This window comes from Mycobacterium sp. ITM-2016-00316, assembly GCF_002968335.2.
GTDB lineage: Bacteria > Actinomycetota > Actinomycetes > Mycobacteriales > Mycobacteriaceae > Mycobacterium.
The window spans coordinates 515,574-628,870 of record NZ_CP134398.1 but is presented as its reverse complement, the minus strand read 5'-3'; the positions used below and the strand labels follow the sequence as shown (position 1 = coordinate 628,870).

The 113,297-nt window shown below is 67.9% G+C and carries 115 protein-coding genes, 1 pseudogene and 1 riboswitch (2 of these 117 cut by a window edge); of the genes and pseudogenes, 49 read left to right on the top strand and 67 right to left on the bottom strand.

Translation table 11 applies throughout. The features are described 5' to 3' along the window. The 10 genes from C6A86_RS02950 to thiO all read right to left on the bottom strand — a co-directional run. Positions 1-413: the start of an MMPL family transporter gene (locus C6A86_RS02950; protein WP_105364547.1), read on the bottom strand. It extends 1,726 nt beyond the left edge of the window; only the first 413 of its 2,139 coding nucleotides appear in the window; the start codon lies at positions 411-413; its stop codon lies beyond the left edge, outside the window. Positions 414-433: 20 nt separating this feature from the next. After that, on the bottom strand, positions 434-694 hold the full coding sequence (locus C6A86_RS02945; protein WP_105364548.1) for a hypothetical protein: 261 nt from the start codon (positions 692-694) through the stop codon (positions 434-436). 6 nt (positions 695-700) lie between these two features. After that, positions 701-2,110: a M28 family peptidase gene (locus C6A86_RS02940; protein WP_105364549.1), complete on the bottom strand. Its 1,410-nt coding sequence runs from the start codon at positions 2,108-2,110 to the stop codon at positions 701-703. After that, a complete protein-coding gene (locus tag C6A86_RS02935; RefSeq protein WP_105364550.1) occupies positions 2,107-3,603 on the bottom strand; it encodes a M28 family metallopeptidase in 1,497 nt (498 codons plus the stop codon). The genes C6A86_RS02940 and C6A86_RS02935 overlap by 4 nt, the downstream gene beginning before the upstream one ends. A 19-nt stretch (positions 3,604-3,622) precedes the next feature. After that, entirely contained in the window at positions 3,623-4,366 is a 744-nt protein-coding gene (locus C6A86_RS02930; RefSeq protein ID WP_105364551.1) for an ABC transporter permease, read from the bottom strand. Then, a complete protein-coding gene (locus tag C6A86_RS02925) occupies positions 4,363-5,256 on the bottom strand; it encodes an ABC transporter ATP-binding protein (RefSeq protein ID WP_105364552.1) in 894 nt (297 codons plus the stop codon). Before C6A86_RS02925 ends, C6A86_RS02930 begins: the two co-directional genes overlap by 4 nt. Further along, a complete protein-coding gene (locus C6A86_RS02920) occupies positions 5,253-6,011 on the bottom strand; it encodes an SGNH/GDSL hydrolase family protein (protein ID WP_199196291.1) in 759 nt (252 codons plus the stop codon). The genes C6A86_RS02925 and C6A86_RS02920 overlap by 4 nt, the downstream gene beginning before the upstream one ends. Beyond that, positions 6,008-6,715, bottom strand: coding sequence for a thiazole synthase (locus C6A86_RS02915; protein WP_396835250.1), 708 nt, complete (start codon positions 6,713-6,715; stop codon positions 6,008-6,010). The genes C6A86_RS02920 and C6A86_RS02915 overlap by 4 nt, the downstream gene beginning before the upstream one ends. A gap of 43 nt (positions 6,716-6,758) precedes the next feature. After that, the gene (gene thiS, locus C6A86_RS02910) at positions 6,759-6,956 is read right to left on the bottom strand and encodes a sulfur carrier protein ThiS (protein ID WP_105364554.1); all 198 of its coding nucleotides are present in this window, start codon (positions 6,954-6,956) and stop codon (positions 6,759-6,761) included. Next, positions 6,953-7,981, bottom strand: coding sequence for a glycine oxidase ThiO (thiO, locus tag C6A86_RS02905; RefSeq protein WP_396834637.1), 1,029 nt, complete (start codon positions 7,979-7,981; stop codon positions 6,953-6,955). The genes thiS and thiO overlap by 4 nt, the downstream gene beginning before the upstream one ends. Continuing rightward, a riboswitch (TPP riboswitch) is annotated at positions 7,948-8,062 on the bottom strand. It overlaps the preceding gene by 34 nt. Before the next feature lie 12 nt (positions 8,063-8,074). On the opposite strand from thiO, the gene thiE reads away from it, so the two are divergent. Beyond that, positions 8,075-8,746 (top strand): thiamine phosphate synthase, encoded by a 672-nt coding sequence (gene thiE, locus C6A86_RS02900; RefSeq protein WP_105364578.1) that lies wholly within the window; start codon positions 8,075-8,077, stop codon positions 8,744-8,746. Here thiE and C6A86_RS02895 read toward each other — a convergent pair. Next, entirely contained in the window at positions 8,718-9,197 is a 480-nt protein-coding gene (locus C6A86_RS02895) for an NUDIX hydrolase (RefSeq protein WP_105364555.1), read from the bottom strand. The two genes, thiE and C6A86_RS02895, sit on opposite strands and share 29 nt — an antisense overlap. An 87-nt stretch (positions 9,198-9,284) precedes the next feature. Here C6A86_RS02895 and glnX point away from each other — a divergent pair, with 87 nt between their 5' ends. The 3 genes from glnX to C6A86_RS02880 are packed head-to-tail and all read left to right on the top strand — an operon-like array spanning position 9,285 to position 13,817. Beyond that, positions 9,285-10,604, top strand: coding sequence for a protein kinase G-activating protein GlnX (glnX, locus tag C6A86_RS02890; RefSeq protein WP_105364556.1), 1,320 nt, complete (start codon positions 9,285-9,287; stop codon positions 10,602-10,604). Then, the gene (locus C6A86_RS02885; RefSeq protein WP_105364557.1) at positions 10,604-11,563 is read left to right on the top strand and encodes a glutamate ABC transporter substrate-binding protein; all 960 of its coding nucleotides are present in this window, start codon (positions 10,604-10,606) and stop codon (positions 11,561-11,563) included. The genes glnX and C6A86_RS02885 overlap by 1 nt, the downstream gene beginning before the upstream one ends. A gap of 13 nt (positions 11,564-11,576) precedes the next feature. Then, positions 11,577-13,817 (top strand): serine/threonine-protein kinase PknG, encoded by a 2,241-nt coding sequence (locus C6A86_RS02880; protein ID WP_105364558.1) that lies wholly within the window; start codon positions 11,577-11,579, stop codon positions 13,815-13,817. A 33-nt stretch (positions 13,818-13,850) separates the two neighbouring features. Here the strand turns inward: C6A86_RS02880 and C6A86_RS02875 are convergent, their stop codons facing one another. Genes C6A86_RS02875 through C6A86_RS02860 form a run of 4 tightly spaced genes read right to left on the bottom strand, consistent with a single transcriptional unit; the run spans position 13,851 to position 19,889 of the window. Then, entirely contained in the window at positions 13,851-14,954 is a 1,104-nt protein-coding gene (locus C6A86_RS02875; protein ID WP_105364559.1) for an acetate kinase, read from the bottom strand. Next, the gene (pta, locus tag C6A86_RS02870; protein WP_105364560.1) at positions 14,951-17,038 is read right to left on the bottom strand and encodes a phosphate acetyltransferase; all 2,088 of its coding nucleotides are present in this window, start codon (positions 17,036-17,038) and stop codon (positions 14,951-14,953) included. Before pta ends, C6A86_RS02875 begins: the two co-directional genes overlap by 4 nt. Next, positions 17,035-18,321, bottom strand: coding sequence for an aspartate aminotransferase family protein (locus C6A86_RS02865; protein ID WP_105364561.1), 1,287 nt, complete (start codon positions 18,319-18,321; stop codon positions 17,035-17,037). Before C6A86_RS02865 ends, pta begins: the two co-directional genes overlap by 4 nt. Positions 18,322-18,329: 8 nt before the next feature. Continuing rightward, complete coding sequence (locus C6A86_RS02860; protein ID WP_105364562.1) at positions 18,330-19,889, bottom strand: APC family permease; 1,560 nt, start codon at positions 19,887-19,889, stop codon at positions 18,330-18,332. 251 nt (positions 19,890-20,140) lie between these two features. Here C6A86_RS02860 and C6A86_RS02855 point away from each other — a divergent pair, with 251 nt between their 5' ends. Genes C6A86_RS02855 through C6A86_RS02845 form a run of 3 tightly spaced genes read left to right on the top strand, consistent with a single transcriptional unit; the run spans position 20,141 to position 22,688 of the window. Then, positions 20,141-21,130 carry a phosphotransferase enzyme family protein gene (locus C6A86_RS02855; RefSeq protein WP_105364563.1) on the top strand — a complete coding sequence of 330 codons (990 nt, stop codon included), beginning with the start codon at positions 20,141-20,143 and terminating at the stop codon, positions 21,128-21,130. Between the two features lie 8 nt (positions 21,131-21,138). Beyond that, entirely contained in the window at positions 21,139-21,915 is a 777-nt protein-coding gene (gene fabG / locus C6A86_RS02850) for a 3-oxoacyl-ACP reductase FabG (protein ID WP_105364564.1), read from the top strand. Between the two features lie 2 nt (positions 21,916-21,917). After that, a complete protein-coding gene (locus C6A86_RS02845; RefSeq protein ID WP_105364565.1) occupies positions 21,918-22,688 on the top strand; it encodes a GntR family transcriptional regulator in 771 nt (256 codons plus the stop codon). Here C6A86_RS02845 and fgd read toward each other — a convergent pair. Next, positions 22,648-23,658 (bottom strand): glucose-6-phosphate dehydrogenase (coenzyme-F420), encoded by a 1,011-nt coding sequence (gene fgd, locus C6A86_RS02840; RefSeq protein WP_105364566.1) that lies wholly within the window; start codon positions 23,656-23,658, stop codon positions 22,648-22,650. The genes C6A86_RS02845 and fgd overlap by 41 nt on opposite strands. 70 nt (positions 23,659-23,728) lie before the next feature. Here fgd and C6A86_RS02835 point away from each other — a divergent pair, with 70 nt between their 5' ends. Both C6A86_RS02835 and C6A86_RS02830 read left to right on the top strand, forming a co-directional pair. Further along, positions 23,729-24,460 carry an MBL fold metallo-hydrolase gene (locus C6A86_RS02835; RefSeq protein WP_105364567.1) on the top strand — a complete coding sequence of 244 codons (732 nt, stop codon included), beginning with the start codon at positions 23,729-23,731 and terminating at the stop codon, positions 24,458-24,460. Beyond that, positions 24,457-25,209 carry a bifunctional 2-polyprenyl-6-hydroxyphenol methylase/3-demethylubiquinol 3-O-methyltransferase UbiG gene (locus tag C6A86_RS02830; RefSeq protein ID WP_105364568.1) on the top strand — a complete coding sequence of 251 codons (753 nt, stop codon included), beginning with the start codon at positions 24,457-24,459 and terminating at the stop codon, positions 25,207-25,209. Before C6A86_RS02835 ends, C6A86_RS02830 begins: the two co-directional genes overlap by 4 nt. On the opposite strand, the gene C6A86_RS02825 is transcribed toward C6A86_RS02830, so the two are convergent. Genes C6A86_RS02825 through C6A86_RS02815 form a run of 3 tightly spaced genes read right to left on the bottom strand, consistent with a single transcriptional unit; the run spans position 25,199 to position 27,090 of the window. Continuing rightward, positions 25,199-25,489, bottom strand: coding sequence for a hypothetical protein (locus C6A86_RS02825; RefSeq protein WP_105364569.1), 291 nt, complete (start codon positions 25,487-25,489; stop codon positions 25,199-25,201). The genes C6A86_RS02830 and C6A86_RS02825 overlap by 11 nt on opposite strands. A gap of 9 nt (positions 25,490-25,498) precedes the next feature. After that, complete coding sequence (locus tag C6A86_RS02820) at positions 25,499-26,611, bottom strand: LLM class flavin-dependent oxidoreductase (protein ID WP_105364570.1); 1,113 nt, start codon at positions 26,609-26,611, stop codon at positions 25,499-25,501. Then, positions 26,608-27,090: a GNAT family N-acetyltransferase gene (locus C6A86_RS02815; RefSeq protein WP_105364571.1), complete on the bottom strand. Its 483-nt coding sequence runs from the start codon at positions 27,088-27,090 to the stop codon at positions 26,608-26,610. The genes C6A86_RS02820 and C6A86_RS02815 overlap by 4 nt, the downstream gene beginning before the upstream one ends. Positions 27,091-27,200: 110 nt before the next feature. Here C6A86_RS02815 and C6A86_RS02810 point away from each other — a divergent pair, with 110 nt between their 5' ends. Genes C6A86_RS02810 through C6A86_RS02800 form a run of 3 tightly spaced genes read left to right on the top strand, consistent with a single transcriptional unit; the run spans position 27,201 to position 28,721 of the window. Further along, complete coding sequence (locus tag C6A86_RS02810; RefSeq protein WP_105364572.1) at positions 27,201-27,542, top strand: ribonuclease domain-containing protein; 342 nt, start codon at positions 27,201-27,203, stop codon at positions 27,540-27,542. Beyond that, the gene (locus C6A86_RS02805; protein ID WP_105364573.1) at positions 27,539-27,817 is read left to right on the top strand and encodes a barstar family protein; all 279 of its coding nucleotides are present in this window, start codon (positions 27,539-27,541) and stop codon (positions 27,815-27,817) included. The genes C6A86_RS02810 and C6A86_RS02805 overlap by 4 nt, the downstream gene beginning before the upstream one ends. 43 nt (positions 27,818-27,860) lie before the next feature. Continuing rightward, entirely contained in the window at positions 27,861-28,721 is an 861-nt protein-coding gene (locus C6A86_RS02800; RefSeq protein WP_105364574.1) for an SDR family oxidoreductase, read from the top strand. Between the two features lie 16 nt (positions 28,722-28,737). Here the strand turns inward: C6A86_RS02800 and C6A86_RS02795 are convergent, their stop codons facing one another. The 9 genes from C6A86_RS02795 to C6A86_RS02755 all read right to left on the bottom strand — a co-directional run bounded on the left by C6A86_RS02795 (position 28,738) and on the right by C6A86_RS02755 (position 36,363). Further along, positions 28,738-29,757, bottom strand: a complete 1,020-nt coding sequence (locus tag C6A86_RS02795; protein ID WP_311101021.1) for an aminotransferase class IV — start codon at positions 29,755-29,757, stop codon at positions 28,738-28,740. Between the two features lie 14 nt (positions 29,758-29,771). Beyond that, positions 29,772-31,274, bottom strand: a complete 1,503-nt coding sequence (locus C6A86_RS02790; RefSeq protein ID WP_105362436.1) for an APC family permease — start codon at positions 31,272-31,274, stop codon at positions 29,772-29,774. 104 nt (positions 31,275-31,378) lie between these two features. Then, the gene (locus C6A86_RS02785) at positions 31,379-32,302 is read right to left on the bottom strand and encodes a LysR family transcriptional regulator (protein ID WP_233212927.1); all 924 of its coding nucleotides are present in this window, start codon (positions 32,300-32,302) and stop codon (positions 31,379-31,381) included. 7 nt (positions 32,303-32,309) lie between these two features. Beyond that, on the bottom strand, positions 32,310-32,714 hold the full coding sequence (locus C6A86_RS02780) for a hypothetical protein (RefSeq protein ID WP_105362435.1): 405 nt from the start codon (positions 32,712-32,714) through the stop codon (positions 32,310-32,312). A 3-nt stretch (positions 32,715-32,717) separates the two neighbouring features. Beyond that, positions 32,718-33,941, bottom strand: a complete 1,224-nt coding sequence (locus tag C6A86_RS02775) for an O-succinylhomoserine sulfhydrylase (RefSeq protein WP_105362434.1) — start codon at positions 33,939-33,941, stop codon at positions 32,718-32,720. After that, a complete protein-coding gene (locus C6A86_RS02770) occupies positions 33,938-34,369 on the bottom strand; it encodes a rhodanese-like domain-containing protein (RefSeq protein WP_105362433.1) in 432 nt (143 codons plus the stop codon). Before C6A86_RS02770 ends, C6A86_RS02775 begins: the two co-directional genes overlap by 4 nt. Before the next feature lie 16 nt (positions 34,370-34,385). Continuing rightward, entirely contained in the window at positions 34,386-34,823 is a 438-nt protein-coding gene (locus C6A86_RS02765; RefSeq protein ID WP_105362432.1) for a lumazine-binding protein, read from the bottom strand. Further along, positions 34,820-36,025: a formate-dependent phosphoribosylglycinamide formyltransferase gene (gene purT / locus C6A86_RS02760; RefSeq protein WP_105362431.1), complete on the bottom strand. Its 1,206-nt coding sequence runs from the start codon at positions 36,023-36,025 to the stop codon at positions 34,820-34,822. The genes C6A86_RS02765 and purT overlap by 4 nt, the downstream gene beginning before the upstream one ends. Before the next feature lie 23 nt (positions 36,026-36,048). Next, complete coding sequence (locus tag C6A86_RS02755) at positions 36,049-36,363, bottom strand: UBP-type zinc finger domain-containing protein (protein ID WP_105362430.1); 315 nt, start codon at positions 36,361-36,363, stop codon at positions 36,049-36,051. 24 nt (positions 36,364-36,387) lie between these two features. Here C6A86_RS02755 and C6A86_RS02750 point away from each other — a divergent pair, with 24 nt between their 5' ends. Further along, entirely contained in the window at positions 36,388-37,968 is a 1,581-nt protein-coding gene (locus tag C6A86_RS02750) for a Na+/H+ antiporter (protein WP_105362429.1), read from the top strand. Here C6A86_RS02750 and C6A86_RS02745 read toward each other — a convergent pair. Further along, entirely contained in the window at positions 37,955-38,419 is a 465-nt protein-coding gene (locus C6A86_RS02745; protein ID WP_311101020.1) for a MarR family winged helix-turn-helix transcriptional regulator, read from the bottom strand. The genes C6A86_RS02750 and C6A86_RS02745 overlap by 14 nt on opposite strands. A 55-nt stretch (positions 38,420-38,474) precedes the next feature. On the opposite strand from C6A86_RS02745, the gene C6A86_RS02740 reads away from it, so the two are divergent. From C6A86_RS02740 to C6A86_RS02720, 5 genes are all read left to right on the top strand, one after another. Next, positions 38,475-40,451 (top strand): MMPL family transporter, encoded by a 1,977-nt coding sequence (locus tag C6A86_RS02740; RefSeq protein WP_105362427.1) that lies wholly within the window; start codon positions 38,475-38,477, stop codon positions 40,449-40,451. 10 nt (positions 40,452-40,461) lie between these two features. Next, positions 40,462-41,268: an alpha/beta fold hydrolase gene (locus C6A86_RS02735; protein ID WP_233212926.1), complete on the top strand. Its 807-nt coding sequence runs from the start codon at positions 40,462-40,464 to the stop codon at positions 41,266-41,268. A 9-nt stretch (positions 41,269-41,277) separates the two neighbouring features. Continuing rightward, positions 41,278-42,483 carry a cytochrome P450 gene (locus tag C6A86_RS02730; RefSeq protein ID WP_105362426.1) on the top strand — a complete coding sequence of 402 codons (1,206 nt, stop codon included), beginning with the start codon at positions 41,278-41,280 and terminating at the stop codon, positions 42,481-42,483. A 2-nt stretch (positions 42,484-42,485) separates the two neighbouring features. Then, positions 42,486-42,677, top strand: a complete 192-nt coding sequence (locus tag C6A86_RS02725; protein ID WP_105362425.1) for a ferredoxin — start codon at positions 42,486-42,488, stop codon at positions 42,675-42,677. A gap of 197 nt (positions 42,678-42,874) precedes the next feature. After that, on the top strand, positions 42,875-44,560 hold the full coding sequence (locus C6A86_RS02720) for a DUF222 domain-containing protein (protein WP_311101019.1): 1,686 nt from the start codon (positions 42,875-42,877) through the stop codon (positions 44,558-44,560). A gap of 7 nt (positions 44,561-44,567) precedes the next feature. On the opposite strand, the gene C6A86_RS02715 is transcribed toward C6A86_RS02720, so the two are convergent. From C6A86_RS02715 to C6A86_RS02705, 3 genes are read right to left on the bottom strand one after another with little or no spacing between them, the layout of a single operon-like run. Beyond that, complete coding sequence (locus tag C6A86_RS02715) at positions 44,568-45,257, bottom strand: hypothetical protein (protein WP_105364289.1); 690 nt, start codon at positions 45,255-45,257, stop codon at positions 44,568-44,570. A gap of 18 nt (positions 45,258-45,275) precedes the next feature. After that, the gene (locus C6A86_RS02710) at positions 45,276-45,920 is read right to left on the bottom strand and encodes a PaaI family thioesterase (protein ID WP_105364290.1); all 645 of its coding nucleotides are present in this window, start codon (positions 45,918-45,920) and stop codon (positions 45,276-45,278) included. Beyond that, positions 45,917-47,206 carry an adenylosuccinate synthase gene (locus C6A86_RS02705; protein WP_105364291.1) on the bottom strand — a complete coding sequence of 430 codons (1,290 nt, stop codon included), beginning with the start codon at positions 47,204-47,206 and terminating at the stop codon, positions 45,917-45,919. Before C6A86_RS02705 ends, C6A86_RS02710 begins: the two co-directional genes overlap by 4 nt. 69 nt (positions 47,207-47,275) lie before the next feature. Here C6A86_RS02705 and C6A86_RS02700 point away from each other — a divergent pair. From C6A86_RS02700 to C6A86_RS02690, 3 genes and pseudogenes are all read left to right on the top strand, one after another. Then, positions 47,276-47,952, top strand: a pseudogene (locus tag C6A86_RS02700) (peptidase M50). A 72-nt stretch (positions 47,953-48,024) separates the two neighbouring features. Then, complete coding sequence (locus C6A86_RS02695; RefSeq protein ID WP_105364293.1) at positions 48,025-48,804, top strand: site-2 protease family protein; 780 nt, start codon at positions 48,025-48,027, stop codon at positions 48,802-48,804. Between the two features lie 40 nt (positions 48,805-48,844). After that, positions 48,845-49,741 carry a cation diffusion facilitator family transporter gene (locus C6A86_RS02690; protein ID WP_105364294.1) on the top strand — a complete coding sequence of 299 codons (897 nt, stop codon included), beginning with the start codon at positions 48,845-48,847 and terminating at the stop codon, positions 49,739-49,741. Here the strand turns inward: C6A86_RS02690 and C6A86_RS02685 are convergent. Then, positions 49,738-50,154, bottom strand: a complete 417-nt coding sequence (locus C6A86_RS02685; protein WP_105364295.1) for a DUF3151 domain-containing protein — start codon at positions 50,152-50,154, stop codon at positions 49,738-49,740. The genes C6A86_RS02690 and C6A86_RS02685 overlap by 4 nt on opposite strands. A gap of 80 nt (positions 50,155-50,234) precedes the next feature. On the opposite strand from C6A86_RS02685, the gene C6A86_RS02680 reads away from it, so the two are divergent. Next, positions 50,235-50,945 carry a DUF4878 domain-containing protein gene (locus C6A86_RS02680; protein ID WP_105364296.1) on the top strand — a complete coding sequence of 237 codons (711 nt, stop codon included), beginning with the start codon at positions 50,235-50,237 and terminating at the stop codon, positions 50,943-50,945. A gap of 111 nt (positions 50,946-51,056) precedes the next feature. Further along, positions 51,057-52,529 (top strand): PPE domain-containing protein, encoded by a 1,473-nt coding sequence (locus C6A86_RS02675; RefSeq protein ID WP_105364315.1) that lies wholly within the window; start codon positions 51,057-51,059, stop codon positions 52,527-52,529. Here the strand turns inward: C6A86_RS02675 and fbaA are convergent. Then, positions 52,526-53,563, bottom strand: coding sequence for a class II fructose-bisphosphate aldolase (gene fbaA, locus C6A86_RS02670; protein ID WP_105364314.1), 1,038 nt, complete (start codon positions 53,561-53,563; stop codon positions 52,526-52,528). The genes C6A86_RS02675 and fbaA overlap by 4 nt on opposite strands. A 100-nt stretch (positions 53,564-53,663) precedes the next feature. On the opposite strand from fbaA, the gene C6A86_RS02665 reads away from it, so the two are divergent. After that, positions 53,664-54,152, top strand: coding sequence for a lipoprotein LpqH (locus C6A86_RS02665; RefSeq protein WP_158263287.1), 489 nt, complete (start codon positions 53,664-53,666; stop codon positions 54,150-54,152). Positions 54,153-54,177: 25 nt separating this feature from the next. After that, complete coding sequence (locus C6A86_RS02660; protein ID WP_105364297.1) at positions 54,178-54,873, top strand: DedA family protein; 696 nt, start codon at positions 54,178-54,180, stop codon at positions 54,871-54,873. On the opposite strand, the gene nhaA is transcribed toward C6A86_RS02660, so the two are convergent. From nhaA to clpB, 7 genes are all read right to left on the bottom strand, one after another. Continuing rightward, positions 54,870-56,711, bottom strand: coding sequence for a Na+/H+ antiporter NhaA (gene nhaA / locus C6A86_RS02655; protein ID WP_105364298.1), 1,842 nt, complete (start codon positions 56,709-56,711; stop codon positions 54,870-54,872). The genes C6A86_RS02660 and nhaA overlap by 4 nt on opposite strands. After that, positions 56,708-57,835, bottom strand: a complete 1,128-nt coding sequence (locus C6A86_RS02650) for a glycoside hydrolase family 76 protein (protein ID WP_105364299.1) — start codon at positions 57,833-57,835, stop codon at positions 56,708-56,710. Before C6A86_RS02650 ends, nhaA begins: the two co-directional genes overlap by 4 nt. Positions 57,836-57,849: 14 nt before the next feature. After that, positions 57,850-58,488 (bottom strand): RNA methyltransferase, encoded by a 639-nt coding sequence (locus tag C6A86_RS02645; protein ID WP_105364317.1) that lies wholly within the window; start codon positions 58,486-58,488, stop codon positions 57,850-57,852. Then, positions 58,485-59,414: a hypothetical protein gene (locus tag C6A86_RS02640; protein WP_105364300.1), complete on the bottom strand. Its 930-nt coding sequence runs from the start codon at positions 59,412-59,414 to the stop codon at positions 58,485-58,487. Before C6A86_RS02640 ends, C6A86_RS02645 begins: the two co-directional genes overlap by 4 nt. Then, positions 59,415-60,185 carry an SDR family oxidoreductase gene (locus C6A86_RS02635; protein WP_233213080.1) on the bottom strand — a complete coding sequence of 257 codons (771 nt, stop codon included), beginning with the start codon at positions 60,183-60,185 and terminating at the stop codon, positions 59,415-59,417. A gap of 6 nt (positions 60,186-60,191) precedes the next feature. After that, a complete protein-coding gene (gene ttfA / locus C6A86_RS02630; RefSeq protein ID WP_105364301.1) occupies positions 60,192-61,016 on the bottom strand; it encodes a trehalose monomycolate transport factor TtfA in 825 nt (274 codons plus the stop codon). Positions 61,017-61,140: 124 nt separating this feature from the next. Next, on the bottom strand, positions 61,141-63,687 hold the full coding sequence (gene clpB / locus C6A86_RS02625) for an ATP-dependent chaperone ClpB (RefSeq protein WP_105364302.1): 2,547 nt from the start codon (positions 63,685-63,687) through the stop codon (positions 61,141-61,143). Between the two features lie 164 nt (positions 63,688-63,851). Between clpB and C6A86_RS02620 the strand changes: the two genes are divergently transcribed. From C6A86_RS02620 to C6A86_RS02610, 3 genes are all read left to right on the top strand, one after another. Next, the gene (locus C6A86_RS02620) at positions 63,852-64,469 is read left to right on the top strand and encodes a hypothetical protein (RefSeq protein ID WP_105364303.1); all 618 of its coding nucleotides are present in this window, start codon (positions 63,852-63,854) and stop codon (positions 64,467-64,469) included. An 87-nt stretch (positions 64,470-64,556) separates the two neighbouring features. After that, a complete protein-coding gene (locus tag C6A86_RS02615; protein ID WP_105364304.1) occupies positions 64,557-65,123 on the top strand; it encodes a hypothetical protein in 567 nt (188 codons plus the stop codon). Then, the gene (locus C6A86_RS02610) at positions 65,120-65,791 is read left to right on the top strand and encodes a GAP family protein (RefSeq protein WP_105364305.1); all 672 of its coding nucleotides are present in this window, start codon (positions 65,120-65,122) and stop codon (positions 65,789-65,791) included. The genes C6A86_RS02615 and C6A86_RS02610 overlap by 4 nt, the downstream gene beginning before the upstream one ends. Here the strand turns inward: C6A86_RS02610 and C6A86_RS02605 are convergent. Further along, on the bottom strand, positions 65,776-66,696 hold the full coding sequence (locus C6A86_RS02605; protein ID WP_233213081.1) for an antibiotic biosynthesis monooxygenase: 921 nt from the start codon (positions 66,694-66,696) through the stop codon (positions 65,776-65,778). The two genes, C6A86_RS02610 and C6A86_RS02605, sit on opposite strands and share 16 nt — an antisense overlap. Further along, entirely contained in the window at positions 66,693-67,319 is a 627-nt protein-coding gene (locus C6A86_RS02600; RefSeq protein ID WP_105364306.1) for a TetR family transcriptional regulator, read from the bottom strand. Before C6A86_RS02600 ends, C6A86_RS02605 begins: the two co-directional genes overlap by 4 nt. Positions 67,320-67,415: 96 nt before the next feature. On the opposite strand from C6A86_RS02600, the gene C6A86_RS02595 reads away from it, so the two are divergent. From C6A86_RS02595 to C6A86_RS02585, 3 genes are read left to right on the top strand one after another with little or no spacing between them, the layout of a single operon-like run. Next, the gene (locus tag C6A86_RS02595; protein WP_105364307.1) at positions 67,416-68,399 is read left to right on the top strand and encodes a hypothetical protein; all 984 of its coding nucleotides are present in this window, start codon (positions 67,416-67,418) and stop codon (positions 68,397-68,399) included. 11 nt (positions 68,400-68,410) lie between these two features. After that, complete coding sequence (locus C6A86_RS02590) at positions 68,411-69,562, top strand: FAD-binding oxidoreductase (RefSeq protein WP_105364308.1); 1,152 nt, start codon at positions 68,411-68,413, stop codon at positions 69,560-69,562. 5 nt (positions 69,563-69,567) lie between these two features. Beyond that, a complete protein-coding gene (locus C6A86_RS02585) occupies positions 69,568-70,458 on the top strand; it encodes an aldose 1-epimerase (protein ID WP_105364309.1) in 891 nt (296 codons plus the stop codon). On the opposite strand, the gene C6A86_RS02580 is transcribed toward C6A86_RS02585, so the two are convergent. The 6 genes from C6A86_RS02580 to C6A86_RS02555 all read right to left on the bottom strand — a co-directional run bounded on the left by C6A86_RS02580 (position 70,455) and on the right by C6A86_RS02555 (position 76,189). Further along, complete coding sequence (locus C6A86_RS02580) at positions 70,455-70,808, bottom strand: heat shock protein transcriptional repressor HspR (RefSeq protein WP_105364310.1); 354 nt, start codon at positions 70,806-70,808, stop codon at positions 70,455-70,457. The genes C6A86_RS02585 and C6A86_RS02580 overlap by 4 nt on opposite strands. Before the next feature lie 31 nt (positions 70,809-70,839). Next, positions 70,840-72,018, bottom strand: coding sequence for a molecular chaperone DnaJ (gene dnaJ / locus C6A86_RS02575; RefSeq protein ID WP_105364311.1), 1,179 nt, complete (start codon positions 72,016-72,018; stop codon positions 70,840-70,842). 19 nt (positions 72,019-72,037) lie between these two features. Continuing rightward, positions 72,038-72,646, bottom strand: a complete 609-nt coding sequence (grpE, locus tag C6A86_RS02570) for a nucleotide exchange factor GrpE (protein WP_105364312.1) — start codon at positions 72,644-72,646, stop codon at positions 72,038-72,040. Further along, the gene (gene dnaK, locus C6A86_RS02565; RefSeq protein WP_311101018.1) at positions 72,643-74,502 is read right to left on the bottom strand and encodes a molecular chaperone DnaK; all 1,860 of its coding nucleotides are present in this window, start codon (positions 74,500-74,502) and stop codon (positions 72,643-72,645) included. Before dnaK ends, grpE begins: the two co-directional genes overlap by 4 nt. Before the next feature lie 172 nt (positions 74,503-74,674). Then, positions 74,675-75,574 (bottom strand): alpha/beta fold hydrolase, encoded by a 900-nt coding sequence (locus C6A86_RS02560; protein ID WP_105364690.1) that lies wholly within the window; start codon positions 75,572-75,574, stop codon positions 74,675-74,677. Positions 75,575-75,589: 15 nt separating this feature from the next. After that, positions 75,590-76,189, bottom strand: a complete 600-nt coding sequence (locus tag C6A86_RS02555; RefSeq protein WP_158263296.1) for a DUF4232 domain-containing protein — start codon at positions 76,187-76,189, stop codon at positions 75,590-75,592. Positions 76,190-76,392: 203 nt separating this feature from the next. Between C6A86_RS02555 and C6A86_RS02550 the strand changes: the two genes are divergently transcribed. From C6A86_RS02550 to C6A86_RS02540, 3 genes are all read left to right on the top strand, one after another. Then, positions 76,393-77,355, top strand: coding sequence for a DUF389 domain-containing protein (locus tag C6A86_RS02550; RefSeq protein WP_105364688.1), 963 nt, complete (start codon positions 76,393-76,395; stop codon positions 77,353-77,355). A 141-nt stretch (positions 77,356-77,496) separates the two neighbouring features. Continuing rightward, positions 77,497-78,402 (top strand): Abi-alpha family protein, encoded by a 906-nt coding sequence (locus C6A86_RS02545; protein WP_311101017.1) that lies wholly within the window; start codon positions 77,497-77,499, stop codon positions 78,400-78,402. Positions 78,403-78,406: 4 nt separating this feature from the next. Next, positions 78,407-79,726: a DUF445 family protein gene (locus C6A86_RS02540; RefSeq protein ID WP_105364687.1), complete on the top strand. Its 1,320-nt coding sequence runs from the start codon at positions 78,407-78,409 to the stop codon at positions 79,724-79,726. 1 nt (position 79,727) lies between these two features. Here the strand turns inward: C6A86_RS02540 and C6A86_RS02535 are convergent, their stop codons facing one another. From C6A86_RS02535 to nthB, 6 genes are all read right to left on the bottom strand, one after another. Next, positions 79,728-80,822 carry a substrate-binding domain-containing protein gene (locus C6A86_RS02535; RefSeq protein ID WP_233213116.1) on the bottom strand — a complete coding sequence of 365 codons (1,095 nt, stop codon included), beginning with the start codon at positions 80,820-80,822 and terminating at the stop codon, positions 79,728-79,730. Between the two features lie 123 nt (positions 80,823-80,945). Continuing rightward, positions 80,946-81,386 carry a MarR family winged helix-turn-helix transcriptional regulator gene (locus C6A86_RS02530; protein ID WP_233213115.1) on the bottom strand — a complete coding sequence of 147 codons (441 nt, stop codon included), beginning with the start codon at positions 81,384-81,386 and terminating at the stop codon, positions 80,946-80,948. Between the two features lie 69 nt (positions 81,387-81,455). Beyond that, positions 81,456-81,974, bottom strand: a complete 519-nt coding sequence (locus C6A86_RS02525) for a DUF1097 domain-containing protein (protein ID WP_105364685.1) — start codon at positions 81,972-81,974, stop codon at positions 81,456-81,458. A gap of 15 nt (positions 81,975-81,989) precedes the next feature. Next, complete coding sequence (locus C6A86_RS02520) at positions 81,990-82,370, bottom strand: nitrile hydratase accessory protein (RefSeq protein WP_105364684.1); 381 nt, start codon at positions 82,368-82,370, stop codon at positions 81,990-81,992. Further along, positions 82,367-82,966 (bottom strand): nitrile hydratase subunit alpha, encoded by a 600-nt coding sequence (gene nthA / locus C6A86_RS02515; RefSeq protein ID WP_105364683.1) that lies wholly within the window; start codon positions 82,964-82,966, stop codon positions 82,367-82,369. The genes C6A86_RS02520 and nthA overlap by 4 nt, the downstream gene beginning before the upstream one ends. Continuing rightward, positions 82,887-83,684 carry a nitrile hydratase subunit beta gene (gene nthB / locus C6A86_RS02510; RefSeq protein ID WP_311101016.1) on the bottom strand — a complete coding sequence of 266 codons (798 nt, stop codon included), beginning with the start codon at positions 83,682-83,684 and terminating at the stop codon, positions 82,887-82,889. Before nthB ends, nthA begins: the two co-directional genes overlap by 80 nt. 262 nt (positions 83,685-83,946) lie before the next feature. Here nthB and C6A86_RS02505 point away from each other — a divergent pair, with 262 nt between their 5' ends. The 8 genes from C6A86_RS02505 (at position 83,947) to C6A86_RS02470 (ending at position 89,198) form a co-directional block, all read left to right on the top strand. Continuing rightward, positions 83,947-84,168 (top strand): CbtB domain-containing protein, encoded by a 222-nt coding sequence (locus tag C6A86_RS02505; protein WP_105364681.1) that lies wholly within the window; start codon positions 83,947-83,949, stop codon positions 84,166-84,168. Positions 84,169-84,182: 14 nt separating this feature from the next. Further along, positions 84,183-84,995: a CbtA family protein gene (locus tag C6A86_RS02500; RefSeq protein ID WP_105364680.1), complete on the top strand. Its 813-nt coding sequence runs from the start codon at positions 84,183-84,185 to the stop codon at positions 84,993-84,995. Then, complete coding sequence (locus tag C6A86_RS02495; RefSeq protein WP_105364679.1) at positions 84,982-85,983, top strand: acetamidase/formamidase family protein; 1,002 nt, start codon at positions 84,982-84,984, stop codon at positions 85,981-85,983. Before C6A86_RS02500 ends, C6A86_RS02495 begins: the two co-directional genes overlap by 14 nt. A 75-nt stretch (positions 85,984-86,058) precedes the next feature. Continuing rightward, the gene (locus C6A86_RS02490; protein ID WP_105364678.1) at positions 86,059-86,613 is read left to right on the top strand and encodes a hypothetical protein; all 555 of its coding nucleotides are present in this window, start codon (positions 86,059-86,061) and stop codon (positions 86,611-86,613) included. A gap of 16 nt (positions 86,614-86,629) precedes the next feature. Continuing rightward, entirely contained in the window at positions 86,630-87,253 is a 624-nt protein-coding gene (locus C6A86_RS02485) for a TIGR03085 family metal-binding protein (RefSeq protein WP_105364677.1), read from the top strand. Then, complete coding sequence (locus C6A86_RS02480) at positions 87,253-87,801, top strand: DUF6461 domain-containing protein (RefSeq protein ID WP_105364676.1); 549 nt, start codon at positions 87,253-87,255, stop codon at positions 87,799-87,801. The genes C6A86_RS02485 and C6A86_RS02480 overlap by 1 nt, the downstream gene beginning before the upstream one ends. Positions 87,802-87,820: 19 nt before the next feature. Further along, on the top strand, positions 87,821-88,762 hold the full coding sequence (locus C6A86_RS02475) for an LLM class F420-dependent oxidoreductase (RefSeq protein WP_105364675.1): 942 nt from the start codon (positions 87,821-87,823) through the stop codon (positions 88,760-88,762). Positions 88,763-88,784: 22 nt separating this feature from the next. Further along, positions 88,785-89,198: a hypothetical protein gene (locus C6A86_RS02470; protein ID WP_233213114.1), complete on the top strand. Its 414-nt coding sequence runs from the start codon at positions 88,785-88,787 to the stop codon at positions 89,196-89,198. Between the two features lie 3 nt (positions 89,199-89,201). Here the strand turns inward: C6A86_RS02470 and C6A86_RS02465 are convergent, their stop codons facing one another. The 4 genes from C6A86_RS02465 to C6A86_RS02450 all read right to left on the bottom strand — a co-directional run bounded on the left by C6A86_RS02465 (position 89,202) and on the right by C6A86_RS02450 (position 94,440). After that, positions 89,202-90,701 carry a dynamin-like GTPase family protein gene (locus C6A86_RS02465; protein WP_105364673.1) on the bottom strand — a complete coding sequence of 500 codons (1,500 nt, stop codon included), beginning with the start codon at positions 90,699-90,701 and terminating at the stop codon, positions 89,202-89,204. A 40-nt stretch (positions 90,702-90,741) separates the two neighbouring features. Next, positions 90,742-92,583, bottom strand: coding sequence for a dynamin family protein (locus C6A86_RS02460; protein WP_199196300.1), 1,842 nt, complete (start codon positions 92,581-92,583; stop codon positions 90,742-90,744). 78 nt (positions 92,584-92,661) lie between these two features. Continuing rightward, the gene (locus C6A86_RS02455) at positions 92,662-93,633 is read right to left on the bottom strand and encodes an IniB N-terminal domain-containing protein (RefSeq protein WP_105364672.1); all 972 of its coding nucleotides are present in this window, start codon (positions 93,631-93,633) and stop codon (positions 92,662-92,664) included. Between the two features lie 297 nt (positions 93,634-93,930). Next, positions 93,931-94,440 (bottom strand): Rv0340 family IniB-related protein, encoded by a 510-nt coding sequence (locus C6A86_RS02450; RefSeq protein WP_105364671.1) that lies wholly within the window; start codon positions 94,438-94,440, stop codon positions 93,931-93,933. Positions 94,441-94,715: 275 nt separating this feature from the next. On the opposite strand from C6A86_RS02450, the gene C6A86_RS02445 reads away from it, so the two are divergent. The 3 genes from C6A86_RS02445 to C6A86_RS02435 all read left to right on the top strand — a co-directional run bounded on the left by C6A86_RS02445 (position 94,716) and on the right by C6A86_RS02435 (position 102,268). Continuing rightward, entirely contained in the window at positions 94,716-96,506 is a 1,791-nt protein-coding gene (locus tag C6A86_RS02445; RefSeq protein ID WP_105364670.1) for an Hsp70 family protein, read from the top strand. A 5-nt stretch (positions 96,507-96,511) separates the two neighbouring features. Beyond that, positions 96,512-98,935, top strand: coding sequence for an isoniazid response ATPase/transcriptional regulator IniR (gene iniR / locus C6A86_RS02440; RefSeq protein WP_233213113.1), 2,424 nt, complete (start codon positions 96,512-96,514; stop codon positions 98,933-98,935). A 204-nt stretch (positions 98,936-99,139) separates the two neighbouring features. Further along, positions 99,140-102,268 (top strand): heterodisulfide reductase-related iron-sulfur binding cluster, encoded by a 3,129-nt coding sequence (locus tag C6A86_RS02435; protein ID WP_199196301.1) that lies wholly within the window; start codon positions 99,140-99,142, stop codon positions 102,266-102,268. 77 nt (positions 102,269-102,345) lie between these two features. On the opposite strand, the gene C6A86_RS02430 is transcribed toward C6A86_RS02435, so the two are convergent. After that, on the bottom strand, positions 102,346-102,705 hold the full coding sequence (locus tag C6A86_RS02430) for a hypothetical protein (RefSeq protein WP_233213112.1): 360 nt from the start codon (positions 102,703-102,705) through the stop codon (positions 102,346-102,348). Between the two features lie 167 nt (positions 102,706-102,872). On the opposite strand from C6A86_RS02430, the gene C6A86_RS02425 reads away from it, so the two are divergent. Next, complete coding sequence (locus C6A86_RS02425) at positions 102,873-104,171, top strand: pyridoxal phosphate-dependent aminotransferase (protein ID WP_105364667.1); 1,299 nt, start codon at positions 102,873-102,875, stop codon at positions 104,169-104,171. A 25-nt stretch (positions 104,172-104,196) separates the two neighbouring features. Beyond that, positions 104,197-105,429: a YibE/F family protein gene (locus tag C6A86_RS02420; RefSeq protein WP_105364666.1), complete on the top strand. Its 1,233-nt coding sequence runs from the start codon at positions 104,197-104,199 to the stop codon at positions 105,427-105,429. A gap of 102 nt (positions 105,430-105,531) precedes the next feature. Here the strand turns inward: C6A86_RS02420 and C6A86_RS02415 are convergent, their stop codons facing one another. The 3 genes from C6A86_RS02415 to C6A86_RS02405 are packed head-to-tail and all read right to left on the bottom strand — an operon-like array spanning position 105,532 to position 108,273. After that, positions 105,532-107,097, bottom strand: a complete 1,566-nt coding sequence (locus tag C6A86_RS02415; RefSeq protein ID WP_105364665.1) for a GMC family oxidoreductase — start codon at positions 107,095-107,097, stop codon at positions 105,532-105,534. 46 nt (positions 107,098-107,143) lie between these two features. Next, the gene (locus C6A86_RS02410) at positions 107,144-107,983 is read right to left on the bottom strand and encodes an SDR family NAD(P)-dependent oxidoreductase (RefSeq protein WP_105364664.1); all 840 of its coding nucleotides are present in this window, start codon (positions 107,981-107,983) and stop codon (positions 107,144-107,146) included. After that, positions 107,980-108,273, bottom strand: a complete 294-nt coding sequence (locus C6A86_RS02405) for a nuclear transport factor 2 family protein (RefSeq protein ID WP_311101014.1) — start codon at positions 108,271-108,273, stop codon at positions 107,980-107,982. The genes C6A86_RS02410 and C6A86_RS02405 overlap by 4 nt, the downstream gene beginning before the upstream one ends. Positions 108,274-108,471: 198 nt before the next feature. Between C6A86_RS02405 and C6A86_RS02400 the strand changes: the two genes are divergently transcribed. Then, the gene (locus C6A86_RS02400; RefSeq protein ID WP_105361775.1) at positions 108,472-109,299 is read left to right on the top strand and encodes a MerR family transcriptional regulator; all 828 of its coding nucleotides are present in this window, start codon (positions 108,472-108,474) and stop codon (positions 109,297-109,299) included. Between the two features lie 144 nt (positions 109,300-109,443). After that, positions 109,444-110,337: a TIGR03620 family F420-dependent LLM class oxidoreductase gene (locus tag C6A86_RS02395; RefSeq protein ID WP_105361774.1), complete on the top strand. Its 894-nt coding sequence runs from the start codon at positions 109,444-109,446 to the stop codon at positions 110,335-110,337. Here the strand turns inward: C6A86_RS02395 and rfbA are convergent. The 4 genes in view from rfbA to C6A86_RS02375 are tightly spaced (at most 48 nt apart) and all read right to left on the bottom strand, a layout consistent with a single transcriptional unit that may run on beyond the window. Continuing rightward, positions 110,291-111,154 carry a glucose-1-phosphate thymidylyltransferase RfbA gene (gene rfbA / locus C6A86_RS02390; protein ID WP_105361773.1) on the bottom strand — a complete coding sequence of 288 codons (864 nt, stop codon included), beginning with the start codon at positions 111,152-111,154 and terminating at the stop codon, positions 110,291-110,293. The genes C6A86_RS02395 and rfbA overlap by 47 nt on opposite strands. Then, positions 111,155-111,520, bottom strand: coding sequence for a nuclear transport factor 2 family protein (locus tag C6A86_RS02385; RefSeq protein WP_105361772.1), 366 nt, complete (start codon positions 111,518-111,520; stop codon positions 111,155-111,157). 48 nt (positions 111,521-111,568) lie between these two features. After that, entirely contained in the window at positions 111,569-112,306 is a 738-nt protein-coding gene (locus tag C6A86_RS02380; RefSeq protein WP_105361771.1) for a maleylpyruvate isomerase family mycothiol-dependent enzyme, read from the bottom strand. Between the two features lie 2 nt (positions 112,307-112,308). Continuing rightward, on the bottom strand, positions 112,309-113,297 hold the 3' portion of the coding sequence (locus C6A86_RS02375) for a cytochrome P450 (protein WP_105361770.1). The gene runs 340 nt beyond the window's last position; 989 of the gene's 1,329 nt are visible here — the last part of the coding sequence; the start codon falls outside the window, past its right edge — the gene reads right to left on this strand; the stop codon is at positions 112,309-112,311.

Sequence of the window (113,297 nt, the reverse complement as noted above, 5' to 3'; positions counted from 1 at the left end):
CCGGTGATACCGGCGACGATCAGTCCCGCGGTGCCGTCCCGGGTGAGCAGTTCCGCGGCGGCGGGTTGCGGCACGGTCCACGGCGAACTCACCTCGGCCACATGCTCGGAGTCCCGCAACGCCGACACGATCTCGGTCCCCACCCGGCGGGCCTCGGGACTCATGGCGCCCGACGGGTCCGACACGACGATCAGCAACTGCATGTCGCCCTGGTCGAACCTGCCGGTCAGCAGTTCGGCCGCCTGGCTGGATTCCGCGCCGGGATCCTGGAATCCGCCGGCGGTCAGCTTCTGGGTGACCGGCACACCGAAGATCGCCGCCGCGACCGCGGCCAGTGCGGCGACGGCGAGGATCCGTCGGGGCGCAGCCAGGGCAAGACGGGCGAGGCGTTCCAGAACGCCGGGTTTTTCCACCGGCTCATGGTGCCCGATGGCTACCCCTCCTGGGTCTCCACGTGGGCGCGGATGCGGCCCTTCTCGTCGAGCCAGCCCTTGGACTCGGCGTAGGAGACCATGCCCGCCAGCTTCTGCTGCCAGTCGGGGTCGCCGGTGCGCCCGGCGAGTGCAGTCAGGTCAGCGGGATCCACCCAGGAGTGCGATGCGGTGACCACCACGACCTTGAAGGAGGTGAAATCCTCGGGTTCGACGACCTCGATCAGCGGCGGGGTGGTGCGGGGATCGATGCGCAGATACATGTGTCCTCATCCTTGGCGGTGTCGGCGGTCCCGGGCCGGGACACCGTTGACGCCCTCGATCGAATGCGCATAGGTGCCAATGGCGAAGGCCAGCGCCGGTCCGGTGATCGACAGCGCGCGGTGGTCGACGTTCTCGATGTCGTCGCGGGCGGTGCCGTGATTGGGGTCGAAGGCGGCCCCGGCGCGCCCACCCCAGAGCCGGGCCTGCACGGCGCTCTTCTGCTGGTTCGATCCGGTGGTCAGGCCACCGATCGGCACGCCCGCGGTAAGGAACGGGCCGTAGTCGCCGGCGTTGTCGAGCGGGATGTCGGCGGGCCGGACACCGGCAAGGTTGAGGTAGCCGGCCAGGGTGCGCTCGATCCCGGCCGAACCCTCGGGAGCCTCGTTGGCCGCGGCGGACTGGTCACCGTCATAGGTGAAGAAACCGGCGTTCTGCGAGCCGAGCATGTCCGCATCCAGGTAGACGGCGATGTCGTCGAGCTGGCCCGCGTCCAGGCCGGAGACGTATTTGCCTGCCGCGCCCAGACTCTCGGACCCCCAGAAGGCGAATCGGACGGCGTTGCCATCCGCGGGTGTCGGCCCCAGCGCGGCGGCGATGCTCAGCAACGCCGCCACCCCGGTGCCGTTGTCGTTGATCCCGGGGCTGCGGGGCGCGCTGTCCAGGTTGGCGCCGGCCATCACCACATTGGTGGTGTCGCCGGTGGTGGTCTGGGCGATGACATTGCGTGATGTCGCCACGGAGGCCTGCGCGTCGAGGGTCAGCCGGACCGGCGCGGTGGTGCGGCGCAACGCGGCGTCGGTGGTGCGGTCGATGACGGCGACCGGCAGCGTGAGCTTCTGGTAGTAGCCGGGCTCGAACAGCCCCTTGGTACCGCCGGCGCTCACCACCAACAGGCCGACCGCGCCCTTGGCGACGGCCGCGTTCTGTTTGACGACCACCGAACACCCGGTGTCGTCGACGATCGCCAGCGCACCGCGCACGTCGCCGTAGTCCGCGGCGGCGCACCCGGCGGCTTTGCGGGGCCGCAGGGACGGGCCGCTGACTCCGCCGCGCGGGGTCCCCGCGAGTGGGGATGCCTGCGTGACGGGGTAGCTGCGGCCGCCGATCTGCAGGGTCGGCTTTCCCGGGTCGCCCATCTTGAGCCATTCGAATTCCGGTGTGCTGACCTCGAATCCGCCGTCACGCAGCACACCGGCGACATAGTCGACGGTGGCCTCGTACCCGGGTGTGCCGACCGCCCGGTTGCCCCGGTTCGCTCCGGCGATACCGTTGAGTTCCTCGAGGTGGCCGAAGATGGCATCGGCGGTCACCTTGCCCGCGAGGTCGCGGGCCGGGTCGGCGGGCGCGGGTGGCGGTGCCGTCGAACACGATGCCAGCATCAGCGCAGCGGTCACGACCACCAGCGCTTGTCTCATGAGGCCGACTGTGCGTGCCGGGTACGGTCCTCGCGCACCGGAACTCCGTTGCGGCCGCCGATGTCCTGCGCGTAGAGCGCCGTCGAGTAGCCGACTCCGCGGCCCAGGATCTCAAGGGCGGTGCGGTCGATGTGCTCGAGGGTGTCGGTCGCCTTGTGATAGTTGGGATCGAACGGCTGGTCGGCGTTTCCGCCCCAGCGCTCGGCCTGCTCGGCGGTCATGTTCCCGTCGGCGCCGGAGAACAGTCCACCGGAAGGGATGCCGGCCTGGGTGAAGGCATCGTAATCGGAGCGCCCGTCGAAGCTGGTGTCCTCTGCGGGCTTACCCGCGCCGTCGAGGTACCCGACCAGCAGGCGTTCGATCCCGGCGGAGCCCTCCGGAACCCGGGGGACGCTCCCGTCGGCCGCCGGTGGTGCGGACTGGTTTCCGTCATAGGTGAAGTAGCCCGGATTCGGCGAACCCACCATGTCGAAGTTCAGGTAGAGCGCGATGTCCTTGAGTGCCTCGGCATCCAGCCTGCCGACGTAGTCCGCCGAGCCCAGTAGGCCGAGTTCCTCGGCGCCCCAGAACCCGAAGCGAACCGCGTTCTGGACATCCGGCGAGCTACCCATCTGCAGCGCGGTCTCCAACACCGCGGCCACACCCGAGCCGTTGTCGTTGATCCCCGGCCCCTCGGGCACGCTGTCCAGGTGGGCACCCACCATGACGACGTTCTCGGTGGATCCGGTCGTGGTCTGGGCGATCACGTTGCTGGTCTTCTCGACATTGACACCGGCCGTGAGTTTCACGGTGGCCTCGCCGGGGTTGGCGCGCAACCGGGCGCCCTCGGCCTCGGTGATCGCCAGGACCGGGATCTTGACCGTGGTCCTGCTGCCGAGGGTGCCGCCGAACTCCTCGACGGGGCGGTCCTCGTTGTCGGCGATGAGCAGTGCGACCGCTCCCCGTTTGGCGGCGATGCCGGCCTTCTCGCCGAACTGACAGGTCCCGCGGTCCACCAGCACCACTGCCCCCTGTACCGGCAGGCCCTCGTAGTCGGCGTCGGCGCAGCCCGGGCTGTCGTCGGCGGGCGCGGCGACCAGCGGGCCGGACACACCCTGCGGACCGGTGCCGACTGTGAAGGACATGCCCTTGGCGCCGACCTTGCTGCCCGCCACCGTCACATCCGGTTCCTCGGCGAACGGCAGTCGCACCTCGAACTCTTCGGTCTTCGCGTCGAAACCCTTGTCCCGCAGCAGGTTCACCACGTAGTCGACGCTGGCCTGATAGCCGGGGGTGCCCATCGCCCGGTTACCGTCGTGCTGGTCGGCGATCTCCTGCAGTCGGGTCAGGTGCCCCATCATGGCGTCGGTACTGAGGCTCTGGCCGATCTCGTCGGCGTATGCCGTCGCGTCCACCCGCGACGCCGACGGTGCATCCTTGCCGCAGCCGCTGACACCCACGGCGAGGGTGGCCACCGACAGCATGGCCACCAGGGACCGTGACGTGAACTGCATGAGCCCCACGGTAGCCGACTCAGGGATCGCGCCGGGCGACGACGGCGACAGCCGTGGCGAACACCGCTGCCGCCACCGCGGCGAAGTAGACGGCCGAGCCCAGCGGACCCCACCACATTGAAAAGGTCTGCAACCACGGAATTTCGGTGAATGCGTTGGCATTAGCGAATGGCAGCAGCGGGCCCACTCTGCCTCCGACACCCGGGATGGCCCCGAGCAGCGGTTCCAGCACGAACGGCAGCAGCAGCAGGATCGCGATCACCGCGGCGCTGTGGCGTACGCACGCGCCGAGACCCACCGCCAGCAGCGCGGCCAGCACGGCATACAACGTCACCGCCCCGACGGTGCGCCACGGTGCCCAGGCGGTGAGCGCCAGCTGCGCGCCCTGGCGCTCGTCGAGCATCGCCCGCACCAGCAGCAGCGAACCCAGCGACATAACGGCGGCGAGCACCCCGGAGAACACCATGGTGACAACGGCTTTCGCGACCAGCACCCGGGATCGGCGTGGCGTCGCCATGAACGTCGTGCGGATCATCCCGGTCCGGTACTCCCCGGTCACGGTCAGCGCGGACAGGATCATCAGCACCGGGACGCCGAACATCGCCACCCCGAGCACCGCCCGGTCCGGGCCCACCACGCTGTAGGGCAGCGCCGCCGCAGCCTGGACGGCGGCCAAGGCCAGGCTGATCCCGACCACGGTGAGCGCCAGCCACAGGGGCGAGCGGGTGCTGGTGAGTTTGATGCGTTCGGCGGTGATCGTCATGGCTGCCCGCCACCCGCCCGGTACTGCACGGCCCCGTCGGTGAGATTCATATAGGCCTCCTCCAGGGACGCGGCCTGCGCGGCCAGTTCGTGCAGCACGATGCCGTGTGCCGCGGCCAGTTCACCGACCTGTTCGGTGCTGCTGCCGTCGACCAGCAGCGCCGCACCGTCACGACGGGCTCCCGGCAACAGGGCGGCCAGCCGGTCGATCTGCGGGCTGCGCACCCGGACCGTGTCCGCCTGATTCAGGAATTCGGACATGGTGGTGGCGGTGATCAACCGGCCACGCCCGATCACCAGCACCCGGTCGGCGGTGTTGGCCATTTCGGCCAGCAGATGGCTGGACACGAACACGGTCCGGCCCTCGGCGGCCAGGCCCCGCATCAGTGTCCGGATCCAGCGGATGCCTTCGGGATCCAGCCCGTTGACCGGTTCGTCGAACAACAGCACCTGCGGGTCGCCGAGAAGGGCAGCCGCGATACCGAGGCGCTGCAGCATGCCCAGCGAGAACGCGCCGGCCTGTTTGCCGGCCACCTCGGTCAGACCGACCTCGGCGAGCACCTCGTCGACCCTGCGCACCGGAATCCGGTTGGTCGCCGCGATCCACCGCAGGTGCGATCGCGCGGTGCGGTTCGGATGCACCTGCCGGGCATCCAGCAGTGCGCCGACGGTGCGCAGCGGGTGCTTGTGTTCGTGGTAGGGCCGGCCGGCGACGGTGACGGTGCCGGCACTGGGCCGGTCCAGCCCGACGATCATCCGCATCGTGGTCGACTTGCCCGCACCGTTGGGCCCGAGGAAACCGGTCACCACACCGGGCTCGATGGTGCAGGTCAACTCGTCGACAGCCCTGACCGAGGCGAAAGTTTTTGTCAGACCGGTCAGTTCGATCACGATTGGAACTCTCCCACGACCAGGTCGGCCACCGCACGCATGCCCTCGGCGTTGGGGTGCAGCGGCGCGGTGTGGCCGGGGATCGGCACCGGGAATCTGCTCGGCAGGTTCGTCCAGGGCTGCGCCGACCACGGGTGGTGGTCCCGGCTGGCCTGCGCGGCCCGGACCAGCTCGCAGCCGGTGGCCTCCGCAGCAGCACCCGTCAGCCGTTCCAGCTCCGCGGCGACCATCCGTCCCCGCGCGGTATCGGTGGCCGACAGCGGGCGCGCGGCGCCCTGTGGCGGTAGCAGCGTCAGATAGTCGACGAACATCACCCGGGCCTGTGGGCAGCGATGCCGGATGACCCGGCCGACCTCGATGAGTTCGTCGGCCACCGCGGCCAGCGCCCGCTCGCGCGCGCCGGCATTCCGCATACCGCGCAGCGGCGGCAGCCACCGCAACGGCGCGGGCAGTGCCGCCGCGCACAGCATCGGCACGTAGCCGACGTCGTTACCGCCGATGGTGACCGTGACCAGCGCCTCGGACCCGTCGAGCGCATCGACCTGCGGAGGTTCGCCGTGCTGGCGTTCGGTCAGGATGTTGGCGGTGGTGGCGCCGGAATAGGTCACGTCGACCAGTTCCAGGTCCAGGCGTTGCGCGACGAGGTGCGGATAGTTGCGCTGCGAACGCATCGCCAGCAGCGGCGACCCGGGCGCCGTTGGCGGGATGCCGGGCCCGGCCGCCATCGACGAGCCCAGCGCCACGTATCGGGTCACAGGATGGCGGGGCTCGATGCCTGCGCCCAGAAACGCTTCGGGATCCGCCCGGCGTGCCGGGCCAGATGTCCTGCGGTGACGGCGGCCGCCATCGCGGCGGCCATCGCGGCCGGATCGGCGGCGCGGGTCACCGCGGTGGCCAGCAGCACGGCGTCGCAGCCCAATTCCATCGCCAGCGCGGCGTCACTGGCGGTACCGATGCCCGCGTCCAGGATCACCGGGACGTTCGCCGCGTCGACGATCATCTCGATATGGTGCGGGTTCGCGATGCCCAGGCCGGTGCCGATGGGTGAGCCCAGCGGCATGACGGCCGCGCAGCCGGTGTCCTCGAGGCGTCGAGCCAGCACCGGATCGTCGTTCGTGTAGGGCAGCACGATGAAGCCGTCATCCACCAGTTGTTCTGCGGCCCTGACCAACTCGATCGCATCGGGCAGCAGGGTGCGCTCGTCGGCGATCACCTCCAGCTTCACCCATTCGGTGCCCAGCGCCTCACGGCCCAGCTGGGCGGTGAGCACCGCCTCGGCCGCGCCGCGGCAGCCGGCCGTGTTCGGCAGCGGGGTGATCCCCAGCCTGTTGAGCAGATCCAGGACGCCGGTACCGGATTCGGCATCGACACGGCGCATGGCGACGGTGGTCAGTTCGGTGCCCGAGGCGATCAGCGCCTCCTCGAGCACGGCCAGGTTCGCCGCACCACCGGTGCCCATGATCAGCCGGGAGCCGAACTCCCGGCCCGCGATCGTGAGTGCCTCAGCCACCCTGCACCGCCGTCACCACTTCCACCCGGGCGCCGCCGGCCAGCGCGGTGTGCCACGACGACCTGGGCAGCACCTCCCAGTCCACCGCCACCGCGATACCTTTCTCCGGAAAACCCAACTGGTTCACCAATTCCTCGACCGTGGTGCCGTCGGGCACATCGGCTTCCTCCCCGTTGACCAGCAAGATCATGTCGCCCCTCTGCCTGCTACAAGTTCCGTGGCAATCCGCTCGGCCGTCCACGGCGCCAGCAGAAAACCGTTGCGTCCGTGGCCGGTGGCGGCCAGCGTGCACTCGTCGAGCCTACCGACCAGCGGCAACCCGTCCGGTGTCATCGGGCGCAATCCGGCCGCGCACTCGGCGAGTTCGTACTCGCCCAGCGCGGGCATCACCGCGCAGGCATCGTCGAGCAGATCCCGCACACCGCGGACCACCGGAGCGGTGTCGCGGCCGTGCTCGTACTGGGTGGCGCCCACCACCACCCCGTCGCCGCGCGGCACCAGGTATACCGCCCTGCCGTGCACGCGGGCCCGAACGACGCGTTGCGGCAACGGCATACAGCCCTTGCGCCAGCGCAGCCGCAGCACCTCGCCCTTGACCGGGTGCACCGCCAGACCCGGCCACAGGGTGGGCGCGTCGATCCCGTTGGCGATCACCCGCTGATCGGCGTCCACTGCGGCCAGCTCGTCGACCGGCGGCGCCCACTGCACACCGAGCTCCGCACAGGCCCGCTCCAGGGCCGCGACCAATGCCCGATTGTCCACGGCCAGTTCGGTATCGGCGACAAAGCCGTGCCGGATGCCCTGGGCCAGCAGCGGTTCGACATCACGGGCGGCCGTCGTCACCGTGACCGGGTGCCCCTGCCCGGACAACCAGTCGGCCACCGTCTTGAGGTCCGCGACATCGGCCCGGTCGACCGCCACCACCAGCGATTCGTGGGCGGTCACCACCTCGGGGGGCAGCCCGTCCAGGAACCCGGCATGCCAGAGCTTGAGGGATTCGAGGCCGATCGCCAGCTGCGCGTCCTCCCCCGGCCAGCCCTCGCTGTGCGGGGCCAGCATGCCGCCGGCCACCCAGGAAGCGCCGCGCGCCTCGGTCCGGTGCACGCGCACCGACCAGCCGTCCTGCGCGGCGCGCCGAGCCACCGACAGACCGATGACACCGCCGCCGATCACGGCAAGAGATCCAGCCATCATGTCCTCTCCCTTCGCCGGCATGACCCGGATCAGGTACGACGGTCAGGGCCGGTCGCGCGCCCACTCTCAGTCCCCGGTCCCGGGACTCCCGTGTTCAGCTGTCAGGATACTCGGGTGTCCGATCGCCTCGAACGCCTCACGACCGCGTCGCTGTACCTGTGCACGGATGCCCGGCGCGAACGCGGTGACCTGGCCGAGTTCGCGGACGCGGCGCTGGCCGGCGGGGTGGACATCATCCAGCTGCGGGACAAGGGCTCGGCGGGCGAGCAGCGGTTCGGTCCGCTGGAGGCCCGCCAGGAACTCGACGCGCTGGCGGTGCTCGCCGATGCGGCCCGCCGCCACGGCGCGCTGTTCGCGGTCAACGACCGCGCCGATATCGCGCGGGCGGCCGTGGCCGATGTGTTGCACCTCGGCCAGGACGATCTGCCGTTGGACATCGCGCGCGACGTCATCGGGCCCGCACCGGTGATCGGGCGCTCCACCCACGATGCCGGTCAGGTCGCCGCCGCGATCGACGAGGCGGTGGACTACTTCTGCGTCGGACCGTGCTGGCCCACCCCGACCAAACCGGGGCGCAGCGCGCCGGGGCTGGATCTGATCCGGCAGGTGGCCGCGTTGACCCCGGCAAAACCGTGGTTCGCGATCGGCGGGATCGACGAGCAGCGGCTGCCCGAGGTCTTGGAAGCCGGCGCTCGCCGCGTTGTCGTGGTGCGCGCCATCACCGCGGCCGAGGATCCGCAGGCGGCGGCCCTGGCGCTCAAGAAATCAATGGGATCTCAGCGGTAACCGTGCGCAGCCGTTCCCAGCTGGCGGCGAAACCGGGATGCAGCGGCAGCTGTGCCACCTCGTGTTCGGGCACCCAGCGCAGCTCGGAACTCTCCCGGTTCGGGGTGGTGTGCAGCTGCTCGGCGGCATCGGCGATGACGGTGGTGTAGGTCCAGCCCGGCACCTCGTGGGTGACGACGCAGACCCGCACCGTCATCTGAGCGGCCTGGACCCCGGCCTCCTCGAACGCCTCCCGGACCGCCGCCTCTTCGACGGACTCGTGGCTGTCGCGGGCTCCACCGGGTAACGCCCAGGTGCCGCCCTGGTGGCTCCACGGGGCTCGATGCTGCAACAGCACGGCAAAGGTACCGTCGGGACCGGGTGCGCGCAGCAGTAGTCCGGCCGCCCCGTGACGTCCCCAGAAGTGGCCGCCACCGTCCGATACCACCCAACCGTCACCGTCACCGTGCACGACATCAGAATAGGGGCACGTGAATTCCCACACGTCACTCCAATGTCTCTTAGACTTCTTAGAAACACCGAGGAGGTCGGCTAACACGTGAGCGTGGAGTTGGCGCACCCGTCGACCGAACCGCTGGCTTCACGTTCGCCGACCAACCCCGTGCACCCGCGCTGGTGGTTTCTCTGGACCACGCCCGGGCGCATCCTGACCATCGGCGTGGTGCTGTCCGCCCTCGTCATCGCGTGCGCGTTCGCGACCTCGACGACGATCAACGATCGCCAGGAAGCGCTCACCACGGTGCTCGACCACAGCGAACCGCTGGCCTTCGCCGCCGGTCAGCTGTACACGACGCTGTCGGTCGCCGACGCGGCCGCCGCGACCGCCTTCATCGCAGGCGCCGAGCCGCAGGACGTTCGGCAGCGCTATGAACAGGCCATCACCGATGCCTCGGTGGCCGTCACCCGCGCCTCTGCCGGGCTGACCACCGAACCCATGATCGAACTGCTGGGCCGGGTCAACGCCGAGTTGGCCGTCTATACCGGCCTGGTCGAAACCGCCAGGACCAACAACCGCGCGGGCAATCCGGTGGGCTCCTCCTACCTGTCCGAAGCGTCGGCCCTGATGCAGTCCAAGATCCTGCCCGACGCACAGCGGCTCTACGAGTCGACCTCGGCACGGGTGGACGCCGAGACGACAGCCTCCACCCGCATCCCCGCGCCGGTCATCCTGGTGGTGCTCGCCACCGTCATGTTCGGGTTGTTCGCCAACAGGTGGCTGACCAAGCGGACCCGCCGACGGGTCAACATCGGTTTCGTGGCGGGCGGACTGGCCGTGCTGATTATGGTGGTGTGGGTGGGCACCGCACTCGTCATCTCCACCTCCGACAGTCGCAGCGCCAAAAACACTGCGGCACAGTCGCTCAAGACGGTGACCACGATGGCCATCACCGCGCAGCAGGCACGTGCCGACGAGACCCTGGCGTTGGTACGCCGCGGCGACGAGGACGTTCGCAAGCAGTCCTACTACCAGCGCATCGACAGCATGCAGCAGCAGCTGAACACGTTCTTGAACGCCAACAACGACATCGACAAACAAGATCTGGCCGACGCCGGAGATCTGCTGCGCAAGTGGCGCGCCTCCAACGACCGGATCAACGCCTACATCTCGGTCGGCGACTACCAGGCCGCCACCCAGGTGGCATTGGGAACCGGCGAGGACAACTCCACCCCGGCCTTCGCCAGTCTGGACGCCGCGCTGGCCAAGGCCATCGAGGAGAGCCGCGGCCAGTTGCGCTCCGATATCGTCAACGCCCGCCGGGTGCTGTCGGGGGCGACGGTCGGCGCCGCGGCGCTCAGCGTGATCGCGGCCTTCGCCGTGGCGCTCGGGCTGTGGCCGCGACTCAGCGAGTACCGCTAGTGAAGAAACTCCTGGGCGTTCTGATCACCGCAGCGGTGCTGACCGGCTGCCAGCAGGCCTCCACGGTCGACCCGATTCCCGCGGTGACACTGGCCCCGCCCACGCCGGCCGGGATGGAGGAGTCCCCGCCGGAGACGAGTCCGCCCGCGTTGCCGGACAACGACGACTGCGACCGGACCGCGAGCCTGCGCCCCTTCCCCAACCGCGCCCAGGCCGATGACGCGGTGGAGAACATCCGCAACCGGGGCCGGTTGATCGTCGGGCTCGACATCGGCAGCAACCTGTTTTCCTTCCGCGATCCCATCACCGGTGAGATCACCGGGTTCGACGTCGACATCGCCGGCGAGGTGGCCCGCGACATCTTCGGCACCCCCTCTCAGGTGGAGTACCGCATCCTGTCCTCGGCGGACCGGATCGAGGCGCTGGAGAACAATCAGGTCGACATCGTGGTGAAGACCATGAGCATCACCTGCGAACGCCGCGAGCAGGTCGACTTCTCCACCGAGTACCTGTCGGCGAACCAGCGCATCCTGGCCCCGCGCGACTCGCCGATCCGGCAGGCCAGCGACCTGTCCGGCAAGCGGGTGTGCGCGGTGAAGGGCACCACTTCCCGCACGCGCGTCCAGCAGATCCAGCCGCCGGTGAACCTGGTGGACGTGGTGACATGGGCGGACTGCCTGGTGGCGCTGCAGCAACGGCAGGTCGACGCGGTCAGCACCGACGACTCGATCCTCGCCGGCCTGGTGAGCCAGGATCCCTACCTGCACATCGTCGGCCCCAGCATGAACCAGGAGCCCTACGGGATCGGCGTCAACAAGGACAACCCCGGCCTGGTCCGCTTCGTCAACGGCACATTGGAACGCATTCGCCGCGACGGCACCTGGAATACGCTGTACCGCAAGTGGTTGACGGTGCTCGGGCCCACTCCGGCGCCCCCGGTGGCGAGGTATTCCGACTGATGAGCCGCTGCTGATGAACGACGACGACCCCGGCACCCAGCCCGCCGCGCTGTCCGACCTCGAAGACTATGAGGAGGATTCGATCGCGACGATTCGCCCCATGGCCACCCAGGCCGTGTACCGGCCCGACTTCGACGACACCGACCGCGCGTCCACGGTGTCCACCGAACCGTCCGAGGGCATGACGTCGCTGACCCGGCCGCGCTCGCCCATCCGCCGTCTCGGTGGCGGCCTGGTCGAGGTGCCCCGTGTCTACGAGCGCGACCCGCTGACGGCGCTGATGACCAATCCGGTGGTGGCCGAGGCGAAACGGTTCTGCTGGAACTGCAACCGGCCGGTCGGGCGCGCCACAAAGGACGGGCCGGCCCGGTCCGAAGGGGTGTGCCCGCGCTGCGGCAGCCCGTTCTCGTTCCTGCCGCAACTCAGTCCCGGCGACATGGTCGCCGACCAGTACCGGATCAAGGGCTGTATCGCGCACGGCGGTCTCGGCTGGGTGTATCTGGCCTTCGACACCAACGTGAACGGACGGCCGGTCGTGCTCAAGGGCCTGGTGCATTCCGGCGACGCCGAGGCGCAGACCGCCGCCATGGCCGAGCGGCAGTTCCTCGCCGAGGTGACCCATCCGTCGATCGTGAAGATCTTCAACTTCGTCGAGCATGCCGACAAACACGGTGAGCCGGTCGGCTATATCGTGATGGAGTACGTCGGCGGCACCTCGCTCAAACAGCCCAAGGACGCCAAACTGCCGGTGGCGCAGGCGATCGCCTACATGATGGAGATCCTGCCCGCGCTGGGATACCTGCACTCCCTCGGCCTGGTCTACAACGACCTGAAGCCCGAGAACATCATGATCACCGCCGAGCAGCTCAAGCTCATCGACCTCGGTGCGGTGTCGCGGATCAACTCGTTCGGATACCTCTACGGCACACCGGGTTACCAGGCACCGGAGATCGTGCGTACCGGGCCAACGGTCCAGACCGACATCTACACCGTGGGGCGCACGCTGGCCGCGCTCACCCTGAAGCTGCGTACCCGCAAGGGCCGCTATGTGGACGGCCTGCCCGAAGACGACCCGGTGCTGGCCAAATACGACTCGTTCGCCCGGTTGCTGCGCCGGGCGATCGACCCGGATCCGCATCGCCGCTTCGCCAGTGCCGACGAGATGTCCAGCCAGTTGCTGGGCGTGCTGCGCGAGGTCGTCGCCCAGGACACCGGGGTGGCCCGGTCGGGCCTGTCCACCGTCTTCAGCCCGCCGCGATCCACCTTCGGCGTCGACCTGCTGGTCGCGCACACCGATGTATACCTGGACGGTCAGGTGCACTCGGAGAAGCTCACCGCGCCGGAGATCGTGAAGGCGCTACAGGTTCCGCTGGTCGACCCGGCCGATGTCGGCGCCCCCATCCTGTCCGCCACCGTGCTCAGTCAGCCTGTGCAGACCCTCGATTCACTGCGGGCGGCGCGGCACGGCACGCTGGACTCCGAGGGTATCGATCTGTCCGAATCGGTGGAGCTGCCGCTGATGGAGGCGCGGGCGCTGCTGGACCTCGGCGATGTCGCCAAGGCGACCCGCAAGCTCGACGACCTGTACGAGCGGGTCGGCTGGCGCTGGCGGCTGGTCTGGTTCCGCGGCGTGGCAGCCCTGCTGACCGCCGACTATGACACCGCCACAAAGTATTTCACCGAGGTGCTGGACACGCTACCCGGCGAGTTGGCGCCCAAACTGGCGCTGGCGGCCACGGCCGAGCTGGCGGGTAGCTCCGATGAGCGCCGGTTCTACCAGACGGTGTGGCGCACCGACAACGGCGTCATATCGGCGGGATTCGGGTTGGCCCGGGCCCAGTCCGCGGAGGGTGAGCGCGATGACGCCGTCCGCACCCTCGACCAGGTTCCGCCCACCTCAAGGCATTTCACCGTCGCACGGCTCACCAGCTCGGTGACGCTGCTGTCCGGACGATCCATCAGCGAGGTGTCCGAACAGCAGATCCGCAGTGCCGCAAGGCGTGTGGAGGCGCTTCCGGAGAGCGAGCCGCGGGTGCTGCAGATCCGGGCGCTGGTTCTGGGCACCGCGATGGACTGGCTGGCCGACAACACCGCCAGCACCAATCACATTCTCGGGTTCCCGTTCACCCAGCACGGCCTGCAGCTCGGCGTGGAGGCAGCACTGCGCGGGCTGGCACGGGTCGCCCCGACACAGGAGCACCGCTACGCGCTGGTCGATCTGGCCAACAGCGTGCGGCCCACGAGCACGTTCTGACTCCCCGGATCGCTCCGCTCCAGCCCGCCGTACCTATCCCAGCACCTCCACGCACGCCCGGGCGATGGCCAGCTCTTCATCGGTCGGGATGACCAGCACCGTGACCGGCGATGTTTCCATCGAGATACGCCGCGCAACCCGCTCGGGTGCATCGTTGAGCCGTCCGTCGATCTCGATGCCGAGGCTGGTCAGGCCCGACAGCGCATCGCGACGCACCGCGGCATCGTTCTCCCCCACCCCGGCGGTGAAGGTGATGACATCTGTGTTACCGAGCAGAGCCAGGTAGGCGCCGATGTACTTGCGCAGCCGGTGGATGTAGACCTCGTAGGCCAATTGCGCTGCCTCATCGCCGGTTTCGATCCGCTTGTGCAGCGCCCGGAAGTCGATCTCGCCACCGAGCCCGAACACACCGGACCGTCGGTTGAGCATGGTCTCGATGTCCTCGACACTCATCTTCGCCGTGCGCCACAGGTAGGTGATGACGCCGGGATCGATATCCCCGGACCGGGTGCCCATCACCAGCCCCTCCATCGGGGTCATTCCCATCGAGGTGTCGATGGGACGCCCGCCGGCGATAGCCGACGCCGAGGCACCGTTGCCCAGGTGCAGCACGATCTGGTTCAGCGATTCCAGCGGCACATCCAGGAACTCCGCGGCCTGCTCGCTGACATAGCGGTGGGAGGTGCCGTGGAATCCGTAACGGCGAATGTTCCAGGTGTCGGCGACATCCCGGTCGATGGCGTACTCGGCGGCCGCCGGCGGCAGGTCGTGGAAGAAGGCGGTATCGAAGACCGCGACGTGCGGCAGGTCGGGCAGCACCTTGCGGGCTTCCTTGATCCCGAGCACGGCCGGCGGGTTGTGCAACGGGGCCAGCGGCGACAGTTCTTCGATGTCCGCGATGGTCTGGTCGTCGATCAGGGTGGGCCGGTACAGCGTGTTCCCGCCGTGCACGACGCGGTGCCCGACGGCGAGCAGGCCGTCCAGGCTGGGCAACGCCGCGAACACCGCAGTCAGCGCCTGCCGGTAATCGGTCACCCGCTCTATCACGCCACTGACCACTGACGTACCCGATTCGGGTTCCAGCAGATCGTATTTCACCGACGACGAGCCGCTGTTGAGCACCAGCACCGTGGTCACTGCCGGGCCGCCTGGATCGCGGTGATCGCCACCGTGTTCACGATATCCTCCACCAGGGCACCCCGGGAGAGATCATTGACCGGCTTGTTCAGGCCCTGCAGCACCGGCCCAATCGCGATGGCTCCGGCGCTGCGCTGGACCGCCTTGTAGGTGTTGTTGCCGGTGTTGAGGTCCGGGAAGATCAACACCGTGGCACGTCCGGCCACCTCCGATTCCGGCATCTTGGTCTTCGCGGTGGACGGATCCACCGCAGCGTCATACTGAATCGGCCCCTCCACCAAGAGTTCCGGGGCGCGCTGGCGCACCAGTTCGGTTGCCGCCCTGACCTTGTCGACATCGGCACCGGTACCGGAGGTGCCCGTCGAGTAGGACAGCATGGCGACCCTGGGGTCGATACCGAACTGCGCGGCGGTGCGCGCGGAGGAGATGGCGATATCGGCGAGTTGTTCGGAGGTCGGGTCGGGCACGATCGCGCAGTCGCCGTAGGCGAGCACCCGGTCCTCCAGGCACATCAGGAAGATGCTGGATACCGTGTTGACCCCGGGCAGCGTCTTGATGATCTCGAAGGCCGGGCGGACGGTGTGCGCCGTGGTGTGCCTGGCACCGGACACCATGCCGTCGACCATGTCGTTGTGCACCAGCATGGTGCCGAAATAGGAGACGTCGGAAATGGTTTCGCGGGCCTGATCAACGGTCACGCCCTTGTGGCTGCGCAGCTGGGCGTATTGCTCGGCGAACTGGTCACACAGTTCACTTGTACGCGGGTCGAGCACGACGGCCGCCGACAGGTCCACACCGATTTCGGCGGCCCGCGCGCGGACCGACTTCTCCTCACCCAGGATGGTCAGGTCGGCCACGCGGTGCGCGAGCAGACGCCCGGCTGCGCGCAGGATCCGGTCGTCATCACCTTCGGGCAGCACGATGCGCTGGACGTCGGCGCGGGCCTGGTCGATCAGCTGGTAGGTGAACATCTGCGGTGTGGTCACGGTGGGGATCGGGATCGACAGTGTGTCAATGAGATCCGCGGTATCGACATGCTGCTCCATCAGGGCGAGCGCGGTGTCGACCTTGCGTTGTGAATCCACCGTGACCCGTCCGCGGGCGGAGGCGACCGCACGTGCCGTGTCATAGGTGCCCAGTTCGGTGCTGATGATCGGCAGCCGGGCTCCCAGGCCCGACACCAGTCGGGCGACTTCCGGGTGCAGCGGCAGGCCACCGTTGAGGATGACGCAGGACAGCGACGGAAACCCCGCTGCGGCATGGGCACCCATCACCGCCATCACCACATCGGAACGGTCTCCGGGGGTGATGACCGCCATCCCGTCCCGCAGCCTTTCCAGCACATGCTCGGCGGTCATCCCCGCCACCAGGACGCTCATCGCCTCTCGGATCAGCGAATGCTCGTCACCGCCGGTGAGTTCGCCGTGCACCGCCGTGCGTAGCTCTGCCACCGAGGGCGCCACCAGCAGGGGTTCCTCGGGCAGGACGTAGCTCTTCGGGCCGAGCGCGCACAGCGCCTCGGCCACCGCGCCCAACTGTTCGGGATCGCAGCGGTTCGCCACCACCGCGGCGGTGTGCGCGTGCTGGGCCGCCAGTTCGACCAGGCACACCTCGACGACCTGGGCGACCTCGGCGGGGGTGCGGTCCTTGGCCTTCACCGCGAGCACCACGGGCGCGCCGAGGTTCACCGCTATCCGGGCGTTCATGCTCAGTTCGCTCGGCGCCGCCACATCGGTGTAGTCGCTGCCGACGATGAGTACCGCATCGGAGCGCTCGGCAACCCGGTGGAAACGGTCGACGATCTCGGCGATGGCCGCCTCGGGGTTCTCGTGCAGCTGCTGGTAGCTGACGCCGGCGCACTCGTCATAGGTGAGTCCGGCGGTCGCCCGCGACAGCAGCAGTTCCAGGATGTAGTCGCGTTCGCCCTCGGAGTCACCCTGCTCCAACCGGGTGATGGGCCTGAACACCGCAACCCTGGCGACGGTGGCGGCCAGCTTGTGCAGAATGCCCAGTGCGATGGTGGATTTTCCGGTGTCCCCCTCGGGGGACGCTATGTAGATGGCCGAAGCAGCATGCGCGGTCACTCGGCCAAGCTTGCCAGCACCTCACCGAGTTCGGCAACGAAGCGGTCGACGTCGGACATCGAGAACACCATCGGCGGCCTGATCTTGAGGACATTGCCGTCCCCGCCACACACCGATATCAGCACCCGGCGTTCACGCATGGCGTTGACGATCCACCGAGCGGTCGCCCGATCGGGCAGCCCGGCATCATCGATCACCTCCACCCCGAGGTACAGCCCGGCACCGCGCACCTGCCCGATGCGGGGGTGATCGGCGGCCAGCCGGGCCACCTCGGCACGCAGGTCAGCGCCCACGGTGGCGGCATTGGCGATCAGCCGTTCCCGTTCGATGACGTCGAGCACGGCGGCCGCGGCAGCCATCGAGACCGGGTTGCCCCCGAAGGTGTTGAAGTACGGCACCCCGGTGGCGAAGCCGGCCAGCACGTCCCCTCGCGCGGCCATGGCTGCCACCGGTAGCCCGTTGGCCATCGGCTTGCCCATGGTCACCAGATCGGGCACCACACCATGGCGGGTGAATCCCCACATTCCCGCACCGGTGCGCCCGAATCCGGGTTGCACCTCATCGGCGATCAACACGCCACCGGCGGCCCGGACCGCCGCGACCGCCGGCGCCAGCACCAACGGATCGGGATAGATGCCATCGGAGGAGAAGATGGTGTCGACGATCAGCGCGCTCACCCCGAAGCCGCTGTCCTGCAGATCGGTGATCGCGGCGGCGATTTCGGCCCGCTCCAGCTGCGGTGACACCGTGCGGACATGGCGTCCCAGGCTGGTGCGTCCCCCGATCGAGGGCGAGATTGCTGTCACCGCTTCGGTATTGCCGTGATACGCCTCGTGGGTGACGATCACCCCGGTGGCGCCGGTGTGCATGGCGGCCACGCGCAACGCAAGATCGTTGACCTCCGAACCGGTGCACGCGTACATCACTTGGTACGAGCCGGATTGCTCAACATCCGGGAAGGTGGCCAGCAGCCGCTGCGAGTAGTCGACGATGCCATCGTGCAGGTACCGGGTATGGGTGTTGAGGGTACTCAACTGCCGTGTCACCGAATCGATCACGTGGGGATGGCAGTGCCCCACGCTGGCGACGTTGTTGTACGCATCCAGGTAATCGTTGCCGTCGGCATCGAACAACGTGGTGCCGAACCCGCGCACCAGATGCACCGGCTTGTCGTAGAACAGCCGGTACGCCGGTCCCAGGACCCGGTCACGGGCAACTATCAGGGGGTCGTCGCGCTGACCACCCTGATAGCTGTTGGAATCCATGATGTTGGAGAAAGGCATGATTCCCGTCAGCGCTCGTGGGCTTCTTCCAGCACGGTACGGCCCAGTTCGCCATACCGCTGTGGATCTTTGAACTTCAGGAACACCGCGAGCAGCACACCGCCGATGCCGACGACACCGACGACCCACGGGATGGCGGCGAAGACCCAGTCGGTGGCCGCCGAGCCCGCCGCGAACGAGGCGTTCTTGGCCAGCAGGTAGACCACGTACATCATTCCGAGCCCGCCCAGCAGCGGCGCCAGGAAGGTGGTGAACCAGTTCGCTGTCTCCGGATGACGTTTCTGCACATGGAAGTACGCGATCACCGAGAACGCGGCCAGCGCCTGGACGATCATGATCGCCGTGGTGCCCAGCAGTGCCATCAGACCGTAGAGACCGGTGTAGGGGTCACGGTGGGTGAACTCGAAGAAGATCACGACCAGGAAGGCGAACCCGGTCTGCACGAAGCCCGCAATATGCGGTGAGCCGTGCACCCGGTGGGTGGCACCGATGGTCTTGCGCATCCCGGGGATGACGTCTTCGCGGCCCAGGGCGTACAGGTAGCGTGCGGCGCAGTTGTGGAATGCCAGGCCGCAGGCGAAGGATCCGGTCATCAACAGGATCTTGAACAGGTCGACCGCCCACTGCCCGAGGTTGTCATGCACCGGGTTGAAGAAGATGTTTCCCGCGGTGGCCGAATCCTGGGCCAGCGCAATGGCATTCTCGGGTCCGGTGCCGACGATCGCCAGCCAGGACACCACCACGTAGAACGCACCGATGCCGATCACCGAGCTGATCACGGCGATGGGGATGATCTTCTTGGGGTTGCGCGACTCCTCGCCGTACATGGCGCTGGACTCGAAACCGACCCAGGACCAGAACGCGAAGAACAGCCCGACGCCCGCGGATCCGACGACGGCCATCGTGGAGCCGTCGGCGCCCTCGACCACACCGGAGAGGCTCTGAAACCCGTTGAGCGGGTTCAGCGATCCCCAGGACCAGCCCTGGGGCCCACCGCCGGTGAACAACACCGACAGCGCCATCGCGGCCAGCATCACGATCTCGGTGACCAGGAATACCCCGAGCACCTTGGCGGCCAGATTGATGTCGAAATAGGTGAGCAGGGCGTTGACGGCGAGCATCACCAGCGCGAACACCAGCCACGGCACCTCGACGCCGAACAGCGACGAGAACAGGTCGGTGCCGAAGAACGAGAAGATGCCGATCAGCGAGGCCTCGAACACCATGTACGCCAGCGCGGTCAGGAAACCGGCGCCCAGTCCGACGATGCGCCCGAGTCCGTGTGAGATGTACCCGTAGAAGGCACCCGTGGCGGTGATGTGCTTGCTCATCGCGGCGTATCCGATGGCGAACAGCGTCAGCACGATGGTGGCGACGAAGTAACCGGCGGGTGCGTTGGCGCCGTTGCCGAAGCCGACCGCGATCGGCACATTGCCGACCATCGCGGTGATGGGGGCGGCGGTGGCGACCGCCATGAACAGCACACCCCACAGCCCGACCGCATTCGGCTTGAGACGTTGGATGGGGTTGGCACCCGCGGGGGCCGGTGGATCGATGATCTCGCTCATTGCATCCCAATCTGAGGGCATATCCCAGACCGGTATTTGGTCTGGTTTCGAAGTGCCGCCGGCCCCGATGCCGATGACGTAAGACGACGTCGGCAATTGTTACCTCGCTCAGATTCGTTGGTCAACTGGAGTTTTAAGCTGGCAATTAGCTGTGTTTCGGCAATGTTTCGAACATGAGAGTATTGCAACGCCGCCGTTAAAAACCTCGATTTGGTCTGCTTTGGCCCGACAATTGGCTCACACTGGTCGCCATGCCGGGATTGCCTGCCGACCACGCGCGCTTCGCCAGGGCGGCACTGTCCGCCTATGGCCGCGACCTCGACACCCCCCTGCGGCTGCTGAGCCTGTCGGAGAACGCCACCTACCGGGTGTGCGATGACGACCCGATCGTGCTGCGCGTGCACCGGCCCGGCTATCACTCCCTGGACGGCATCCGCTCCGAACTCGCCTGGATGGCCGCACTGCGCCGCGACACCGTGGTCAAGACCCCCGAGCTGGTCCGCTCGAGCTCCGGCCTCGATGTGGTCACCGCGTCGGTGGACGGCCGCGAGTTGCATGTCGACGCCGTCACCCTGGTCCAGGGATGTACCGCCGAGGAGGTTCCGCACGCGGTCGGTTTCGCCGAGCTGGGTGAGCTGACCGCGATCATGCACGAGCATGTCCTGGACTGGGCGGCCCCGGCCGACTTCACGCGCTTCCGCTGGGATCTCGATGACATCCTCGGCCCCGGTGCCCGCTGGGGTGACTGGCGAGAGGCCCCCGGCCTGGCCGACACGGACCGGGCCGCCATCATGCGGGCGACACATCACATCACCGAGCAGTTGTCCGAGTTCGGCACCGGGGCAGACAGATTCGGTCTGATTCACGCCGACCTACGGCTGTCGAACCTGATGGTCGATCCGGCCGCACCAGCGGCGGGGATCACGGTGATCGACTTCGACGATTCCGGCTGGGGATGGAATCTGGCCGACCTGGGTGCGGTCGTGTCCTGGATCGAGGACACCCCGGAGGCCGAACGCATCGTGGCCGAGTGGCTGCGCGGCTACCTGAAGGTGCGCACGCTGCCCGAGCAGCACCTGGCACTCATCCCGACCTTCGTGATGCTGCGCCGGATCCAGCTCACGGCGTGGATCGCCTCGCACGCCGACGCCGATGCCGCCAAGGCCATCGGTCCCGGATACGCCGTCGGTACCGCGCGCCTGTCGGAGCGCTATCTCGCCGATCACACCTGGTTACGTTGAGGAGGAACATGTTCGACCTGCAGTCCCGCTCGGTCCTGGTGACCGGCGGTAGCAAGGGAATAGGTCGCGGCATCGCCACGGTCTTCGCCCGCGCCGGTGCGAATGTCGCGATCGCGGCACGGACGGCCGCCGGCCTCGACGACGCCGTGGCCGCGCTCGACGAACTGGGTGGCGGCACGGTCATCGGGATACGCGTCGACGTGAGCGACCGGCAATCCTGCACGGAGATGGCGGCCGCAGCCGTCGAGGCCTTCGGCGGGCTGGATGTGTTGTGCGCCAACGCCGGCATCTTTCCCGATGCGCCGTTGGCCACCATGACCCCCGAGCAGCTCAACGAGATCATGGGCATCAACGTCAACGGCACGTTCTACGCGGTGCAGGCCTGCCTGGACGCGCTGATCGCATCCGGCACCGGTCGGGTCATCCTGACGTCGTCGATCACCGGCCCGATCACCGGTTACCCCGGCTGGTCGCACTACGGCGCCACCAAAGCCGCACAGCTCGGCTTCATGCGGACAGCCGCAATCGAGCTGGCGCCCAAGGGAATCACCGTCAACGCCGTCCTGCCCGGCAACATCCTCACCGAGGGTCTGCTGGAGAACGGCGAGGACTACATCGCCAGCATGGCGCGGTCGATCCCGGCCGGCGCCCTGGGCACCCCGGAGGATATCGGTCATCTCGCGGCGTTCCTGGCCACCACCGAGGCCGCCTACATCACCGGCCAGGCGATCGCCGTCGACGGTGGCCAGGTGCTACCCGAGTCCCTGGACGCGATCATCACCTGATCATGGAGGAAACACCGGGGGGTGCGGTCGCCGAGGATGTGCGCCGGCGGATTCTGTCCATGCTGTCCAGCGGTGCGCTGCGCCCGGGTTCGCGGCTGGGCACCGAGCGGGAGATGGCCGAACAGTTCGCCGTATCCCGCGCGACGCTGCGCAGCGCACTGTTGCCACTGAGCCAGGCCGGGGTGCTGGAACGGCGCACCGGTCGCGCGGGGGGCACCTTCATCCGCGCAGATGTGGTGCAGCGCAACGCCGCCGAGCAGGCGGGCCTGCCCGCGCGGCTGCACAGCGGAGGCCACACCAGCGATACCAAAGTGCTCGCCACCGACAGCAGACCGGCCACCCTTGCCGAGTCGGTCGCCCTGGAGATTCCGCAGGACACCCAGGTCTTCGTCATCCGCAGACTGCGCTACGCGGACGGGGTGCCCCTGTCGGTCGACCTGGCTTGTTTCGTCGCCGCGCATGCCGCCGACCTGCTGGAACAGCCGCTCGGCGGATCGCTGTACGAGCTCTTGCGGCAGCGGTACGGACTGCAGCCCGCCTGCACCACTGAAACCATCGAGGTGGTCAGCGCCAGCCCGCGGGAAGCCAAATGGCTGCAGATCGCGCACCGCAAGCCGCTGCTGGCCATCACCCGGGTGACGCGGGACAGCGCCGGGCGCCCGTTCGAGTTCGCCTACGACCTGTTCCGCGCCGACCGGGTCCGGTTGACCGCCAGCAGCAATATCGCCGGTGTCAGCCCAGTTTCCGCAACCGTGGTTCCAGATCCCGCTTGAACAGCTCCAGGAAGCGGCGCTGGTCATGCCCGGGGGCGTGGAACACCAAATGGTTGAGGCCGTAGCCCACGTACTCGGCGACCTTGGCCACTGCTTCGTCGGGATCGGAGGCGACGATCCAGCGCTTGGCGACCTGCTCGATGGGCAGCGCGTCGGCGGCCTTCTCCATCTCGATCGGGTCGTCGATCGAGTGCTTCTGCTCGGCGGTCAGCGACAACGGCGCCCAGAACCGGGTGTTCTCCAGCGCGAGCTCCGGATCGGTGTCGTAGGAGATCTTGATCTCGATCATCCGGTCGACATCGTCTGGGTTCTTGCCCGCGGCCTCGGCACCCTCCCGCATGGCCGGGATGAGCTTCTCCTTGTAGAGCTCCTCCCCCTTGCCGGAGGTGCAGATGAACCCGTCACCGGCCCGGCCGGCGTACTTGGCGACCTGCGGCCCGCCTGCGGCGATGTAGATCGGGATGCCACCCTCGGGCACGTCGTAGATCGAGGCACCCTTGGTCTTGTAGTACTCACCCTCGAAGTCCACGCGGTCACCGAGCCACAGCTCCCGCATCAGCCGCACCGATTCGCGCAGCCGCGCGTAGCGCTCCTTGAATTCCGGCCACTCCCCCTCGTACCCGGTGGCGATCTCGTTGAGCGCCTCACCGGTGCCCACACCCAGGAAGATCCGGTCCGGGTACAGACAGCCCATGGTGGCGAACGCCTGCGCGATCACGGCCGGGTTGTAGCGGAACGTCGGGGTCAGCACCGAGGTGCCCAGGATCAGGCGCTCGGTGCGCTCGCCGACGGCGGTCATCCAGGCCAACGAGAACGGCGCATGCCCGCCCTCATGGCGCCACGGCTGGAAATGATCACTGACGGTCGCACTGTCCATACCGTGCGCCTCGGCCTCCACGGCCAGTTCGACGAGCTCACGCGGGGCGAACTGTTCCGCCGACGCCTTGTATCCCAGTTTGAGTTCAGCCACGGTTCCTTTTTACTCCGTCTCGATTTCCCCTGTCGCTTCGCTCCCGCACTCCGCCGATAGCCTGGGCAGCATGCCGGCAGCCCTCACCCGTATCACCGACACCGTCTACTTCGCCCAGACCGACCTGGTGAACTGGACGCTGGTGGCCGACGACGACGGCGTGCTGCTCATCGACGCCGGGTATCCGGGTAGCCGCGGGGAGGTCCTCGACTCGGTGCGCGAGCTGGGCTTCGCGGCCGAGGACGTGCGGGCGATCCTGCTGACCCACGCCCATGTGGACCACCTCGGATCGGCCATCTGGTTCGCGAAAACCCATGGCACACCGGTGTATACGCACGCCACCGAGGTCGGGCACGCCAAGCGGCAGTATCTGGAGCAGGCGTCCCCGGTGGACGTGCTGGCCCGCGCCTGGAATCCGCGCTACCTCGCCTGGTCGCTGGCGCTGGTCCGCAAGGGCGGACTGACCCACGAGGGCATCCCGACGGCCGAAGCGTTCGACGAGGACATCGCCGCGGCGCTGCCCGGCACACCGCTCGCGGTACCGACGCCCGGGCACACCGGTGGCCACTGTTCCTATCTGGTCGACGGGGTGCTGGTCGCCGGGGACGCGCTGATCACCGGCCACCCGGTGAGCACCCGTCGCGGGCCGCAGCTGCTGCCCGGCCTGTTCAACCACGACCAGGACGGGTGTGTGCGCAGCCTGGCCGCGCTGGGCATGCTGGACACCGAGGTGCTGCTGCCCGGGCACGGCCCGGTCTGGCGCGGCCCGATCCGCGACGCCGCGGACGCGGCTACCCGATGACCGACCGCCAGCCGTTGCACCGCGACCGTTCGCGGGCCACGTCCTTCGGATCGGCGGCCGCGCGTTATGACCGCTTCCGCCCCCGGTATCCCGCCGCGCTGATCGACGATCTGGTGCCCCGCAGCGGTATCCGGGTGCTCGACGTGGGCGCCGGGACCGGTATCGCGACCGCGCAGCTGCGTGCGGCCGGTGCCGACGTGCTGGCGGTGGAACCCGATCCGCAGATGGCCGAGGTCGCCACCGGCAAGGGCCTGGCCGTCGAGGTGGCCACCTTCGCCGACTGGGATCCGTGCGGGCGCACCTTTGATCTCGTCGTGTTCGCCCAGTCCTTCCACTGGGTGGACCCGGAGCCCGCGCTGCGCAAGGTGGGCGCGGTACTGGCCGGCAACGGTCGGCTGGCGCTGCTGTGGAACCGGATCGTCGCGGTTCGCCCCGGTCCGGACGAGCTCGCGGGTGTGTACGCCGGTGTGGGTGCCGAGCCGCAACGCCCGTCGGTCCTCATCGAAGGCGAAGATCTGGAGCCGCTGTTGGCTGCGGCGGGCTTCACCTCCGAGCGTCGCCACTACACCGAACACCCGCATTACGGCGGCGCCGAATGGGTGGAGATGGTGAGTACCTACTCCGCGGTGTTACGGCTGCCCGCGGCCGATCAGGACGTCCTGCGCAGCCGACTGAAAGCCACCATCGGTGACGCGGGTGTGGAGGCCACCAACGACGCGCTCACCGTGCTGTGCACGGTCACGCGATGAGCGCATAGCCGAACAGGAAGACCGCGGTCACCACCAGCCCGCACACCAGGACGATGGTGGGCAGCAGAATCATCTGGTCGAGTTCCTCGCTGTCGAGGGCGTCGTTCTCCGAGGGGCCGAACAGCACCCGGCCCGCCGCATTCGCGCGCAGCCTGGTCACCGTGCGCCGCACGGCGGGCATCTCACTGTTGCGTCCGACCAGCGTGCGCACACCGATGCCCAGCAGCGCGGTGAACAGCGCGGCAGTCAGGATCAGGAGGCCCACGGTGGCTAATGACACCGCATCAGACTACGAGCCCGTCCAGGCCTTGGCGACCAGCTCGTGCGATCGCAGCCGGTCCTCGTGCCGGTAGGCCACCGAGGTGATGACCAGTTCGTCGGCGCCGGTGACCCGCTGCAGGTCCGACAGCCGCTGCGCCACCTCGTCGGCGTCTCCCACGAACTGCGTTGCGAGGCGATCCTTCACAAGCTCGCGCTGTTGGTCGGTCAAGGGCGGCACGGTATCCGGATCGGGGTACGGTGCGGCACCGCCGGCGGCCCGGACGGAATGCACCCAGTGCCCGAAACTCCCGGCCAGCTGCTGCGCGGTGGCATGATCGTCGGCGGCCAACACGTCCGCCGATACCACCACATAGGGCTCTGCCAACACCTTGGATGGCTGAAAGGCCTTGCGGTAGGCCTCGATCGCCTCGAACGCGGTGGCCGGTGCGATGTGATAGGCGGCGACGAACGGCAACCCCTGCGCGCCGGCGACCCGTGCACTCTGCCCCCTGCTGCTGCCGAACACCCAGGGACGCAGCGCGGTGCCCTCCCCGGGCGTGGCATGCGCCTCGAACCCGCCGGCCTGATACGTGCCGTTCAGCAGGGCCAGGATGTCGGCGACCTGCTCGGCGAAATCCGGTGCGACGGCTTCGGGTTGCTGCAATGTCGCCATGGTCGCTTTGAGGCGCGGGTCGCGCATCAGAACCGAGACGTCGAACGGTGCGGGGACCACGACACCGTCGACCTCATGCCATTCCCGCGGCGGTTTCGGTGCGCGGGGCTTCTCCCTGATCGCCTCGGTGCGGCGCTGCCCGGAGCGGCCCACCCCGAGGTCGATACGCCCCGGGTGGAAGGCGTCCAGGGTCGCGAAGCTCTCCACCACCGCGATGGCGGTGGTGTGGCCGAGCTGCACCGCGGCCGCACCGACGCGAATGGTGTTGGTGGCGGCCGCAATCTGGCCGATCAGCACGGCCGGGGACGAACTGGCGACCGCGACATAGTGGTGCTCGGCCACCCAGAAGCGGCGATAGCCCCACTGCTCGGCATGCTGGGCGAGGTCGACGGTGTTGCGCAGCGCGGTCGGGGCGTCACTGCCGGCGCTGATCGGCGCGAGATCCAGTACGGAAAGCGGAACGCTCATCTCAGTACCTTCTGGAAGGCGATCGGATGGATGTGACCTTCCGCGGGCAGCGGTTCGGCCAGCCTGCTGTAGCCGGCCGATTCGTAGAGTGCCTCCGCCTCGGGCTGGCGGTCCCCGGTGGTCAGGTAGATGCGCCGGTAGCCGCGTTCGGCGATCACCGCCTCCAGCGCCACCAGCAGTGCCTTGGCGTAGCCACGCTGCCGGTACCCACTGTCGGTCCAGATCCGCTTGAGTTCGGCGGTGTCGGCATCGAAGCGCTGGAACGCCCCGCCGGTCACGGGCTGCCCACCGAGCAGCCCGATCAGCAGTGCGCCGTGCGGTGCGGCGAATTCCTCGGCTGGGTGACCCCGCAGCCAGGCCGCCACGCCGGCTTCGGTACCGCCGTAGCGCTGCGCGTATTCGACGGTCAGTTCGGCGAGCAGCGGCTCCGCCAGCGGGTCGGTCTGTTCCACCGCGACAAAGCGCAGAGATTCCACCAATGCTCCTACCATCACTTCAATGTCCAACGTGCCCAGCCGTCTCGCATTCCGGGCGGGGGTATCAGCTCAGCATGATCGAAAATGGGCCCAGGTTGCTAGCGTCATGGCTCATGCGCATGGTGATGGCGACCGCACTGCTGTGTGGGCTGATCGCCGGCTGCACACCCGCGGGCGAATGCTCATTGGCCGGCCTGCCGCCGGAGGTCGCGGCCACCGTGGACCTCATCGAAGCCGGCGGGCCGTTCCCGCATCGGCGCAATGACGGGGCCATCTTCGGTAACTACGAGGGCCGACTGCCCGAGCACGAGCGTGGCTACTACCGCGAGTACACCGTGCCGACCCCCGGACTGCACCACCGCGGGACGCGTCGCATCGTCGCCGGCGGCGACCCTCCGGATTTCTATTACACCGACGACCACTACGAATCCTTCTGCCTGATCGGAATCGCATGAAGACCTACCGGATCGACGGCTCCCAGATCACCTCGACGCCGGACTTCTATGCCGAGATCGGTCGTGCGGTCAACGGTGACGGCGGCTATTTCGGGTCCAACCTGGACGCGTTGGCCGACTGCCTACGCGGTGGCTTCGGCACCCCCGAGGACGGCGGATTCCGATTCGTCATGACGTCCTACCGGCAGGTCAAGAGCGCCGTCGGCGATCAGCTGTGGAGCACCCTGCTGCACCTGTTCAGCACCGAGGGCGTCGACCTGTGGCTCACCCCCTGAGGCCACTTTCGCGAAAAACTTGACACGTGTAAAGTTCGCCGCCATGGACAACATCAGCGGCAAGACCATCGCGATCACCGGCGCGGCCCGCGGTATCGGTTATGCCACCGCCAAGGCCCTACTCGCCCGCGGCGCCCGCGTCGTGATCGGCGACCGTGACGTCGCGCTGCAGGAATCCGCCGTCGTCGAACTCACCAAACTGGGCCAGGTATCCGGCTACCCGCTCGATGTCACCGACCGGGAGTCCTTCGAGACCTTTCTGGACAAGGCCCGCACCGACGGGGGCGGCCACATCGACGTGCTGATCAACAATGCCGGCGTGATGCCGGTGGGCCCGTTCCTGGAAGAGACCGAGCAGTCGGTCCGGTCCTCGCTGGAGGTCAACGTCTACGGCGTGCTCACCGGCTGCCGGCTCGCGTTGCCGCAGATGGTCAAGCGCCGCAGCGGCCACATCATCAACATCGCCTCGTTGTCCGGCCTCATCCCGCTGCCCGGGCAGGTGGTCTACGTCGGTGCCAAGTACGCGGTGGTGGGCCTGTCCACAGCGCTGGCCGACGAGATGGCACCGCACGGCGTCAACGTCTCGGTGATCATGCCGCCGTTCACCAACACCGAGCTGATCTCCGGAACCAAGTCCGGCGGCGCGATCAAGCCCGTCGAGCCCGAGGACATCGCCGCCGCGATCGTCAAGACGCTCGACAAGCCCAAGACCCACGTGTCGGTGCCGCCGGCGCTGCGGTTCACCGCGCAGGCCGCCCAGATGCTGCCGCCCAAGGGCCGTCGCGCCATGAACAAGGCACTCGGCCTGGACACGGTGTTCCTCGAGGTCGACACCGCCAAGCGCAAGAGCTACGAGGACCGTGCCCGTGCCGCCCAGGGTGTCATCGAGTCCGACGGCAAGTAGCGGCGCCGGATCCTCCTCAGTACCGGATGGCTTCGATCAACGGTGACGGCTCATCCATCAACGCCCAGAACCGGTCCCGGATGGCGACCGTCATCGGGCCGGGCTCACCGTTGCCGATGGCCTCGCCGTCCAGGGTGTTGATCGGGGTGACGCCACCGGCGGTGGTGACCGCCATCAACTCGTCGGCGTCATAGAGCTCGTGGCTGGTGACATCGCGCAGGGTGGCCTCGATGCCCATCTGGTCGGCCAGCTCGAACACCGTCTTACGGGTGATGCCCGGCAACGCATTTCGTGACGGTGACGCCAGCTTGCCGTCCTTGACGATGCAGACGTTGAATCCGGGACCCTCGGCGACACAGTTGTCGGAGTCCAGCAGGATCGCGGTGCGGGCACCGCGATCCTTGGCCTCGAAGCTCGCCGCGGTCAGATCGCCCCACTGGTAGTTCTTGATCGTCGGGTCGACGGTGTTGCGCCCGGCCCGGCGGACATGACGCGGCACGATCGCGGTGGTGCCGAAGATCTGCTCGGCGGGCGGGAAGGCCCACAGGTAGGGGATGGCGTAGATGTACACCTGGTGGGTCAGCTTGGAGAGATCCTTCTCGCCCTTGCGCTTTCCGTAGCCACGGGTCACGGTGAGGTTCACGAACGACTCCCGCAGCTGGGACAGCGAGACGCACTTCTTGGTGATCTCGGCGAGTTCGTCCTTGCTGATGCCGGCGTCGAGGCGCAACTTGCGCGAACCGTCGAGCAGCCGGTCGAGGTGATCACCCAGCCGGAAGATGTTGCCGTGCCACACATGTGCCACCGTGTAGGTCAGGTCGGAGTGCCCGAACCCGGTGTCGAAGATCGAGATCTTGGCCTCTTCGGCGGGCATGTACTCGCCCTCGATCCACGCGACGCCGCCGGCAAACGGGCTGGAGGTGTCCAGTTCGTAGTCGCTGTACTGGATCACCGAGCCTTCCGGGGTCGCTTCACGGATGGCGGCGCCGGGCTCGACGGCGACCAGGTTGGAGGTTCCTGCGTCTGCGATGGTCATCTCTGATGGTCCTTTCAGGAGTTGTGAGTCTTGGCGTATGCGACGCCGGCGTCGCCCCGGGCCAGGCGGGCCTTCAGGCCGGTGGCCCACCAGATCGCGGCGATCACCACGACACCGAGGAACACCCATTTGTTGCTGGTGAACTGCGGCAGGAACAGCAGTGTCACGGCGACGCTGAGGAACACGACCAGCGCCGTGATGTAGATCGGCAGCCGGAACCGGCCCAGGTCGAAGGTGCCGGGGTCACCCGCCGGGATGGTGCCCTTGCGGTAGCCGACCAGCAACCCGATGGTCTGCAGGATGTAGACGAAGAAGAACAGCAACGACGCGATGCCGATGATGTAGTTGAATGCCTTCTCGTTCACGATCGCCGACAGCAGCAGCAGCGTCGACAGGCAGCCCAGGCCGATGATCGAGTAGGTCGGCGTCTTGCGGGTGGGTGAAACGTGGCGCCACACATGGGAGAAGGGCAGCATGTTGTCGCGGGCCATCGAGTAGGTCAACCGGGTGGCGACCAGGATGTTGGCCAACAGGCAGGCCAGGATGTTCGTCAGCGCGATGGCGACGATGATCTTGGTGACGACCGGGCCGGCCTGCTGGGTGATGATCTCCTCGATCGGTGCAGCCGAATTCGCTTCCACCGCAGCAGGATCCTTGATGGCAAGCACGTAGACGATGTACATCAGCAGCTCGATGACGATCGAGGTGACCAGCGCATAGAACATCGTCTTGGGCACGACCCGGCGGGCGTCCTTGGTTTCCTCGGCGACGTCGGCGCCGGATTCCACCCCTATGAGCCCGAAGAACGGGCCGAGCGCGGCGGCCAGCCAGGCCAGCATGTAGGAGTCCTTGTCGCCCGCCTCGCCGCCGGTGAACAGCACCGAGATCGGTTGGTGGTTCTCGGGTGCGGAGAACGCGATGACGGCGATGAGTGCGGTGGCGCCGACGGTGATGACCAGTTCCAGGCTGACGCCGATGTTGTTGACCATGGTCGCGAACCGGACACCGTAGATGTTGATCAGCACGCAGACGAACACCACGGCGATGGCCAGCAGGATCTGCGTCGTCTGCGTCATGCTCCAGCCGAACAGCCCGCCCAGATAGCCCGACAGGATGAACCCGACGCCGGTCATCCCGCACACCCAACCCATCAGGGCGATGAATCCGGTGAACCAGGCCAGATTCGGCCCGTTGATCCGGCTGATCCACTGATACGAGTAGCCGGCCAGCGGCAGTTTCGCGGTCAGGTCCGCGGCGATGAAGGTCCACAACGCGAACACCGCGCCGGCGAGCAACAGCGTCCACACGAACGGCGCACCGGCGGTGAAGTAGCCGGCGCCGAAACCGGTGAACACCGCGGTGGTGGCACTGATGGTCGCGAAGCCGATGGCGAAAGACGCCAGCGTGCCGACCGAGCGGTCCAGCTTCTGGGTGTAACCCAGTTCGGCGAGCTTGGAATCCTCGGCGTTCAATGTGGTCGCCGAGGATTCAGTGGGTCGTACGGGGGTGTCGGTCATCGGATCTCCAGGTCGGAGCAGGGGTGAGGGGTCTGAGGACAGACAATCGCCACCGGGGCGTCACCGGAAGTTCCATCTTTTGATCTTCTGATAACCAATATTTATCAGTGCTGGTTGAGGGGCGTTTCGTCGCCGTCGTCGAAGCCCCAATTCTGCTGGACATGCCTGATCAAGGCATCCGCTTGGGGGCTGAGGGTGCCGGGATGCCAGGCCAGCGCGACATGACTGGGCGGGCGGTCGACGATCGGGACGTAGACGATTCCGGGTCGGTCATAGAACCGGGCCACCGACGAGGTGGTGAAGCTGATGCCCAGCCCGCGGGCGATGGACGTGGTCTCGGCCTCGTAGGTGGCGGCGACCGCCGCGATGGTCGGTGGCCGGTTGCCGCGGGCGTCCATCGCCATCCAGTAGTCCCGCCACGGTCCGGCGGTCAGCGGCGCGCAGACGATCGGGTCGTCGAGCAACTCGGCGATCTCGACCTCATGACGGCCCGCCAGCGGATGATCCCGGGGCAGGCAGGCCACCCAGGTTTCGGAATCGAGCACCAGCATGCGGTGCTCGGGCAGATCCACCGGTGGGCGGATCAGCGCGACCTCGGTGGTGCCGCCGGCCAGTCCGGCGGTGGGGTCGGCGAAATCGAACTCGATGGGTTCGACACTGACCTCCGGGTAGGCGGCCTCGAAATGGCGGACCACGCGGAACAGCAGATCGGCACCGGTGCCGATGAGATAACCCAGCCGCAGCCTGCCCTGGCGGGTTCCCGACAGGGTGACCAGGTTGGCCACCACCGCATCGATCCCGGAGAGCGCCTGCTGCACCTGCGGCAACCACGCGGCACCGAGATCGGTGAGCGCGACCTCGCGGGTGTTGCGGTTGAGCAGCACCACCCCGAAGGCCTGCTCGAGCTGTTTGATCGCGGTGGACAGCGCCGGCTGGGTGATGAACAGCCGCTCGGCCGCGCGACGGTAGTTCAGCTCCTCGCCGAGGACGGCGAAGTAGCGCAGCTGCCGCAGCGTCAGGTCACTCACGACAGCGCTAGCCGAACTCCGGGACCGGGTCACCGTTCCGGTACGTCTCGATGGATTCCAGGTGCTCGAACAGCTGGGCGTGGGTGAACGGGTGCTGGGTGGTGGTGCCGACCAGCACCACCCGCACGATCGCGCCGTCCTCGGCGGCGTCCAGCCACAGCGAGGTCACCGGCAGACCGTCCTCGACCTCCGCGCCGGAGGGCTCGAAGAACCACACCGCGTAATCGTCATCGGACTGTTCCTCGTCAAAGGTCCAGTCGCGGGCGGTGATCCGTTCGTCGAACTCGGCCAGGTCGGCGACGATCCCGTCCGGGATGGCGGCCAGCTGCGCGACGATGGCGTCGGGTACCCGCCGGGTGCCTGCCAGGCGCTTGCGGCGCCGGGCCTTCTTCGCATCACCGCGTTTGGACACCGGTCAGCTCAGCGCCTGGTCCAGGTCGGCGATCAGGTCCTCGGTGCCCTCCAGGCCGACCGAGACCCGCACCACGCCGTCGCCCAGCCCGATCGCCGCGCGGCCCTCCGGGCCCATCGCCCGGTGGGTGGTGGTGGCCGGATGGGTGATCAACGATTTGGCGTCACCGAGGTTGTTGGAGATGTCGATGATGTTCAGCTTGTCGAGCACCTCGAAGGCACGGTCCTTACCGCCATCCAGCTCGAAGGTGACCACCGTGCCGCCGCCACGCATCTGCCGCTTGGCCAGATCGAACTGCGGATGCGATTCCAGGAAGGGGTATTTCACCCAGTTCACCCCGGCCTGCTGCTCCAGGAACTCGGCGACGCGGTGCGCCGAGCGGTTCGCGTAGTCCACCCGGACCGCCAGCGTCTCAAGGCCTTTGAGCATTGTCCAGGCATTGAAGGCACTGATCGCCGGACCGGTGTGGCGCATCAGCTTCTGCACCGGCCCGTCGATGTACTCCTTGTCGCCCAGGATCGCCCCGCCCAGCACGCGCCCCTGGCCGTCGATGTGCTTGGTGCCCGAGTAGACCACCACGTCGGCACCCAGCGGCATGCCCTGCTGCAGCAACGGAGTGGCAAAGACGTTGTCCAGCACCGCCTTTGCGCCGGCCGCATGCGCGAGTTCGGACACCGCGGCGATATCGACCAGCGACTGCATGGGATTGGACGGGGTCTCGAAGAACACCGCCTGGGTGGGCGTGCTGAGCGCCTCTTCCCACTGGGACAGGTCGTCGCCGTCGACGAAGACGGTCTCGACTCCCCAGCGCGGCAGGATCTCGCTGCACACCACGAAGCACGAACCGAACAGGCTGCGGGCGGCGACCAGCCGGTCACCGGCGCCCAGCAGCGCGCCCAGTGCGGTGAACACCGCAGCCATGCCGGTGGCGGTGGCGAATGCGGCGGGCGCGTCCTCGATGAGACGCAGGCGCTCCTCGAACATCGAGATGGTCGGGTTGCCGTAGCGGGAGTACACATACCGGTCGATCTCGCCGGTGAACGCCTTCTCCGCGTCTCCCGCCGAGGAGTAGACGTAGCCCGAGGTCAGGTACATCGCCTCGGAGGTCTCCTCGAAACCGGAGCGCAGCAGGCCGCCGCGCACCCCGATGGTGGCCTGGCTGACGCCGTCGGGCAGCGGTGCGGGAATCCGCACCGAGGGCACCTGATGTTCTTCGGGACTGCTCATGACTGCGTCCAGGGCAGGCCGACCGCTTTCCACCCGGTGGTGCCGCGGTGGCCGTTGGCGTCGAGGTTGCCCTCGAATCCGTCGAGCACGTTGTAGGACGGGCCGATGCCGGCCTCGGTGGCGGTGATCGCCGAACCGATGGATCGGTTGCCGGACCGGCACAGGAACACGACTGCGCGCTGCCCGGGGGCGATACCGGCCTTGCCGAGGTCGTCGACGAAGTTGTCATTGTGGGAGCCGTCGGTCCTGGTCCACTCCACATAGACGACGTCGCGTCGCAGCGAGCTCAGGTCGGGGACGCCCACGAAACGCCATTCGGCTTCGGTACGACAATCGACGAGCACGGCTTCGGGATTGGCGGACAGCAGCTCCCATGCCTGCTCAGGCGTGATGTCTCCGGCGTAGCCCGGACTCTCGGATGTGGACACCCCAATACCGTAACGGCTAGGCCGGTCCAACCGAGCACACCTTCCAGCTGCCGTCCTCGCGCACGAAGGACATGTCCACGGTGGCCTCGGTCTCCTCGTTCTCGCCGAAGTGGTACCGGACGGTGGCGGTGGCGGTGTCGCCGTCGACGTTCACATTGCTCGCGCCGTCGACGTAGCGCTCCCCGCGCTGCGCAGCTGAATCCCGTTGCCGGGCGAGCACCTCGCCCTCGGTGCCGTGCTGTGCGGCGCAGGTGCTCGCCAGGAAGGCTGCGTAGTCCTGCCGTTGCAGCGCATCGTTCTGAGCGACCACGGCCCGCCCGATCTGTTCGGGATCCCCGTCACCGTCACTGCGGTTGACCACAAAAATCCCGGTGATCACAACCACGATGATGACCAGGGCCAGCAGGAATGGCGCCGCGGTGGGCCGGTCCTGTTCCTCGGGTGCGTCGCTCACGACTGCCAGAGCCTACGCAGCGACACCGCGGTGCGCTGCGCGCGGTCCCTGGCGATGACGACGTCGGGAGCGGTGGCGATCGCGGCCCCCAACCGGTGCCTGCCATCGGTCTCGTCGAGCCGGTCGAACAGCAGCACATCGCTCTCGGCCACCGCCAGCGCCTCGGCGAGCACCCCGACGATGCCGGACTCGGCCGGCACGGAAGTCTGGTCACCGGCATAGCCGATCTCGGCGGCCCCCGGCGAGATCATGATGGTGTCGACCGTCAGACCCAGGATCGCCCGGGCGTGCAGGTCGAACTCGGAGAGCCGCTGGGTCCGCACCGTGAGGAACGCGTTGTCGACCGGCCGCGGCCGGACCGTCGAGAAGTACACCTCGTCGCCGCGCACCAACAGTTCCACCGCGAACACCCCGCGCCCGCCCAGTGAGTTCACGATGCGGGCCGCGATCGACTTGGCGGCATCCAGCGCGGCCGGGCTGAGCCGGTGCGGCTGCCAGGTCGCCAGCGTGCCGTCCTCGGCGACCCGGTGCCCGATCGGCTCGCAGAAGTGCACGGCCGGCCCGGTCGGGCCGGTGGTCCGCACCGTCAACAGGGTGACCTCGTCGTCGACGTCGACGACCGTCTCGGCCATCACCCTGTTGGGGGTGGTGAGGTGGCCCACCGCGATGGCCCGGTTCCAGGCCGGCTCGACATCCTCGGGCCGCAGCAGCACCGACCGGCCCTCGCCCGGGGTACCGGCGACCGGGGTGACCGCCAGCGGGAACCCGGCGTGCTCGGCGACCGCGGACAGTTCCTCGGCCGAGCCGGCGAACCAGAACGGCGCCGTCGGCAGGCCGAGCTCATCGGCGGCCAGGCGGCGCAGGCCCTCGCGGTCCAGGCTCAGCCGGGTGGCGCGCGGTGTGGGGAAGACCTCGGCGGTCTCTGCGATGGCGATCAGCGCGTCGGTGGCGACCACACCCGCTTCGACGACGACGTAATCCGGGCGCTCCCGCTCCACCGCCGCGCCCAAGGCCTCGGGATCGTTCATCGGCACCACCGCGCTGCGATCCGCGACCCGGTGCGCGGGTGCGCCGGCGTAGCGATCGATCGCGACGACGGTCGCGCCGAGACGCTGGAATGACAGTGTCAGTTCACGACTCACCTCACCGGACCCGAGCAGCATCACCACCGGTCTTGCGCTCTCTTCAGCATGTCTGGTCATCGCTCACCCAGCCTGCCAGATCCTCAGCCGATCCGGCTGTCGACATAGCACCATCGCCAGGACTCGCCGGGCTCCGCCGAACGCATCACCGCGTGACCGGTCTGCCGGAAGTGTTCGGTCGCGTGCTGATGCGGGCTGGAATCGCAGCATCCGACGTGCCCGCAGGACAGGCACATCCGCAGATGCGCCCAGGCGCCCGCACCGTCGCGTGCGCATTCCTGGCAGCGTCCCGGGGTCAACGGCTCCGGATCTACGATGCCTCCTGCGTGGTGAAGATGCTCGCAGGAAACCGGGGCTGCCGCAGCTGCCGCCGAACGGCGTCGGGAACTCTTGCGCATGTGGAACAAGGATAGGTTGATGCCGTGGCAGCGACACTGCTGGCAGTTCTGGTGGGCGCGGTCCTGCTGGCCGCGGTGAGCCGCCGACTCGATGTCTCGGCGCCACTGGCACTGGTGGTCGCCGGGCTGGTGGCCAGCGCCATCCCCGGACTCGACACGGTCGAGCTCGACCCCGAGCTGGTGCTGTTCGTCATCCTGCCGCCACTGTTGTGGTCGGCGGGGCTGGAGAGCAGTTATCTCAACATGCGTCGTCATGTGCGCTCCATCGGGTCACTGGCGGTCGTGCTGCCGCTGATCACCACACTGGCCGTCGGGGTCGTGGCCTATCACGTGGTGCCCGATTTCACGCTGGCCGCGGCGCTGGTGCTGGGCGCGATCGTGGCTCCACCGGACGCGGTATCCGCGACGGCGGTGGGCCGCCGACTCGGACTGCCGCGGCGCATCATGACACTGCTGGGCGGGGAGAGCCTGCTCAACGACGCGACCGCGCTGACCGCCTACAAGGTGGCGCTGGCCGCGGCCATCGGGGCATCGGCCGGCTGGGTGTCGGGGCTGGGCACCTTCGTGCTGGCTGCCGCCGGTGGCGTCGTCGTGGGCGTGCTCACCGGGACGGCCATCACCTTCATCCGATCCCGGCTCGACGACCCGTTGGTCGAGAGTGCCATCGGTCTGGTGGCACCGTTCGTCATCTACCTGCTGGCCGAGGAGGCGCACGCCTCCGGTGTGCTGGCCGTCGTCGTCGCCGCCCTCATGCTCGGTCAGCGTTCCACGAAAGCCGGATACGCCACCCGGCTGCAGGACGACGCGGTGTGGAAGGCCCTGCAACTCATCCTGGAGTCGTTCGCCTTCCTGCTGATCGGACTGCAACTGCCCGGAGTGGTGCGCCAGTTGTCCGGGTTGTCCGCGGCGGCGATCGCGCTCTCCTCGGTGGCGGTGCTGGCCACCGTCATCGTGGTGCGGATCGCCTGGGTGTTCGCATTCACCTATCTGCGCAACCCACGGCCGGCGGCCGGCGAGGCCTTCGTGGTGGCATGGGCGGGGATGCGCGGGGTGGTGTCGCTGGCCGCCGCCTTCGGTGTGCCGTTGACGACGATGTCGGGTGCGCAGTTCCCGGGCCGGCCGCAACTGGTGTTCCTGACCTTCGTCGTGGTGGTGGGCACGTTGCTGTTGCACGGGCTGACGCTGCCGTGGGTGATCCGGCGATTCGGCATCCACAGCGACGACGCACAGCGCGATGCGTTGGCCCAGGCCGCGGCGCAGGACAAGGCGGCCCGGGCCGCGGCGGCCCGGCTCGACGAACTGCTCGAGCACCACCGCGCCGACGGGACCGTCATCCAGTCCCCCGCGGTCACCGACGATGCCGCCGAGGTGCTGCGTAGGTGGAACACCGCACGGCGCAACTCCGCATGGGAACGGCTGGGCCGCGGCGAGGACGAGATCGGCGAGAGCCCGGCTTCGGCGTTTCGTCGCTTGCGACTGGAAATGCTTGCCGCCGAACGCGATACCTTCATCGCCGAGCGCGACGCCGGGAACATCGATGATGAGGTGCTGCGCGAGGTACTGCGCGGCCTGGACCTCGAAGAGGCCACCCTCAACCGTCGTTAGACGCCCGGAACTCGCGCATGGCCCCGATCAAGGCGGTGAACACGCGATGCGCGGCATCGAGATCGGCGTCGGGCAGACCGGCCAGCGCCTCGGAATTGATGCGCTGCAGCGGGGTGAAAAAGTCGGTGGCCACCGCAAGACCGTGATCGGCGTAGCGCAGGATCACCTTGCGCCGGTCATCGGGGTGCGCCTCCCGGCGCAGATGCCCGGACGAGATCATCCGCTCCACCAGATAGGTGATCGCCGCGGCCGAGGTGCCCATCAAGGTGCGCAGGTCACCCGCGGTCAGCGGAGACCCGGAAGATTCGGCGACCATGATGTACAGCAGGGCACGAAAATCATTGGCAGCCAGATCATTGCGGCTCGCGAACTCGCGCCCGATCTGATCCGATTCCGCTGTGAGGGCGCGCACATCGCCGGCGATGAACCCCTTGAGTTCTTCCCGCTCCATCCGTCGAGCATATCCTTCACTTGATTAATCGTTAAGTTTCTGAAATATTTGGCGCATGTCCAGTCGCATCTCCTGGCTCGTGGCGTTACTCGTGATCGTCGCCTCTGGCGCCGGCCTCGGCCTGCTCAGCGGTGGGGACTCCGCCTCACAGTCGCCGGTGGCGGTGCCCGCCGATGCGGAATCGGCCCGCGCCGACGCCCTACGGGCCGAATTTCCCGGCGGCGACAGCGCTCCCGCCATCATCGTGTTCACCCGGACCGACGGCGGCCCACTACGCCCGGCGGACATCGCCGCGGCAGGCCCCGGCGCGCAGGTGTCGCAGGACGGACTCGCCGCGGTGTCGGTCTCCCCGCTGTCGACCGACCTGTCCGGGTTCGCCCTCAATGACGCGGTCTCCGAGTTGCGCACCCAGACCGCCGAACGGCTACCGGAAGGCCTGCAGGCGCAGGTGACCGGCGGCCCGGCCTTCGGTGCCGATATCGCGAATTCCTTTGCCGGAGCCAATATCACCCTGCTCGCGGTGACGGCCGCGGTGGTGGCCCTGCTGCTGATCATCACCTACCGCTCCCCGGTCCTGTGGCTGGTGCCACTGCTGGTGATCGCGTTCGCCGACCGGGTCGGCTCCGTGGTCGGCACCGCGGTGGCCTCCGGCCTGGGCCTGAACCCGGACGGGTCGACCGGTGGTATCACCAGCGTGCTGGTGTTCGGCGCGGGCACCAACTATGCGCTGCTGCTCATCTCGCGCTATCGCGAGGAGTTGGGCCGCTCAGCCGATCACCGCGAGGCGCTGCGGGTCGCCACCCGCGCGGCCGGCCCCGCGATTCTCGCCAGCAATGCCACGGTCGTGCTGGCGCTGCTCACCCTGGCGTTCGCGTCGGCACCCAGCAACCGCAGCCTCGGGGTGCAGGCCGCCTCGGGCCTGGTGGTCGCGGCCGTCTTCGTGCTGCTGGTACTGCCCCCGTTCCTCGGCCTCTTCGGCAAGAAGTTGTTCTGGCCGTTCATCCCGAAGGTCTGCGACAAGGCCCTGACCGACAGCGGTCTGTGGCACCGGGTGGCGTCCTGGGTGGCGCAACGCCCGGGCTGGGTGGCCACCGGCGCACTCGGTGCGCTGGTCGCGCTGTGCTTCGGTCTGCTCGCAACGCCGGTCGGGCTGTCCCAGACCGAACAGTTCCGCGTCCAGGCCGAATCGGTGACCGGTTATGACACGCTGGCTCAACACTTTCCGAGCGGGCTGACCGATCCCGCCGTCGTGATCGCACCCACCGCTGACGCCGCCGCGATCTCATCCGCCATCACCGGAGTACCCGGGGTGGTCTCGGCCCGGCCGGCCGGAGAATCGGGCACCGGCCTGAGTCAATGGCAGGTGGTCCTGCAGGCTGAACCGGCGTCGGATGAGGCGTTCGACACCGTTGATGCGCTGCGCAGTTCGGTGCAATCCGTCAGCCCCGACGCCCTGGTCGGCGGGTCCGACGCCAAGGCACGCGATGCGGCCGCCGCCGCTCAGCGTGACCGGATGGTCGTCATCCCCGCGATCCTGGCGGTGGTGCTCGTAGTGCTGTTCGTGTTGCTCCGTTCCGCCCTGGCTCCACTGGTCCTGGTGTCGGTGACGGTGCTGAGCGCACTGGCCGCACTGGGCATCGGCGGCTGGGCCAGCGTGCACCTGTTCGGTTTTCCGGCCCTGGACAACGGAACCCCGCTGTTCGCCTTCCTGTTCCTGGTCGCCCTCGGCGTGGACTACACGATCTTCCTGGTGACCCGGGCACGCGAGGAGACACCGGAATTCGGCAACCGGGAGGGCATCGTGCGCGCCGTGTCCGCGACCGGTGCGGTCATCACCAGTGCCGGCATCGTGCTGGCCGCGGTGTTCTGCGTGCTGGGCGTGCTTCCGCTGATCGTGCTGACCCAGATCGGCATCATCGTCGGCCTCGGCATCCTGCTGGACACCTTCCTGGTGCGCACGGTGATCATCCCGGCGCTGTTCACCCTGATCGGTCCGCGCATCTGGGCTCCGGGGTTGCACGCCGAACGCTAGCGTGGTGGCCGTGGAGTCACGGACCGTTGCGACGCGGCTGGGACGGCTGCGCGTGCAGACCGCCGGATCTGGTGAGGCCATGCTGTTCTGGCCGAGCCTGCTGATGACCGGCGATATGTGGGCCGGGCAGGCCGCGGCATTCCAGGGTGATCACCGGGTGATCCTGGTGGATCCCCCCGGACACGGTGCCAGCGAAAAGCTCTCGGGTACATTCACTTTCGACGATTGCGCGCAGACCGTGCTGGACGTCCTGGACGGACTGGGCATTGAGCGGGCGCATGTCATCGGGAATTCCTGGGGCGGCATGATCGGCGGCACGTTCGCCGCCCGGCACCCGGACCGGATCGGGCGGGCGGTCCTGATGAACTGCACCGCGTCACCGGCCGGGCGGCGGCAGCGTGTCGAGTACGCGCTGCTGTTGCGGACGGCGAAGCTGCTCGGCGGTATTCGCGGGCCGTTGACGGGACAGGTACTCAAGGCCTTCCTCGGGCAGACGACATGTCGCGACCGGCCCGACGTGGTGGCGTTCGTGCGGGACGCCGCACGCGCCGTGGACCTGGACTCCAGCGCCTGGGCGGTGACCAGCGTGGTGCCGCGGCGGCCGGATCAACGCGCGCTGCTCGCGACGGTGCGCACCCCGGTGCTCGTGGTGGCGGGCGCCGAGGATGCGACCTTCCCGGTCGCCGAGACGCTGGAGATGGCCGACGCCATTCCGGGTGCGGCGACCGCGGTGCTGGACGGCGTCGCGCATCTGGCCGCCCTGGAGAATCCGCGCCTCGTCAACGCGCTGATCAAGGACTTTGTGTTCAACGCGTAGCGTGTGTGCATGACAGAAGCAGCGGTTCTGCCGCCGGTCCACATGCGGCGCAACGGCTTCGACCCGGTTCCCGAACTCGGAGCGATCCGCGACGGAACCGGCGTGCAATCGGTCGTCAGCGCCCTCGGCAACACCGTGTACCTGGTGACCCGGCACGACGACGTCAAAGCCGTACTCGCCGATCACGAGCATTTCTCCAATGCGCGTCCACCGGGCTTCACCCTGCCCGGGGCGCCGGAGATGTCCACGGAGGAACTGGCCAGGACGCGCGCGGGCAATCTGCTCGGCCAGGATCCACCCGAGCATCAGCGGTTGCGCAGGCTGCTCACCCCCGAGTTCACCATCCGCCGGATGAAGCGCTTGGAGCCCCGGATCACCGAGATCGTCGACGAGCACCTGGACGCGATGGCGGCCGGAGGTGCACCCGCCGATCTGGTGGCCGAATTCGCCTTGCCTGTACCGTCATTGGTGATCTGCGAGCTGCTCGGTGTGCCCTACGGCGACCGGGATGACTTTCAGCACCGCTCGGCCCGCCAGCTCGATTTGTCGCTGCCGATCGCGGAGCGCATGCAGCTGCAACAGCAGAGCCGCAGCTACATGCACAGCCTGGTGCAGCGGGCCCGGCAGACTCCCGGTGAGGACATCCTCGGCATGCTCGTGCGCGAGCACGGCGATGCGCTGAGCGATGACGAGCTGGTCGGTATCGCCGGGTTGCTGCTGCTCGCCGGGCACGAGACGACGTCGAACATGCTGGGGCTGGGCACTCTTGCGCTGTTGCGCAGGCCCGACCAGCTGGCTCTGGTGCGCGATGATCCGGATGCCATCGGGCCCGCGATGGAGGAGCTGTTGCGTTGGTTGTCGGTGGTGCACCATGCCATTCCACGGTTCGCCACCGCCGATATGGAGGTGGCCGGTGTGGCCATCCCCTCGGGTTCGCTGGTCTTCGCGTCGTTGCCCGCGGGCAATCGTGACCCCGCGTTCATCGACCGGCCCGATGAGTTCGATGTGCGCCGGGGCGCGCCGGGGCACCTCGCATTCGGCCACGGAGTGCACCACTGTCTGGGTGCGCCGCTGGCCCGGATGGAGATGCGCATCGCCTTTCCCGCGCTGTTCAAGCGCTTTCCCGCGTTGGCCTTGGCCGAACCTTTCGAAGATGTCGAGTTCCGGGACTTCCACTTCATCTACGGACTACGGTCACTCCCAGTGAGGTGGTGACGATGAAAGTTGAAGCTGACCACGACTCCTGTATCACCGCGGGCAACTGTGTGATGGTGGCCGACGCGGTGTTCGATCAGGATGACGACGGCGTGGTGGTGGTGCTCACCGACGAGGTGCCCGCCGGTGAAGAGGAACATGCCCGCGAGGCCGTCAAGCTGTGCCCCGCGTCGGCGTTGAAGCTGCTGGAATAGTTGTGGATTAGTTGTCCACTTTCCGCGAGCCGGAGAGGCAGCGGTCGCGACCGCGCCGATCAGAAGCAGCTTCACGTACGTAAAACGGTCGAAACCCTAGTTATCCACAGCCTGGAAAATCCTGCTGTCAATGTCCGACCCTGTGATGTCTTGAGACATGACAGTCAATGTCCGACCCCGCCGGTAGTATCGCACATATGTTCGAGATTTTGGATCGGGTCGCACTCGCCGCGTTGAGCGATGAGGCGCTCATCTGCGCGGTCACGACCATGACCCAGACCGAGGCCAGGGCGGCCGCGCAGCGGCTGGCACTGATCGGCGAAGTGGTCGCCCGTCAATGTGACGACGAGGACGACACCGTTGCCCACCAGGTCATCGATGGCTGGGCGTGGGCCCAGGCCGCGGTCGCGGCGGCCTGCAACCTGAATCCGTACGCGGCGTCCAAGCAGATGCGCATCGCCCAGGCGTTGCGTGACCGGCTACCCCGCACCGCGGCCCTGTTCGCCACCGGTGCGATCTCGGCGACGGTGATCGATGCGATCACTTGGCGCACCCATCTGGTCGTCGACGAGGACGCGCTCGGGTTGATCGACACCGCCATCTCCGCCGAAGCGGGCGAGTATGGGGCGCATTCGGAGAAGCAACTGATCGGCGCGGTGGATCTGTGGGTGGAGAAGTTCGACCCCGAAGCCGTCGTGCGCTCGCGGCGGGCCGCCAAAGACCTCTACGTCGAGTTCGACGACAAGGACGACCCCAACGGTGTCGCCTCGTTCTGGGGACGGCTGCGCATCACCGACAAAAAGATCCTCGAACAACGCCTCAACGACCTGGCCGACACCGTCTGCGCAGGTGATCCGCGCCGCCGCGGCGAACTACGCGCCGCGGCCCTGGCTGCGTTGGGTGTGGTCGGCCCGGCGCTGGAACGGCTGGCCTGCGAGTGCGGGGACACCGGCTGCGCGGGCAGCGGGAAGGATCCGCGCGCCGGCGCGATCACCATCTACGCGCTGACCGACCAGGCGCCCGCCGCCGGCGAGAACACCCCGCCGCAGACCACGCCCGGCGCTGCGGGCACCCCGGACTCCGAGCCCGCCGCAGAGTCGGGGGAAGAGCCCGCCGAGCCCGGCACACCTGAGAGCGAGCCGCAGACACCGGCCGCGGAATCCGAACCCGCTGCGCCCGAGCACGAGCCGCAGACACCGGCCGCGAAGTCCGAACCCGCTGGACCATCCGAGCCTGCCGCGCCGGCTGCCAGCACCAAGCCCCCTGCGCCCGCGGCCTGCAACCCCAGCCCCGCGGTGATGCTCGATGGCGCCATCATCCCCGCCGCCATGCTCGCCGAACTCATCGCCGGCGGCGCCACCGTCAAACCCCTCGCCGAGATCGCCGACCTACCCGCCGAACGGCAGTACCGGCCCTCGGCCGCGCTGACCGCGTTCGTCCGCATGCGGGCCATGACCTGCAGCTTCCCCGGCTGCAACCGGGCCGCGCACCGCTGCGACCTCGATCATCTGATCCCGTGGCCGGCCGGGGCGACGCATCCGGGCAACCTCGGGCCGCTGTGCCGTCTGCACCATTTGGTCAAGACTTTCGGTGGTTGGGAACCGGCAGCGAAACCCGACGGCAGCATCCACTGGAGCGCACCCACCGGGCACAGCTACCAGAAAGCGCCCGGCGCGGCAATCCTGTTCCCGCACTGGAACATTGACACACCGATCCCCCGAAAACGCGCGATCAGCCTCATCGACGACACCGACCGCGACACCAAGATGCCGATCCGGCAACGCACCCGCGCCCAAGACCGGGCCCAGCGCATCAACACCGAACGCGCACGCAACCAACTCGAACGCGCCCTCGCCGAAAGCGACAGCGACCCACCCTTTTAGCGCTCTTTTAGCGATCCGGCCCGTCCGGATCTTCATGGTGCAGGTCGATCACTCCGGCCCGCGTCAGAAGCAGCATGCTGACCACCAGAACCCACAGCGGGAAGGCCAGCACCACCCACATGGTGACCCCACCGGAAATCAGAAGGCTCACCGCCACAAGGTAAGTCACGATGACCAACCAGCGCGGCATCAAACCGGTACGAAGCCAGATGGTGGCCAGCGAGATCATGAACACCGCCCCCATCCGCAGTGCATAGGTGGTGGTGAGGCTCTCGAGCATGCCTTGGCCGAACACCGCGAGTTCATCGCGGACGGTCACATCCGGCAGGCCGACCCTGGTGGCGACCAGCCCCGCACCGACGGCCGAGGACACGAACATCATTGCCAGGAACAACAATCCGCTGCCGATGAACACGGTGGAAAAGAACTTGTCCTCATAGCCGCCGAAACCGTCACGGATGACGCCGATGAACCAGAGGAACGTGATGCCGGCGAACGGCATCAGCACCGAAGCCAACTTCAACTGGCCACTCGCCCCGGCAATCCACTGCGATCCGTGCTCGGCACCCTCGGGCAGGGCAGTCCGGATCAACGCAAGCGCGGTCCCGAACAGCAGCGCGAACAGCACACCGGCCACCGCCGCCGCCCGCGGCGTGGTGAGCTTGCGAAGGTGCCGGTCCGACGGGTATGTGGTCACGCCGTCATGGTGACACGGCTACGGCTGGCCGGGGAGCAATCTGATCATGAGGCCATTGCTCTCGGCCAGCACATTGCCGTCGGCGTCCAGCAATTCGGCGTTCACAAACGCCTTGCGACCCTCGGCTTCCCGCAACCAGCCGCGCACCGTCAGCGGGGTGTCGATCGGCGTCACCCGGCGGTAGTCGACATGCAGGAACGCGGTGCGACTGATCGGCCGGCCCGTCGCATGGATGACCATGCCGAACACCGAATCGAACAGCAGCGGCAGCACACCGCCGTGCACAGCCTGGTTACCGCCCACGTGGAAGCGGCTGAATTGCACCGTCAACTCCACACCGTCGGCCTCGAACTTGGAGACGAGCCACGGCGGCATCAACAGACTGCCCGCACCGGGCAACGAAGGCACCCGGTTCGCCGGGCCGACCCCCTCGGCGGCCTGATGCGGCTCGAGCAGCGCCACCAGTTCCTCGGCGCGGTCCGCAGCAGCGGCCCAGGTGTCGCCGTCCGGGTTCGCCGACACCGCCAGGTCCTGCGCCCGGCGCATGGCGGTCAGGAACCGCTCGAAACCCGGCCCTGGATCGGCGGCCTCGAACAACGGGAACCCGCCGTGCCGGTCGTACTGCGGGTCGACGCGCCGCGGGTCCAGGCCGAAATCGGTCACGCCAGGATGTCCCGGCGCACAATGGTCTGCTCCCGACCGGGACCCACACCGATGCACGAAACATGAGCTCCGGCAAGCTCTTCGAGCCGAAGCACATAGTCGCGCGCCTTGGCGGGCAGGTCATCGAATTCGCGGGCTCCGGAGATGTCCTCCCACCAGCCGGGCAGCTCTTCGTAGATGGGCTCGGCGCGGGCGATATCTGCCTGGGTCATCGGCATCTCGTCGGTGCGCTTGCCGTTCACGGTGTAACCCACGCACACCGGGACCGTTTCCAGGCTGGAGAGCACGTCGAGCTTGGTCAGGAAGTAGTCGGTGATGCCGTTGACGCGGGTGGCGTAGCGGGCGATGACGGCGTCGAACCAGCCGCAGCGTCGCGGCCGGCCGGTGGTGACACCGACCTCGCCACCGGTCTTGGCCAGGTACGCGCCGTGCTCGTCGAACAGCTCCGTCGGGAACGGGCCCGAGCCCACCCGGGTGGTGTAGGCCTTCAGGATGCCCAGCACCGTGGTGATGCGGGTCGGCCCAATACCCGAACCCACGGCCGCGCCGCCCGCGGTCGGATTGGACGAGGTCACGAACGGATAGGTGCCGTGGTCCACGTCGAGCAGGGTGCCCTGCGAGCCCTCCAGCAGTACCGTCTCGCCGTTCTCCAGCGCCTGGTTGAGCAGCAGGCGGGCATCGGCGATGCGGTGCTTGAACCCATCGGCCTGCTCCAGCAGCGTGGTCACCACTTCGTCGGCGTCGAGCGCCTTGCGGTTGTAGATCTTGACCAGGATCTGGTTCTTGAGCTCCAGTGCCGCCTCGATCTTCTGGGCGAGCAGACTGGGATCGAGAACGTCGGCCGCCCGGATTCCGAGCCGCGCGACCTTGTCCTGATAGCAGGGTCCGATGCCGCGACCGGTGGTGCCGATCTTCTTGCTGCCCATGTAGCGCTCGGTCACCTTGTCGATGGCGACGTGATACGGCATGAGCAGGTGTGCATCGGCGGAGATCAGCAGCCCCGACGTGTCCACGCCCCGGTCCTCGAGCCCGGAGAGCTCGGTGAGCAACACGCCCGGGTCGACCACGACACCGTTGCCGATGACGTTGGTGACACCCGGGGTGAGGATGCCCGAGGGGATGAGGTGCAGCGCGAAGTTCTCCCCGGTCGGCAACACCACGGTATGACCCGCGTTGTTACCGCCCTGGTAGCGAACTACCCATTGCACACGCCCACCGAGTAGATCGGTGGCTTTACCTTTGCCCTCGTCGCCCCACTGGGCGCCGATGAGCACGATTGCCGGCATGGCATTTCTCCCGCTTAAAGTGATGCAGCCGGTGACCCACCCTATCCGAGCGGAGCCATAGGAGAGGCCTTGACCACCACAAACGGCCGGCCAGATTGCGCAGTGTTGTTGTTCGGCGGGCGTCGAGCACCCCGCGCTTTAGGCCATCTACCTGCGGTGACGGTGCAGGAAGCCGATCAGATCAAGGCCGCTGTGACCGCCCGCCGCGTCGTCGTGATCGGCGCCGACTCCGACCTCGCCGCGGTGCTCACCACCCTGTTGAAGGCCGAAAATCTGGGTGTCGAGGTGGCCTACGTACCCCGTTGGCGCACGGCCGCCACCCGCGCCCACGGGCTGCCGACCGGTCGGCGCGCGGTCCGCGCGGCCCTCGACCACGACGCCACCCGGGTGCCGCTGATCCGCGACGACTCCGGGCGCGCGCTCGTCGGTGCCGGGCTCTGGGTCGGCGAGACCAGGCTCAGAAGGGCACGCCACCGGCCACGCTGCACGGCGAGGCCGTCGTCGATGACACCGTGCTGTTCGACGGCGAGGCCACCGCCGTGCGGATCGAGCCGATCGGGACGATGCCCGGGCTGCGCGCGGCGGTGCTGTCCCCGCGCATGCGGCCCAGGCGCTGGGTGACCGGGCGCGCCGCGCAGCTCGGGACCACCGGAGCGCTCGTGGTCCGTGACGGCGACCTGAGCACCCGCACGGTGCGGCGGTCGACGTTCTACCGGCACACGGAGGGCTGGCTGGCCGTCCGGTGACGAGCGCAGCGAGGAGGCCGGCGCATACAACACCGTCCGGTGACGAGCGCAGCAACCCGGTAGCGTCGACACGTGAACATCCGTCCGCTGCACCAGTCGGTACGACCCAGCCCGGTCTTCCTGGGGATCGTCGCGCTCACACTCGCCGGCGGCGGGCTGGCCTGGTTCTGCGGGGACGCCATCGAACCGCTCTCCTATGCCGCGGTGTTCGTCCTGGTGGTCGCGGGCTGGCTGGTGTCGTTGTGCTTGCACGAGTTCGGGCACGCCTACACCGCGTGGAAGTTCGGTGACCACGACGTCGCGGTGCGCGGCTATCTGACGCTGAACCCGCTGAAGTACTCCAACCCGATGCTCTCGCTCGGGTTGCCGCTGCTGTTCATCGCCCTCGGCGGTATCGGGCTGCCCGGCGGTGCGGTCTATGTGCGCACGGGCTGGATGACGGCACGGCAGCGCACCCAGGTCAGTTTGGCCGGCCCGCTGGCCAACGTGGTGCTGGCGGTCCTGCTGCTGACGGCCGTGAGCCTGTTCTACGACCCGGCCCATCTGGTGTTCTGGGGTGGGATGGCCTTCCTGGGCTTCCTGCAGGTGACCGCGGTGCTGCTGAACCTGCTCCCGATCCCCGGCCTGGACGGGTACGGCGCGCTGGAACCGCACCTCAAACCGGACACCCAGCGCGCGCTGGAACCCGTCAAGGGCTGGGGTTTCCTGATCCTGCTCGTGGTGCTGCTGGTGCCGCAGCTCAACCAGGTGTTCTTCGCGGTGGTGTTCTGGTTCGTCGACCTGTCCGGTATCAACGGATCGCTGGTGTCGATCGGCGGCGGACTGACCCGGTTCTGGTCGGCCTGGCTCTGAGTCTTGCAACATATGCGACTTTGCGCATATATTCGGCTGCATGGGAGCTGGACACGACCACAGCCACGGCAGCGGTGACACGCGCGTCGGCCGGATGATCATCGGCGCGGCGATCCTCGCCGCGTTCTTCGTGCTGGAACTGGTCACCGCGCTATGGATCAACTCGATCGCGCTGCTCGCCGACGCCGGGCACATGCTGACCGACCTGGTCGCGATGTTCATGGGCCTGACCGCCGTGCTGCTGGCCCGCCGCGGATCCACCTCCGCCGCCCGGACCTACGGCTGGCACCGCGCCGAGGTGTTCACCGCCGTCGCCAACGCCGCGCTGCTGCTGGGTGTCGCCGGATTCATCCTGTACGAGGCCTTCGAACGCCTCGGGGATGCACCCGCCGTCCCCGGCGTGCCGCTGATCGTCGTCGCGCTGGCCGGCCTGGCCGCCAACGCCGTCGTGGTGCTGCTGCTGCGCTCGGACTCCGAGCACAGCCTGGCCGTCAAGGGCGCCTACATGGAGGTCGTCGCCGACACCGTCGGCAGCATCGGCGTGCTGATCGCCGGCATCGTCACCGTCACCACCGGCTGGCCGTACGCCGACGTCGTCGTGGCCGTCTTGGTCGCCCTGTGGGTGCTGCCGCGGGCCTTCGCCCTCGCCAGGGCCGCACTGCGGATCCTCAGCGAGTCGTCACCCGCCCACATCGACGTCGACGAATTGCGCACCGCGTTGCGCGACGTTCCCGGCGTCACCGAGGTGCACGACCTGCACGTGTGGACGCTGGTGCCCGGCCGCGACATGGCCACCGCGCATCTGACCAGCACCGACGACGCCGCCCGAGTCCTGGTGGACGCCCAGGCGGTGCTGGCCGCACGCGGTCTGGAACACGCCACGGTGCAGGTCGAGCCGCCCGGCGGCGTCGGCGATTGCGGCGCTAAGAACTGCTAGTTCACCCCGAGCGCGGCGCGCGCGGACGGGTCGCAGTCGTCGAGCAGATCCAGGCACCGCGCGTACTCGGGTGTCTCACCGATCTCCTGGGCGGCCCGGGCGAGCGCCGCCACGCAACGCAGAAAGCCCCGGTTCGGCTCGTGCGCATAGGGCACCGGACCGAAGCCCTTCCAGCCGTTGCGACGCAGCTGGTCGAGTCCGCGGTGATACCCGGTGCGGGCATACGCGTAAGCGGCCACTGGATGATCCTCCGACAGCGCCTGCTCGGCGAGCGTGGCCCACGCCACCGAGGCGCTCGGGTGCGCCGCGGCGACGATGGCAGCCTTCTCGCCGGCCTCCAGTTCGCCTTCAGCTTCCGTATCGCCCGGCAGCAGCACCGGATCCGGCCCCAGCAGGTCGCCCATTCGCGTCATAGGCCTATTGTGCCGTGCGGGCGTACGCCGGCTGTGATTAGGCTTGCGTTGAAGCATCACGAGGGAGGACTGCAGTAGGGATGTCGAACCCAACAGAGCCCGAAGGCGGCAAGCAGGAACCCGACCCGGATGCGCCGGAATCCGACGATTCGTCGGAGCGCCGGTTCACCGCGCCGTCGGGCTTCGACGGATCCACCCAGATCATCCAGTCGGTGCCCGAGCCCCCGACCGAGATCTTCGCCGCGGGCGAACCCACCGAGATGATCGACAGCACCGCGTTCGCCGACAGCTCCAAAGCGGCTGCGCCGCAGGTGATCCCGCCGCGCGATGACGCACCCAAGCCGCCACGTGCCCGGCGTAGCTGGGGCTGGGTGATCGCCGTCGTGCTGGTGATCTCGGCGCTGGTGGCGCTCGCGGTGCTGGGCACGGTACTGCTGACCCGTGGTGGCGCCAACGCCACATCGCAGGAAGACCAGGTCCGTTCGACCATCGAGAGCTTCGACATCGCCATCCAGAAGGGCGACCTGGCGGCGCTGCGCGGTATCACCTGCGGCGCGACCAGGGAGAGCTACGTCCAGTACGACGACCGCTCCTGGGCCGAGACCCACAAGCGGGTCGCGGCCGCCAAGCAGTACCCGGTGGTGGCCAGCATCGACGAGGTCGTCGTGGAGAACGACCACGCCGAGGCGAATGTCACCACCTTCATGGCCAATGCGCCGCAGACGCGTTCCACCCGGAGCTTCGACCTCCAGTTCCGTGACGACCAGTGGAAGATCTGCCAGAACGGGTGACCCCCGACCCAGATTTCGGTCACCCGGCAAACTGAGTGCCGCACAGCCCAATCGAAGACCTGGGCGACTGATAGCGAGTTTGCCTGTGTCATAGTCGCTTCCATGATGTGGATGGCATTGCCACCCGAGGTCCATTCAGCGCTGCTGAGTAGCGGTCCCGGCGCGGGCCCACTGCTTGCCGCCGCGGCGGCCTGGCATCAGCTGAGCATCGACTACGCCACCGCAGCGGCCGACCTGACGGCCACCCTGGGCACCGTGCAGGCCGGCGCGTGGGAGGGCCCGAGCGCGCAGCAGTACGTCGTCGCGCACTCCCCGTTCCTGGGCTGGCTGGCGCAGGCGAGCGCGAACAGTGCCGCCACCGCGGCGCAGCACGAGACCGCGGCCGCCGCCTACACAACGGCTCTGGCGACCATGCCCACGCTGCCCGAACTGGCGCTCAACCACGCCACCCGCGGTGCGCTGATGGCCACCAACTTCTTCGGTATCAACACCATCCCGATCGCGGTCAACGAGGCCGACTACGTACGGATGTGGGTGCAGGCCGCCACCACGATGAGCACCTACCAGGCGGTGTCGACCGCCGCGGTGACCGCCGGACCGGTCACCGCGCCCCCGCCGCCGGTGCTGCTCCCAGGTGCCGGCGAGATGGGCGCCGCGATGGCCGGCGCGCTGAGCGCCCAACCCCAGGCCGCCGACGCGGCCGCGGCACTGAATTCGTCGAATGCGATCGCCGACGCGTTGCGCGGATACCTGGACTCGGTGCCCGGCGGTGACCTGATCTGGGATTTCCTGCAGGACCCGCTGGGCAACAGCCTCGCCCTCATCAGGGACTTCCTGACCAATCCCGGTGCAGCACTCAACGCCTACGGCCCGTTTCTGGCCGCCGTCGCCTATCAGGCGATCTCCTGGGTGGGCGCGTCGGTCACCTATCCGTCCATCCTGCTGCTGCCCCTGATGGCCGCCACCGCGCTCGGCGTTCTCATCGGGGTCGGCGCGTACCTGTTCAACGAGCTGATGAAGTTCCAGGACCTGCCGCCGCTGGATCTGGGCGAGCCGGCCGCGCAGCCACGGGGCGAGCAACAGCAGCTCGCACCCGCGGCGTTCCCGGGCGGTGGTGCGCCGGCCACGGCCGCCGCGGGCGCTCCGGCGGGTTCCGCGACGGCGGCCGCACCTGCGGCACCGGCGGCCACCGTCGCCGCGCCGCTGGTCCCGTACGCGGTGGCCGGCAGCGATCCCGGCGAAGGGTTCACGCCGACGCTGCGGGATCACAACAGCGCGCAGGCACCGGCCGAGGGCATTCCGGCCGCCGCGGCCGGGATCGCGGCGTCCTCGGTGGCGCAACGCAAACGGCGCCGCAAGAAGGCGGCGGTCATCGAGGACCGCGCGTATGCCGACGCCTACGCCGACTATGAACCCGAGGACCCCGAACCCGAACCCGAGCGGCGGCCCGAATCCTGGATCGGCACCTCACAGCGCAGCGGTATCGACGCAAAGGGGCTGACCACCGTGCACACCGATCAGTTCGGCGGCGCGGCGGTCAGCCCGATGCTGCCGGGCGGCTGGCGCCCGGACGAGGAGAACTAGCCGGCGGACACCGAACGGCCGGCGCTGTGCAGGTCGTTGCACGCCTCGATGACGCGCTCGGTCATCCCGGCTTCGGCCTTCTTCAGGTAGCTGCGCGGGTCGTAGGCCTTCTTGTTGCCGACCTCGCCGTCGACCTTCAGCACACCGTCGTAGTTGGTGAAGAAGTGCCCGGCGATGGGCCGGCTGAAGGCGTACTGGGTGTCGGTGTCGACGTTCATCTTCACCACGCCGAAGCGTAGCGAATCCTCGATCTCGGACTTCAGCGAACCGGATCCGCCGTGGAACACGAAGTCGAACGGCTGGCTGCCCTCGGGCAGACCCAGCTTGGCGACGGCCACCTTCTGGCCCTGCTCCAGAATGTCGGGACGCAGCTTCACGTTGCCCGGCTTGTAGACGCCGTGCACATTGCCGAACGTGGCGGCCAGCAGGTACTTGCCGTTCTCGCCGACGCCGAGCGCGTCGATGGTCTTCTCGAAGTCCTCGGGCGTGGTGTAGAGCTTGTCGTTGATCTCGGCCTCGACGCCGTCTTCCTCGCCGCCGACCACGCCGATCTCGATCTCCAGGATGATCTTGGCTTCGGCCGACAGCTTGAGCAGTTCCTGCGCGATCTGCAGGTTCTCGTCGATGGGCACCGCCGAGCCGTCCCACATGTGCGACTGGAACAGCGGGTTCTGGCCCTTGGCCACGCGCTCGGCGGAGATCGCCAGCAGCGGCCGGACGAAGGTGTCCAGCTTGTCCTTGGGGCAGTGGTCGGTGTGCAGGGCCACCGTGATGGGGTACTTGGCGGCGACGACGTGGGCGAACTCGGCAAGCGCGGTGGCGCCGGTCACCATGTCCTTGACGCCGAGGCCGGATCCGAATTCCGCACCACCGGTGGAGAATTGGATGATCCCGTCGCTACCCGCGTCGGCGAAGCCCTTGATGGCGGCGTTGATGCTCTCCGACCCGACACAGTTGATGGCCGGGAAGGCGAACGAGTGCTCCTTGGCACGGCCCAGCATCTCGGCGTATACCTCGGGCGTGGCGATGGGCATGGACTTCCTCCTGGGTCGCGAGCGCTTTCCCCGGCAGTATCTCAATAAAGCGACAACAGCGGCAGGGCGGATGCCGCCTTCACCGTTTACCGTGGACGAAGTGCGCGCCATACCGGTCCTGATCCTGCTGGCGGCGGTGGCATCGACAGCCGCCGTCGGATGCGCTCCCGCCGCGCCTTCCACACCGATATCCACCCCCGTCGCAGCACCCAAACCACCGCCGGAACCCGAGTTGGCCAGGTCCGTCGCCCCGGGGCGGGCCCAGGTCATCGTCAACGGGGACACCGGCCCCACCGGTCCGGTGAGTTGTTCCACCGACGACGGGCTCACCACGATCAGCGTCGGGGAGAGCTCTCTGGGCGTCAGCGTGATCGTCACCGATGACGCCGAGCCGACGGTGAGGTCGGTCACCATCGGCGACGTCGGCGGCGTCGCTCTGGGCTACGCCACCGGCACCGGGAGCGAGGCGCCCACCGCCTATCGCAACGGCCCCACGGTCATCGTCTCCGGGTCGGGCAGCGGGACCGATTCGTCGGACCCGGCGCGGGTCGTCGCGTCCAGCTATCAGATCGCCGTGGCCTGCCCGTGAGCCGTAGCCGGTATCTTGGGGCCTCATGACCACCACCCATCTGGCCTTGATGCCGGATTTCATGGATCCGATCAACCTGTTGAGTTACTTCGGAACCTGGGCCCTGGTCGGTCTGCTCGTGGTCGTCTTCGTCGAATCCGGGGTGCTGTTCCCCATCCTTCCGGGTGACTCACTGCTGTTCGTGGCGGGCATGCTCGCCGCCGGTATCCAGACGGCGTCGGCGGAGGGCAACGTCGCCAGCACGGACTTCCAGCTCTGGCAGCTGCTGGTCTTCATCCCGATCGCCGCGATCCTCGGCGCGCAGGTGGGTTACTGGATCGGCCGCAACGTCGGGACCGCGATGTTCAAGCCCAACGCGCGTTTCCTCAAGCAGAAGTACCTCGACGAGGCGCACATCTTCTTCGAACAGCGTGGGCCGTTTGCCATCGTGATCGCCCGCTTCGTGCCCATCGTGCGCACCCTGGCCCCGATCACCGCGGGCGCGGCCAAGATGAACTACGCCGTCTTCACGCTCTACAACGCCGTCGGCGCCATCGTCTGGGGCTGCGGGCTGACGCTGCTCGGCTACTGGCTGGGCCGCTTCGAGATCATCCAGAAGCTGCTCGAACCGATCGTCATCGGGATCGTGCTGCTGTCGGTGCTGCCGATCGCCCTCGAGTGGTACAAGCGCCGCAAGGCCGCCAAGAAGGCCGGTGAGGGCCCGCTCGCCGAGCAGGCCTAAGTCTCCAGGGCCCGGATCAGGCTGGCCGCGTCCCACGGCCCCTTGTGCCGTTTGCCGTTGACGAACAGCGTCGGCGTGGCGTTGAGATCCATCGCCTCCGCGTCCTCGGCGTCGTCGGTCACCCGGTGCAACACCTTCGACGAGTGCACCCGCACGTCCTGGTCGAACTGCTCGATGTCGCATCCGGCGGCCACGGCATACCGGTAGATGTCCGACCACTCCAGATCGTCCTGGTGGTCGAACAGTTCGTGCGCCATCTCCCAGAACCTGCCCTGCAGGGCCGCGGCCTCACTGGCGCGCGCGGCATCGAAGGCCCGCGGGTGGGCGCGCTCCAGCGGGAAATGCCGCCACACGTACAGCAGTCGATCGCCGAAGTGTGCCCGCACCTCGTCGATCGCGCCGGTGGCGCGGCTGCAGAAGGGGCACTCGAAATCGCCGTACTCGACCAGCGTCAGCGGCGCGGCACGGTTGCCGCGGGTGTGGTCGCGGTCGGGATCGACCGGGCGCAGCAGCTTCAGCCCGACCGGCTCGGGAGGACTGAGCCAGTCGGTGATCCGGAAGATGGCCCAGCCGAGGGCGAACGCGATGATCGAGGCCGCCAGCACACCGATGCGCGCCTGGTCCTGGCGGCCGGGATCGGTGATCGCGATGTCGACGATGAACAGTGAGATGGTGAAGCCGATGCCGGACAGGGCTGCGCCCCCGGCGATCCGGCGCAGGGTGAGCCCCGGGGCGAGCTCGCCGAGCCCGATGCGCCGGATCAGCCAGGTGGCCCCGGTGATGCCGACGAACTTGCCGATCACCAGACCGGCGACGATGCCCCACGTCAGCGGTGACCGCAGCGCCGTGGACAGGCTCTGCGCGTCGAGTTTGACGCCGGCGTTGACCAACGCGAACAGCGGCAGCACGACGAACGAGACGGTGGGCCCGACCGTCGTCTGCAACCGTTCGTTGATCGAGATCGATTCGCGCAGCGAGCGACTGGCCGCGCGGGCGTACTCGGAGTTCGGCGACTGCCGAAACGCTCGGATCTGATCGACGGCCCGCTCGACCGGGCGACGCTCGGGCGTGAACACCGGGATCAGCAGCGCGATCACCACACCGGCCAGCGTCGGATGGACCCCGGCCAGGTACAGCGCGATCCACAGCGCCACCCCGAAGACGGCGTACGCGGGGCCACGAAACCCCGGCGGCAGGAACCGCACGAGGGCCAGCGCGCCGGTCAGCGCCACCGAGACCAACAGGGGACCGACCTGGACGCTGTCGGAGTAGAACAGCGCGATCGCGCACAACGCGCCGACGTCGTCCACCACGGCGAGGGTCAGCAGGAAGATCCGCACGCGTGCAGGGAATTTGGGCTTGATGATGGCCAGCGCCCCGACCAGGAACGCGGTGTCGGTGGATATCACCACACCCCACGCCTGGGCGTTCTCTCCGGTCGGGTTGAACGCCAGGAACACGATGGCCGGGATCACCAGACCGGCAGCGGCAGCGATCACCGGCACCGCCGCCCGCGACCGGTCGGTCAACTCACCGATGGTGAATTCGCGGGTCACCTCGAGACCGACGATGAAGAAGAAGAACGTCATCAACGCGTCGTTGACGAAGTGTTTCACCGTCATCTCGACGTGGTGCGCACCGACACTGAAACCCAGGTGGGTGTCCAGCAATGTCGAATAGCTCTCCGCCCAGGGCGAGTTCGCCCACGCGATGGCGATGACGGTGAACGCGAGCAGCAGGGCGGCTGCGGTGTTGTCCGTCGTCCTGGTGGCCTTGCTGCCACGGCTGAACCGGGACGGAAGCAGTGGGAAACCCCGCTGGGTCGTCGCCTCGGTCAATGCTCGGCGTCTTCGTCGCTCTCGGCGGTGTCGTCGAGGGTGTGGGCGGCCTCCATCAGCATCCAGCCGGACAGCTGCACCGAGAGATCACGCTCGGCGATCTCGGAGGCGTTCACCGCGCCCTCCACGAACTGGGCATCCCCGGTCACCGATTGCGGCACCACCGCATTGCGATCCCAGAACGCCCCGAACAGCGGGAGTCCGTCCACGGTCTGCCGGTAGTCCCACGCCGACTTCGCCGAGGTGAGCACCAGATCCCGGGCGGTGGCACGGGCCTGCTCGTCCTCGGGTGTGTTGCCGGGCAGATCGGTGGCGACGAACGCCAGATAGCGGGCCAGGATCGCGTTGAACAGGCCGCCGTCGCCGCCGCCGGCACCGCGGATCACCCCGTCGGTGGCCATCTCCTTGCCGACCGCGGCCACCAGCCGGTGGACCCGGCCGGCATGGTCGGGGTCGTCGGTGCGGTTGGCCAGTTCGACCTCGAGCCCGAGCACCACACCCTGGCAGTAGGTGTACTGGGCGCGCACCAGCGAACCGGCCTTGACACCGTCGAAGACCAGGTGGGTCTCGGGGTCGATCAGCGTCTCGTCGATCCAGTCCGCCATCTGCTGGGCGCGGCGCACCCGGTCGTGCCGGGCCAGGAAGATGGCGGCGGGCCCGTTGGCCGGTGCGTTGAAGAACTGGTCCTGCTTGCGCCACGGGATACCGCCGCCGTCCTCGGGCACCCAGGAGTTCAGGAACTGGTCGGCCAGCGTGTCCAGCGCCTTGGGCCGCCCGATGTCGCAGAGCCGCCCGGAGCGCTCCAGTGCCAGCGCCAGCCACGCCATATCGTCGTAGTAGTCGTTGGTCCAGCGGCCGGTGTTGCGGATGCGGTGCCCGCGGATCTGGCGGTTGATGCGGGTGAGGCGCTGCGGCTGCGGGTCGCGCAGCTGCGCGTCGAGAAGGCAGTCCAGCAGATGGGCCTGCCACCAGTAGTGCCAGCTGCCGAATAGGGTCTGTTTGCGGGCGGCCGGCCAGGCCACCACGCCGAGCTGGGTGCCGGGCAGCCCCCACAGCCGTCTGAGGTGTCGCTTGGTGATCGCGGCTTCCGAACTGGCCGCACGATTTGCCCACACCTGAACCATGCTTAGATCCTGCCCTACCAGGCCCGGGATGTGTCGGCATGCGTGCGGATCCACGCGTGCATCGCGATGCCGGCGGCGACGCCGGCGTTGATGCTGCGGGTCGAGCCGAACTGCGCAATGGACACCGTCAATTCGGCGCCGGCGGAGGCTTCCGGGGTGATGCCGGGGCCCTCCTGCCCGAACACCAGCAGGCACTCCCGCGGCAGGGTGGCGTGTTCGAGGGGCTGTGAGCCCGGCACATTGTCGACGGCGACGACGTGCAGGCCCGCGCCGGCGGCGAATTCGAGTAACTCTGCGGTGGTGTCGTGGTGGCGCAGCCGTTGGTAGCGGTCGGTCACCATGGCGCCGCGCCGGTTCCAGCGGCGCCGGCCGATGATGTGCACGGTGTCCACCGCGAAGGCGTTGGCGGTGCGCACCACGGTGCCGATATTGGCGTCGCTGCCGAAGTTCTCGATGGCGACATGCAGTGGGTGCCTGCGGGTGTCGATGTCGGCGATGATCGCCTCACGCGTCCAATAGCGATATGCGTCAACGACATTGCGGGTGTCCCCGGCGCGCAGCAGGTCGGGATCGTAGCGTGGGTCCTCCGGCACAGGGCCGTCCCAGGGGCCGACGCCCGGGGTCTCGCCCCATTCGGTCGGGCCCGAATTCACTCCGTGGTCCACAGCGCAGCGTGGGTGCCGACCAAGGACACCGACGGGTAGAGCAGCGCGGCATTGATCTCACCCTGGGTGCACATGGAGGCCCGGATGGCCACCGCGTCGCGCGCCGCGTCGGGCAACACCAGCAGTGAGGAACCGTACAACGAACAGGCATGGGAGAGACCGCTTCCCGGCAGCGTCGGGCCGGTCAGCACCATCAGCGGACCCCCGCGCGCCTTCGAGTCGTCCTCGTAGCGCTCGGCCAGCCCGTCGATCGACAGGCCCAGCAGCATGTACCCGTTGCCGCTGAACGCCTCCGGGTCACCCAGGGCGGTCGGCGCCAGCTGCGAGCCGTCGGCCTTGAAGGCGTCCACGCTGGTCGAGCGCATCGACAGGCCGGTCTCGGTGGTACTGGTGGGCGCCAGACCGACCGGGAAGGCCGCCGCGTAGGCGACCGTCGTCTTGGGCATCCGGTCCTGCGGCGAGTACATGTACACCCCGCGCACCTGGCTCTGATCCCGGATCGGGCCCAGGCACGCTGTGCCACTGAGGCGTTGGGGATCGCGCCCGGTGATGGGCTGCAGGCTCAGATCGGGTGCCGACGCGCAGCCCCCGATGGCGTTGGCTTCGATCGGGTGGGCCAGCGCACCGTACAGACCGAACCGCAGGCTTTCCGCCGGGGCGTGCGCCGCTGCTGTCTCTCCCCCGTCGCTTCGCTCGCCCTGGTCCTCCTCGGCGACCGCGGCATCGACGTCGACGAGAACCTGATCGCCCTCGAAACGCAGATTGGCCACCGAGACGTTCCAGCCCAGTATCGACAGCGATTCACCGACCTTGGCCTGCTGGGTACCGTAGGGGCCTGCGTTGTCGTCGCTGCCGGAGCACGCCGCGATCATCAGCACCGCCAGCGCGGACGCGACCGTCCGTCTCCACCGCATTCAGGTCCGCCCGCGACCCTTGCCGACGCGTTTGGTCAAGCCGCGCAGAAGGTTCCGGGGCACCAGCCGGCTGCCAGTGGTGAGCACCTTGTACTGCAGGCCCGGCACGATCACGACCTCGCCCTTGGCGACATCGGCCAGACAGTCCCGGACCACATCGGGGACCTCCAGCCAGAACCAGGAAGGCGTGCCGGACATCTCGATCCCGGCCCGCTCGTGGAATTCGGTGTGCACGAAGCCCGGGCACAGCGCGTGCACGCCCACCCCGGTGCCGCCGAGGCCGTTCGCCAGCCCCTCGGAGAAGGCGATGACCCAGGACTTCGACGCCGAGTAGGTGGAGCCGCGGCCGGGCAGCAGGCCCGCCACACTGGCCACGTTGATCACGGTGCCCGCCCCGGCGGCCAGCATGGGTGGCAGCGCGGCGTGGGTGAGTTGCATGACGGCGGTGACGTTGACGTCGAGCTGGGACTGCAGCTGCGCGTAGTCGGCGGTCCAGAATTCGCCCGAGGTGCCGAACCCGGCATTGTTGACCAGGGTGTGCACCCCGGCGGACAGCCGCTCGGCCACGCGTTGCCGGTCGGCGGCGACGGCCAGATCGGCGGGAAGCACCTCGACGGTGGCTCCGGCCTCATCGCGCAATTCCGCGGCGAGTTTTTCCAGGCGTGCCGTGTCACGGGCCACCAGCACGAGGTCGTACCCGTCCTGGGCATAACGGCGGGCGAAACCCTCCCCGAGGCCGGCTGTCGGCCCGGTGATCAGCGCTACCGGCACAGGCCGTTACCGCTGGTAGTGCGGTGACTGCCGGGTGGCGTTGTGCACCGGCGGCCGCTGCTGGACGTACCGGCCCACGTCAGCACGGCCGGGCGGCAGGTCGGCGCGTCCGGCGGGAAGTTCGGCGGGGCGCGGCAGCAACGGGCGGCTCGGGGAACCGCTGCGACGGGCCAGCGCGGGCTGACCGCTGCGGGCACCGACGCCGTTCTGACCGGGTTGCGGTACCGGCGGCAGGACGCGCAGCAGGTCGTTGAACTGACGCACGGTGCGCAGTCCCTCATCCCACTGAGCACGGCTGCTGGTGATCGGCATGGCCACCAGCGTCCAGTTCTGCTCGTTCCACATGATCTCGGCGCAGTCGGGGGCGGTGTGGGCGAATGTCACCATCCGGCGGTCGCAGGCCCGGCGGGCCGCATCCAGGTTGGTGGAGTAGACCATCCGCGGGCCGATGGCACCGAGCAGCCAGATATCGCTCTCGCGGGGCTCCTTGATGTCCTTCAGACGAAGATCCACCACGACATTGGTGCCGACTTTGCGATGCAGCGCGATCACCGTGGCGACGTCGTCGAGATCGAAGACGAAGACGGCCTCGCCGCGGATCTGGCCCAGCACCACATTGCGGGCCTGGACGCTCTCCCCGACGGTCGACATCACGCCGCGCTTCCAGCGGCTCAAAATGTCGGCAGATTCGTGTTCATAGTCGAAACCGTGCGACTTCGCCCACGACTTACGCCGCCGGCCCAACCCGCGCCGGCGGTCGATATCCACGTACAGCAAGACGGCCGCACCCACGAAGCAGAGTGCGGACAGCGTGAACCAGAGAGGAACCATTGCCCTCAGAGTACTTGCTGGAGCCCGATTCGCCAGAACTCAAGATGGTCACAATCCCCACTCCACCGCGATTTCGGCGCGCTCACGTGCGCAGAACGTACGTGAGCGCGCCGAAGTCACTCAATCAGGCCAGGATCAGGCCCTCACCGTCGGCGCTGACATCGACCTTGACGGTGTCCCCGTCGTGCACCTGGCCCGCCAGCAACAACCGGGCCAGTTGGTCACCGATGGCCTGCTGCACCAGCCGGCGCAGTGGACGCGCACCGTAGAGCGGGTCGAATCCACGATCGGCCAGCCACTGCTTGGCCTCCAGGGACACCTCGAGGGTCAGCCTGCGCTGGGCCAGCCGCTTCTGCAGCTGGCTCAGCTGGATGTCGACGATGGACACCAGCTGGTCGGGACTCAGCGCATCGAAGATCAGCACGTCGTCGAGACGGTTGATGAACTCCGGCTTGAACGCCGCCCGCACGGCCGCCATCACCTGCTCCTCGTTTCCGCCCGACCCGAGGTTGGACGTCAGGATGAGGATGGTGTTGCGGAAATCGACCGTGCGGCCCTGTCCGTCGGTCAGCCTGCCCTCGTCGAGGACCTGCAGCAGCACGTCGAACACGTCCGGGTGGGCCTTCTCGACCTCGTCGAACAGCACCACGGTGTACGGCCTGCGCCGCACCGCCTCGGTGAGCTGTCCACCCTGGTCGTAGCCGATATAGCCCGGAGGGGCACCGACCAGACGCGCGACCGAGTGCTTCTCGCCGTACTCGCTCATGTCGATGCGCACCATCGCGCGTTCGTCGTCGAACAGGAACTCCGCGAGCGCCTTGGCCAGCTCGGTCTTACCGACACCGGTCGGCCCGAGGAACATGAACGAGCCCGTCGGCCGGTTCGGATCGGCGACACCGGCGCGGGAACGCCGCACCGCATCGGAGACCGCGGCGACCGCGTCCTTCTGGCCGATGACCCGCCGACCCAGCTCGTCCTCCATGCGCAGCAGCTTGGCGGTCTCCCCTTCGAGCATCCGCCCGGCCGGGATGCCGGTCCACGCCTCCACCACCTCGGCGATGTCGTCGGGTCCGACCTCCTCCTTGAGCATGACGTTCTCGCGGGCCTCGGCGACCGGCAGCGCGGCGTCGAGCTTCTTCTCGATCTCCGGGATGCGGCCGTAGCGCAGCTCGGCGGCCTTGGCCAGGTCACCGTCGCGCTCGGCGCGGTCGGCCTCACCGCGCAGCCGGTCCAGCTGCTCGGTGAAATCGCGGACGATGTCGATGGCGCTCTTCTCGTTCTGCCACCGGGTGGTCAGCTCGGCCAGCTGTTCCTTCTTGTCGGCCAGTTCGGCGCGCAGCTTCTCCAGGCGGTCCTTCGAGGCGTCGTCGGATTCCTTGGCCAGCGCCATCTCCTCGATCTCGAGGCGCCGGACCAGCCGTTCGACCTCGTCGATCTCGACGGGCCGGGAGTCGATCTCCATACGCAGCCGCGATCCGGCCTCGTCGACCAGGTCGATGGCCTTGTCGGGCAGGAACCTGCTGGTGATGTACCGGTCGCTCAGCGTCGCGGCGGCCACCAGCGCGGAGTCGGTGATGCGGACACCGTGGTGCACCTCGTAGCGGTCCTTGAGACCACGCAGAATGCCGACGGTGTCCTCGACGGAAGGCTCACCGACCAGCACCTGCTGGAAGCGGCGCTCCAGCGCGGCGTCCTTCTCGATGTACTGGCGGTACTCGTCGAGCGTGGTGGCACCCACCAGGCGCAGCTCACCGCGAGCCAGCATCGGCTTGATCATGTTGCCGGCGTCCATCGCCGACTCACCGCTGGCACCGGCGCCGACGATGGTGTGCAGCTCGTCGATGAAGGTGACGACCTGTCCGGCCGAGTTCTTGATGTCGTCCAGGACAGCTTTGAGGCGTTCCTCGAATTCACCGCGGTACTTGGCGCCGGCCACCATGGCACTCAGGTCCAGGGAGACCAGGGTCTTGTCGCGCAGGGACTCCGGGACGTCGCCGGCGATGATGCGCTGGGCCAGGCCCTCCACGATGGCGGTCTTGCCGACGCCGGGCTCGCCGATGAGCACCGGGTTGTTCTTGGTGCGGCGGCTCAGCACCTGCACGACGCGACGGATTTCGTTGTCACGCCCGATGACCGGGTCGAGCTTGCCCTCCCGCGCGGCGGCGGTCAGGTCGGTGGAGTACTTCTCCAGCGCCTGATAGGTCCCCTCGGGGTCGGGGCTGGTGACCCGCGCGCTGCCCCGCACCTTGGTGAACGCGTCGCGCAGGGCTTCCGGCGATGCGCCGGCACCGGTGAGCAGCTTGGCCGTATCCGCGTTGCCGCTGGCGAGGCCGACCAGCAGATGCTCGGTGGAGACGTATTCGTCGTCCATCTCGGTGGCCAGGTGCTGCGCCGTGGTGATCGCGGTGATCGCGTCGGGGCTGAGCTGGGGTTGCGAGCTGGAGCCGGAGGCGCTGGGCAGACGGCCGACGAGGCGCTCGGCCTCGGACCGGATCTTCGCGGGCTCTACTCCGACCGCCTCCAACAGTGGCCCGGCGATACCGTCGTTCTGCGTCAGCAACGCCATCAACAAATGAGCCGGGGTGATCTGCGGGTTGCCTGCGGACGTTGCCGCCTGCAGCGCCGAGGTCAGTGCCGCCTGGGTCTTCGTGGTCGGATTGAACGAGTCCACGACACCTACCTTTCAAAGGTTCTTTACAGCTGGGAAAAATGCTTGTCGTGTTGTCCAACGCAGTCAAGGTTGAGTCTGTTCCGCTCAACTCTATCTTTTTTTTGGATGGCTGACACACACTCTTCGCGCCCGGGTGCGGCATGACTAGGGACTAACGTCGTCTCATGTCCGACTCCGGTTCCGGCGACTTCGAGTTCGAACGGAAGTTCTTCGTCCGCGAGATGCCCGCCGTCGCGGCGTCCGACCCCACCCCCATGCTGATCGTGCAGGCCTACCTGTTCGCCGCCGACGGCTACGCGGTTCGCATCCGCCTACAGGGACCCGCGCCGGCCGGACTCGACGGGACTCCCGCCGAACTGGTGCAGGCTCTGGGCGACGACACGATCGGCACCATGACCGCCAAAGGGCCCGCCGCCGGCGGCACCCGCTATGAAGCCGAACGCGATCTCGATCCGATGGTGGCCGGACAGATCGTGGCGCGCGCCGAGCACGTCGTCGTCAAGGTCCGGTACTCGGCCTGGCTCGGTGAGGACGGCTGGATCATCGACCGGTTCCTGAGCGGAAACGCTCCCCTGGTGATGGCCGAGGTCGAACGCGGCGGTCCCGTGACCGATCTGGTGATCCCCGAATTCTGCGCCACCGAGGTGTCCGAGGACGACCGCTTCCGCAACGAGTATCTGGCGCACCAACCGTTCGGCGGCTGGGCAGACAGCTACATCGGCGAGCTCGACCTGCTCGGGCCCCGGTTCGTGGAGAGTCTGGGACGCAATACCTTCGACTGAGCGCAGCGCTACCGCCGAGGTGGCGCTGGCTGCGCGCTCTTTGCGTCACTGACGTCAATATGCCCCGGCATCGGCGACACTGTTGCCATGCGCTTCAACCCCCCGCCGAACTGGCCGCCCGTTCCGCCGGGTTGGACGCCGCCCGCGGGCTGGCAGCCCGATCCGTCCTGGCCGCCGCCACCGCAGGGTTGGCCGCTGTGGGTGCCGGAGCGCACATCCGGCGGCCGCAACGGGCTCATCCTCGGCGCAGTGGGCGCCGTGCTGCTCATCGCCGTCGCCGCGGTCATCACCGTCGCCGTGACCCGCGACAAACCCGCCGGGGGCCCGATCAGCGCGCCGCCGACGAGCACCGCGGCGGCACTCTCCGATGAGGACCAGATCGAGAAGGTCGTCGCACAATTCGAACAGGCCTGGAATGGGCAGGAATACGACAACCTGCGCAACCTGATGTGCGCGGAGATGCGCGCCGACGAACAGTTCTCCCGGGCCAACTTCGCCGATATGCGTGACGGGATGGGCCAGCTCGATCTGACCGTCACGTCGATCGAGATCACCGGTAAAACCGCCGACACCGTCATCGAGAACGACGGCACCGACCCGGACGAAATCACCTTCTCCTACGAGAACGGCCAGTGGAAGTGGTGCGAACTGTGAACGACATCTGGGGTTCGGTCCTGACCGAGTTGGCGCCGCTGGCTCTCGTCATCGCGCTCTCACCGCTGTCCATCATCCCCGCGGTGCTGGCCCTGCACAGCGATCGACCGCGCCCGACCGGGCTGGCCTTCCTGGCCGGCTGGCTACTGGGGCTGGCGGCACTGGTGTCGATCTTCGTGGTCGCCTCGGGGCTGGTGGGTTCCCTGGACGAGCCGCCGGGCTGGGCGTCCTGGGTACGCATCGCCGCCGGCGCGGCGCTGATCGTGTTCGGTGGATACAAATGGGTGACCCGCGCGAAGTCCGAGCACTCACCGGCGTGGATGCGCAAGCTGAGTGGGCTGACACCGCGGCGGGCCCTGGTCACCGCCGCGGTGCTGGCGGTGGTGAACCCGAAGGTGTTGTTCATCTGTATCGCAGCGGGTTTGGCGATCAGCACCGCCGGCATCGGCGTGGCCCACGCCTGGCTGGCGATGGTCTACTTCGTGGCGATCGCGGGAAGTACGGTGATCCTGCCCGTGCTCGCCTATGTCGTCAGCGGAGAACGTCTGGTGGGCCCGCTGACACGTCTGAAGGAGTGGATGGAGCAGCAGCACGCCACCCTGATGGCCGCGATCCTGGTCGTTATCGGTGTCATGGTGCTGTACAAGGGAATTCACGGACTCGCGTAGTCCCAGTACTGCAGCCATGTGACCGAACCGAACAGCAGCAGCGTCACTGCGTAGAGCACCAGGATCACCGCCGCACCGGCCAGGCTGCTGCGCCAGCCCGCGCCGTCGACCGGGTCCAGCCACCGCCGGAACGGCTTTGAGGCCCACGGCATCAGCCACCACTGCATCGCCGCCACGCTGATCACCTGACTGAGCCACAGCGACAGCCAGGGCTCGGCACCGAGGCGATCCAGCACCGGCCCCAGGAAACGCGACAGCAGCATCACCGTCGGGTACAAGACCAGCAGCACCAGCATGACCGATTTCCAGTTGGGCGTCATGAGCATGCGGCCACCGTCGGTGCGGACGGTGGTGCCGAAGGCGGTGGTGCCGGTTACCGGGGCGAATTCCGCGGTCAGGCTCGATCGCAAGCCGGGCAGAGCATCCTCGCGTTGACGCGATGACATCCACGCCGTCAGATGCCGGTCGGTGCGGAAGCGCAGCACCGAGAGGGCCTCTCCGCCATCGACGAAAAGAACGGTGCCCTCATACCCGCTGAAGCCGTGTGCGGCCGTGGCGAGTTCGCGCTGCGACTGCAGGAAGTCGGCGGTTCTGCCGGCGACGAGTTGGTGCCGGAAGGCCGCGATACCTGCCGGCGGAGGCTCGTCGGTCGCGAGCAGTATCGCCGGGGCCGCCGGCAGCCATCCCCCGTCTCCCAGCGCGTCGGCACGGTCCAGCCACGCGTCCAACTCTGTGGTGCCGCTGAAGGTCACCGCGACAGCGGGCTCCAAGGACCTGTCGGCCACCGATACCCGGGTCCGGATACAGCCAGCAGCGGTGGCGGTCACGGTGTTCGCCCACTCCGAGAACTCACCGTTGCCGCCCGGATGGAACACCAGCACGGCGGTGACCTCGGGCGCGCTCACTCGGGCAGACCCAACTCGGCGGAGGACGCCGTCAGATAGCGGTTCACCGTCGGCCCGATCAGGGCCACCACGTCCTCAGCCGCCAGATCCGCCAGTGGTGGCACCTTCATCACATAGCGCAACAGCGCGGTACCCACCAGATTGGTGGCGGCCAGCATCGCCCGCAGCCGGGCCTGCTCGTCGCCGCCGATCACCCCGGACACCGCGGTCAGCACGTAGGTCTGCAGGAACGCGCGCAGCGCCGCGTTCGCGTCGGCATTGGACGTCGCCGACTGCAGCATCGCGATCATGCTCTCGGCGGTATCCGGGCTCTCCCATATCTGCAGGTACCTGCGGACCAGTCGGGTGCCGAGATCTCCCTCGACGGCGGTCATCGCCTCGACGAGCTGTTCGGGATCGAGCAGCAGTCGCAACGATTCGCGGAACAGATCTGCCTTGGAGCCGAACAGATACAGCACCATCGACGCGTCGACGTGGGCGTCGCGGGCGATGGCGCGCAGCGTCGTCTTCTCGTAGCCGTGCGCCGCGAAATGTTGCTTGGCCGACGCCAGCACAGCGTCCCTGGAGACCGGCTCACCCTGCCTCCTCCCCCGCTTCGGGGTTTTCTGCGCTGGTGAGGGCATATTTCGACCCTATCATTTCAATGACTGTTGAAATATTGAGCCGGCGGAGTTACGCTCGGCGGACATTAATTCAACGACGGATGAAAAGAGCGCACGATGACCGCGCACGCACCCACCCGGGCCGCCCAGCACGCCGTCCCGGAACACCAGCCCCCTGCCGCGGCCCGGGCCGCGGCCATCGTGTTCACGCTCACCGCCCTGCTGGCGGTCCTGGCGCTGGCCTTCGCACTGCCCGCTGCGAAGTCCAAACCACACGAGGTACCGATCGGGATTGCCGGACCCGCGACCGTGGCCGACATGCTCGAGCGGAGCGCCCCCGGCGCGTTCGCCGTCACCCACTACCCCGGCGCAGCCGCGCTGCGGCAGGCCGTCTTGGATCGGCAGGTGTACGGCGGCCTCGCCTTCGACGCGGGCCAACCGACCCTGTTCATCGCCACGGGCGGCAGCCCCGCGATCGCGCAGTTGCTGTCTCAGGTCGGGTCGGGCATCGCCGAGCACAACGGAATGCGGCTCGCCACCGAGGATCTCGCCCCGCCCAGTACCGATGATCCGCGCGGAGCCGGTCTTGCCGCGTCCGCGCTGCCGATCACGCTGGCCAGCATCCTGCCCGCGATGGCGCTGGTACTCGTCCTGCGTCAGCAGGTCTGGCTCCGGTTCGCCGCCGCCGTCATCTTCGCCGGCCTGATGGGCGTGACCGCCGCGGCGCTGCTGCGCTATCCGCTCGGGTCGATCGAGCAGAACTTCTGGGGTGTGGCAGGCGGATTGGCGCTCGGTATCGCGGCCGCGCTGCTGTTCGTCCTCGGGCTGGGTTCGCTGTTCGGGCGGACCGGGTTGGCCATCGGAGCCGGGCTGGCGGTGCTGGTCGGCAACCCGCTGTCGGGGCTGACCAGTGCCCCCGAGATGTTGCCCGCCGGCTGGGGAACGTTGGGCCAGCTGCTGCCCCAGGGCGCCACCGCCACCCTGTTGCGGTCGACGGCCTACTTCGGCGGCGCCGGATCCACCTCGGCGATCCTGGTGCTGAGCTGCTGGGCTCTGGCGGGCGCGGCGCTGATTGCGACCGCCGCGATCCGTCGCGCCTAAACTCGTACCCCGTGGGACTCGACGACCGCGACGCACTGCAGACGCTGCGCGCCACGGTCGACGCCGATCAGGTGATCGGCAGGATCTACACCCGCTGGTTCGCCATCGACATCTCGGCGCGTGACCTGTTCCCGCCCGATCTGACCCGCCAGCGCGCATCCTTCGGTGAGGCGCTGAGCTGGCTGTTGTCCGAGATGATCGCCCAGCGCGCCGAGGAACCTGTCGCGTTCATGGCCCAGCTCGGCCGCGATCACCGCAAGTACGGGGTCACGGCCAGGCATTACGACACCCTGGGTCAGGCGCTGCTGACCACCCTGCGCGACGAGCTCGCCGACATCTGGGACGGCCGGATCGCCGAGGCCACATCCGATTTCATCGAACTCGTGATCGGCGTGATGCGTGGCGCGGCCGACGCCGAGCAGACCCCGCCGTTCGTCGACGGGACGGTACTGGAGCACATCCGGGCCACCCGGGATGTCTCGATCGTCCGGTTACAACTGGACCGGCCGCTGTTGTATCACTCCGGGCAGTACGTGACGGTGCAGGTGCCGCAGTGGCCCCGCCGGTGGCGCTATCTCAGTCCGTCGATACCGGCCGACGAAAGCGGTGCCATCGAGTTCCACATCCGGTCCGTCAGCGGTGGGATGGTCAGCACCGCAATCGTCGGCGAAACGGCACCCGGCGACCGGTGGCGGCTGTCCGCCCCGCACGGCGGACTGCAGATCGACCGCGACGGGGAGGACGTGCTGCTGGTGGCGGGCAGCACCGGACTGGCCCCACTACGGGCGCTGATCTCCGACCTCAGCCGCTATGCCGAGAATCCGCGGGTGCATCTCTTCTTCGGCGGCCGCTACCCCTGTGATCTCTACGATCTGCGCACACTGTGGGAGATCGCCTCCACCAACCCGTGGCTGTCGGTGACGCCGGTGTCGGAGTTCTCCACCAATCCGCCGTGGGCCTCCGACTATCCCGATCACCAGCCGCCGCGTGGCCTGCATGTGCGCCAGACCGGGAGGCTGCCCGAGGTGGTGACCGGATACGGCAGCTGGGGCGACCGGCAGATCCTGATCTGCGGCGGCCCGGACATGGTCACCGCGACAAAGGCCGCGCTCATCGCGAAAGGCGCACCGCCCGAGCGCATCCAGCACGACCCGCTAGCGTGACAGCCATGGCCGAACTTCAGCGCATCACCCTGCGGGATCCCTCATCGGCGCTGACGGCCACCTTCGTGCCCGGCGCGGGCATGATCGGCACCTCCCTGGCCGATGACGGTGTCGAGTTCCTCGGCCAGCGACGCGGCCTCGACGCCTACGTCACCGCCGGGAAGACGATGGGCATCCCCATCCTCTATCCGTGGGCCAACCGGCTCAGCGGCACCGAGTACACCGTCGACGCAACGTTCGTCGACCTCGCGGGCGCGCCACGGGTACGCACGGATCCGCACGGTGCCCCCATGCACGGGGTGCTGGCCGCCTACCCCGGCTGGCAGATCACCGAGCAATCCGCCAATACCGTTGTCGCCACGCTGGATTACCGCACGCCCGAACTACTGACAGCATTTCCGTTCCCGCATGTGCTGACGCAGCGGGTCACGCTGGCCGAGCGGACGCTGACCATTGCCACCACCGTCGATCCGGTTGCCGATCGGGTTCCGCTGTGTTTCGGGTATCACCCGTATTTCACGATTCCGGATGTGCCACGCGACGAGTGGGAGCTGAGCACGCCCACCATGCGTCACCTACCGGTCGATGACCGCGGTCTCCCGACCGGAGCGCACGACCCGTGGGCCGCCGAGTCGGCGCCCCTGGGCGACCGGGTACTCGATGACGGTTTCGACGAGGTGCCCACGGGGTCGGTGTTCGCGCTGTCGGGCGGCGACCGCAGGATCGAGGTCAGGTTCGAACAGGGATATCCGGCTGCGCAGCTGTTCGCGCCCGCCGCCGACGCACTGGTGGCGATCGAGCCGATGACCGCGCCCACCGACGCACTGCGCCGCGGCGGTTACCGGGTGGCCGCCGCAGAACCGGTGACGGCGCGGTTCAGCATCCGGATCTTCTAACGCGCCCGGCGTGCGCCGGGCTTCCACAGCACCAGCGCGGTACTGGGCTTGCGCAGCTGCTCGACCTCGGCGGCCAGCTCGGCCACCCGGTTCTGCAGTGCCTCGACCTGGTTGGTCAGCTCGATGATCCGTTTGATACCAGCAAGATTGACGCCCTCGTCCTGGGACAGCCGCTGCACCTCGCGGAGCAGGTCGACATCGTGTTGTGAATAACGCCGACCTCCTCCGGAGCTGCGCTGCGGGCTGACCAGACCGAGCCGGTCGTAGGTGCGCAGGGTCTGCGCATGCATTCCGGCCAGTTCGGCGGCCACCGAGATCAGGAACGTCCGGGCGTCGTCGCTGCGGCTCATCGTGGCCCCTGGCTCTTCGCGCAAGCGCTCATCACAAATTTCCTGCCCAGCCGGCGCGCGGGTCGAATCCGCTGGCCCGTTCGGCTTTCGCGTATGCCTCGAGCGCCTCGGCGGCATCGCCTTCCAGGCTCGGCGGCACCGCCACCTTCACCGTGACGAGCAGGTCGCCGTGACCACCCGAACGCTTGGGCACGCCGCGCCCGCGCACCCGCAGGATGCGGCCGTCCGATGTGCCCTTGGGCACCCGAACCCCGACCTTGCCCTCCAGCGTCGGCACCGAAAGCGTTGCGCCCAAGGCCAACTCATGGAAGCTCACCGGAACGGTGACCGTCAGATCGTCACCGTCGCGACCGAAAACCTTGTCGGCGCGAACATGAACCGTGACGTACAGGTCTCCTGACGGGGCGCCCCGCAGCCCGGCCTCGCCCTGGCCGGCCAGCCTGATCCGCTGACCGTCCTCGACGCCCGGTGGGATCCGCACGTTGATGGTGCGGGTCCTGGTCGTGACCCCGGTGCCATGGCATTCATCGCAGGGGTGCTCGATGATCGAGCCGCTGCCCCGACATTCGGTGCACGGCTCGGAGAAGCCGAATGCACCCTGGTTCCGGTTGATGACACCCGCACCGTTACAGCCCGGGCACACCTTCGGACTGGTGCCCGGTCGTGCACCGCTGCCATGGCAGTTCGTGCACGGTGCCGGACTGGTCAGCCGCAGCGGCATCGCGACGCCCTTGGTGGCCTCCAGGAACGACAGTTCCGTTTCGGTTTCCAGGTCGTTGCCGCGCCGCGGACGGGTCGGACGCGGCTGTTGGGCACCACGGCCGAACAGACCGCCGAACAGGTCGCCGATATTGGCGCCGCCGGCCTGACCCGCCTGATCGAACAGATCACCGAGGTTGAATTCGGCTCCCTCGCCGGAGAATCCACCGAAGTTGCCGCCCGCGCCGGGCCCGCGGCGACCGAAGCCGCCGTTGGCGAACAGGCGCCGCGTCTCGTCGTACTCCTTGCGCTTGGCGTCGTCGGTGAGGACCTCCTTGGCTTCGGAGGCGGCCTTGTAACGCTCCTCTGCTACGGAGTTGCCCGGATTACGGTCCGGGTGGTTCTCGGCGAGGATCTTGCGCGCGGCGCGCTTGATCTCGTCCTTGCCGGCATCAGAGGTGACGCCCAGCTCCTTGTAGAAGTCCTTCTCGACCCACTCACGCTGAGCCATGCGTCACCTCCTCACCGGGTCAGTCTTCTGATTCTGCGGGTTGATCACTGTTCACGTCGGCATTCTCGACCGTGTCGACCACACCAACCATGGCGTGGCGGACCACCACGTCGCCCACCTTGTAGCCGCGGCGCATGACCGTGCCCACCACCGGCGACGATCCGTCGCCCTCGTGCTGGACGGCCTCGTGCAGCGAAGGGTCGAACTCCTCGCCCTCGGCGCCGAAGCTGGTCAGGCCGAGCCCTTCCAGGGTGGTGACGAGCTTCTCCGAAACCGCCTTGAGCGGTCCGGATTCCAGGTCTCCGTGGGTGCGGGCCCGATCGAGATCGTCGAGCACGCCGAGCAGTTGGGTGATGACGGCCGCCTTCGCGCGCTCGCCGGTCACCTGCTGATCGCGCAGGGCCCGCTTGCGGTAGTTGGCGAAATCGGCCTGCACCCGTTGCAGATCGGCGGTGAGCTCGGCGATCTTGTCGCCTTCCTCGGAAGGAGCGGGGTCCGCGCCCGGCGCCGATGCCGCCCCGCTGGGGGACGGCTCGGCGCTCGGGTCACGAACGTCGCCGGTTTCCGGATCGATGCGCCGTTTGTCGGTGATGGTCACCGGCTCTTCGTGCGAATCGCCCTGGCTCACTTGTTCTCCCGGTTGTCCTCGTCCTCGACGACCTCGGCGTCGACGACGTTGTCGTCGGCGGCGGCCGAACCGTCTGCACCATCAGCACGCTGCTCGGCCTGGGCGGCCTCGTAGAGCGCCTGACCGACGGCTTGGGCTTCGACGCCCAGCTTCTCCATCGCGGTCTTGATGGCCGCGATATCGGTGCCGGCCAGGGCCGTCTTGGCCTCGGCGACTGCGGAGTCGACCTTGTCCAAGGTCTCGGCGGGGACCTTGGATCCGCCTTCGACCTCGCGCTGCTCCTTGACGATCTTCTCCGTCTGGTAGACCAGCGACTCGGCCTGGTTGCGGACGTCGGCCTCTTCACGGCGCTGACGATCCTCGTCGGCGTGCGCTTCGGCGTCCTTGATCATCCGGTCGATCTCCTCCTTGGAGAGGCCGGAGCCCTCCTGGATCTTGATCGTGTTCTCCTTGCCGGTGCCCTTGTCCTTGGCGGTGACGTGCACGATGCCGTTGGCGTCGATATCGAAGGTGACCTCGATCTGCGGCACGCCGCGGGGCGCCGGCGGGATGCCGGTCAGCTCGAAGGAGCCGAGCAGCTTGTTGTGCGAGGCGATCTCGCGCTCACCCTGGAACACCTGGATCTGCACCGAGGGCTGATTGTCATCGGCCGTGGTGAAGGTCTCGCTGCGCTTGGTCGGGATGGTGGTGTTGCGCTCGATCAGCTTGGTCATCACGCCACCCTTGGTTTCGATACCGAGGGACAGCGGGGTGACGTCAAGCAGCAGAACGTCTTTCACCTCACCCTTGAGCACACCGGCCTGCAGCGCGGCACCCGCGGCGACAACCTCGTCGGGGTTGACGCCCTTGTTGGGCTCCTTGCCGCCGGTCAGTTCCTTGACCAGATCGGTGACCGCGGGCATACGCGTCGAACCGCCGACGAGCACCACGTGGTCGATCTCACCGACGGAGATACCGGCATCCTTGATCACCTGCTGGAACGGCGCACGGGTGCGGTCGAGCAGGTCCTGGGTGATGCGCTGGAACTCCGCGCGGGTCAGCTGCTCATCGAGGAACAGCGGGTTCTTGTCCGCGTCGACGGTGATGTAGGGCAGGTTGATCGAGGTGCTCTGTCCGGAGCTCAGCTCGATCTTGGCCTTCTCGGCTGCTTCGCGCAGCCGCTGCATGGCCATCTTGTCCTTGGTCAGGTCGATGCCGCTGGTGCTCTTGAACTTGTCGACGAGCCATTCGACGATCCGGTCATCCCAGTCGTCGCCACCGAGGTGGTTGTCACCGGAGGTGGCGCGGACCTCGACGACACCGTCGCCGATCTCCAGCAGCGACACGTCGAAGGTGCCACCACCGAGGTCGAAGACCAGAATGGTCTGTTCCTTCTCACCCTTGTCCAGGCCGTAGGCCAGGGCGGCCGCGGTCGGCTCGTTCACGATGCGCAGGACGTTGAGGCCGGCGATCTGGCCGGCTTCCTTGGTGGCCTGGCGCTGGGCGTCGTTGAAGTACGCGGGCACCGTGATGACGGCGTCGGCGATGTCCTCACCCAGGTAGGCCTCGGCGTCGCGCTTGAGCTTCTGCAGGATGCGCGCGCTGATCTCTTGGGGGTTGTAGTCCTTGCCGTCGATCGCGACGGTCCAGTCGGTGCCGATGTGACGCTTGACCGAACGGATGGTCCGGTCGACGTTGGTCACCGCCTGGTTCTTGGCGGGCTGGCCGACCAGCACCTCGCCGTTGCGCGCGAAAGCGACAACCGACGGAGTGGTCCGGGAGCCCTCTGAGTTGGCGACGACGACGGGGTCGCCACCTTCCAGCACTGCGACGACGGAGTTGGTGGTCCCGAGGTCGATACCGACCGCACGAGCCATAGTTAGTTCCTCCTGAATAGCTTTTACTTGGGATCTGAGTGAACCTCGCTCAAGCCTGCACCTGCAGCCGGTTGCCTGTCAAGCCAGACTTGAGTCTGTATCACTCAAGTTGTCAGTCTGGTCAACGGGGTGTTCCCCGGATTTGTTCCCGCCACCTCCCCAGAGAGCGCGCTCAGAGCACCTCGGCCAGGAATTCGCGGAGCACGCGGACGAACTCGTCGGGCCGGTCATAGGTGACGATGTGGCCGGCGTCGGCGACGGTGACGCATCGCGATCCCGGGGTCTGGGCATGGGCGTCGGCGAGTTCGGCCGCACCCACCAGCGGATCCCGGCCGCCGCGCATCCACAGGGTGGGGACACTCAGCGTCTGCAGTGCGGGCGTGAGGTCGAGGCGCATGGCGCGGGGCCCGTACGCCTCGATCTGCCAATCGTCGAGCGCCTTCTCCCCGTGCCGGTTCTTCTCCCGGGCCTCGGTGACGGCCTGCGCGACGATGCGCTCGAATCCCGGGGTGTCGGCCCCGGCCGCCAGGTTGGCGGCCATGGATGACCGAACGTAGCCGGGGCGCCGCGCCAGAATCCAGCTGCACAGCCTCAGCAGGCCAGGCATCCGCATCGTCGCCCAGGTGAGGAATTGGTACGGGCGCTTGGCGCCGATGCCACCCGGTCCGATCGCCACCAGAGCGCTCACGCGGTCCGGGTGTTCCAGCGCGAACCCGGTTGCCACCCCGCCACCCATCGACAACCCGATGAGGCCCACCCGGTCGAGCTCGATCTCGTCGAGCAATTCCATGACGAACCGGCGGTAGAAGACATCATCGAGCGTGCCGACCCAGGGCCGACTCCCGCCGTGCCGGGGCAGATCGATCACGAACACGCGGTGGTCTCGCGCCAGCTCCGGGACCACGTCATGCCAGACGCCCTGGCCGGTGTCGAGCATGGCGCCGTGCAACAGCAGCAGGGCTGGCCCGGACCGGCCCGCGCGGTACAGCCGCACCGGCCCGCCGCACGCGGTGACGTCGGCGTGGGTGTCGAAGGGCTCGGGCCCGTGACCGGTTCCGCTCTGCTGTCCCACCCTCGACAGTCTGCCTCAGGTCACCGAACTGATCAGGGCGCCGCACATCGGCATTCCGACGTCGAGGCGCCGCTGCTGGAATGTGTTGGGGGCGATGACGACCACCTGGCCCCACTTCCCGCAGGGGCTCTCGGTCTCGGCCTCCCGGTTCACGTCGCTCGCCTGTAGGTCCGCGGTGGCGATGTCCCCGGGTTGCAGGGTCAGCAGCGGCGCCGCGCTCTGCTCACGGCGCGCAGCATGCACCACCGGCAGATCCTCGTCGACGATGTCCGCGCCCGGGTAGCCCTGCAATGTGCATGCCTTCGACGTGGTGTTCTCGATGAGCAGCACCAACCGGTACTCCGAACCCTGCGACTCCAGCGGCCGGTTGTAGACCACGAGATCGGTGTCCGCACACGGTTTGGGGGTCGGGTCCGCGGGTTCGGCAGGCGACCCCGGTGAGGGCGGCGCCGTGACGGTCACGGTGACCGGCGGGGTCGCGACCACGGTCGTGGTGGGGGCGGGTGCGGTGCGGGAGGCCGTTTCGGACCCGGCGGACGGGGTGACGGGCTCCGACGTACAACCCGCGAGCAGCGCGGCCGCAATGACGGGCAGCGACAAGTTCCACATGTTCATATCGCGATCCAATGGCATCTCCGACGCTACCGATCCCAATGCGCGGCGTACACGGAAAGTGCCTCGTCGCCCGTGGCAGGGCCGTCCGTGGCCTGGAGGCGGTGTCGCACCGCTTGCGGAGTGGGTGTGGAGGTATACCGGGCGAGATCGGCTCGCCAGCGCGCCATCCGGAATTGAGGACGCGCCGGCGGCACACTTCTCGAATGCTGCATTTGAGGATCCTGGCCCCGAGTGACATGACCGACGACGTCGTGTCCGTCCTCGAGGCAGATCCGTGCGTGAGCGGTCTCGTCGTGGTCAGGGACGCCGCGATCCGGCCGCGCGGGGACCTACTGCTCGCCGATGCCCCCAGGGAGTCCGTCAATGACATCGTCGCCGGGCTGCGTGCCCTTGGCGTGCATCGTCGGGGCACCATTGAAATCCAGCGCGTCGACACCTGGTTGTCGAGCGAGGGTTTCAATGCCGAATTGAGGGCTCCGGGCAGCAGTACCGATGCCGTTGTGTGGGCCGAGGTCGCGCAACGCTCGTATGAAGAGTCCGAGCTCAACTGGACCTATCTCTGTTTCATGACGCTGGCGACCGTGATCGCGGCCATCGCCATCGTGCTGGACTCGCAGATCCTGGTCATCGGAGCGATGGTGTTGGGCCCGGAGTTCGGCGCCATCGCCGCGCTCGGTGTCGCCTTGGTGCGGCGCCGGTTCGCGCTGCTGGGGCATGCAGTCCGCACCCTGGTCCTAGGTTTCACGGCAGCCATCGCGGCCACCACCGTGTTCGCGCTGATCGGCCGGGCCCTGGGTTGGATCACCCTTGCCAACGTCGTGGGGCCCCGACCCGCCACCGACTTCATCTACAGTCCGGACAAGTGGTCGTTCATCGTGGCCTTGATCGCGGGGGCCGCCGGCGTCCTGTCGGTCACCTCGACGAAGGCCGGCGGCCTGGCGGGGGTTTTCATCTCGGTGACCACGGTGCCGGCAGCGGGCAACATCGCGTTGGGACTCGCCTTCGGCGCAGGCCATGAGGTCTGGCCCAGCGTCGTTCAGTTGCTGGTGAACCTTCTGGGCATGGCGCTGGCCGGATGGCTCACACTGGCGTTGCAGCAATTCGTCTGGTCGAGGGTGTCGTTGCGTCGCGCGAAGGCCATGAGCAGACCGCGACGCATGCTGTAGGCCGGCGACGCGGGTCGTACGTGTGCCGCCCGCCGCTGCCACACCAACACTTAGGTAACCTGCCGGGAACGACGGCGACCGCGGTCAAGGACGACCGGGGCCGCCGCTCACCCGTCGTCGTGCATGGGGGTCTATCAACTGATGTCCGAGCAGATTCCTCAACCCGGTTCCGCGGACGAGTCCGTCACCGAAATCATCGAGGCCCCCCCGACCGCCGGCACCGAGGGGATACCGGACGAACCCGCTCCCGCCGATGAGCCCGTCGAGGCCACCGTCACCGACAGGACACCGGTCAAGCGCAACGGCTTCAACCGCCGCGGATTCCGTTTCGCCACACCCCTCGGCGATATCGCCATCGCCATCCGCACCCCCAAGCAGCAACCGGTGGTGCCGAAATGGTTCGACCCACTGGGCCTCACCGACCGCGCCATCGACGCTGCCAAAACCGGCCTCAAGCTCGCCACCTGGACCGAGGAGCAGCTGGCCACCCTGGTGAAGAACCGGCTGGAGGCCCTGGATGCCGCGCCGCGCCCGCTGCAGTCCGCCGAGGCCGCACCCGAATCCACGGACTCGCTGCACACCAAGCTGGGCCGGCTGCTGGACCGCGCCCTGGACCAGAGCACCAGCGGCAGCCAGCAGGAGCTCTACCACCGACTGCTCGACCAACTCGTCGCCGATGAGGCCCGCATCGTCGGTGCACTGTCGGACGGCACATCCTCACCGCTGGTCAATGTGCACAGCCGGTCGCGCAACCAGGTCGTACTGCAGAACGCGTGCCTCATCGGACGCACCGCAAATGTCGCACTTCCCCATATGGTCCCGCAGTACGTCGATCATCTGCTATCCCTTGGACTGGTTGAGACCGGTCCGGAGGACCCGTCACGAAAAGCGGATTACGAGGTGTTGATGGCGGAGCCGATGGTGCTGAAGGCGATCAAGAGCGCATCGCGCGGGCCGTTGATCGCCCGGACCGAAAAGTTGTCGCTGAGCCTCTCGGAGCTGGGCAAGGGGCTGTGGGCGGCAGCGGTGCAGCAGGACGGTCCGTGAACGGATGACGGGCGAGGCGATCCTCGCCATCGAGTCGTGGGCTGAGATTCGGGCCGATTTCGGCGTCAACTGGTTCATCTACCTGTCCATGCCGTTCATCGCGGCGTTCGTGGGGTGGAGCACCAAGATCGTCGCGGTCGAAATGCTTTACCGCCCAATGGAATTCAAGGGTATCGGCCCATTCGGCTGGCAGGGTATCGTGCCGCGCCGGGCCGGCAAGGTGGGCTCCAAGACCATCGAGCTGCTCACCCAGAATCTGCTGAAACCCGAGGAACTGCTCGAGCGCGTCGATGCCAAGGAGGCGGTCGAGGCGCTGCGCGAACCGCTCACCGAAGCCATCGACGAGATATCCCGCGAGGTCGCCGAACAGATCCGCCCCGGCCTGTGGGACTCGCTGCCCGAAGCGGGACGGCGCGCCATCCAGAAACGGATCCAGGACGAGACACCGCGCGTCGTCGAATCGCTGATGAACGAGATGCGCTCCGATCTGTCGCGATTCGTCGATGTGCAGTACCTGGCCGTGACCACCCTGGTCCGCAACAAGGACAAGCTCAACAAGTTGATGCGCGGTATGGGTGACGACGCGATGGCGTTCGTCCGGCGCAGCGGCATCTATTTCGGACTCGTCATCGGCGTCGTCCAGATGTTCGCCTGGGCGCTGTTCCAGAATCCCTGGATCATGCCGGCCTTCGGTTTCGGCGTCGGCTTCATCAGCGACTACATCGCGTTGAACATGCTGTTCCGCCCCATCGAACCCAAGAAGTATCTCGGCTTCATCCCCTTCCAGGGCCTGCTACACGCGCAGCGGGACAAGGTCACCCGCGATTACGCCAGGATCCTGGCCGAGGACCTGTTCTCCCCCGAGATCCTGTTCGACGGGGTGCTGCGCGGCCCGGGCGCGGACAAACTGTTCGCCCTGGTCGGCAAGGAGGTCAGCGCGGCCATCGATGCCCAGACCGGCATCGCCAAGCCCCTGGTCAAGATGGCCGTCGGCACCCAGCGTTACAACGGGCTGAAGGACAACCTGGTCCAGATGGTGCTGGCGCAGCTGCCGACCACGCTGCTGGAGGCCCAGGACTATGCGATGAACGTGCTCGATCTGGAGAACACCATCATCGACAAGATGGGCCAGCTCACCAACGAGGAGTACGAGTCGATCCTGCGGCCGGTGTTCAAGGACGACGAGCCGACCATGATCGCCGTGGGCGCCATCCTCGGCGGTGTCGTCGGCGAGCTTCAGGTGGTGCTGATCGAGAACTTCGGCAACGAACCCCCGGCCGTCAATGCAATTCCGGAACTCGTCCGGATCGTGCTGCACCAGTAGCTCAGGCGGCCGAGATGCGGGACCGCACCTCGAAGTCCAGGCCCTTGGCCTCGGCCACATAGATGTCCTGCGCCATCTGATTGCCGCGCATCGTGACCTCACCACGGGGGCTGATGTAGGTCAGGCCATCCGCCGCACCGGTGAGGGCATCGATGCCCAGCGATCCGGCCCGCGACACCAGCGCGATCAACAGGGTGAGGGCTTCGTAGCAGGATTCGCCGATGCTGTTGAGGGCCGGCGCCGACAAGCCGAAGTGACCGTAGTAGCGCGATGCGAAGTCCATGCTGGCCGTGGTGTTGAGTGCTTCGAAATATCCTGCGGCCGCGAACAACCCGTCATTGCTGTCACTGCCGCTGGCCAGCAGCATGTTCTCTTCGACATGCGGGCTCAGCCGGGGAACAGCCGGGCACAGGCCGGCAGCGGCGAACTGGCGATTGAACGCCACCCCGTCGCCGCCGACCAGCAGCAGCAGCACGCCCGCCGCTCCGGTCTCCTCGACCTGGCGTATCGCCGCGCCGAAGTCCTGTGTTCCGAGCGGAACGTAGATCTCGTCCAACAGCGGCCGGCCCTGCGAGCGGGCATGCAATCGTGCGGCCACACCGGTCTGGCGGGGCCATATGTAGTCGTTGCCGATCAGCACCCACTGGTCGATGCCGTATTCGGCGTTCATCCAGTCCATCGCCGGCAGCAGCTGGCGCGAGGGCGTCTCGCCGGTGAGGAACAGCCCCGGCGTCCGTTCGCCGCCCTCGTAGAGCGGTCCGTACACGTAGGGCACCCGGTTGGCGGTGACCCGGGCGATGGCCTGCCGGACCGGCGAGATGTGCCATCCGGTGACCGCGTCGATCGCCCCGCGCTGGAGCAGCCGCTGGATCTCCGCCGCGACGACCGACGGCGCGCGGCTACCGTCCACCAACCGGAGGCGAACCTGCTTGCCCATGAGCCCGGAGGTCGCGTTCACATCGGCGATGGCCAGTTCGGCGCAGGCCTCACAGGACGGGCCATAGATGCCGGCCGACCCACTTCTGGGCACCACGAGTGCGATGTCGACGGTGGATCGGGGCCGGGCCGCACCCGCGGGCATCGATGTCACATCCATCGTTGCCTCCATTCACCCGGTCGTGCCGAGCCTTTGGCGTCATCTTCACGGGGTCCCGTTAACGCGACATTGCGTGGTTGTTCAGGAGGTGAAAAAGTTGCGATCTGGCAGCAACCCGCGGGATCAGCGGCCCGGGACCGGCAGCTCACTGGCGCGAGCGAGCGTCCTGATCAGTTGAACCGCGTTCTCCTCGCCGAACTCCTCGGCGAGGGTGGCTTTCATCGCCGCCTCTTGCCGGGCCAGCCGACGCACTTTCGACTTGCCCCTGGCCGACAGATAGATGAGCACACGTCTGCGGTCAGTGGCGTCGACGCGCCGGAGCACGAAGCCGCCGTCGACCAGCTTGTCCACGATGCGTGTCAGCGTGGGTGGCGGAATGGCCATGGCCGTTGACATTTCACTCATGGTGAAGCCCTCACCGCCGCGCAGTGCGCCGAGGACCCGCCATCCCTCGATGGTGCTGACCTCGCTGTCGAGCAGACCCTGCGACAGCGATTCGGTCCACCAGCGACCGATCCGGAAGAACACTTCGGAGACACTTTCGACGCTGGTCGAGATCGGCACTACCGCTCCTGACGTGATCGCTTCCATCGCGAACTGTTGTTGATGTGCAGCTTATCGGGGTGTCGCCGGTCACGCGGGCTGCGCGACCGGTGCCGCGCTTGAACCGAATACCCTGGCGATCAACGACCCACCCCATTCGGAGGCCACGCCGAAGCCCGCGCCGACGAACGCGGTGACGGCCGCGACAAGCGCAGGATGACCGATCCCTGCCGTGGTGATGCCGTTTCCGGTCGCGGCGATGGTGCCGACCGTCATCGCGAATCCGAACACAATCGCCGGCGTCGCCGAGATCCACGGCAGGCGTGAGGCCTGCACCATGGCCAGACTGCCGACTCCGACCGCGACCGACAGCCACAGTGCGCTGCCGGTGGCCTGTACCGAGAGCAGGGTGGCCGTGGCGATCACGATTCCGGTCCAGTTGCAGGCGACGGACTTTGCGAAACCCGTCAACCCGGATCCGACGAAGAAGAAGGACGCCCATGCCAGGAACAACACCCAGACCGGCAGCGGCCAGAGGGTCGCCGTCATCAACGTCGAGAGCATGCCGAACACCCCGACGCTCAGCGACAGAGCGGTGAGCTTGGACATCAACGATCCCTTCCCTCAGTGGTGGTGGTCATGGTCATGGTCGTGGTCGTGGTCGTTGTGCGACAGACGTTCGGACTCGATCCGACTGCGCTGCTCGATGAGATCGGCACTGACGTAGCCCTTCTCGGCGACCAGCCGGCTGAATGCCTGCCCGAACTGGCGGTAGTAGATCGACGGATCGCAGACATCGTCGACCGCGGAGGCGTCGATGACCTCGATCAGGTGCTTCTTGAAGTCGTTCCATTCGAAGCGGCCGGACTCGCACATGTGCACCACGAGTCCGAAAAGCCGTCCCTGCCAAGGTGCGTCGAAGATCAGCTCACCGTTGGATCTGGGCAGCGCGACCGGACCGCCGAGCTCGTCGAGCCCGGCGAAGTCCAGCGTGGACGCCGTCATCGCGACCCCGCAGACGAGGTGACCAGCGCGGTGCCCACCATGGAGTCCCGACTGATCAGCGGAACCAGCTCGTCGGCGGTGAGGTCCTCGGTGCCCGCCGGCCGCTGCGGGATCACCAGATAGCGGATCTCCGCGCTGCTGTCCCACACGTCGATCTTGACGTCGTCGGCCAGCGTCACCCCGAACTCGGAGAGCACACTGCGCGGCTCCTTCACCACGCGCGCACGGTATTGCGGGTACTTGAACCAGGCCGGCGGAATGCCCAGCAGCGTCCACGGGTAACACGAGCACAGGGTGCACACCACGACGTTGTGCCGCTCCGCGGTGTTCTCGACGGCCACCATGTGTTCGGTCTGCAGTCCGGTGAAGCCCATATCGGCGATCGCCGCGGTGGCATCGGACAGCAACCACTCGCGGTACTGCGGGTCGGTCCAGGCCCGAGCAACCACCTTGGCCCCGTTGACCGGGCCCATGTCGTTCTCGAACGAGGCCACCACGGCATCGACCGCCTCGTGCTCAGCCAGACCCTTTTCGACCATCAGCGACTCCAGCGCGTTGACCCGCGCCTCGACGTCGGCCATGGAAATCCAATCCATCTCGAAATACTCCTTCGTAGTCAGGCGCCGGCCGGCTCAGGTATCCCTCGAACAGGTCTGCGTAGAGATCGAACTCTTCGGTCACGGTGTCGCCCCACAGCTCGGTGGCACTGAAGCGCACCATGTAGAGCTGGTGCGGCTCCTCGACCTGCCGGTGCGCGCTGGCGGCCGGATCGCGATAGGCCCCGTACTGCTTGACCACCACTCCGGTGGCGCGATTGAGATAGCCGGGTAGGCGGTTGTGGGTGGACTCGTGGAGGTTGAGCACCCGAACGGCTGCGCCGATCTCGTACACCGGTGGGGTGGTCGCGGGGAGGTCATGCGGGGTGCCGTTCCAGATGAAATCCATCATGTTCGCGGCGAGCGGCGAGAGCGTCTCGGGTTTGGCCGGGTGCGGCGTCATCGCCGGTGCGCCCAGCTCCTTCATCCGCTGATCAACCTCTTCGTGCGAGATGATCCCCTTGTCGTTGAGCAGTTTCTCCACCGAGAACAGCCAGTGTGAGTAGTAGGTGGAGTCGGTGTAGTCACTCCACTTCATCAACTCGATTCCGTGCCGTTGTTCGTCGAGGTTGAAAACACCCTGCTGCAGCGCCATTGCCGTGACCGCGTGCATCCGTCCCTCGAACGGGTAGCGCCAGTCCGGGATACCCGGTTCCAGGAACTCGGTGGCGACGGGGCCGAGCCCGTCCCGGCCACCGACATCGTGTGGACCATGCATTGCCGATCGCACCTCCGTTTCTTTACTTGGGATCTGTAATAGTTCCACCTGGAACTATGAACACCCAACGGCCGCTGCGCAATCCGTCGGCGCAGCCGTTACAAGCACTTAACCTTCGCGTCCCGGCAGGTTAAATATGGGTTTCCAACCCAGCTCAAGGCCCCATACGAGTTGACGCGGCCATCAATCGCTTCCCACACTGTGGGCGTCACGAAATAGTTGTCAATTGGAAGTATTGGCACCCACGAGAGGAAGATCGCAGATGTCGACTGCAGATACCGGAACCAAGTCCATCGGAGTGGCGCTGCCGGACAGTGCCACGACCAGCACCGCACTGTGGCTCACGAGCACCACCGTGCTGGCGCTCATCGCCTACTACTTCCTGGGCTACGACCAGGGGGCAGTCTCGGTGTTCGGATCCGACACCCACGTGCACGAGTTCCTCCACGATGCCCGCCACCTGCTCGGCTTCCCCTGCCACTGATCGGAATCCTCATCATGGAAAAGAGAATCATCGGGCTCGGGCTGCTCGCCGGCGCGTTGGCCGGCAGTGCCTCATTTCTCTACGCCCGCGCGCAGATTGCTCCGCTGATCGCCGAGGCCATCTCCTACGAGGAGGCACGGTCGCACGCCGCGGCCGGTGCCGGTGGCGAGCACGCCCACGAGCACGAGGTGTTCTCCCGTGCTGTCCAGGAGAACATCGGGGCGGGCGTCGGCACGATCATGTTCGCGATCATCACCGGTGCCCTGTTCGCCGTGGCGGTGAGCATCGCGCTGGCGACCCTGCAGCGGCACCGGATCACCGCAGACCCACGACTGGTGGCGGTCCTGGTAGCGGCGGCGGGGTTCGTCACCGTGGCGGTGGTGCCCTGGGTCGCCTATCCGGCCAATCTTCCCGGTGTGGGACAAGCGGAGTCAGCCGGTGACCGCACCACCGCCTACCTCGCGGTGATCATCGCGTCGGTGGCACTGGCCGCGGTCGCGGGTACCGCGGCACTACGGCTGGCACCGCGGCTGGGCGGCTGGGCGGCAGCGGTCACGGGGTGCGTCGGATACCTGGCAGCGATATCAGCAGTGATCATCGCGCTGCCCTCCTTCCGTGAAACGCCCTCGGCCATCACCGATTCAGACGGCACTCTGCTCTTTCCCGGGTTCCCCGCCGACCTGCTGGCCGACTTTCGCACCGATGCGCTGATCTGCCAGGCGTTGTTGTGGTTCGTCATCGCGGGCAGCTATGCCGTGCTGCTTCCCCGTGCCGTGTCCGCAGGCCGGGCCGCGACCGTCGGAGGTGACGTGCATGCGCATCGTTGAGTTCACGCCGACCCCCGACCAGTACGTCTGGACATTCGGCGGCGCCGAACCGGTGATGGAAGTCGAGCCCGGAACCGCGCTGCGGCTGTGGACTGAGGATGCCTTCGCCGGCCGGGTCACCTCCGCCGGCGACAAGCCCAGCGAGGTGCTCAACCCGAAGGAACTCAACCCCCAGACCGGGCCATTTCATGTCACCGGAGCCGAGCCCGGTGACACTCTTGCGGTGCACATCGTGTCGCTGGAACCCGCGCGTGACTGGGCGGCGTCGACGACGATTCCGCTGTTCGGCGCCCTCACCGGCACCGATCGCACCGCCGGTCTGCAGGCCCCGCTGCCGGAGCTGACCTGGATCTACGCGGTCGACCGAGCGGCATCGTCGGCGACGTTCGTCGCCCACGAAGGCGACTTCTCCTGGGAGCTACCGCTGGCCCCGATGTTGGGCACGCTCGGCGTGGCACCGGCCCTTCGGGAGGTGCGCACCACGCTGGTGCCCGACTACTTCGGGGGCAATATGGACACCCCGGAGCTACGGGCCGGCACCACCGTCTATCTGGGGGTCAACGTCGACGGCGCGGCCTTCTCGGTGGGCGACGGCCACTACCGGCAGGGCGAGGGCGAGACCTGCGGCACCGCTCTCGAAGGAGCCATGAATGTCACGCTGATCGTCGATCTCATCAAGGGCCACGCCCCCGCCTGGCCTCGCATGGAACACGACGACGCCATCCTGACTGTGGGATCGGCACGTCCGCTCGAGGACGCGTGGCGCTGCAGCCAGGTCGAGATGGTGCGTTGGCTCAGTGAGTTGTACGGGCTGGCAACCATGGACGCCTACCAGTTGTGTGCCCAGCTCTGTCTGTCGCCATTGGCGAACGTGGTGGACGTCAACTACAGCGCGGTGACCAAGATCCACAAATCGCTGCTGCCACCGTGCAGCCCGTACCAGGCAATGCACCAGCTGATGCGACGCCGCGGCGGCGCATTGACCTAGCTGCGCTCGACGCCGACGTGCCGTCGCCGACGTCATCGACCGGTATTCGGGGTTCTGCCCGGTAGCCTCGAACTCGTGGCAGGCAGGGCGAAACGGGCAGCAGCGTGCATCGGGGCCGGTGCGATCGCGCTCACCGTGGTGCTCGCCGGATGCAGTGACAGCACCGACGGAAACCCCGTCGGTTCGGCTCCCTCGGGCACCGAACCGGACTTCCCGACGACGCGACCCAGTCGCACCACCTCGGCGACCCCGGCACCTCCGCCGTCATCGGCCACCCCCCGGCCCCCGGGCGCCGAGGCTCTCGCACCGCAGAACGGCTACGTCTACCTCGAGACGAAATCGGGGTTGACCCGCTGCCAGCTCAACGTCGAGGCGGTGAGCTGCGAGGCCGAGTTCGAGAAGTCGCCGAGCATCGACGGATTCCCGGCCAACGGCGTCAACCTCAACGCCGACGGCGCCGTCACCTGGGTATCCGGCAACCTCGGCGACATCCCGACCGTGCCATTGGACTACCGGACCTACACCGCACTGGGCTGGACCATCGAGGCATCGGAGGCCGGCACGCGTTTCACCAACGACGGCACCGGGCATGGCATGGTCGTCCGAATCGAAGGTGTGGAGACGTACTGATGGACCGTGTCGCGATATGAGCATTGCCCGCAAGGAACGTGCGGCGCTGGTGGAGACCCTGCGGGCCACCGGCCCCGACGCACCCACGCTGTGCGAGGGCTGGAACACCCGTGATCTGGCCGCGCATCTGGTGGTCCGGGAACGCCGCCTCGACGCCGCCCCCGGAATCCTGGTGCCCCAGCTGGCCGGTTACACCGCCCGCGTGCAGGATCAGGTGACGGCTTCCACCGACTGGTCCGACCTGCTCGCCCAGGTGGCCGCCGGCCCGCCGCTGTACTCCCCGTTCATCCTGATCGACCGGTTCGCGAACGTCACCGAGATGTTCATCCATCACGAAGATGTCCGTCGCGCCGGAACAGATTGGGAACCAAGGGTTCTCGATCAGGAGACCACAGCTGCGCTGGCCGGCCGGGTCGGCATGTTCGGACGCATGACGCTGTCCAGGGCACCGGCCCGGGTATCGCTGGCCACCCGAGAGGGCAAGGTGCTGACCACCGCAGGCAAGGGATCGCCGGTGACCGTCAGCGGCGATCCCGGCGAACTGTTGTTGTTCGCCGCGGGCCGCGAACCCGCCCGGGTCAGCTTCGACGGGGACGCCGACGCCATCGCCGCGGTGCAGGGCAGCCACCGCGGTCTGTGATGGCCGACTGGGCCTGGACCGCCGAGGGCCACTGCGTCACGCTGATCAGCGGTATCACCCCCGCAGCGCTCACCACCGCGCTCGGGGCGAGCACCCTCGCGCACGTCCAAGGCATCGATGCCGTGGTGTCGCGGACCGTCGAGCGCTGGGATGCCGGCTACCGGCCCGACGAGGCGATCATCGCGGTCACCGACGCCGCTCCCGGCTGGGCGGTGATCGCCGAGCTGAACGGCTACCTCGGTGTGACGGAGGCGGCCACCGGCCCGCTGTCGGAGGGCCGGACCATCGTCTCGCACTTCCGCAATATCAACTCGGTGAGCCGCTTCCACTGGTGGCGTGACGGCCGGCTGCTGCTCGACGTCGATCTGCTGTTCCCGGACGAGCGGCTCGGCGCCGAACCCGATGCGCTCGGTGACCTGCTGGATCTCGGTGGCGACCTGACCGCAGCGGGGTTCGCGTTGGCCGAGCGCATCACCGGGGTGAGCTGTTCCCCCGAATTCTTCGAGCGGGCCGCGTTCACCGTCGCGGTCGCCGCCCTGCCCGGGTGAACCAACTATCGTTGTCGGCATGCCTTCCCTCGACTTCCGTGTCTTCGTCGAACCCCAGCAGGGCGCCACGTACGCCGACCAGCTCGCCGTTGCACAAGCCGCCGAACAACTCGGATACTCCGCCTTCTTCCGGTCCGATCACTACCTGGCCATGGCCGGTGACGGCCTGCCCGGCCCCACCGATTCCTGGGTGACACTGGCCGGCATCGCGCGGGAAACCAACACCATCCGGTTGGGCACCATGGTCACATCGGCCACCTTCCGGCACCCCGGACCGTTGGCCATCGCCGTCGCGCAGGTGGACGAAATGAGCGGCGGCCGAGTCGAACTCGGTATCGGCGCCGGCTGGTTCGAGTCCGAGCACCTGGCCTACGCCATCCCGTTCCCGCCGCTGGGCGAACGTTTCGACCGTCTCACCGAGCAGTTGCACATCCTGACCGGGCTGTGGGACACCCCGGTCGGTGACACCTTCGATTACGCCGGAACGCATTACACCGTCAAGGATTCGCCGGCGCTGCCCAAGCCCGCCCAGACCCCGCGTCCGCCGATCATCATCGGCGGTGCGGGCCCCAAGCGGACACCCGCGCTCACCGCGCAGTTCGCCGACGAGTTCAACATCCCGTTCGCCTCGCTGGAAGACCTGACGGCGCAATACGACCGGGTGGCGACCGCGGTCGCCGACGCCGGCCGCGCCCCGGATTCGCTGGTGTACTCGGCCTGCTTCGTCCTGTGCACGGGCAGCGACGAGGCCGAGCTCACCAGGCGGGCAGCGGCGATCGGGCGCGAACTCGACGAGATGCGCGGCAACTCACCGCTCGCGGGTTCCGCCGGGGAGATCGTCGACAAGCTGGGCGCCTTCAGCCGGGCCGGAGTCCAGCGGGTCTACCTGCAGGTTCTGGATATGTCCGATCTCGACCACCTGGCATTCTTCGCCTCGGAGGTCATCCGGCAGCTGGATTGATCCGGGGCTACTATCGGTGGCCGTGACGGGCGACCCCAAGTGGCATGAGCGAACGCCCACCCTGTTGGCCGCCAGTGTGGCCGCGCTCGCGGCCATCGGACTGGTGGTGTGGTTGACGATGTTCGTGGTCCGGCAGGCCGGCGGCACCGAGCCGGCACCGCTGGAGTACGTGACGCCGTTCTCGGATTCGTCATCGGCCACCGGCGCCTCATCGACCACGACATCGACGATCACCAGCACCAGTCCGCCGGAGACGAGCGACATCATCGATGTGATCGGCCCGTCGTCCTCCTCGGAGACGTCCTCGTCGGAGCGTCCGACCCGCACCCCACGCTCGCGGGCGAACAACGACGACGATGACGATGACGAAGAGACCACCACCACCCGGCGCCGGGCGCGTCAGAACGAGACCAGGACGCTGTACCCGCAGCCCTGACGACTACCTGCCCCGGGCGTGGAACTCGGCGACCAGCCCCTCGGCGCTGCGCACGGCCGCCCGGCAGGCCCTGGTGGTGAACGGATCGTTGAGCGGATGGTCGGCCCGGCGGCGCCACCGCTGGGTGGCAGCGAACGCGGCGCGCGGGCCGTCGTTCGGTGCGTCGGGGCCCAGGCCGAGCCTGCTGGCCGCGTCGGTACCCGAGCCGCCTATCAGGCGCCGCAGAGAGGACATCTCATCTTCGGTCAAGGTGGTTGGCCGGGAACGTAATTGGCTCAGCAGACGCAGCTCCTCGAAGGCATGCGCATCGGCGAGCAGCGGGTCGATGTCGGCGAGGATCTGCCGGCCGGCGTAGATCGGGTTGACCTGGACGAAGCGCCGCAGCGACAGTAGCGCCGTATGCGCCTTGAGCAGATCGGAGCGCTGCGCGAACTGCTGGTCGATGACGTCACGCAGCGCGATCAGGCCGCTGCGCTCCAGCAGTTCGTCGGCCAGCGCCCCCGAATCGGCGATCCCAGCGCTGAGCACGGCGATGGAGATCCGGATGCCGAACATCCCGAACCGCTCGAGCAGGGCGGCGCGGGTCGCGGCGTCCACCGGCAGCGCGGCGTCCTCCCGCACGAACCTGTCCACGCTCAACATCGCCTTGGCCAGTTCCGCGGGGGGCACCCCGGCCAGCTTCTCCAGCGCGACGAACTCGCTCTGGCGCAGCGTGCGCGCGGTCAGCGCGAGCAACCCGGACACCGGCACCACCGCCTGGCAGATCCCGGTCTTGTCCATCTCGGCGGTGAAGCGGGTGGCGACATCGCGGGCCGAGAGCATGGCGTCGATGCGGCCGGCGCCGATCTCGTCGGCGCGAGACGCCACCCCGATCACGCCGAGCGCTCCCGAGGACCCGCCGACGAGTTCACCGATCTGTTTGAGCAGCGCGATGTCGGCGGCATTGAGGGTGCGCAGCAGGAACACCACGGCGTCCACCCGGGGCACCCCGTCCTGGGGAATCAGCAACCGCAGTGTCCGCTGCGACACATCGCGCGAGAGCGAGGAGGTGCCCGGTGTGTCGATGATCGTGGTGTCGATCAGTTCGGCGGCGGGCCATTCCACGTCGAGATCCTCGACGTCCTCGGGGTCCAGCCCGGTGAAGCTGAACGTCAGGCTGCGTTGCTGGTCGCCGGCGGCGCGGGCGATCGGGACGTTCGACCGTCCGCCGTCGCGGTGATTGGCCGTCACCTTCGGGGACGGCCCATGCCGGAACCGGGTGACGATGCGGGTGGCCTCGGTGGCATCGGTCGGGGCGATGTCCTCGCCGACGAGCGCATTGACCAGCGTGGACTTACCGGCCTTCAGGGTCCCGGCCAGCGCGATCCGCATCGGCTCGTTCAGCCGGCGTTCGATCCGTTCGAGCTCGGCGTGCACATCGGGGCGCTGCCGATACATCGGATCGGCCCGGTAGGCGGCAATCGTGCCGCCGAGAATTGCGCGGACGTGTTCGCTGGTGCTCATGACCGGCCCAGCTTAAAGGGGCGAGCGAAGCGAAGGGGAATCAACCGGGGGCAACGAGTTTGTCGACGTTGTCGACGACCTGCTTGAGGATGTTGAGCTGGCGTTCGAGCTCCTTGATCCGGGTGTTGCGCTGGTCCTCTTCCATTTTCGCCGACGCGAGGGTGGCTTGCAGCGACTCGTTGAGCGAGCGGCTGGTCTGGTTGGCGATACCGCGGTAGTGGTCGCGCAGCTGCCGCTGCACCGCGCGCAACCGGTCCCGGGACTCCTTGTTCACGATGAAGGCGATGTCGTCGACGAACCGGCGCGCGTTGGTCTTCGCCTCGTTGCGCACGCGCAGCATCCGGTTTTCCATGTCCTCCTTGTAGGCCTTGCGGCCCAACAGGAATCCCGCCCCCAGCGACAACGGGTTGAACATGCCCAGCCCGGCGAACGAGGTGAGCATGCCGAACATCAGGATGCCGCCGTAGGAACCGCGCATGCCGGTGACCACCTTGTGGCCGGCCTTGATCGGTTTGGCCTCCAGCCTGGACACCGATTTGAACTCGCCGAAACCGGCGCCCATGTCGCGGGCGCTGACCTCGGGCAGTTCGACGACGTCCAGGCCCGCTTCGGTGAACAGCCGGGCGACCTCGGCCGCCAGGGCCTCGGCCCGCTGGTAGGCCCAGACGAAGTTGTCGCCGACGGCGGTGGCGACGGAGGTCTCCAGTTCGGTGCCGATCTCGGCCCAGTGCTGGGTGGGGTCGCAGCCGTCGATCACCTTCTCGGTGTGGGCGGTGATGAGCCGGAACCGGTTGCGCAGATCGTGATCGACATCGGCGGTCAGGTCGGCGATGCCGTCATTGAGGGTCTGCTGCCACAGCGCGGTCTGCTGCAACGCGTCCTGGGCTTCCTCCTTGCGCCGTTCCAGATCCGCGGTGAGCCGCTCACGGGCGGCCGGATCGTTGAGCACCGACAGCTCGCTGTGCACGGTGAGCGTCAGATGCTCTGCGGCGGAACGGATCTCGCCGAGAACGTGGTCACGGATCCGGTCGTTCTCCCGTGACATCACCTTCTCGGACAGGAACTTGATGATGGCCGGGAAGTTGGACTCCTCGTTGAGCTCTTTGTCGTTCAGGCTCACGGCGTGGCTGCGCAGCACCGAACTCGCCGGGATCACCGGGGTGCTGATCGCGGCGCGGCGCAGGTGCGCCTGATTGGCGGCGACGATATCGCGCCAGTGCGGGTACAGATCGGTCTTGGTGGCCACAATCGTTGCGGTCGGGCAGATTTCGACGGCCTGCCGGATGAACGTCAGCTCCGGTTCGGTGAATTCCTGGCTGGTGTCGCTGATCATCAGCACAGCATCGGCGTCCGGCAACAGACCCAGCGTCGCCGACAGATGGGGCTGGCCGTGCCCGCCGACGCCGGGGGTGTCCACGAACGCCAGGCCGTTCTTCAGCATCTGGCTGGGCACGCCGACCTCGACCCGGAGCACCTCGCGCCCCTGCGCGGCCGGTGCCCGGCGCAGATCGTTCTTCAACTCCGCCATGTCGATGTCGACGAACTCGGCATCGGCACCGTCGGGAGTCACCACCACCAGGCGTGCGGTCGGTGTCTCGGCGTAGTAGACCACGGTGGCCAGCACGGTGCTCTCGTCGTCACCGACCCGGGCCACCGGGATGTTCAGCAGCGAGTTGAGCAGTTGGCTCTTGCCCTGCTTGAGCTGACCGGCGATGACCACCCGGATCTGCGGATCGGTGATCCGCTCCTTGGCGATGCGCAGCCGTTCCGCCAGGTCGGCGCGGTCGTACAGACCGGCGATCTTGGTGGTGTGGTCGATGAGTTCGACGATCACCTTGACAGGTCGTGCCGGCGCATCAGGTCCGGACTTCGGTTGCGTCATCTCGTCCTCTCCTGGCTGTCCACCGTAGGCGCGCCGACTGGCGGGGACCGGGAAGCGGTCCCCGCCAGGCGGGTCTTGCTAGAAGAGTCCGGCGTCGACGTTGGTCTCGATGGTGTTGTCCACGTCGAGGGTGTTGTTGACGGAGTTGTCCACCGAGTTGTCGATATCGGTGTCCACGACGGTGGTGACCACGCTGTCGTCATCGCTGGCGTCCAGGGAGCCGGAGTTGTCGATGATGGTGATACCTCCGCCGTTACCGGCGTCGCCGCCGCTGGAGTGCCCACCGCCGATGAGGCCGCCACCGGCCACCGAGCCCCCGCCGTTGCCACCGCTGGTGTCGACGTCGTTGAGCACGGGGCCGTCGTTGTCGGAGATGATGTCGTCGCCGGCGATCTGGGAGTTGTCCTCCACCTCGTTCTCGTCGCCGATGATCACCGGTGAGTGGTTGCCGGTTTCGACGTCGACCTTGGTGTTGTCCGTGACGTTGTCGTCGCCGACCACATTGCTGTCACCGGTGACGTTCTCGTCGCCGACCACGATGTCCTCGCCGGTGATGTTCTCGTCGCCGACCACGTTGCCGTTGCCGGTGGTGACGGTTCCGGCGTTGTCTCCGTCGACCACGACCCCGCCGTCGGTGGCGGTGTTGGAGGTCTTGTTGCCGAAGGTGATGTCACCGAAGCCGAGGTTGAATCCGCCGACCTGCGAGTTGGCTCCTGAGCTCTGATCCGGGCTCAGGAACTCGGCGTTGGTCCGGTTGTGGCTGGCGATGTCGGTTTCCGGGGCGAAGGTCCGCTGCGGGGCGTACATCGGCGCGAAGGAGTTGGCCAGGCTGTGGTGATCGGCGACCGCGCGCTGCAGGCCGAGGACCGGGTCCCCGCCGCCGAGGGCAACCCCGGCCGGGGCGGCGGTGGCCGCGACGGCGGACAGCTGGGCGGCGGTGACGTTGGGCAGACCGGCATCGCGCAGGGCCTGCTCCGGGTCGGCAACGAAGGCACCGGCCAGGTCGGGGCTACGGAAGAGGTCGAGGATGTAGTCGATGATGGTGGTCATTGAAGTGCCTTTCTCGATTCTGGGGTCAGGATGTTCGTGCGTTCCTGTCGCTGGGTGGTCCGGCGAACTGAGGACAACGTTATGAGCGCGGCGACGCCGCGGAAACGGGGCGGAATCCCCTCCTCCACCACCCCCATACCGGGGCTTGGGGGGTGCCCCCATTAGGGGATTAGGGGGTCGCGGAGGGCAGGAGCGCAGCGACCCGGGAAGTGGTGCCGGGGTGGGGTCGCCGACACACCAAAAAGCCCGCCCCGCCGCGAGAAATACGCAGCTGAGCGGGCTCCGGGTCGAGCGTGGTCAGTCGAAGACGTCGAAACCGGACGCGTCCGGGGCGGCGCTCCATTCGTGGTCGAGGATGCCGTCGTGCACCGGGATGTCCTCGACCACCGTGTTGACCGGGATGTCGGCGTACTCATCGTCGAGGCCCTGGATCACGCCGAGGCCGTCGTCCGTGATCGTCGACACGTCGTGGACGGGCAGGTCATCCAGGCCGGCCACATCGTCCAGGCCGATCACCGGCACCGAATCGTCGATACCGAACGCATCGAAGGCCGCGGTGGCGGCCCCACTGGTCCAGACGTTGGCATCGACCGCGGGCAAGGTGCCGGCCCAACTGGTGGCGTCCAGGCCGGGCGCCGCCGACGAGAGCGATTCGGCGACGACCGGGATCAACTGGTCCACATCGGCAGTGGTGACATCGGGCAGGCCGGCTCCGGCGATGGCCGCCGCGGGATCAGCGGCGTAGCGTGCCGCAGCGTCGGAGTCCCGCACCAGCGACATCACGAAGTCGAGCAGTGAGTTGGCCATGAGTTGGTCCCCGCCCCATCTTTCCTGGAGTTACATCTGAAGCCTGTGCACCGATGTTATCGACGGGGGGCGCCGGTGAGATCGGTGTTGAACCCAGCCGCCGCGGGCACCCATTAGGGGATTGCCCATTAGGGGTTCCGACACGTTAGGGGGAATCCCGCTGGCCGGGTATCCCAGCCGTTAAGGTGAGTGTTTGTCTAAGGAGATTGCATGAGCGACGCTTGCGAGCGAATCATCGGGCACACATGCGGCGTCCGAGCCTGCGAGGAGGCCGCATGAGCGACTCGCTCGGGTTGTCCGTCGGGATGACCAATCTGGTGGCGGCCCGCGACGGGCGGCCACCGGTCACGCGCCGCTCGGTGCTGACCCTGTTCAGTGATCGCGCGCCCGAGGTCGGCGTCCCCAGCGAGAACCCCAACCTGGGCCAGCCCGGCCTGGTGCTCGGCGGTTTCGTGGACCGCGTCGGAGACCCGGTGCCGCTGGTGGCCTCCGACGGCTCCTCGCACCGCGGCGATCAGGTCCTCGCCGAGGCGCTCGATGCCATGGCGCACACCGTCGGTGGCGGCAACCCCATCACCATTGCGTTGCCCGCGCACTGGGCGCCCGCGGTGGTGGCCGCCCTGCAGACCGCGCTGCGTAACAAGCCCGGACTGGCCGCCGCGGCGGTGGTGCCGGATTCGGTGGCCGCACTGGCCGGTCTGCGCGCCAGCCTGCCTGCCCAGGGCGTCGTCGCCCTCGTCGATCTCGGCGGCACCGGCACCAGCGTCACGCTGGCCGACGCCGGCGCGCAGCTCGCGCCGATCGGTGCGACCCTGCGGTACGCCGATTTCTCCGGAGAACAGATCGATCAGGCGCTGCTCAACCATGTCATCGCCGGTATCGCCGACGCCGGCGACGCCGACCCGGCCGGCACCGCCGCCGTCGGGTCACTGGGACGGCTGCGCGATGAGTGCCGCCGGGCCAAGGAACGGCTGTCCGCCGACACCGCCACCGTGATACCCGCCGAACTTCCCGGCTACAGCGCCGATGTGCGGGTCACCCGCGCCGAGCTCGACCAGCTCATCGACCCACCGCTGGGCGGGCTGTTGGCCGCCATCGAAGAACTGTTGCAGCGCAGCGGCATTGCGCCCGGCCGGTTGAGCGCGGTCGCGACGGTCGGCGGCGGTGCCGCCATTCCGCTTGTCACACAACGACTTTCCGAGCGCCTCCAGGTTCCGGTGGTCACCGCCCCGCAGTCCGTCACCCTCGCGGCCGCCGGCGCCTCCCTGGTCGCCGACCTCGCCTCCGAGGCCGGCGCGGCGACGGGCCTGGCCCCGGCCGCGAGCCCGGATTCCGCACCCACCGGGATGGCGCCGACGATGGGCTGGGCCGGCGCCGCAGCCGGTGCCGCAGCCGCCGGCGCGGAGGCCCCCGGCGGGCTGGCGTGGTCTCAGGATGACGACGCACCGACCGGGGAGCCAGTCCCCTACCAGGGCCCCGATTACGAAACCGGTTATGCCGCAAGCCCTACCGATGCCCGCCCGCCGATAGCCTTCGCCCCCGGCGAGGATGACTACCCCGCCGAGCCCGAACCGCTGCCCTGGTACAAACGTCCGCCGCTGCTCTTCGGTGCCGCCGCGGCGGCCGCGCTGCTGGCCGTCGGCGGTCTCGCCGTCACCCTCACCGGGACCAGCAGCCCCAGCGGTCCGGTCACCGAGACGGCCACGAGCTTCTCCACCGAACCCGGGCAGCCCGGCGAACCGGTGGTGACCGAGCCCCAGACGGTGACCGTCACTGGTGACGACGGTGTCGTGACGACTTCGGAGGTTCCCCCGCCCCCGCCGTCGACGACCACCACGACCACCACCACGCCGTCGACGACGTCGTCGACCACCACGACCACGACCACCACGACGACCACCACGACGACGACCACGACGACTCCGCCGACGACGACCACCACGAAGCCGGTCACCACCACGACCCAGCCGCCGGTCACGACCACCACGGTGGCCCCGCCGCCCGAACCCGAGCCCGAGCCGATACCGGAACCCGATCCCGTGGAGCCCGTCATCGAAGGCGGATAGTCGTCGTGGGCTCGGACTCCGGCGCGATCGCGGCGTTGCTCGCGGCTCCCTCCGAGCCGGTCAAGGTGCTGGTCTCCGGTGGTATCGGGGCAGGCAAGACGACGCTGCTCAGCGCGGTGCGCACCGCGCTGCGCGACGCGGGTGTGCCGGTGCTGGGCCGGCCCGCCGACGACAGCCCCGGGGCCTTGATCGTCGATGACGCCCATCTGCTCGCCGATGACGAACTCGAGTTGCTCTGCGAGCGGGCCGCCGAGCCGGGCCGCACCGTCGTCGTCGCTGCCGAGCCACTGGCCCACCACGGCGCTCTACGTGCGCTGACGCTGGCGCTGACCCGGGAGAATCCCGCGGTGACCCTGGGCGCCCGGGTGGCCGCCGACCTCACGGGTAGCGAGCGGGTGGACGAGTTGCTCGCCGCGACAGCGGGGATACCGTTCCTGCTCGCGGCCGCCGAGGGCGCCGCGGCACCGGCCGACGCGGCCGGGTTCGCGCTCGTGGAACGGTTGCGCCGCCTCGATCAACCGGTGCTCGACACCTTGTTGCTGTGCTCACTGGATCCGCGCCTCGGACCCGACGACATCGCCGCCGCGCTGCGAGTGGACGCCGTTGCGGCCCAAGCACTTGTGGATCGCGCCCGGGCCAGTGGGCTGCTGGAACCCGGTCAGCACCCGGCGTTCCGGCGCACCCTGCATCAGGCGGTGGCCGAGATCATCGGCACGGCGCGCCACCATGACAGCGAGATCGCACTGCTGCATTCACAGCTCGACATGAGCACGCTGTCAGCCGATCTGGCGCTCGGCATGGCCGAACACGGTTTGCGGGACGGCCGGCTCGCCGACGCGCTGACCGCCCTGGCGGCGCGACACCGCGACGATCCCACGTACGCGGCCCGGCTGTACCGCGCGGCGTCCGATGCCGGCTCGACCCAGCTGAGCACCGAACTCGGCGACGCGCTGGCGCTGACCGGTGACTGCGCGACGGCCGCGCGCCTGGCCGACGAGCTGCTCGGCTCCACCGACCCCGCGCAGCGGGCCGCGGCGGTGCGGATCGCGGCGAGTGTGTCCATGCATGACGGCAGCGCCGCGGCTGCGGCCGACCTGTTCCGCTGGCTCGGCCCGTACCCGGATGCGTTCATCGGTTCGGCAGCGGCCGTGGTGTCGATCGCCACCGGTGACGTCGCCACCGCCCGGGCCGCACTCGACGTACCGGATACCGGGCCCCCGACCTCGACGGCGCGCGGTGCCCGAAGCCTGGCCGAGGGTCTGCTCTACACCCTGGATCGTCCGTTCCCCGCCGCGATCGGCCGGCTGAGCCAGGCGATCACCGCGGAGTGGTCGTCCACCCGGGTCGCACCGGACAGCCCTGCCGCCCTGGTCACCCTGGCCGCGCTGCACGGCGGGGACCCGGTGCGCGCCCGCAGCGTCATCGGACGCGCCGCGGGCGCCGCCCCCGGACACGGCGAGGTCTTCACCGCCCACCGCCACCGGCTACTGCTGGGCTGGACCCGGATGCTGGACGGTCAGCTCAACCGGGCCGCCACCGACGCCGCCGCCGTCGACCCGACAACCTTGCACCGCCGCGACGCCCTCTGGTCGGCGGCACTGCGCACCGCGATCGCGCGCCGCGCCGGTGATACCGGCGCGATGCAGCAGCACTGGTACGCCGCCATGGAAGTGCTCGCGGAGTATTCGACGGACCTCTTCACACTGCTGCCGCTGGGCGAGCTGTGGGTCGCGGCGGCCCGGCTGCGTCAGGTGGACCGGCTGCAACAACAGCTCGACGACGCGCTCGGGCTGCTCGACTCCTTGGGCCGCCCCCCGCTGTGGTCGGTGCCGCTGCACTGGGCCGGGGTGCACGCCGGGATACTGGCCAATTCACCGGAGGCCGTCGCTCCGCACGGTCAGGCGCTCACCGCGGCGGCCGCCGACAGCAGCTATGCGCGGGCGCTGGCGACGGCCGGGCGGTCGTGGTTGCGGGTGCTCGCCCATCAGGTCGACGTCGATGACGTGACGCTGGCGGCGCGCGCGCTCGCGCAGTTCGGGCTGACGTGGGATGCCACCCGGCTGGCCAGTCAGGCCGCATTGCAGACACCCGATCCGCGGGTGTCCGGGGTGATGCTGCAACTGGCACGGGACCTGAAGTCCACCACCGCCGATGCCCCGGACGGACCGGCGGGCCCCGACGACGCGGTCCCGTCGCCCGGCGCCCCCGCACGCCCGGCGGCGGCGCCGTCATCGCGGCTGTCGGACCGCGAGCGCGAGGTTGCCGAGTTGCTGTTGCTCGGTATGCCCTACCGGGATATCGGCAGCCAACTTTTCATCTCGGCCAAGACCGTCGAGCATCACGTCGCACGCATCCGGCGCCGCCTCGGAGCGGAGTCCCGCTCGGAGATGCTGTCCATGTTGCGGGCCCTGCTGGGCACGCCCGCCTGATCGCCGGCACCCGTGCGCGGGGGCGACCAACTAGTGAGTTAGGTCAGCCTTGCTAGCGGTGCGGCAAACGGTGATGTAACTATGAGCAGGCAAATAGCCTAAGTTACCGATCAGTAACTATACTCAAGTTACCAGCTAGTAACTTAAACCTCGGGGAGGCACGCGGTGCAGCACACGCTCGAAGTGAGCAGGTTGGTCCTCGCAATGCTGATGACCGCCGTCGTCTTGGTGTTCGCCGCCAAGCGCGTGCTGTGGCTGACGAAGCTGATCAGCTCGGGCCAGAAGGTGGGCGACGAGCGCGGCCGCAAGAACGATCTGGTCAAGCGTTTCCTGAACCAGAACAAGGAAGTGTTCGCCCAGTCGAAGCTTCTGAAATGGTCGATCCCGGGTATCGCGCACTTCTTCACCATGTGGGGCTTCTTCGTGCTCGCGACGGTGTACGTCGAGGCGTTCGGTGTGCTGTTCGACCCCGAGTTCCACATCCCGTTCGTCGGACGCTGGGCCGTGCTGGGCTTCCTGCAGGATTTCTTCGCCCTGATGGTGCTGCTCGGCATCCTGACGTTCGCGATCATCCGGCTGACCCGCGAGCCCAAGAAGCTCGGCCGCGAATCCCGCTTCTACGGCTCACACACCGGCGGCGCGTGGGAGATCCTCTTCATGATCTTCCTGGTCATCGCCACCTACGTGCTGTTCCGCGGCGCGGCGGTCAACGTGCTCGGCGAAGAGTTCCCCTACCAGTCCGGTGCGTTCCTCTCCGATGGCATGGCGTGGCTGCTGGCCCCCCTCGGCGCGACCGCGAACATGTGGATCGAGACCCTCGCCCTGATGGGACACATCGGCGTCATGCTGGTGTTCCTGCTGATCGTGCTGCACTCCAAGCACCTGCACATCGGCCTGGCCCCCATCAACGTCACCTTCAAGCGGCTGCCCGACGGCTTGGGCCCGCTCCTGCCCATGGAGCACAAGGGCGAGCCGATCGACTTCGACGATCCCGCCGAGGACGCCGTGTTCGGTCGCGGCAAGATCGAGGACTTCAGCTGGAAGGGCTACCTCGACTTCGCCACCTGCACCGAGTGCGGCCGCTGCCAGTCCCAGTGCCCGGCCTGGAACACCGGCAAGCCGCTGTCCCCCAAGCTCGTGATCATGAACCTGCGCGACCACATGTTCGCGAAGGCGCCCTACTTCCTCGACGGCAAAGAGACGCCGCTGGAGAACACCCCCGAGGGTGGCGTCGGCGCAGAGGTGATGGGCGAGAAGCACGACGAGAAGCACTCACACGACCACGTCCCGGAGTCCGGCTTCGAACGCATCCCCGCCGATTCCCCGCTGCAGGCGACCCGGCCCCTGGTCGGCACCCTTGAGCAGGGCGGCGTCATCGATCCCGACGTGCTGTGGTCCTGCACCAACTGCGGTGCGTGCGTCGAGCAGTGCCCGGTCGACATCGAGCACATCGACCACATCGTGGACATGCGCCGCTACCAGGTCATGGTCGAATCCGAATTCCCCGGCGAACTCGGCGTGCTGTTCAAGAACCTGGAGAACAAGGGCAACCCCTGGGGCCAGAACGCCAAGGACCGCACCAACTGGATCGACGAGGTCGACTTCGACGTCCCGGTCTACGGCGAAGACGTGGACTCGTTCGACGGTTTCGAGTACCTGTTCTGGGTCGGGTGCGCGGGTGCCTACGAGGACCGTGCCAAGAAGACCACCAAGGCGGTCGCCGAACTGCTCGCCACCGCGGGCGTGAAGTACCTGGTGCTCGGCACCGGGGAGACCTGCACCGGCGACTCCGCCCGGCGTGCCGGCAACGAATTCCTGTTCCAGCAGCTCGCGGCGCAGAACGTCGAGACCATCAACGAGCTGTTCGAGGGCGTCGAGGCCGTCGACCGCAAGGTCGTCGTCACCTGCCCGCACTGCTACAACACCATCAACCGCGAATACCCGCAGCTCGGCAGCAACTACACCGTGGTGCACCACACCCAGCTGCTGAACCGGCTGGTGCGCGACAAGCGGCTCATCCCGGTGACCTCGGTCGACCAGGAAGTCACCTACCACGATCCGTGCTTCCTGGGCCGGCACAACAAGGAGTACGAGGCCCCGCGTGAGCTGGTCGGCGCGGCCGGAGCCAAGCTCACCGAGATGCCCCGCCACGCCGACCGCGGCCTGTGCTGTGGCGCCGGTGGTGCCCGGATGTGGATGGAAGAGCACATCGGCAAGCGCGTCAACACCGAGCGCACCGAGGAGGCCATCGACACCGGGGCCTCCGCGATCGCGACGGGTTGCCCGTTCTGCCGCGTGATGATCACCGACGGCGTCGACGACGTCTCCGCCACCCGCGACATCGAGAAGGTCGAGGTGCTCGATGTCGCGCAGCTGCTGCTGAGCTCGCTGGACACCAGCCTGTACACGCTGCCCGAAAAGGGCACCGCCGCAGCGGCATCCGCGGAGCGTGCCGAGGCGCGCGCCACCCTGGAAGCTGAGCAGGAAGCCGCCGCCGCAGCGGCCGCTCCCGCCGTCGAGGAAGAGGAGCAGGCCGACAAGCCCGCTGCTCCGGCTGCGGCGGCTCCGGTCACCGGACTGGGCATGGCCGGTGGGGCCAAGCGTCCGGGCGCCAAGAAGGCCGCCGCCCCGGCCGCCGAGGCCGCCCCCGCTGCCGAGGCCGCCGCCCCGGTGAAGGGGCTCGGGTTGGCCGGTGGCGCCAAGCGTCCCGGTGCCAAGAAGGCCGCCGCCCCGGCCGCCGAAGCCGCCCCCGCGACCGAAGCAGCCGCACCCGCGGCACCGGTCAAGGGACTCGGGTTGGCCGGCGGCGCAAAGCGTCCCGGCGCCAAGAAGGCCGCTTCGGCGGCTGCCGCACCGGCGCCTGCCGCCGACACTGCTGCCGAGTCCGCGCCCGCCACCCCCGAGCCCGAGGTCAAGGGACTCGGGATCGCCACGGGTGCGCGCCGTCCGGGCGCGAAGAAGGCCGCTCCCGCTGCGGCGGCGCCTGCTGCCCCGAAGGCCGAGGAGGCCCCGGTCGCCGAGGCCCCCGCGGCCGAGCCTGCCGAACCGGCCACCCCCGAGCCGCCGGTGGTGGGTCTGGGAATCGCCGCCGGCGCGCGTCGTCCGGGAGCGAAGAAGGCTGCCCCCAAGGCTGCTGCTCCGGCCGCACCCGCGGACGCTGTGCCCGAGCCTGCCGCTGAAGCCGAGGCCGTCGACGAAACCCCCGAAGCACCCGAGGCACCGGCCGCCGCGCCGTCGTCCAACGGCTCCGGCGGTGACCGCGTGGTCGGCGACGAGGCACCGGTCAAGGGTCTCGGTATCGCCAAGGGCGCCCGCCGGCCGGGTAAGCGCTGACCCCAGCTCTGCTCAGTGGCCAGTTATGACACGGTTTCAGCCCATATACGTGTCATAACTGGCCATTCGGCCTCGTTCTAGACCTGTTTCAGCTGGAATGGCGTCGCGCTGGTGATACCGCCCGGGCACGCGCCATTGGAGTCGGCGGACAAAATGCCGCGCAGTGACGCCGGATCGAGCTCCATCGAAATGATCGCCGGCTGATAGCTGCCGTCCGCACAAATGAATCCGTCGGGCTTGGTGACCGAGAAATACCAGATGCCATTGGTCAGGGTCATCGGGCTCGTCCAGCCTTGATTGCTCGCGACGGTTCCCGCGCAGCCGGCCAGCCCGCAGGTACTGGCGATGTTCCAGACGTTCTCGGGGTCACCCTCCGCGCCGGAAAAGCTGCCATTGAGCAGCGGGGGCTCCGCCTGCGCGGGAACAGCGCATGCCATCCCCACCACCACGGTGATCCCGAATGCCGCGCCCAGCGAACGTGTTATCGACGTCATAATGATCCGGAAAATAGCACCGCGCCACCCAAAAACAGCAGATACGCACCGGATATGCCCGTCAATTTATATGGCGGGTGCCGAATTGTTACTTCGGGCAGAAAATCGGTTTGCGAGCCCGTGGGAGACTTGACCCCGTGAGTACCCACCAGCTGCCCGACAAGACGTGGCATTCCAGCCACCAGCCTCGGCCGCGGACGTTCGCACAGTCCACCAAGCTGCAGGACGTCCTCTATGAGATCCGCGGCCCGGTACACGAGCACGCCTCACGGCTGGAGGCCGAAGGGCACCGCATCCTCAAGCTCAACATCGGCAACCCGGCGCCGTTCGGCTTCGAGGCCCCCGATGTGATCATGCGCGACATCATCGGTGCGCTGCCGCACGCACAGGGCTACTCCGACTCCAAGGGCATCATCCCGGCCCGCCGCGCGGTCTTCACCCGATACGAGCTCGTCGAGGGCTTCCCGAAGTTCGACGTCGACGACGTCTTCCTCGGCAACGGCGTCTCCGAGCTCATCACCATGACCCTGCAGGCCCTGCTCGACAACGGTGACCAGGTGCTGATCCCGGCGCCGGACTATCCGCTGTGGACGGCGTCGACGGCGCTGGCCGGCGGCACCCCGGTGCACTACATGTGCGACGAAACCCAGGGCTGGAATCCCGATATCGCCGACCTGGAGTCCAAGATCACCGACCGCACCAAGGCGCTGGTCGTGATCAACCCGAACAACCCGACCGGCGCGGTGTACAGCCGCGAAATCCTGGAGCAGATGGTCGAACTCGCGCGCAAGCATCAACTGCTGCTGCTGGCCGACGAGATCTACGACAAGATCCTCTACGACGACGCCAAGCACATCAGCCTGGCGACGCTGGCACCCGACATGCTGTGCCTGACGTTCAACGGCCTGTCCAAGGCCTACCGGGTGGCCGGATACCGCTCGGGCTGGCTGGTCATCACCGGCCCCAAGGAACATGCGAGCAGCTTCCTGGAGGGCATCAACCTGCTCGCCAACATGCGGCTGTGCCCGAATGTGCCCGCCCAGCATGCGATTCAGGTCGCCCTCGGCGGACATCAGAGCATCGACGATCTGGTGCTGCCGGGCGGCCGGCTGCTCGAGCAGCGCGACACCGCCTGGACAAAACTCAATGAGATCCCCGGCGTGTCCTGCGTCAAGCCCGAGGGCGCGCTGTACGCCTTCCCCCGGCTGGACCCCGAGGTCTACGACATCCACGATGACGAGCAACTGGTGCTCGACCTGCTGCTGCAGGAGAAGATCCTGGTCACCCAGGGCACCGGATTCAATTGGCCCACACCCGATCACCTGCGCATCGTGACGCTGCCGTGGTCGCGCGATCTGGCCAATGCCATCGATCGCCTCGGCAACTTCCTGGTGAGCTACCGGCAGTAGTCGTGGCGCCGCCTACGCTGTTGCGGTGGCACACTCGCATTCCCACTCACTGAGCGGTCCGGCACCGCTGGGCCCGCTGGCGGCCCGGGTCGTGGTCGGCCTGCTCATCGCTCTCGGCGTGGCGACGCTGGCCGGCGCGGCCTGGTTGTGGCCGAGCCAGCAGAAGGTCGACATCCCGCTGCCGTTCCAGAACTCCGCCGGCGGCAGCGTCAGCACCGAAGCCGGGCATGTGCAGTCCCTGAGCGCCGCACCATGCGGCGGGCCATCGGTCGGGGTGGTGATCACCGCCGCACCGCCGGCGACGGCCGGTGCGGACGCGCACTGCACCCAGGCGTTCATCGCGATCGACTCCGGGCCCAACGCCGGGGCCTACACCCTGCTCGAGTTCAGCGGCGGTCCCGGTCAGCCCCAGCTGGTCGTCGGTGATGACATCCGGATCACCCGCGCGGTCGATCCCACCGGCACCACGGCCTATTCGTTCTACGACTATGAGCGGGCCTGGCCGCTGGCCGCGCTGGCCGCCGCCTTCGCGGTGGTGGTGGTGGCGATCGCCGGCTGGCGCGGGCTGCGGGCGCTGATCGGCATCGTCGTCGCCTTCGGAGTGCTGGTGGTGTTCATGCTGCCCGCGCTGCGCGACGGCGCCGGTGCCATTCCGGTGGCGCTGGTCGCGTCGTCGCTGATCCTCTACGCCGTGCTCTATCTGGCGCACGGCGTGAGCCTGCGCACCAGCGCCGCCCTGCTCGGCACCCTGACCTCGCTGGTGCTTGCGACCGTGTTGTCCTGGGGGGCAATCAAACTGACCCAACTGACCGGCTTGTCCGAAGAGGAGAACAACGCCGTCGCCACCTACCTCGGCGGGGTGTCGATCACCGGTCTGCTGCTGGCCGGGTTCATCATCGGCTCGCTCGGTGTGCTCAACGATGTCACCGTCACGCAGGCCTCGACGGCCTTCGAGCTGGCCGAGCACAGCGATTCCCGGCGTGCGGTCTTCTTCGGCGCCATGCGGGTGGGTCGCGACCATATCGCCAGCACCGTCTACACCCTGGTGCTCGCCTACGCCGGCAGCGCGCTGCCGCTGCTGCTGCTGTTCAGCGTGGCCAACCGGTCGCTGGGCGATGTGTTGGTCAGCGAGAGCGTGGCCATCGAGATCGCCCGTTCCGCGGTCGGCGGAATCGCGCTGGCGCTCTCGGTGCCGTTGACGACGGCGATCGCCGCGGTGTTGTCGACCCCTGCCGCCGCCACGACGTCGCGCAGTTGAGGGCGCGGTCAGCTCGCTGCTGCGAAGTCCAGCTCCAAGGGAGTCAGCAGCTTCCGCGATGGTGATCTCAAGGCCCTCGTGGGGCCATCGCCGCGATCACGGTCACGAACGGATGAGGTCGGCGGCCTTTTCTCCGATCATGATGGTCGCGGCGTTGGTGTTGACGGGTGGGATTCTGGGCATGACGGATGCATCGGCTACGCGCAGCCCGGTGAGCCCGTGCACTCGCAGCTCGGGATCGACGACCGCATCAGGCCCGGTGCCCATCGCGCAACTTCCGACCGGGTGGAAGTACGTGCCGGTGTTGCGCGCGAGAAAAACGCGCAATGCCGCCTCGTCAGTGACGTCCGGGCCGGGAAGCACCTCGCTTCGGCGCCACGGCGCGAAAGGCTCGCTGGCCGCGATGGAGCGGGCCACATTCAATCCGTGGATCATTCGCTTCACGTCAGACTCGGCACCGAGGTAGTTCGGGTCGATGAGCGGCGGCGTCGTCGGGTCTGGCCCTGCGAGGCTGATTGAGCCACGGGCATCGGGCACTGTGGTGATCGCCAAGGTGAAGCTGTTCGCAGGAGTTACCCAGTGCGGCAAATGGAACGGGACGTGGATGAACATCAGCTGCATGTCCGGGCCGGCGAGCGACTCGTCGCTGCGCCACGACATCGACGTCTCGGCGAGGTTGTTACGGCCGGCGGGGATCGGCCGCGACGCCTCATAGACGACGCCGCAGAGCGGATGGTCGTGCAGATTCCGGCCCACCCCGGGCAAGTCGTGTTTCGCGGTGACGCCGGCGGTTTCGAGTTCCGCGGACGGCCCTATTCCGGACAGGAGCAGCAATCGGGGCGAGTCCACAGCACCCGCAGTGAGCACCACTTCAGCGTCGGCATACGCGGTCACCAGATTGCCCTCGTAGACGAAATCGACTCCGACGCAACGGCTCCCTTCGAGGCGGAGTCTTTGCACCCGGGACTCGGTGGAGATCGTCAGGTTCGTTCTATGGCTTACCGGGTGCAGGTAAGCGGCAGCAGTGCTCTGGCGGGCGCCCTCCGCGATCGACAAGTCGTGCCAGCCCGCGCCCTCGGCGCACACGCCGTTGAAGTCGTCGGTCAGTGGGAATCCGGCTGCAACTGCGCCCTCCAGGAAGACGTGGGATAGCGGGTTGGCAGACTCGGCGGAGGCAGGCGCGGGAGACATCGGGCCGTCGGTGCCGCGGTATCGCGGATCCCGACCGCTGACCGTCTCGATGCGCCGAAAGTAGGGCAGCACGGACTCATAATCCCAACCCGTGCAACCGGCCTCGGCCCAGGCATCGAAGTCGTTGTGGTGCCCGCGCAGGAACACCATGGCATTGATGCTGCCGCTCCCGCCCAGCGCGTGGCCGCGCGGCCAATTGTGACTGAGACCATCGGTATTCGCTTGAGGAATAGTGCTGTAGGCGTAGTCGACTCTCGAACCCCACAGCGTTGGCCAGGCCGGCGGCGTAGCGATCCCAGGCGTGGTGTCGGCCGAGCCCGACTCAAGCAACAGCACACGAGCAGTCGGATCCTCAGACAGCCGTGCTGCGAGCACGCAGCCAGCCGAACCGGCACCCACTATGACGTAGTCGTAGCGGCTGGATGCACCCTCGAATCTCTTTCCTCGACTTTGAGCCGTGGTCGTTGTATCTCGCATTTCTTCCTAGGTTCTCGATGTCTGGAGCTCGCCTCGGTCAGCACATTCAGGCGGGGAAATCCGCGCTGCGAGAGAGGTTTTCGTTGGCCCGGATGTCGGCTAGGGTCTGCCCCAGCGCATCGACGACGGCGTCGTAGCCGCTATTGCCCAGAACCAGCCGGCGTGGAGGCGGATCTTGAGCCATCGCTGCGATCACCGCACGGGCACCGCGGTGCGGATCGCCGGGTTGCGTCCCGTCCATCTCGACGAAGGTGGCGCGGACCTGCTCCAGCAGGTCGTGATACTCCGGGATCGTCTCCGTGACAGGTTCGTTGGCGAAGCCGGCGTAGGCATTGGTGCGGAACGCACCTGGTTCTACCGTCAGGACGGAGATGCCCTGAGCAGCCACCTCGTCGCGCAGAGTATCGGTGATCGCTTCGATGGCGTACTTCGTCGCGCTGTAGTAACCAAATCCGGGTGCTGATACAAGCCCGGCCACCGACGACACGTTGACGATCCACCCGTTCCCGCGGGCACGCATCCCCGGCAGCACCGCACGGGTCACCGACAGCACGGCGAAGAAGTTCAGTTCGAACATCGCCCGCAACGAGGACTCGTCCATCCCTTCGATCGATCCGTACCAACCGCGGCCGGCGTTGTTGACCAGCACGTCGATGCCGCCGAAGTGCTCCTCGGCGGCCTTCACCGCACGCTGCACCTGCGCGGGGTCGGTGAGTTCCAGCGGCACCACGAGAACGCGGTCGCCGTACTGCTGCGCCCACGTGTCCAGCTCCTGCGGGCGCCGGGAGGTGAGCACCACACGGTCGCCGTTCTCGAGTGCGGTCTCGGCGAACGCCATCCCGAAGTTGCCGGGGGTGCCTCCGGTGATGAACCAACGCCTGCTCATGGCTCGATCACCACCCGGCTGATCAGAGTGCCGTCGAGGGTGAAGCGGTAGTGCAGGTCGGCGACCCCGCCCGGGAAGTTGCCCTCCAGGTGCTGCCCGACGTCGACGCCTGCTTCGTTGGTGGTCGCTCCGGTGAATGCGGTGGTGTAGGTGTACTCGGAGGCCGCGGTGGCCACCCACGCCCCGATCTCGTCATGTCCCTTGTAGTCGTGGCCTTCGTCGGTCACCACGGCATCGGTGGTGAGTGTGGCCAGCGCTTGGTCCCCCTCACGGGCATCGAGCGCGGTCATGAACGTCTTTATGGTTTCCGGGAGTGCATCCCATTCTGTGGTCATGACCCCACGTTGGATCTTCCCCTAAGGGGAAGGTCAACCCCCGGCCGGAAGAAATGTCGGACCCGCGCCCGCAAAGTTGACCTTCCCCCAGGGGGAAGCTGCACGATGGCCTCACCCGATAAGGCAGGGCGACAGATCGCATAGGAGGACGCCATGGGCGCACAGGTCTCGATCGGTGACTTCGCCGTGATGACCAGCCTGAGCAGGAAGGCGCTACGGCACTACCACGACATCGGCATTCTCGAACCGGCCCACATCGACTCTCACACCGGCTACCGCTTCTACGACACCGGCCAGGTCGATTCTGCACACATCATCCGCCGGTTCCGATCTTTGGGTATGTCCATTCCCGACATCAAGGCGCTCCTGAGCACAGAAGACGCCGCGGCCCGCACCGAGATCATCACCACCCATCTCGAACAGATGGAGGAGCAGCTTCAGCAGACTCGTGACGCCGTCGGCGCGCTGCGCGAGTTGCTTTCCCCCGTGCACACACCCGCCCACGTGGAGCTGCATCTCAAGCCGGCGTTCGCGGTGTGGGCCGTGGGCGCCACCATCGACGTCTCCGAGATCGACAGCTGGTTCGGGATGGCGCTGGGGACGCTGCGGGAGGCAGTCGCGGCGGCAGGAAGCGCACCTCTCGGGTTTGTGCCGGGTGGCCTGTACGACCGAGCGCTGTTTCTCGAATCTCGGGGAGAGGCGACACTCTTCGTACCCGCTCCACATTCGGTGCACCCCCCGGAGGGCATCCGCGCAGAGGTCTTGCCTCAGGCCGAGTTCGCGGTGCTCACCCACTCCGGCGGTCACGACGGCATCGACCGCAGTTACGGGGCTCTAGGAATACACGTAAACGAGCATCTGATCAGCGACCAGGGACCGATCCGCGAACACTACATCGGCTCCACGCCCTCGGAACCGTACAACTTCACCGCCACAGAGATCTGCTGGCCGATCTTCAGCACCACCCGACCGCCCGAATGAAGGCAACCCGCCGCCAGCTCATTCTGCGAAACAGTGTGTAACCCAGACCATCCGATCGACCTACACCGAACCCGAACGGTGGCGCCGGACCCGCCACGTTTACCTCGGCGCGCCTTGGCGCGCCCTCCCAAGGAGACACCTGACGTGTACGAGCAGTTCGGCACTTACGGAGCATGGCTCAATCCCGCACTGGGCGACGCCGCCCGTATCCGATACGCGCCTCAACTCGAAGAGCTGGATTACCAGACGATCTGGGTGGGAATCGGCGCAGAACCCGTGGGTGACATGCACCTGCTTGAGCAGATGATTGCCGCGACGCGACATGCGATCATCGCGAGCGCCATCATCAACATGTGGCAGGACGACGCCCGCAGCATCGCCCACCACTACCACCGGATCGTCGACCGCCACGGCCCTCGGCTGATTCTGGGTATCGGTCTCGGCCATCCTGAAAAACGAGACGCCTACGAAAAGCCCTACGAGCGGATGGTCCACTACGTCGACGCACTCCGGGATGGCGGAGTGCCGGCCGAAGCGATCGTGATCGGCGCCCTGGGAACGAACACGCTCACACTGGCCGGCGAGAAGACACTGGGGGCGCACCCCTATCTCACCGTGCCCGCGCACACGCGATATGCCCGAGAAACCCTGGGCAGCAACGCCTTCCTGGCTCCGGAGCACAAGGTGGTACTGACCCAGGACGATGACCAGGCCCGGACGATCGGCCGTCCCGCCGTCCAGAATCCCTACCTCGGCTTGCGCAACTACACCAACAACTTGATGCGGCACGGGTTCACCGAAGCGGATGTCGACGGATCAGGCAGCGACGCACTCATCGACGCCCTGGTCGCTCACGGTTCCCCGGAGACGATCTACGCCCAGATCAACGATCATCTCACGGCTGGCGCCAACCACATCGGCATCCAAGTCTTCGCCGAGGACCCCACGGCCTCGCCGGTGCAGGCCTTCCGCGAGTTGGCCGAACACCGCCCTACCGCTGCAGCAACTCCAACAGATACGCCCCGTAACCGGACTTGAGCAGACCCTGGGCGCGCGCGGCGAGCTGTTCGTCGTCGATGAAGCCCAGCCGCCACGCCACCTCCTCGGGGGCGCTGATCTTCAGGCCCTGGCGCTGCTCGATGGTCCGCACGAAATCGCTTGCATCCAGCAGGGAATCGAAGGTCCCGGTGTCCAGCCAGGCGGTGCCGCGGGCCAGGGTCTCCACCGACAGCCGGCCCTGGGCCAAATAGATCTGATTGATCTCGGTGATCTCGTACTCACCGCGGGCGGACTTCTGCAGCGACCGGGCGATCTCCACCACGTCGTTGTCGTAGAAGTACAGCCCGGGCACCGCGTAATGCGATTTCGGGGTGGCGGGCTTCTCCTCCAGCGACAGCGCCTTGCCCTCGGCGTCGAACTCGACGACACCGTAGGCCGACGGGTTGGCCACCCAGTACGCGAAAATGGCTCCGCCGCTGACATTCTGGAAGCGCCGCAGACCGGTGCCCAGGCCGGGTCCGTAGAAGATGTTGTCGCCCAACACCAGTGCCACCGGCTCGTTGCCGATGTGGTCGGCGCCGATCACGAAGGCCTGCGCCAGTCCGTCGGGTTCGTCCTGCACCGCGTAGGTGAGGTTGATGCCGAGATCGGCACCGTCGCCGAGCAGGCGGTGGAACGCCGCGGCGTCATGGCCGGTGGTGATGATCTGGATATCGCGGATGCCCGCCATCATCAGCGTGCTCAGCGGGTAGTAGATCAGCGGCTTGTCATAGACCGGCAGCAGCTGCTTGCTGATCCCCCGGGTGATCGGGTGCAGCCGGGTGCCCGATCCCCCGGCCAGGATGATGCCGCGCATCTAGGTGTCGAGGTCCCGTTCGGTGAGGCCGGTCGCGGCCAGCGCTGCCTCCAGCGTCTCGTGCCGGAACACCGAGGTGACGTGGTCGTGCACGACCCGGAACGCCGAGGCGTCGGCCACTCCGTCGGCGCCGGTGGCGGTCTGTTCGGCGACGACGACGCCGTCGTGCACGTACAGCTTCCCAACCTCGACGACGCCGCGGCCGGAGTTCTGCACCCAGTCGAGCAGGGCCTGGTGCCCCTGGAACGCGCCGTTCGAGTCGCCGACCTCGACATCTTCGCTGCACAGGGCCAACAGGGTGTCGTTGTCGCCGGCGTTCAGCGCGTCGTGCCAGGCAAGGACGGTGGCAATCTCCGAGGTGCTCATGGGTCCAACCTTAGGGTTCGGCGGGCAGGAGCGAAGCGACCCGGGGGATCAAAACGGCGAGTTGGCCAGCCAGCCGTCCCATACCGAGGCGTCGCCCAGGATGTCCAGGCTCGCTTCGGCGGCGGTGCGCCTGCGGGTGATGGCGAGCAGCAGGTCGACGGCCGAACCGCGGACCGCCGCGTCTCCCTTACCGTGCGCGTGCGACCAGGACAGCCCGTCCTCGTCGTGCACGATCATCCACTCGCCGGTCGGGCCCAGGCCCGCGTCGGTGGCGTGCAGATGCAGCGTCTGGCCGCGCTCGATGGGCATATACCGTGCGGTCGCCAGGTCGATCGATTCACTGACCCCGTCGGCGGCCAGATCGGCGGGCAGGCTGAACTCCTTGCCCAACGCCAGCGCGGCGTCCGCGCGGTGTACGGCCTGCTCGTGCACGCGGCGCCGGATCCACCAGCCCGGGATGTGCGGGCCGACGAAGGTCCACACCTTGACGTGCGGGCCGATGCGCTCCACGGTGTCGATGAGCGCCTGCGCGCCGTCGTTGAGCCAGTCGATCGCCTCATCGATGTCCTCGGGCGGTTTACCGTCGCGCACCTCGCGCGGGTCCAGTGGTTCGGTGCGACGATCGGCGATTATCTGTGTGCACCAACGGTTCCCGCGCCCAACGTGGCGGAACAGCTGTTTCAATGTCCACTCGCCACAGGTCGGCACCGGCGTCGACGGGTCGGCGTCGCGAATCAGTTCACCGAAACTCTTGGTCTGCTCGAGCAGGGCGGCTCGGAAATCCACAACTACGACCGTAGCGCGGTACGGGAGTCGCCGAGGGCGATTGGCAGGCTGGACCACCCGCGTAGCACCCGGGTCTCGCGGCGGGTCCCGGCACCGGCCAGCTGAGCGTTCGGGTAGCGCTCGAAGAACGTCCGCAGCCCCACCTCGCCCTCGGCACGGGCCAGTGCCGCGCCCAGGCAGAAGTGCCGCCCGCCGGAGAACGACAGGTGCCGGCCGGCGTTGTCGCGTTCGATGTCGAAGCGGTGCGGATCGGTGAAGACGTTCGGGTCGCGGTTGGCGCCGGAGATGTAGACCAGGATCCCGGAGCCGGCGGGCACGTGCTTACCACCGAGTTCGACGTCCTTGACCGCGATGCGGGCGCTGAGCTGCACCGGCGATTCCAGCCGCAGGATCTCCTCGACGGCGGTCGGCCACAGCTCGGGACGTTCGGCAAGGGTCTGCAGGTGCTCGGGGTGTTCCAGCAGCAGCCGGATCCCGCTGCCCAGCAGGTTGACGGTGGTCTCGAAGCCGGCGGCAAGCACCAGTCCGGCGGTGGCCACCAGTTCGCGCTGCGTCAGCGGCCCCTCCTCCGACGCTTCCGAGGCGCGGATGATCTGGCTCATCAGATCGTCGCCCGGGTTGCATCGCAGCTCCTCCAGGTGCGCCGAGAGCCAGTCGTTGAAGCCTTGCACGGCGCCGCTGACCACCTTGTACTGCGGCCAGGTCAGCCCGATGTCCAGGCTCGCCGCGCCGTGCTCGCCGAACTCGAGGATGTGCGGGCGGGCCTCTTCAGGCACTCCGAGGATGTCGCCGATGACGGTGACGGGCAGCTGCCCGCAGTAGCGCTGGACGATATCGACGGTGCCGGTCTCGTCGGCGAGATCGTCGAGCAGCCGGTTGGCGGTGTCCTGCACCCTGTCCCGCAACGCGGCGACGGCCCGGGTGGTGAACACCGAGGACACCAGCTTGCGGTAGCGGGTGTGCGCCGGGGCCTCCACCGACAGCATGGACG

Coding starts and splice junctions, on each gene's coding strand:
- C6A86_RS02945 (WP_105364548.1), bottom strand. CDS start 694: ATGTATCTGCGCATCGATCCCCGCACCACCCCGCCGCTGATCGAGGTC.
- C6A86_RS02940 (WP_105364549.1), bottom strand. CDS start 2,110: ATGAGACAAGCGCTGGTGGTCGTGACCGCTGCGCTGATGCTGGCATCG.
- C6A86_RS02935 (WP_105364550.1), bottom strand. CDS start 3,603: ATGCAGTTCACGTCACGGTCCCTGGTGGCCATGCTGTCGGTGGCCACC.
- C6A86_RS02930 (WP_105364551.1), bottom strand. CDS start 4,366: ATGACGATCACCGCCGAACGCATCAAACTCACCAGCACCCGCTCGCCC.
- C6A86_RS02915 (WP_396835250.1), bottom strand. CDS start 6,715: ATGGGCACCGGTGGTGCGGCGAACCTGGCCGTGCTCGAGGAGGCGCTG.
- thiS (WP_105364554.1), bottom strand. CDS start 6,956: ATGATCTTGCTGGTCAACGGGGAGGAAGCCGATGTGCCCGACGGCACC.
- thiO (WP_396834637.1), bottom strand. CDS start 7,981: ATGCCGGCGAAGGGAGAGGACATGATGGCTGGATCTCTTGCCGTGATC.
- C6A86_RS02880 (WP_105364558.1), top strand. CDS start 11,577: ATGAACGACGACGACCCCGGCACCCAGCCCGCCGCGCTGTCCGACCTC.
- C6A86_RS02865 (WP_105364561.1), bottom strand. CDS start 18,321: ATGCCTTTCTCCAACATCATGGATTCCAACAGCTATCAGGGTGGTCAG.
- C6A86_RS02860 (WP_105364562.1), bottom strand. CDS start 19,889: ATGAGCGAGATCATCGATCCACCGGCCCCCGCGGGTGCCAACCCCATC.
- C6A86_RS02855 (WP_105364563.1), top strand. CDS start 20,141: ATGCCGGGATTGCCTGCCGACCACGCGCGCTTCGCCAGGGCGGCACTG.
- fabG (WP_105364564.1), top strand. CDS start 21,139: ATGTTCGACCTGCAGTCCCGCTCGGTCCTGGTGACCGGCGGTAGCAAG.
- C6A86_RS02845 (WP_105364565.1), top strand. CDS start 21,918: ATGGAGGAAACACCGGGGGGTGCGGTCGCCGAGGATGTGCGCCGGCGG.
- C6A86_RS02835 (WP_105364567.1), top strand. CDS start 23,729: ATGCCGGCAGCCCTCACCCGTATCACCGACACCGTCTACTTCGCCCAG.
- C6A86_RS02830 (WP_105364568.1), top strand. CDS start 24,457: ATGACCGACCGCCAGCCGTTGCACCGCGACCGTTCGCGGGCCACGTCC.
- C6A86_RS02820 (WP_105364570.1), bottom strand. CDS start 26,611: ATGAGCGTTCCGCTTTCCGTACTGGATCTCGCGCCGATCAGCGCCGGC.
- C6A86_RS02810 (WP_105364572.1), top strand. CDS start 27,201: ATGCGCATGGTGATGGCGACCGCACTGCTGTGTGGGCTGATCGCCGGC.
- C6A86_RS02805 (WP_105364573.1), top strand. CDS start 27,539: ATGAAGACCTACCGGATCGACGGCTCCCAGATCACCTCGACGCCGGAC.
- C6A86_RS02800 (WP_105364574.1), top strand. CDS start 27,861: ATGGACAACATCAGCGGCAAGACCATCGCGATCACCGGCGCGGCCCGC.
- C6A86_RS02795 (WP_311101021.1), bottom strand. CDS start 29,757: ATGACCATCGCAGACGCAGGAACCTCCAACCTGGTCGCCGTCGAGCCC.
- C6A86_RS02790 (WP_105362436.1), bottom strand. CDS start 31,274: ATGACCGACACCCCCGTACGACCCACTGAATCCTCGGCGACCACATTG.
- C6A86_RS02775 (WP_105362434.1), bottom strand. CDS start 33,941: ATGAGCAGTCCCGAAGAACATCAGGTGCCCTCGGTGCGGATTCCCGCA.
- purT (WP_105362431.1), bottom strand. CDS start 36,025: ATGACCAGACATGCTGAAGAGAGCGCAAGACCGGTGGTGATGCTGCTC.
- C6A86_RS02755 (WP_105362430.1), bottom strand. CDS start 36,363: ATGCGCAAGAGTTCCCGACGCCGTTCGGCGGCAGCTGCGGCAGCCCCG.
- C6A86_RS02745 (WP_311101020.1), bottom strand. CDS start 38,419: ATGGAGCGGGAAGAACTCAAGGGGTTCATCGCCGGCGATGTGCGCGCC.
- C6A86_RS02740 (WP_105362427.1), top strand. CDS start 38,475: ATGTCCAGTCGCATCTCCTGGCTCGTGGCGTTACTCGTGATCGTCGCC.
- C6A86_RS02730 (WP_105362426.1), top strand. CDS start 41,278: ATGACAGAAGCAGCGGTTCTGCCGCCGGTCCACATGCGGCGCAACGGC.
- C6A86_RS02725 (WP_105362425.1), top strand. CDS start 42,486: ATGAAAGTTGAAGCTGACCACGACTCCTGTATCACCGCGGGCAACTGT.
- C6A86_RS02720 (WP_311101019.1), top strand. CDS start 42,875: ATGTTCGAGATTTTGGATCGGGTCGCACTCGCCGCGTTGAGCGATGAG.
- C6A86_RS02705 (WP_105364291.1), bottom strand. CDS start 47,206: ATGCCGGCAATCGTGCTCATCGGCGCCCAGTGGGGCGACGAGGGCAAA.
- C6A86_RS02690 (WP_105364294.1), top strand. CDS start 48,845: ATGGGAGCTGGACACGACCACAGCCACGGCAGCGGTGACACGCGCGTC.
- C6A86_RS02685 (WP_105364295.1), bottom strand. CDS start 50,154: ATGACGCGAATGGGCGACCTGCTGGGGCCGGATCCGGTGCTGCTGCCG.
- C6A86_RS02680 (WP_105364296.1), top strand. CDS start 50,235: ATGTCGAACCCAACAGAGCCCGAAGGCGGCAAGCAGGAACCCGACCCG.
- C6A86_RS02675 (WP_105364315.1), top strand. CDS start 51,057: ATGGCATTGCCACCCGAGGTCCATTCAGCGCTGCTGAGTAGCGGTCCC.
- fbaA (WP_105364314.1), bottom strand. CDS start 53,563: ATGCCCATCGCCACGCCCGAGGTATACGCCGAGATGCTGGGCCGTGCC.
- C6A86_RS02660 (WP_105364297.1), top strand. CDS start 54,178: ATGACCACCACCCATCTGGCCTTGATGCCGGATTTCATGGATCCGATC.
- C6A86_RS02650 (WP_105364299.1), bottom strand. CDS start 57,835: ATGGTTCAGGTGTGGGCAAATCGTGCGGCCAGTTCGGAAGCCGCGATC.
- C6A86_RS02640 (WP_105364300.1), bottom strand. CDS start 59,414: ATGCGGTGGAGACGGACGGTCGCGTCCGCGCTGGCGGTGCTGATGATC.
- ttfA (WP_105364301.1), bottom strand. CDS start 61,016: ATGGTTCCTCTCTGGTTCACGCTGTCCGCACTCTGCTTCGTGGGTGCG.
- C6A86_RS02620 (WP_105364303.1), top strand. CDS start 63,852: ATGTCCGACTCCGGTTCCGGCGACTTCGAGTTCGAACGGAAGTTCTTC.
- C6A86_RS02615 (WP_105364304.1), top strand. CDS start 64,557: ATGCGCTTCAACCCCCCGCCGAACTGGCCGCCCGTTCCGCCGGGTTGG.
- C6A86_RS02600 (WP_105364306.1), bottom strand. CDS start 67,319: ATGCCCTCACCAGCGCAGAAAACCCCGAAGCGGGGGAGGAGGCAGGGT.
- C6A86_RS02595 (WP_105364307.1), top strand. CDS start 67,416: ATGACCGCGCACGCACCCACCCGGGCCGCCCAGCACGCCGTCCCGGAA.
- C6A86_RS02585 (WP_105364309.1), top strand. CDS start 69,568: ATGGCCGAACTTCAGCGCATCACCCTGCGGGATCCCTCATCGGCGCTG.
- C6A86_RS02580 (WP_105364310.1), bottom strand. CDS start 70,808: ATGAGCCGCAGCGACGACGCCCGGACGTTCCTGATCTCGGTGGCCGCC.
- dnaJ (WP_105364311.1), bottom strand. CDS start 72,018: ATGGCTCAGCGTGAGTGGGTCGAGAAGGACTTCTACAAGGAGCTGGGC.
- dnaK (WP_311101018.1), bottom strand. CDS start 74,502: ATGGCTCGTGCGGTCGGTATCGACCTCGGGACCACCAACTCCGTCGTC.
- C6A86_RS02555 (WP_158263296.1), bottom strand. CDS start 76,189: ATGAACATGTGGAACTTGTCGCTGCCCGTCATTGCGGCCGCGCTGCTC.
- C6A86_RS02550 (WP_105364688.1), top strand. CDS start 76,393: ATGCTGCATTTGAGGATCCTGGCCCCGAGTGACATGACCGACGACGTC.
- C6A86_RS02545 (WP_311101017.1), top strand. CDS start 77,497: ATGTCCGAGCAGATTCCTCAACCCGGTTCCGCGGACGAGTCCGTCACC.
- C6A86_RS02540 (WP_105364687.1), top strand. CDS start 78,407: ATGACGGGCGAGGCGATCCTCGCCATCGAGTCGTGGGCTGAGATTCGG.
- C6A86_RS02535 (WP_233213116.1), bottom strand. CDS start 80,822: ATGGATGTGACATCGATGCCCGCGGGTGCGGCCCGGCCCCGATCCACC.
- C6A86_RS02525 (WP_105364685.1), bottom strand. CDS start 81,974: ATGTCCAAGCTCACCGCTCTGTCGCTGAGCGTCGGGGTGTTCGGCATG.
- C6A86_RS02520 (WP_105364684.1), bottom strand. CDS start 82,370: ATGACGGCGTCCACGCTGGACTTCGCCGGGCTCGACGAGCTCGGCGGT.
- nthA (WP_105364683.1), bottom strand. CDS start 82,966: ATGGATTGGATTTCCATGGCCGACGTCGAGGCGCGGGTCAACGCGCTG.
- nthB (WP_311101016.1), bottom strand. CDS start 83,684: ATGCATGGTCCACACGATGTCGGTGGCCGGGACGGGCTCGGCCCCGTC.
- C6A86_RS02505 (WP_105364681.1), top strand. CDS start 83,947: ATGTCGACTGCAGATACCGGAACCAAGTCCATCGGAGTGGCGCTGCCG.
- C6A86_RS02500 (WP_105364680.1), top strand. CDS start 84,183: ATGGAAAAGAGAATCATCGGGCTCGGGCTGCTCGCCGGCGCGTTGGCC.
- C6A86_RS02495 (WP_105364679.1), top strand. CDS start 84,982: ATGCGCATCGTTGAGTTCACGCCGACCCCCGACCAGTACGTCTGGACA.
- C6A86_RS02485 (WP_105364677.1), top strand. CDS start 86,630: ATGAGCATTGCCCGCAAGGAACGTGCGGCGCTGGTGGAGACCCTGCGG.
- C6A86_RS02480 (WP_105364676.1), top strand. CDS start 87,253: ATGGCCGACTGGGCCTGGACCGCCGAGGGCCACTGCGTCACGCTGATC.
- C6A86_RS02475 (WP_105364675.1), top strand. CDS start 87,821: ATGCCTTCCCTCGACTTCCGTGTCTTCGTCGAACCCCAGCAGGGCGCC.
- C6A86_RS02465 (WP_105364673.1), bottom strand. CDS start 90,701: ATGAGCACCAGCGAACACGTCCGCGCAATTCTCGGCGGCACGATTGCC.
- C6A86_RS02460 (WP_199196300.1), bottom strand. CDS start 92,583: ATGACGCAACCGAAGTCCGGACCTGATGCGCCGGCACGACCTGTCAAG.
- C6A86_RS02455 (WP_105364672.1), bottom strand. CDS start 93,633: ATGACCACCATCATCGACTACATCCTCGACCTCTTCCGTAGCCCCGAC.
- C6A86_RS02450 (WP_105364671.1), bottom strand. CDS start 94,440: ATGGCCAACTCACTGCTCGACTTCGTGATGTCGCTGGTGCGGGACTCC.
- C6A86_RS02445 (WP_105364670.1), top strand. CDS start 94,716: ATGAGCGACTCGCTCGGGTTGTCCGTCGGGATGACCAATCTGGTGGCG.
- C6A86_RS02435 (WP_199196301.1), top strand. CDS start 99,140: ATGCTGATGACCGCCGTCGTCTTGGTGTTCGCCGCCAAGCGCGTGCTG.
- C6A86_RS02430 (WP_233213112.1), bottom strand. CDS start 102,705: ATGGCATGCGCTGTTCCCGCGCAGGCGGAGCCCCCGCTGCTCAATGGC.
- C6A86_RS02415 (WP_105364665.1), bottom strand. CDS start 107,097: ATGCGAGATACAACGACCACGGCTCAAAGTCGAGGAAAGAGATTCGAG.
- C6A86_RS02410 (WP_105364664.1), bottom strand. CDS start 107,983: ATGAGCAGGCGTTGGTTCATCACCGGAGGCACCCCCGGCAACTTCGGG.
- C6A86_RS02405 (WP_311101014.1), bottom strand. CDS start 108,273: ATGACCGCGCTCGATGCCCGTGAGGGGGACCAAGCGCTGGCCACACTC.
- C6A86_RS02400 (WP_105361775.1), top strand. CDS start 108,472: ATGGGCGCACAGGTCTCGATCGGTGACTTCGCCGTGATGACCAGCCTG.
- rfbA (WP_105361773.1), bottom strand. CDS start 111,154: ATGCGCGGCATCATCCTGGCCGGGGGATCGGGCACCCGGCTGCACCCG.
- C6A86_RS02385 (WP_105361772.1), bottom strand. CDS start 111,520: ATGAGCACCTCGGAGATTGCCACCGTCCTTGCCTGGCACGACGCGCTG.